Raw genomic sequence first — 114,391 nt, 5'->3', positions numbered from 1 at the left:
CGTACGATCAGCGGCCCCAGCGGCCCCGCCCGCTTCGGCTCGGGCGGATCGACGGCGAGGATCGCGGCGAGCGTGGACTCCGGTGTCGTACGGCGGAACGGCGACCGGCCCTCCACCGTGGCGTACAGGAGCACCCCCAGCGACCACAGGTCGGAGGCGGGGCCGGCGCTGCGGCCGGACATGCGCTCGGGGGCGATGAACTCCAGGGAGCCGATGAACTCGCCGCTGACGGTGAGGGATTCCTCGCCCTGGATGTGGGCGATGCCGAAGTCGGTGAGGACGACGCGGCGGTGGAGGTGCCCCCGCTTGAGCGACGTCGCCGGTGGGGGTGGGCCGAGCAGGACGTTGGCGGGCTTGACGTCCCGGTGGACGATGCCGACGGTGTGCGCGGCGCGCAGGGCGCCGAGGACGGCGACGCCGATGCGGGCGGCCTCGGCGGCCTCGACCGGGCCGCGCTGGAGGGCCTCGTGCAGGGACTCGCCGCGGATCAACTCCATGACGATCCAGGGCAGTCCGTCCTCGACGACGACGTCATGGATGGCGACGGCGGCCGGGTGGTCGACGCGGGCGGCGGCGCGGGCCTCACGGTAGAGCCGGTGGGCGGCGCGCTGATGGGCGTCGTCCTCGGGGTCTCCGGGCAACCGCGGCTGCTTGACGGCGACTTCGCGCTCCACCAGTTCGTCGCGCGCCCGCCAGACGGTGCCCATCCCACCGGAGCCGATGCGCTCGACCAGCCGGTAACGCCCGCCGATCACCCGCTCCTTGTGGCCGATGCCGCCCCCGTCGATGCTCATGCCCCATGCCTACCTTGCGGGACCGGCCATTGGCCAGTTCAGAGCTTGTCGATCTCCAGGTTGTCGATGGCCGTCTGCGCCACCTCACGTCCCCGGTCCGTGAAGTCGCCCTTGCCGGGGTAGCTGACGGTGAGTTTGTACATGTCCCCGGCCGACGTCTTGTAGTAGAAGATCCTCATCTCACGCGGGCGCGGGTTCTGGGTGTCGGTGGTGGTGTAGACGATCGTGTTCTCGGCGGACTTGTGGCCCTGGTACGTGGTCTGCTTGGGGTCCGTCGTCGGATTCGCCGGCATGCTCGCCTCGTAGTAGCCGTTCTCCTTGTAGTCGCCGTCGTCCTCGTACATCTCGGCGGCCGCGGAACCGGCGATGGTGTTGCTGGTGTCCTCTGCCTTCTTGTCCAGCCTCAGGCCGATCCAGATCGCGCCGCTCTCGTCGGTGTACGTCACCCAGTGGTCGTCGTCCGTGTCCTCGGGCACGCCCCGCTTGTAGCCCTCGGGCACGGCCAGTGAGGCGGCGAGGGCTGCCTCCTCGCGGATCTTCCAGTGGTCCGGCAACGGCCCCGCGAACGGATCGGCGATGACCAGATACGCCGCCACCGCGGCCGCGACGACCGCCGCGCCGAGCCCGAGCAGCGCCTTGCGCCCCAGCCGGACGCCGCCCTTGCCGGCCTCGGGTATCCGCACGACCTGCGTGACGGCGGGCGGTGTCGGCGGGTTGGCCACCTGTTCCAGCAGCGCCCGCGTCTGCGCGGCGTTCGGGCGGCGCGCCGGGTCCTTCTGGAGCAGGCCGTTGATGGCGTCGGCGAGCGGGCCCTGGGCCGAAGCGGGCGGTGCGGGCGTGGCGTTGAGGACCGACTGGAGGGTGGCCGGGGTGTTGCTGCGGCGGAACGGCGAGACGCCCTCCGACGCCGCGTACAGGACGACGCCCAGGGACCACAGGTCGCTCGCCGGGCCCGGCCGCTGGCCCAGCACCCGTTCCGGGGCGATGTACTCGGGCGAGCCGACGAAGCCACCGGTGTCGGTCAGATTGGTCTCGCCCTCGATCTGGGCGATGCCGAAGTCGGTGAGGACGACGCGGTCATGGCGGCCGAGCAGGACGTTGTCCGGCTTCACATCGCGGTGCAGGATGCCCGCCGCGTGCGCGGCCTCCAGCGCGCCAAGCACTTCGAGGCCGATTCTCGCCGTGTCCCGGGCGCCGAGCGTGCCCTCCTGCAACGCGGCGCCCAGCGAACGGCCCTGCACCAGCTCCATCACGATCCAGGGCCGGCCGTCCACGACGGCGACGTCGTGGACGTTCACGACCGCCGGATGATCGAGCCGGGCCGCGGCGCGGGCCTCGCGGCGCATCCGCTCGAAGGCGTTCGCACGTTCACGCTCGGGAAGATGATCAGGTACGCGTGGCTCCTTGACGGCGACCTCGCGGTCCACCGTCTCGTCCTTGGCCCGCCAGACCGTGCCCATGCCGCCGTGCCCGAGCTTGGCGAGCAGCCGGTAGCGGCCGGCGATCAGCCTGCCGGTGCCGGGGTCGGGGGTGGAGGGCTCGGCGGGTGGGGCGGACGCGGGAGCAGGGGCGGGCTGCGCAGGAGCCGCGGGCTGCGGTCCGGGGGCGCCCTGCTGCGGTACGGCCCGAGTGGGTGCCGCGTAGGGATTGTCCGGGCGCGGCACAGGCGTGGGCGGGTTCGTCTGCGGCGGTTGCAGTTCGAAACTCGTCGGCTCGTCGGGCCGGTAAGGGACTCCCCCGTTGCTGCTCATGGCTCCATCAATATCGCGGCAAGCGCTTCGGCATCCAGCGGGAACGCTTTCCGGTCACAGAGCCGTGACTCAGGTCGCCACTTATCTCCCCTTTATTCGGAGTTGGTGGATGAAGGAGTCGGAGTGCTGGGCGAGGGAGAGGTGCTGGGCGAGGGAGAGGTGGTGAGCGAGGCAGACGCACTCGGTGAGGCAGACGTACTGGACGGCCTGAGCGAAACCTCGGGCGCCGAACTGCTCGGCACCACACCCCCGTCCCCGCGCCCGTTCGCCAGCAGCGCCGCCGCCGACACCCCCGCCACCGCCATCGCGGCGACCAGCGTCGCGGCGGCCAGCACACTGCGCGTGGAGTATCTGCGCTCCGCGCTGCCGAACCGTGTCGGCGCAGGCGCGAGCCCCGTCTCCAGAAACTCCCGCAGCATCCGTTCCGCCCCCGCCGCATCCAGCCGCAGCCGCGGATCCCGCTCCAGCAGCCCCTGCACGACGGGCAGGATCGGCCCCGCCTGCACGGGAGGGCGTATCTCGTCGGACACCACGGCGAGCACGATGCCGCTCAACGAGTCGCGCCGGAACGGTGATTCGCCGCTCAACGCCGCGCACAGCAGCGCACCCACCGACCACAGGTCGGCGGCGGGACCGGTCCTGGCCCCGGACATCCGCTCGGGCGCGGTGTACTCCGGCGAGCCGACGAAGGACCCGGACTCGGTGAGCGTGGACGTGCCGGCCATCTGCGCGATGCCGAAGTCGGTGAGGACGACGCGGTCGGTGCCGTTCTCGATGAGCACGTTGGCCGGCGTGATGTCGCGATGCAGGACCCCGGCGGCGTGCGCCGTGCGCAACGCACTCAGCAGGTCGACGCCGATCCGGGCGGCCTCGTACGGGTCGACGGGCCCGTGTGTCGCGATACGGTCGGCGAGGGAGTCACCGTCGATCAACTCCATGACGATGTACGGTCGTTCGTCGTCCTCGAGGATGTCGTGGACGACGATGACGTGCGGGTGGCTCAACTGCGCCACCGCCTGGGCCTCGCGCAGTGTGCGCTCGCGCTGCAGCCGGGCCTCGGCCGCGGAGAGCGTCTCGTCGAGGGGGAGCTCCTTGACGGCCACCTGCCGCCCGAGCAGCTGGTCGGTCGCCCGCCATACGACGCCCATGCCGCCGCGACCGAGCTTCGCCTCGATGCGGTAACGCCCCGCGATCACACGGAAGTTGGCGCCCTCGGTCCCCATGCGCCCCATCATGCCGCACCGGACGGATCGACTCCGGGGCGCCGATCGGCCAACTATGCAAAGCCGCAAAGCCTCCGCAACGCGGCAAAGAGCCTCAGGAGCCGCCCGGCCGCCAGCCCTTCAGCACCGCGGTGAACTGGGTGCGCGTGGCCGCCCAGTCCGTCTCCGGCGAGGACATGTAGATCGCGTACTCCGTGCCGTCCCGGTCGATGTACGCCTGGTCGATGGCGCGCCGCGGCCCGGGGAAGGCCGTGTCCTTGGCCCGCGCGGTCCATGTGTACTCCCACAGGGAGCCCTCGCGGTCGCGGTAGAGGTTCTCCTTCAAGGAGACCGTCCGGTACGCGACCAGCCGCCGCCCCACCTGCTCCTCCAGGTCGCGCTGGTGGTCGTAGGCATTCGCGAAGTCCGGCGAGGTGTCGACGGCGATGCGGACGAAGTGCTCGCCGCCGTCGGGCGTGTAGTCGACCTGCTGGAGGCCTTCGACCTCCTTGCCGACGACCTTCCGCTTCCAGCCCTTGGGCAGGTACAGGCTGAACCCGAGGGGGTCGTCGACCTGCTGCCACGAGGCGGGCACGCCGCCCTCCGGGCCCTGGTCGTCGGTGGCCGAGGCACTCGGCGAGGTCGAGGCGGAGGTGCCGTCGACGCTCTGCGGCCACCACTGCCGCAGCGCCACCGCGGTGCCCCCGCCGATGATCGCGGCGAGCACGACGACGAGGGCGAGCGTGCGCAGCCGACGGCGCCGCCCGGGCGGCCCGGCGGGCGCGGCGCCGGTGCCCGAGAGGTCGTACGTCGGGCCGCTCATCGGGGGGTACGGCGTACCGGTCGGGGTCTGGCCGGTCATCGGCGGGTACGGGGTGCCCGGCGGGGTCTGGCTGTTCAACGGGGGATGGGGCGTACCCGCCCCAGTCCGGCCGGTCATCGGGGGATACGGCGTACCGGTCGCCGCCTCCGCCCCGGTGCCCTCAGTCGCCCCGGAGCTCGCCGCCGTCGCGCTGAGCGCGCCCCCCGCGCGCGCCCCCGGCTCGTACGGGGTGTGCTGCGTCGGGACGTACGCCTGTGCCGTGCTCGGCCGCCGTCCCTCCGCCGCCTCGGCCAGCATCTGCTCTGCCTCGGCCGCGTCGGGCCGGATGGCCGGATCCTTGCGCAGCAGGGCGGTGATCACGGGGCCGAGCGGGCCGGCGTGCCGCGGCTCGGCGGGCTCCTCGTCGACCACCGCCTGCATGGTGCCCAGCGGCGAGGTGCGGCGGAACGGCGAACGTCCCTCCACCGCCGTATACAGCGTCGCGCCGAGCGCCCACAAGTCGGAGGAGGCTCCCGGGTCGTGGCCGCGGATGCGCTCGGGGGCGAGGTAGTCGACCGAGCCGACGACCTCTCCGGTGCGGGTGATGGTGGTGTCGCCCTCGATCTGGGCGATCCCGAAGTCGGTCAGCAGGACGCGGCCGTCGTCCTCGGAGATCAGGACGTTGCCGGGCTTGACGTCGCGGTGCAGAACCCCGGCGGAGTGCGCGGCGCGCAACGCCCGCAACACCCACAGCCCGATACGGGCGGCCTCGGTCGGCTCGACCCGCCCGCTCTCCTTGACCGCGTCGGCCAGCGAGTACCCCTCGACCAGCTCCATCACGATCCACGGCCGGCCGTCGTGCTCCAGGACGTCGTGCACGGTGACGACGGCGGAGTGGTTGATGCGCGCGGCGGCCCGTGCCTCGGCACGCGTGCGCACGAGCAGCCGCTCCAGGTCGCTCTCGGAGACGTAGAGCGCTGCGGTCAGCTCCTTGATCGCGACGGCCCGGTGCAGCACCTCGTCATGCGCACGCCAGACTCGGCCCATACCGCCGCTGCCGATCGCGTCGGCGAGCCGGTAGCGCCCCGAAACGAGCTGGCCCTGCATCTGATTCACGTTGCCCCGCAATGCTCTTGACAGGGTCAGATTAGGGACCGGCGCAGGGGACGGGAACCGCGGGGGTGCCAAGGAGACCGCACTGTGATGGTTGTCGCTTTCGGGTGCGGGACTCAACCATCACACAGGGTCGGCGGGCCGGTTCAGCCGGTGACCCGGTTCGTTCAGCCAGTGACCTGGTAAGTCGCCGACGCCTGCTCGAACAGGCGCGTCACCTCGTCGCGCTCGGCCTCCGGCCCGCGCAACTGCACCACGTGGTACCGCCCGCCGATCAGGATCGCGACGTTGCGCACGAACAACTCGCGCCCCTGATCGTCGGTCCAGGTGAACTGCCCCTCGGCCATGGTCCGCTCACCGACCCGGATCGTCTTGAGCCCACCGGACGAGGCCCAGCTGGAGTCCCGGTACGGCTGCAACTCACGCTCGTGCTCCCGCTGGTAGACCATCGGATCGCTGCCGTACTCGTCCGCGGTGTCCCGGCCCGGTACGACGATGAGGTCGAAGTCGCCGTGCGAGTACACGACCTGCCCGCGCCCGTTCTCCGGGGTGCGGTCCCATCCGTTGGCCACGGCGATCTGGAAGCCGGCCGCGTCCTCGCGCAGGGTGAAACCGTCGGGGACCTCGGGGCCGGTGGTCTGCGTCTCGTCGGAACCGGCCGACTCCGATGGGCTGTTGCCGGACCCGGGAGAGGTCTGGTCGGGCCTCGGCTCACTGCTCGCCTCGGCGGACTGCTCGGGCGCCGCCTGAGTGGCCCCGGCGGCTCCGGTGCGGTCGGCGTCCGCGGTACCGCCATTGCCGCTGTCGGCCTTCGGCATGAAGAGCATGGCGTACGCGATCGCCGCGGCCATACCGAGCAGGACGAGCAGCAGCAACGTACGCCCCAGCCTGCGGGGCGAAGCGCTCTCCTGCTTGGCCCGCTTGTGCCGCCCGTGATGCGCGGGCAGCCCGGCCCGCCGCCGGCGCACCAGCTCGCCGCGGCGCCGTACGATCGGCAGCCGGTTCGGGTCGACCGGCGGAGCGGCGACGACATGCGCGCCGGCCTCCGGCTCGGGCGCCGACCGCACCAGCGAGCGCAGCCAGCCCCGCAGCTCCTCGAAGTCCAGGCGCTCGGTGGGGTCCTGACGCAGCAGTGACTCCACGACCGGCCTGAGCGGCCCGCACTCCTCGGCGTAGGCGGGTGGCTCCGCGCACACCAGCTGCACCAGCTCGGCCGTCGACTCCTCCGGATACGGCGCGTGCCCCTGCACGGCACGGAAGAGCAGCGCCCCGAGCGCCCACAGGTCGGTCGCGGGGCCGATCGGCGCGGCGAGCTGCCAGTTCTCGTGCACGGGCCCGGCCTGCTCCGGCGCCCACCGCTCGGTCACGGGCCCGACCACGGCCATCCGCGCCTGCCGGGCCCGCTCCGCGGCGAGCGCGCTGGTGGGGCCCCGGTGGCCAGGGGCGTCTGCTACGAGGTCGTTCCAGCGGGCGGGGGCGGGGACGGCCGGGGGTGGCGTAGGGGGGCCTGTGGTGGAGGTGGCGCCGGGCGCGGGGTGCCCCTGGGTGGGGATGCCCTGGGTGGGGAGGAAACCGCCGGCGCCGGGCTGGGCGCCCTGGCCCGCCGGAGGCAGTGCCGTGCGCTCTGGGCCCTCTTCCGTCGGTGCGGGTGCGCCACCGATCCCGATGCGCGGCGCGGCGCCGTGCCAGGGAGTGGCCTGCACGCCGTACGGGTCGGCGATCTGGCCCGAAGGCGTGGTGATGCCGTTGCCTGAGGGGTACGGCTGCTGCGCCGCGCCGTTCGTCCGGGACGCGGGGTCGCCTTCGGGCGCCGAGCGGGCGCCGGGCAACGCGACACGTCCGTTCTGCTGCCCCTCCTGCACCCGGGCGGCGGCACGGGCGCCCGCCCGATACGCGGCGATCGCCCCGGCCCGCGCGGCCCTGACGTCCCCGCCGGTCTCCAGGGCACCGCTCGGCGCCGCCGAGTCCGCCGTCCCGTGGCCGGCGGCGGCGGGCGCCGGCAGTCCCCCGGCCGCACGCGCCTCGATGGCGGCACGCCGCGCGGTCTCGGGATCCGTGCCACCGATGCCGGGACCCTCGACCCCGGCCGCCGCCGCGGGTCGACCGGGCGCTCTGACGCCGGCCGCGCCACCGAAGCCGCCGCCCGAAGCCTGTCCGCCACCGGAACCGGGCCCGCCACCGAACGCCGCGGCCCCGCCGCCCCCGTCACCGTCCTCGACCGGCACCGGGTCGTACCCGCACAGCGCCTCCTCCGCGGCGCCGACGGCGAGCCCGGTCAGCATCACCCGGCCGTCGTCGCAGACGAGCACGGTACGGGCGGTGATGTTCCGGTGGACCCAGCCATGGGCGTGCAGCACCCGCAGCGCCATGAGGACGTCGGAGGCGACCTCGGCCGCCCGATACGGCGTCAGCGGCTGCTCGGCGAGCAACGCGGCCAGCGGACGCGCGGCCACGAACTCACTCACTATCCACAGCGAACCGCCCTCGGCGAACACGTCGAAGACCTGGTCCAGCCGCGGATGGTCGGGGATCCGCGCCGCGGCCTGCGCCGCCTCGACCGCCCGCCGTACGGCGGGATCGCTGGGCCGGCGCGTGCTCGACCGTCCCACGGGCCGTCGCCCCGTCCCCCGCTCCCGCGTGTCCCGGGCGGTGAACCCGTCGGGCAGCCCCTCCGCGTCGAGCACCTCCGCCTCGACGACCTCCGGCAACGGCACCTGCCGGACGAGGACTTCCTGCCCGCTGTAGGTGTCGAAGGCCCGGGACTCGGTGAGTTCGTACTCGTCGGAGGGCGGCAGCGGCAGGCGGTAGCGGTCGGCGAGTACCCGACCCGCGTAGTCGTCCACGTTGCCTCCCCCGGCCGCCCGGCTGGTCAATTCCGCTCGTGTTGCGTCCCGTTCCGGACGCGCGACTGGATGCGTACGGTCCGCAAGCATTCACGATACGTGCCGTAGGCAACCCGCAAAGAGGGGTTGCCGTATCTCACCGTTCGCCCCTGCCCGTCGCGGCTCCGAACCGAGAGCCGCTCACCTCACGACTTCGGCTTGAACGTGTCCGTCAACGTCCGCCATGTGTCCTTGCGTAGGTCGCCGCCCCAATTGCCGGCCTTCGCGGTGTACATCAACGCATACCCGAGATGGTCGTTCACCACGAAACCACGGTCGATCGTCCGGTACTTGGTACCGCCCTCGGTATAGGTGAACTCCCAGTCGGCCGTGTTCCAGCCGCGGTAGTCCACCGCCTCTATGCGGATCTTCTTGTACTGGGAGCGCGTCATGTACTGCTCCTGGTTCTTCCAGTCCGCCACCGGGTCGTCCTGCGGCGTGGAGGTCCAGGCGACGAGCAGCTTCTGCCCGTCGGGCCCGGTGAACCGGTCCCCCGCCGACCCCGTGGACTGGTACTTCCACCCTTCGGGCAGCCCTATCGAGTACCCCTGGCTCCCCTTGTACGTCGACGCGGCCTCGCTGCCGCTCCCGGATCCCGCCTCGGCACCGCTCCCGCCGGTCGCGCTCGCCCCGGCACTCGGCGTGCTTCCGGTCTCCTTGCCGGATCCCGACCCCGCACCGGAGTCGGCGGACGCGGTCGCCTCACCGTCCGTGTGAGTGCCGCCGCTCTTGTCCTCCTTGGTGTCGGCACTCGCGCCGGCGCTGGCCGAGGTCTTGGGCTTGCCACCACTCGCGGACGCCTTCGACCCGTCGCCGTCCCCGTCGAACACGAAGGCCAGCACCACTCCGATCACTGCCAGCACCACGACCACCGCGATGATCACCAGCGTCCGCTTCGGCACCACATCGGTCAGCGGCGCCCGCGGCACGGGCCGCGGCGGCAGATCCGGCGGCGGCACCACGGGCCACCCCGAACTCCGGGCGCCACTCTGCTCGTTCACCGTCCGGGCATCCCGCTGTCCGGCACCGGAACCGGCCTTGCCGCCAACCCCGGCACCAGCACCGGCGCTGCTGTCGGCCCCGGCGCCCGCTCCGTCCTTGGCACCGGAAGTCCGGCCCGACTCGCCCGCCGCCGACGACGCCCCGTCCACTCCCGTGGACGAACCGCCGGCCGCTCCACCACCGGACCCCGAGACAGCCGTCTCACTCCCGGACTTGGTACGAGCCGCGGCCGCCGCCCCTGCCGCCCCCGCACTCACCGCGGCCTTCCGCACGGAACGCAGCGCCCCGCGCAACCGCTCCCCGGCCTCCTCGGCCCGCTTGCCCCCGGACCCGGCGCCAGACTTGGACCCGGCGCCCGAACGGCCCTTGTTCTCAGGCGCATCCGGCTGCGGCGGCAACGGCACGACCCGCGTCGCGTCCAGCGCCGGCTCCGGCTCGTCCTTGGGCTCGGGCGCGTGAATGACGGCGTTGAGCATCGCCCGCGCACCGGCGTCGTCGAGCCGCTTGGCGGGGTCCTTGGTGAGCAGGCCGTAGATGACGTCCTTCAGCGGCCCGGCGTTCTTCGGCTCCTCCAACGGCTCGGTCATCACCGCAGTGAGAGTCGCGATCGCGGAGCCCTTGTCGTACGGCGGCACGCCCTCGACCGACGCGTACAACAACCCGCCCAGCGACCACAGGTCGGCCGCGGGACCCGGCTTGTGACCGCGGGCCCGTTCCGGGGAGATGTAGGAGGGCGCCCCGACGAGCATGCCGGTCGAGGTGATGGACGGGTCGCCCTCGACCTGGGCGATGCCGAAGTCGGTGAGCACGACCCGGTCGGAGTCGGACTCGAGCAGGACGTTCGACGGCTTCACGTCGCGGTGCAGGATGCCCTCGCGGTGCGCGGACCGCAGCACGTCGAGGATCGCCAGGCCGACCTCGGCCGCACGCTTCGGCTCGAGCAGGCCGTCCTCACGGATGACCTCGGCGAGCGACTTGCCCTCGACGAGCTCCATCACGATCCACGGCCGGTCGTCCTCTTCGACCACGTCGAACACCGTCACCGCGCTGTTGTTGCGGATCCGCGCGATCGCCTTGGCCTCACGCAACGTGCGCGTGATCAGCCGCCGCTTCTCCTCCTCGTCGATGTTCGACGGGAACCGCAACTCCTTGACGGCGACCGTCCGCCCCAGGGTCTCGTCCTCGGCACGCCACACCGTGCCCATCCCGCCGCGGCCGAGCACATCGCCCAGCCGGTACCGCCCCGCCAGGAGACGCTCGCGGTTGTCCTGACGAGTGTCCTGACGAGATGTCCCCGCCCGCTCCGCCTCCGACATGCGTCCCCTCATACAACCCGCCCTGACAGAGGCTCCATTGTCTCTCACCCGACAAGTGCCCAGCGCCCAGGGTGCCCGTCGCACCACCACGCCCTCGCAGGGCCCGAACCTCTCGGCCCCGATGCACCCGAGCCCAGCTGAATCGAACATTCCGCCGCCCGGCATGATGAGCCGCGACAAGGAAAGGAACCCTCATGGCGCGACCGACGATGCCCTCGTTTCGGACGCTACTGGGCGTTCCTGTGTCCCTCTCCCTCCTCGGCCTGGTGTCCGTGGCCCTCCTCGGTCTGGCCCCCATCGCCTCCTCGGCACCCCCGGTATGGGCGACAGGCTCCCTCCTCCCGCTGCTCATCACCAAGGGCAAGGCCCCCGCCGCGGCCCTGCTGGCCCGCGAGGAGACCGGCACCCGCTACGCGCAGACCGGCCAGGGCATCGCCCCCACCGACCACTTCCGCGCCGGCAGCGTCACGAAGTCCTTCCTCGCGACGGTCGTCCTTCAGCTGGCCGCCGAACGACGGCTGTCCCTCACCGACACGGTGGAGCAGCATCTGCCCGGCCTGGTACGAGGGTCGGGCAACGACGGGCGCGCGCTGACCCTTCGTTCCCTGCTCACCCACACCAGCGGTCTGTACGACTTCACCGCCGAGACCGGGGGCACCGTCCCCGTCACGCCGCTTCAGGCCGTACACATCGCACTCACCCACCCCCCTGCCGCTCGAGGCAGCTTCTCCTACTCGAACACCAACTACGTCCTGCTCGCCATGGTCATCGAGCAGGTCACCGGACGCTCCTACGCCGCCGAGGCCGAGCGCCGCATCATCGCTCCGCTGGGTCTGACCGGCACCTCCTTTCCCGGCTCCCGCACCTCTCTTCCCTTGCCGCACGGCCGCGCCTACGCCACCGACGGGACCGACGTCACCGAACTCGACCCGCGAGTGGCCGGCGCCGCGGGCGAGCTGGTGACGACGCTCGCCGACCTCGATCGCTTCTACGCCGCACTGCTCGGCGGCCGACTGCTGCCCCCGCACTGGCTGCGCGAGATGCTCGACACCCGCGCCGCACATGGCGCGTACGGCATGGGGCTCATTCCCGTGAAACTGCCGTGCGGCACCGTCGTGTGGGGGCACAACGGGCGCATCTCCGGCAGCTACGTGCGCTCCGCAGCCACCGTCGGCGGTCGTCGCGTCCTCACATTCCGGGTGAACACGACGGCGATCGCAGATCCCGGTCTCGAACCCCGGCTGCTCGCCGCCGAGTTCTGCCCTCGCACCTTTTAGAACGGCTGGGATTCGAGCAGGGATCCCAGCTCCAGCCACCCGTTCGAGTGATAAGCGGTGCGCTACAACGGCACGATGTCCGGCGCCCCCAACCGCGCCGCGTCCGCCGTCAGATCGTCCGGCTGCCGCTGCGACTCCCGCTCGGCCTCCACCCGCTTGCGGTAGTGCTCGATCTCCCGCTCGATGTGGTCCTCGTCCCAGCCCAGCACCGGCGCCATCAGCTCGGCGGCCTCGCGGGCGCACCGCGTCCCGCGGTCGAACGTCTCGATCGAGATGCGCGTCCGCCGCGTCAGCACGTCGTCCAGATGGCGCGCCCCCTCGTGCGAGGCGGCGTAGACGATCTCGGCGCGCAGATAGTCGTCGGCGGACTGCAGGGGTTCGCCCAGTGTGGCGTCGGCGGCGATGAGTTCGAGCACCTCCTCCGCCAGCGATCCGAACCGGTTCAACAGGTGCTCCACCCGCACCACGTGAAGCCCGGTCCGCGCGGCGATCCGAGCCCGCGCGTTCCACAACGCCCGGTATCCCTCGGCACCCAGCAGCGGAATGTCCTCCGTCACGCACTCGGCGACCCGCATGTCGAGACCGTGCACGGCGGCGTCCACGGCGTCCTTCGCCATCACCCGGTACGTCGTGTACTTGCCGCCGGCCACCACGACGAGCCCGGGCACGGGGTGTGCCACGGTGTGCTCGCGCGACAGCTTGCTGGTGGCGTCCGACTCACCGGCGAGCAGCGGCCGCAGTCCCGCGTACACGCCCTCCACGTCGTCACGCGTCAGCGGCACCGCGAGCACGGAGTTCACGTGTTCCAGCAGGTAGTCGATGTCCGCGCTGGACGCGGCCGGGTGAGCCTTGTCGAGGTCCCAGTCGGTGTCGGTGGTGCCGACGATCCAATGCCGTCCCCAGGGGATCACGAACAGCACGGACTTCTCGGTGCGCAGGATCAGCCCCGTCGTGGAGTGGATGCGGTCCTTGGGTACGACCAGATGGATGCCCTTGGAGGCGCGCACGTGGAACTGCCCGCGCTCCCCCACCATCGACTGGGTGTCGTCGGTCCACACACCGGTCGCGTTGACGATCTGCTTGGCGCGGATCTCGTACTCGCCCCCCGCCTCGACGTCCTGCACCCGGGCCCCGACTACGCGTTCGCCCTCACGCAGGAACCCGGTCACGCGCGCACGGTTGGCGGCTTTCGCGCCGTAGGCCGCCGCCGTGCGCACGAGGGTGGCCACGTAGCGGGCGTCGTCCATCTGGGCGTCGTAGTACTGCAGCGCCCCGACCAGCGCGTCCTTCTTCAGGGCGGGGGCGACGCGGAGGGCGTGACGTCGGCTCAGGTGGCGGTGCATCGGCAGGCCCCGCCCGTGGCCGCGGGCCATCGACATGGCGTCGTAGAGCGCGACGCCCGAGCCGGCGTACAGGCGCTCCCAGCCCTTGTGCTGCAAGGGGTACAGGAAGGGCACCGGCTTCACCAGATGCGGGGCGAGCCGCTCCAGCAGCAGGCCGCGCTCCTTCAAGGCCTCCCGTACGAGCACGAAGTCGAGCATCTCCAGATAGCGCAGGCCGCCGTGGATCAGTTTGCTGGACCTGCTCGATGTGCCCGACGCCCAGTCCCGTGCCTCGACCAGGCCGGTGGACAGTCCGCGAGTGGCCGCGTCCAGGGCGGTGCCCGCGCCCACGACGCCACCGCCCACGACCAGTAGGTCCAGCTCGCGCTCGGCCATGGATGCCAGTGACTCGGCGCGCTCCGCCGGCCCCAGTGTCGCTGTCCTCACCGCTGCCTCCCGCTCATCGGTCGCGTAAGCCGCACCCGTCGGGCGAAGCCCGCTTCGTACCCCCCATGCCCAAATTCTGACCGGGTTGCCCGACTTCAGCCACCACTCGCCCTCAGCCTGTGGACAACACTCACGGAAACGCCAACGCCCAATCCCGCAAATCGGTCATATTTACTCCTAGTCTGACATTGCGCTCCCTCGTCCTGTCCACAGGGCTTGCGCACCCGCCCCGCTTCGGTTATTGGGAAGGACGGCCCACGCCATGCCCGCAGATCTCGCCGTCATCGGACTCGGCCTGTACGGCCTGCCCCTGGCGCAGGCCGCCGTCGCCGCCGGCATCTCCACGCTCGGTTACCGGACCGGGCCCGAGGCCTGCTCCCTCAGCCCTGCCGAGTTGCGCCGGATGCTCGCGGGGGGCTTCCGGCACGCCACCAGCCCCGCCGAACTCGGCCGTGTGCGCACCGCCGTCATCTGCGCGCCGACCCCGCGCGCCGCGGACGGCGGGCTGGACCTGAGCCAGGTGGAGACGGCCGCCCGCACGCTGGCGGGACGGCTGCGTCCGCACACCACCGTCATCCTGGAGTCGCCCGTGCCCCCGGGCGCCACCGAGAACGTCCTGCGCCCGCTCCTCGAAGAGGGCTCGGGGCTGCGCGCAGGGCGCGACTTCCACCTGGCCTACTCCCCCACCCGCGTCGACCCCGGCAACCGCAACTTCACCCCCGCCAACACCCCCAAGGTGATCGGCGGCCTCACGCCCGCGTGCACCGAGTCGGCCGCGGCCTTCTACGGCCGGCTCACCGACAAGGTGGTACGCGCGCGTGGACCGCGCGAGGCAGAGACCGTGCAGGTGCTGGAGACCAACTTCCGGCACGTCAACATCGCCCTCGTCAACGAAATGGCCGTCCTCTGCCATGACTTGGGCGTCGACCTGTGGGACGTCATCCGCTGCGCGGAGACCAAGCCGTTCGGCTTCCAGGCCTTCCGCCCCGGCCCCGGCGTCGGCGGACACGCCGTCCCGCAGGAGCTGACCGCCCCCGCGGGCCGCACCCTGCGGATGGTCGAACTGGCCCAGCAGGTCAACAGCCAGATGCCCCGTTACGTCGTCCAGCGCTCGGCCACCCTCCTCAACGAGCACGGCAAGTCCGCGCGCGGCGCCCGCATCCTGCTCCTCGGCGTCACCTACAAGCCCGACCTCGCCGACCAGCAGTCCACGCCCGCCCAGGAGGTCGCGATCCGCCTGATGGAACTGGGCGCCTCCGTGAGCTACCACGACCCGCACATCGCGTCCTGGAACATCCTGGACCGCCCGGTACCGCGCGCGGACTCCCTCTACGACGCCGCCGCCGACGCCGACCTGACGATCCTGCTCCAGCAGCACCGCACCTACGACCTCCAGGGCCTGTCGGTGAAGGCCCAGCTCCTGCTGGACACACGAGGGGCGACACCGATGGGGGCCGCGCACCGGCTCTGACGACGGCGCCCACCGATCCCCCGAAATCACTGGCGAACCGGGGCCGGCGGCCTGTTACTCTTCGGCGTCTCGTCGCACAGTCGTGCGCAGTCACACCGCTCATTCAAGGTCCCGTGGGGGGACCACAGTCCCGTGGGGGGATTCCTGTCATGACCCAGTCAGTACCGCCGCCGCAGCCCACCGACGGCAACCCGTTCGCCCAGAAGTCGGAGGCCGTACCCCCGGCGCCGCTCGCACCCGCGCCGACGCCCGCGCGGGGCAACATCGCCCTCGGCATCGTCGCCGCCGTCGTCGCGGCCCTGGTCACCGCCGGCATCTACGGTGCCATCGTCGGCGCCACCGAGTACGAGATCGGCTACGCCGCCGTCGGCGTCGGCTTCGTCATCGGCTTCGCCGCCGGCAAGATCGGCGGCGCCAACCCGGCGCTGCCCGTGCTGAGCGCGATCCTCTCCCTGGGCGCCGTCTACCTCGGCCAGCTCATCGGCATCGCGGCGATCGGCGCCGACGATCTCGGCGTCTCCGTGACCACGATCCTCACCGACCACTTGGACGTGGTGACCAAGGTCTGGAGCGAGGAGGCGGACGCGCTGAGCTTCGTCTTCCTCGGCATCGGCGCGTTCGCCGCGTTCTCCGGCGCGAAGAAGGCCGCGGCCTGAGCCGTCCCGCACACACGCGTCACGCACGCGCAGGGGCCCGGAACACCTCTCGGTGGTCCGGGCCCCTTCCCGTTCGAGCCGGGCGCGGCGTCAGCGCTGGTGCTGCGAGTCCGCCACCGTCACCTCGACGCGCTGGAACTCCTTGAGCTCGCTGTAGCCGGTCGTGGCCATGGCGCGGCGCAGGGCGCCGAAGAAGTTCATCGAGCCGTCCGGGGTGTGGGACGGGCCCGTCAGCACCTCCTCGATGGTGCCGACCGTGCCGAGGTCGACCTTCTTGCCGCGCGGCAGCTCCTCGTTGACGGCCTCCATGCCCCAGTGGTGGCCCTTGCCCGGCGCGTCGGTCGCGCGCGCGAGCGGGGAGCCCATCATGACCGCGTCAGCGCCACAGGCGATCGCCTTGGGCAGGTCACCGGACCAGCCGACACCGCCGTCCGCGATCACGTGCACATACCGGCCGCCGGACTCGTCCATGTAGTCACGGCGGGCCGCCGCCACGTCCGCGACCGCCGTGGCCATCGGGACGCGGATGCCCAGGACGTTGCGCGTGGTGTGCGCGGCGCCGCCGCCGAAGCCGACCAGGACGCCTGCCGCGCCGGTGCGCATCAGGTGCAGGGCCGCGGTGTACGTGGCGCAGCCGCCGACGATCACCGGGACGTCGAGCTCGTAGATGAACTGCTTCAGGTTCAGCGGCTCGTGCGCACCGGAGACGTGCTCCGCCGAGACCGTCGTACCGCGGATGACGAAGATGTCCACGCCCGCGTCGACGACCGCCTTGGAGAACTGGGCCGTGCGCTGCGGGGAGAGCGCGGCGGCCGTGACCACGCCCGAGTCGCGCACCTCCTTGATGCGCTGCCCGATCAGCTCCTCCTTGATGGGAGCCGCGTAGATCTCCTGGAGGCGGCGCGTGGCGGCTTCCGTGGGCAGCCCGGCGATCTCGTCGAGCAGCGGCTGCGGGTCCTCGTACCGCGTCCACAGACCCTCGAGGTTCAGCACGCCGAGGCCGCCGAGCTCGCCGATGCGGATCGCGGTGGCCGGGGAGACGACCGAGTCCATGGGGGCGGCCAGGAAGGGCAGCTCGAAGCGGTAGGCGTCGATCTGCCAGGCGATGGAGACCTCCTTCGGGTCCCGCGTACGGCGGCTGGGGACGACGGCGATGTCGTCGAAGGCGTACGCCCTGCGGCCGCGCTTGCCGCGCCCGATCTCGATCTCAGTCACGTCTGTGGCCTTTCCCTGATGCGTTTCAGCGTCTTCCAGTATCGCCGACGGGTACGACAGCGCCGCCCGGCGGTACGACGAGGGCGGCCCCGGATGCTCCGGGCCCGCCCTCGATATGCCTCACGCGCGCGTGGCCGTCACTTACGGCTGTAGTTCGGCGCCTCGACCGTCATCTGGATGTCGTGCGGGTGGCTCTCCTTGAGACCGGCGGAGGTGATCCGCACGAAGCGGCCCTTGGTCTCCATCTCGTCGATGGTGGCCGCGCCCACGTAGCCCATGGTCTGGCGCAGCCCGCCGACGAGCTGATGCAGGACGCTGGCCAGCGGGCCGCGGTAGGGCACCTGGCCCTCGATGCCCTCGGGCACCAGCTTGTCGTCGGCGGAGACCTCGGCCTGGAAGTAGCGGTCCTTGGAGTACGACTTGCCCTGGCCCCGCGACTGCATGGCGCCGAGCGAGCCCATGCCGCGATACGACTTGAACTGCTTGCCGTTGATGAACTGCAGCTCGCCCGGCGACTCCTCGCAGCCCGCGAGCAGCGAGCCCAGCATCACGGTGTCGGCGCCGGCGGCGAGAGCCTTGCCGATGTCGCCGGAGTACTGCAGGCCGCCGTCGCCGATCAGCGGGATGCCCGCGGGGCGGGCGGCGAGGGAGGCCTCGTAGATGGCGGTGACCTGCGGGACGCCGATGCCGGCGACCACGCGCGTGGTGCAGATGGAGCCCGGTCCGACACCGACCTTGATGCCGTCCACACCGGCGTCGATCAGGGCCTGGGCTCCGTCACGGGTGGCGACGTTGCCGCCGATCACGTCGACGCCCACGCTCGACTTGATCTTCGACATCCAGCTGAGGGCGTTGCTGTTGTGGCCGTGCGAGGTGTCGACGACCAGGAAGTCCACGCCGGCCTCGGCGAGCGCCTGGGCGCGCTCCAGCGCCTCGGGGCTGGCGCCGACGGCGGCACCGACGAGGAGGCGGCCCTCGGAGTCCTTGGCGGCGTTGGGGTACTTCTCCGCCTTGACGAAGTCCTTGACCGTGATCAGGCCCTTGAGGACGCCCGCCTCGTCGACCAGGGGAAGCTTCTCGATCTTGTGGCGGCGCAGCAGCTCCATCGCGTCGCTGCCGGAGATGCCGACCTGGCCGGTGACCAGCGGCATCGGCGTCATGACCTCGCGCACCTGGCGGCTGCGGTCCGACTCGAAGGCCATGTCACGGTTGGTGACGATGCCGAGGAGCTTGCCGGCCGGGTCGGTGACCGGGACGCCGCTGATGCGGAACTTGGCGCACAGGGCGTCGGCCTCCGCGAGGGTCGCCTCCGGGTGCACCGTGATCGGGTCGGTGACCATGCCGGACTCGGACCGCTTCACCAGGTCGACCTGGTTGACCTGGTCCTCGACGGAGAGGTTGCGGTGCAGCACGCCGACGCCGCCCAGGCGGGCCATCGCGATGGCCATGCGGGACTCGGTCACCTTGTCCATGGCCGCCGAGAGCAGCGGGATGTTCACCCGGACATTGCGGGAGATGCGGGACGAGGTGTCGACCGCGTTGGGGAGCACCTCGGATGCGCCCGGCAGCAGCAGCACGTCGTCGTAGGTCAGCCCGAGTGTCGCGAATTTCTCGGGCACTCCGTCGACGTTGGCAGTCATGACACCTTCCCCAAATGGCCTTGATCGGTGCGGATGTCCATGCTAACGGGAAGCATGGCTGACTCATTCCACGGTTCTGGGCGGCTTCAGGCTTCGTATGTTCGTACGGAACCGCGGAGAAGCCTGTTCATTTGGGGCGCACTCAAGGGAGCACTACTGCTCGGCCAGCGCCCGCAACCTGCTCAGCGCCCGGTGCTGGGCCACCCGTACTGCGCCGGGTGACATTCCCAACATCTGGCCCGTCTCTTCCGCGGTCAACCCCACCGCGATCCTCAGCAGCAACAGCTCCCGCTGGTTCTCGGGCAAGTTGGCCAGCAGCTTCTTGGCCCACTCGGCGTCGCTGCTCAGCAGCGCCCGCTCCTCCGGGCCCAGGGAGTCGTCCGGGCGTTCCGGCATCTCGTCGGACGGCACGGCCGTCGAGCCGGGGTGACGCATGGCCGCGCGCTGCAGGTCCGCCACCTTGTGCGCGGCGATGGCGAAGACGAACGCCTCGAAGGGGCGGCCGGTGTCCTTGTAGCGCGGCAGCGCGAGGAGGACCGCGACGCAGACCTCCTGGGCGAGGTCCTCGACGAAGTGGCGGGCGTCGCCCGGCAGGCGGGACAGCCTGGTGCGGCAGTAGCGCAGGGCCAGGGGGTGGACATGCGCGAGCAGATCGTGCGTGGCCTGCTCGTCCCCGTCCACGGCGCGATGGACGAGTGCACCGATCGCCCCTTGGGCACAAGCCGCCTCGTCGTCGCGCATCGGTCCATGGTGCCTTGCGGCCGTACGGTCCGCGGCATCACGCCCGATGTTGTGCACTGAAGCGTTATGAGCAGGTGCGCCGGCACTCATCCCCTGCGCCCTCCCCTTCCGCTCGACCGACTCGTCCCCGAGAGACTCCACATCTCAAGGATGCGGCATCCGCGCCGAAACGAGCAGCGGGCACCCGGCAGGCCGCTTTGCCACCACCGCTCACCTTGGGGTAAACACACCGACCCGCGCTGTGAAAAGCAGCCCCGCCCACCACTTGGCGGGCGGGGACTCCCGTGCCCCCGTTGAGGCCCACCTACCGGACCAGGCCCCACCGGAAGCCGAGCGCCACCGCGTGCGCCCGGTCCGAGGCCCCGAGCTTCTTGAACAGGCGTCGGGCGTGCGTCTTGACGGTGTCCTCGGAGAGGAACAGCTCGCGGCCGATCTCGGCGTTGGAGCGGCCGTGGCTCATGCCTTCGAGAACCTGGATCTCACGCGCGGTGAGCGTCGGCGCGGCACCCATCTCGGCGGAACGCAGCCGACGTGGGGCGAGCCGCCAGGTGGGGTCGGCGAGAGCCTGCGTGACGGTGGCGCGCAACTCCGCGCGCGAGGCGTCCTTGTGCAGATAGCCGCGGGCACCGGCGGCGACCGCGAGGGCCACGCCGTCCAGGTCCTCGGCGACGGTGAGCATGATGATGCGCGCACCGGGGTCGGCGGACAGCAGCCGCCGCACGGTCTCGACGCCGCCCAGGCCGGGCATGCGTACGTCCATCAGAATCAGGTCCGAGCGGTCGGCGCCCCAGCGGCGGAGGACTTCCTCGCCGTTGGCCGCCGTCGTCACGCGCTCGACGCCGGGCACGGTCGCGACCGCACGGCGAAGCGCCTCTCGGGCAAGCGGGGAGTCGTCGCAGACGAGGACGGATGTCATGGCCGCCCTCCGCAGCTGATGCACGTCACCTTGAGCCTCCAGGCTGGTACGAAATCGTCACCTGTGCGGTCGACTGTCTCGGACGCCTGCCCGAGCGCTTGTTCCTTCAACCGCCTCCGCCCTCTCAACGACGGTCACTCGAAAGAGTTACGGGGCCATATGCCGTCTTCGGCACTCTACGTGAGGGGGCGGACACGGGGCAGACATGCACGACGGACCCTCAATGTTTCATCACAACCCATGCCCCATTCAGCCCTTTTTCTTCCCATTTATTGGCGTCTGAGGCTAGATTCGCAATGAGTCATATTTTCATCTCCTTAGATCGTAGATGTACGGTCGTGGACACCGTATCCGCCCAGAACGGCTACAAGGGGTCACGCAATGGCAGATTTCTCCCGCCTTCCCGGACCGAACGCGGACTTGTGGGACTGGCAGCTCCTGGCTGCCTGTCGCGGGGTGGACAGCTCGCTCTTCTTTCATCCGGAGGGTGAGCGCGGTGCGGCCCGGAGTGCTCGTGAGAACTCGGCCAAGGAGGTCTGCATGAGGTGCCCGGTGCGGGCGCAGTGCGCGGCGCACGCGCTGGCCGTACGCGAGCCGTACGGCGTGTGGGGCGGCTTGACCGAGGACGAGCGTGAGGAGCTCATGGGGCGGGCGCGCAACCGGCTGGTCTCGGCGTCGACAACCAGCGGAGAGGCTGGCCCGCCCAACTGAAGGAACGTTTCTCCAACACGGGCACGCGCGCGTGCCCGTGCTTTTTGGCTGCGCCGCCGCCTCCGCCGGTGCTGTGGGCCGCACAGGTTCGCCGGGTTGGCGGCTGGATGGATGGGGATGCTCCGACTGCTGGACACGGTCCGGGCCGGTGATCCACCGGCCCGACGAGACCGGCGTTGCCTGGACCCCGGACGGGCGGGAGGCGCTCCCCGCCCGCGCACCCGAGAGGAACCGCACCCGTGAGTGATTGGCAACTGGCCGAGACATTCCGCAGCGCGTCGGGCGACGTCCGCTGGGACAGCCTCGGAAACCCCGACCGGGATCCGGTCGTGCTCCTTCACGGCACACCCTTCTCCTCGTATGTCTGGCGCGCTGTCGCCCGCGCACTCGCTCGGCGCTACCAGGTCTTCGTGTGGGACATGCCCGGTTACGGGGCGTCGGAGAAGTTCGCCGGCCAGGACGTCTCCCTCGCCGCTCAGGGCAAGGTCTTCACCGAGCTCCTGGCTCACTGGGGCCTCGACGAACCTCTGGTGGTGGCCCACGACTTCGGCGGTGCCGTTTCCTTGCGGGCGCATCTGCTGCACGGAGCTCGCTACCGCGCGCTCGCGATGGTCGACCCGGTCGCGCTGGCCCCGTGGGGTTCGCCGTTCTTCCGGCTCGTCGGCGAGCACTCCAAGGTCTTCGAACAACTGCCGCCCGCACTGCACCGCGCTCTGGTGCGCGAGTACGTGAGCTCGGCCAGCAGCCCTGGCCTGCTCCCTGCCGTCCTCGACCGGCTCATCGAGCCGTGGCTCGACGACCTCGGCCAAGAGGCGTTCTACCGACAGATCGCTCAGGCCGATCAGCGGTACACCGACGAAGTGCAGGACCGGTACGGCGAGATCGACTGCCCGACGCTGGTGTGCTGGGGCCAGGACGACACCTGGATACCCGTGGCGAAAGGACGGGAGCTCGCCGCCCGGATCCCTGGCGCGCGACTTGAGCCGATCGCCGGTGCGGGCCACCTCGTCCAGGAAGACGCACCTGCCGAACTCACCTCAAGTCTTCTGGCCTTTCTCCCACAACCGCACTGACGCCCCACACAGCCCGGTGAACCTCCCCGGTCGCTACTAGCGGGCAGCGGCCCGCGTCAGCTGCTCGAGCGTCGCCGCCACCGCCGGCACCTGCGCGAGGTCGGGCAGGGTGAGCGCGACGATCTCCCGCCGCACCGCTGGCTCCAGCGCCACCATGCGCGCGCCTCGCGGCCGTACGGACTCGACGGCGAGCTGGGGCAGGACGGCCACGCCCAGGCCGGCGCCCACGAGGCCGACGACCGCCGGGTAGTCGTCGGTGGCGAAGTCGATACGGGGCGTGAAGCCCGCGCTCTCGCACACCTCGACCAACTGGCCCCGGCAGCGCGGGCATCCCGCGATCCACGGCTCGGCCGCGAGCTCCCCGATGGCGACGGAACCCGAGGGCGCGGTGCGCGCGAGCCGGTGGCGTTCGGGTACGAGCGCGACGAGACGGTCCGTCAGCAGCGGGCGTACGACCAGGTCGTCCCACTCCCCTTCCGGGGCGCCCGCGGCACCCTCGTACCGGAAGGCGAGGGCCACGTCGCAGTCGCCCTCGCGCAGCATCTCGACGGACTGCGGCGGCTCGGCCTCCTCCAGCGAGACGCGGGTGCCGGGGTGTGCGGCGCGCAGGGCGGCGAGGGCGGTGGGGACGAGGGTGGAGCTTCCGCTGGGGAAGGAGACGAGGCGGACGCGCCCCGCCCGCAGCCCGGCGATGGCGGCGACCTCCTCCTCGGCGGCGGTGAGTCCCGCCAGGATCCCGGCGGCGTGCCGCACCAGCGCCTCACCGGCCTGGGTCAGCCGCATCTCGCGCCCGCTGCGGATCAGCAGGGGCGTGCCGACGGACGCCTCCAGAGCCTTCATCTGCTGGCTGACGGCGGGCTGGGTGCAGCCCAGTTCGCGCCCCGCCGCGGAGAAGGAACCGGTGGCGGCGACGGCGCGCAGCACACGGAGATGACGAGCCTCGATCACCCATCGAGCATAAGTGATCCTTGGGAATGGCGCCGAATAATGCGTGGACGCTTTGGCTAGCCCTCGCCTACCGTGCCGCCATGAAGCTTCTGTCTGTGAACCTGGGCCGTTCGAAGGCCGTGCCGTACACGGATAACCCCGAAGGCGTGACCGGCATCGACAAGCAGCCGGTGACGGGGCCGGTGCGGGTGGCGGCGCCCGGGCCCAAGGGCATCGGAGGGAGCGGGCTGGCCGGCGACGCGGTGTGCAAGAAGCAGCACCACGGCGGCGACGACCAGGCCGTGTACGCGATGGCGCGCGAGGACCTCGACGACTGGGAGCGCGAGCTGGGACGGTCACTGACGAACGGCGGGTTCGGCGAGAACCTCACGACCTCCGGCCTGGACGTGTCCGGCGCGCTGATCGGCGAGCGCTGGCGGATCGGGTCCGACGTGGTGCTGGAGGTCACGTGCGGCCGGATTCCCTGCGCCACCTTCCAGAACCACATGGGCGAGAAGCAGTGGGTGAAGCGGTTCACGGCGAAGGGGGCGCCGGGCGCCTATCTGCGGGTGATCGAGCCGGGCGAGATCCGGGCGGGCGATGCGGTGGAGATCATCCACCGTCCGGATCACGAGGTGACGGTGGCGCTGCAGTTCCGGGCGGTCACGACGGAGCGGAAGCTGCTGCCGCGGCTGCTGCCCGCGGGTGAGGCGCTGCACCCGGAGTCGTTGGAAGCGGCACGGAAGTACGTGGCGAAGTACGGGGTCTGACGGGACGTCGGCCGACAGCTGAGGCAGCGGGCGCCCAGCGGTCGCCCGGGCGTGGCACGGCTCCTAGGGGGAAACCCCGTACGAGCGGCGGGGGTTGACTCGGGGTGGTCCGGGGGACGACCCGGATGTTCGGCGGGCGTCGGTCGAGGACGCTCGAAGCATGTCTCGCTTCAAGCGCGTCCTCCTCGTTCTCGGCTCCGCCGTCACGGTCCTCGTGATGGCGGTCGGCGGGCTGTTCGCCTGGCTGTGGACCGGCGCCGACGTGAGCACGGTCGGCAAGGCGTCCTTCGACAACGCGCTGGCGATACCGCCCCTGGCCGAGTCGTCCGTGGACAAGGACGGCACCCGCGTCTTCGACCTGCGTATGCGCGCCGGCGAAACGGAGTTCGAGGCCGGCCTGAAGACCCCGACCTGGGGCTTCAACGGCTCCTACCTCGGCCCGACGCTCCGAGCGGCCCGTGGTGAGAAGGTCCGTGTACGCATAGCGAACGGGCTGGAGGAGGCGTCCGGCGTGCACTGGCACGGCATGCACCTGCCCGCGCGGATGGACGGCGGGCCGCACCAGATGATCGCGGCCGGGGACACATGGACTCCCCACTGGACCGTTAACCAGCCCGCCGCGACGCTCTGGTACCACCCGCACCCGCACGGCGCGACCGAACGGCATGTGCGCAAGGGATTGGCCGGCATGTTCATCCTCGACGACGAGCGGTCCACGAAGCTCGCCCTGCCGAAGCGGTACGGCGTCGACGACCTGCCCGTCATCGTGCAGGACGTGCGCTTCGACGGCGCGAAGCTCGACGGCGACCGCAGGATCATGCGGAACGTCGGCTTCCTCGGCGACCGGACGATGGTCAACGGCACGCTGCGTCCCCACCGGGAGGTCGGCGACGAGCTCATACGGCTGCGGCTGCTCAACGCCTCGACGGCACGCACCTACGCTTTCGGATTCCCGGACGACCGCGCCTTCTCGCTGATAGCGACGGACGGAGGCCTGCTGGAACGGCCCGAGTCGATGGACCGTGTCCAGCTGTCGCCGGGCGAGCGAGCCGAGATCGTCGTGGGGATGCGGGCGGGTGAGCGCGTGATGCTGCGCAGCTTTCCGCAGGACGACTACGGGGACAGCTGGCAGCGAAGGTTCGGTGGAGGCGACGACTCCTTCGACGTCCTGGAGCTGCGGGCGGCCCGAGAGCTGCGGCCCTCGCCCGGGATACCCACCGCGCTGGGCGACTCGGAGACACCCGACGGCACGGATGCGGTGCGGGCCAGGCACTTCGACCTGAAGCGGTCCGGTATCAACGGGCGGTCGATGGACATGGGCCGCGTCGACGAGACGGTCACACGCGGGACGACGGAGGTGTGGACGGTCCGCAACAGCAACGGCATGCCGCACAACTTCCATGTGCACGACGTGCAGTTCCGGGTGCTGGAGGTGAACGGCGAGGCACCGCCGCCGGCGCTGCGCGGGCCGAAGGACACCGTGTTCCTGCCCAACGGGACGACCATGAAGCTGGCGCTGCGCTTCACCGGGCCGGCGGATCCGGACACGCCGTACATGTACCACTGCCATCTGCTGTATCACGAGGACGAGGGGATGATGGGCCAGTTCGTGGTGATGGAGAAAGGGCAACGGGCGGGAGCGCTGTCGGGGGGAGGCGGGTCGCTCGGTCACTCGGGGCACGGCTGAGCAAGGAGCGGAAGCGAGCAGTCCGGGTCACTAATCTTGCGCCATGACAACGGCATTGATTACGGGATCGACCGCGGGCATCGGCGCCGCGTTCGCGCGACGGCTGGCGGCTGACGGGCATGACCTCGTCCTGGTGGCCCGGGACACCAAGCGGCTGCGGGAGCAGGCGACGGAGCTGCACGACCGGCACGGCATCGAGGCGGAGGTGCTGACGGCCGACCTGGCGCAGGACACCGGCATCGAGGCCGTCGCCGCCCGCCTCGGCGACCGCAGGAACCCCGTCGACCTGCTGATCAACAACGCCGGCTTCGGCAACAAGGGCCGCTATCTCGACGTCTCCATGGCCGACGAGCTGATGATGCTCAAGGTGCACTGCGAGGCGGTACTGCGGCTGACCTCGGCGGCGTCTGCGGCGATGCGGGAGCGGGGGCGCGGGGGTGTCGTCAACGTCGCGTCGGTCGCGGCCTTCGTGCCGCGCGGGACGTACGGCGCGTCCAAGGCGTGGGTCGTGCAGTTCACGCAGGGGGCGGCGCGGGATCTGGCCGGGAGCGGGGTGCGGCTGATGGCGCTGTGTCCGGGGTTCGTGCGGACGGAGTTCCATCAGCGGGCGGGGATGGGGACGGACAACATTCCGGGGTGGATGTGGCTGGATGCGGACAAGCTCGTGGCGGCGGCGCTCAACGACCTGGCGCGGGGGAAGTCGCTGTCGATTCCGGATCCTCGGTACAAGGTGCTGATGGGGGCGACGAAGCTGATGCCCCGGGGGCTGCTCGGGGGGATCAGTTCGAAGACGGGGCGGAAGTACGGGCCGCAGTAGGCGCAGGGCCGTCGGCCGGGCGGCGGCGCGGGAAGCCGACGACCAGAGGGACGCTGCCGGGCGCGGACCGGGGCGGGCAGGACCGGCTCGATGTCATGCGCTCCGCGGCCCGGGCCACGGGGATGCGGCCGCCGGCGGGCTCCACCGCGGGGGTAGGTGCACGCCGCAGGAGCGGGGCTGGAGCGTCGGCCGGTCGCCCGGATCCTCCACGCGGTCGGCCGGGCCGGCAGCAGGATGCGGACGCTTCGTGCGGCGGGGGCCCACGGTTCGCGCCGGCCGGCGATTCGCTCAACTCGGCCTCTTGGTCGACCGGTTCCGGCGGGGGGCCACCGCCATGTCCCGTCCCGCGGGCACCGATCGCCGCCTCCTTCGGCGAAGCAGGGCGCCATGGTGTCGGCGCCGACAGGCACAGCGCCCCTTGGGCGGGGAGAATGGTGCTGTTCGGTCGCACCCAGGGGGGCCGGGAGGCCACGACGTCATGACCTTCGTACAGCTCATCGACTGCAGGACCAGCCGCTTCGACGAGATGAACCGGCTGATGGACAGGTGGGTCGAGCAGACCAAGGGAAAGCGGACGGCGACGCACGACATCATCGGGAAGGACCGGTCGGACGCGTCGCACTTCATCGAGATCGTGGAGTTCGCCTCGTACGAGGAGGCGATGCGGAACTCCAATCTTCCCGAGACCGACCGGATCTTCCAGGAGATGGTCGCGCTCTGTGACGAGACGCCGACGTTCACCGATCTCGACGTCGTGCGGGACGAGCAGCTGAACGTGCTGGCCGCGCAGGCCTTCTTCAAGGCCATGGGCAGGATGGAGCCGGAGCGGATCGGTGAGCACCTCACGGACGACTACGTGGATCACGATCCGTCGTATCCGCAGCCCGTGCAGGGCGTCGAAGGGGTGCGTGAGCAGTACGCGGGGTGGCGTGCCGCCTTCGACTTCACGTTCCGGATCGACGATCAGCTGGCCCAGAGCGACCAGGTGTGCACGCGGTGGACGTGGACCGCGCGGCACAAGGGTGAGTTCCTGGGGATTCCGGCGACCGGACAGGACGTGAGCATGCAGGGCATGACCTGGCAGCGGTTCCGGGACGGGAAGATCTGCGAGAGCCACTGGCTCTACGACCGGGCGGGTCTGCTGGAGCAGCTGGGGGTACTCGGTCAGTGACGCCCGCGAAGGGAGAAGCCCCCCGCTGCACAGCAGCGGGGGGCTTCTTCAGGTGGTGCGTGCCTCAGTGGGCGTGGCCGTGGCCGTGACCAGCGGCGGCCGGCTCCTCCTCTTCCTTCTTCTCTACGACCAGGGTCTCGGTCGTGAGGAGGAGGGAGGCGATGGAGGCGGCGTTCTCCAGGGCGGAGCGGGTGACCTTGACCGGGTCGATGACGCCGGCCTTGACCAGGTCGCCGTACTCGCCGGTGGCGGCGTTGTAGCCGTTGCCCTTCTCCAGCTCGGCGACCTTGGAGACGATGACGTAGCCCTCGAGGCCGGCGTTCTCGGCGATCCAGCGCAGCGGCTCGACGGCGGCCTTGCGGACCACGGAGACACCGGTGGCCTCGTCGCCGGTCTTGTCGAGGTTGCCCTCGAGGACCTTGACGGCGTGGACCAGCGCGGAGCCACCACCGGAGACGATGCCCTCCTCGACCGCGGCGCGGGTCGCGGAGATGGCGTCCTCCAGACGGTGCTTCTTCTCCTTCAGCTCCACCTCGGTGGCGGCGCCGACCTTGATCACGCACACGCCGCCGGCCAGCTTCGCGAGGCGCTCCTGGAGCTTCTCGCGGTCCCAGTCGGAGTCGGTGTTCTCGATCTCGGCCTTGATCTGGGCGACGCGGCCCTGGACGTCCTCGGAGTTGCCGGCACCGTCGACGAGGGTCGTGTCGTCCTTGGTGACCGTGACGCGGCGGGCGGAGCCCAGCACCTCGAGGCCGACCTGGTCGAGCTTGAGGCCGACCTCCTCGGAGATGACCGTGGCGCCGGTGAGGACGGCCATGTCCTGCAGCATCGCCTTGCGGCGGTCACCGAAGCCAGGGGCCTTGACGGCGACCGCGTTGAAGGTGCCGCGGATCTTGTTGACGACCAGGGTCGACAGGGCCTCGCCCTCGAGGTCCTCGGCGATGATCAGCAGCGGCTTGGAGGCGCCCGCCTGGATGACCTTCTCCAGCAGCGGCAGCAGGTCCGCGATGGAGGAGATCTTGCCCTGGTTGATGAGGATGTACGGGTCCTCCAGGACGGCCTCCATGCGCTCCTGGTCCGTCACGAAGTACGGCGACAGGTAGCCCTTGTCGAAGGCCATGCCCTCGGTGAAGTCCAGCTCCAGACCGAAGGTGTTGGACTCCTCGACGGTGATGACACCGTCCTTGCCGACCTTGTCCATCGCCTCGGCGATGAGCTCGCCGACCTGCTGGTCCTGGGCGGACAGCGCGGCCACGGCGGCGATGTCGGACTTCTCGTCGATCGGGCGGGCCGAGGCGAGCAGGTCGTCGGAGACGGCCTTGACCGCGGCGTCGATGCCCTTCTTCAGAGCGGCCGGGGAGGCACCCGCGGCGACGTTCTTCAGGCCCTCGCGCACCAGCGCCTGGGCGAGCACGGTGGCGGTGGTCGTACCGTCACCCGCGATGTCGTTGGTCTTGGTCGCCACCTCCTTCACCAGCTGGGCGCCGAGGTTCTCGTACGGGTCCTCGACCTCGACCTCGCGGGCGATGGTGACGCCGTCGTTGGTGATGGTGGGCGCGCCGAACTTCTTGTCGATGACGACGTTGCGGCCCTTGGGGCCGATCGTCACCTTGACCGTGTCGGCAAGCTTGTTGACGCCGCGCTCGAGGGCGCGACGGGCGTCCTCGTCGAACTTCAGGATCTTCGCCATGACAGCGGGAGCCCTCTCGGAATATGGGTGGAAAAGACACTGCGCCCCGGGCGCCCGGCTTCTTATGTGGTCGCGGGGGCCAGGGGCGCAGCTGGAAGCAAAAGGTGCTTCGGGTGAATTACTTCTCGATGATCGCGAGCACGTCGCGAGCCGAGAGGACGAGGTACTCCTCGCCGTTGTACTTCACCTCGGTGCCGCCGTACTTGCTGTACAGCACGATGTCGCCGGTCTTGACGTCGAGCGGCAGACGCTCGCCGTTCTCGAAGCGGCCCGGGCCCACGGCCAGGACGACGCCCTCCTGGGGCTTCTCCTTGGCGGTGTCCGGGATGACCAGGCCAGAGGCGGTGGTCTGCTCGGCGTCGAGCGGCTGGACCACGATGCGGTCCTCGAGCGGCTTGATGGCAACCTTGGAGCTGGTGGTCGTCACGATCCGACCTCCCCCTTCGGAGATCTCACGGGGTTAACTGTCTGAGGTGGCGACCAGGTGGATCCGTCGTCGCGGGTGCCGGACCTGCCCGTCGCGTAGTTGGCACTCTCCAGTGGGGAGTGCCAGAGCCGAGACTATGACCGTGATTAGCACTCGGTCAAGCGGACTGCTAATTCGCTGCGTGTTCGCTGCGCCGGCTGAGCGGGTTTCCGGTGACTGGCGTTGCCGTGGCCGCCCGGGGGCTGCCGCCCCCGGACCCCCGCTTCGGCCCTGGACGGGCCTCGTCCTCAAACGCCGGACGGGCTGGGGTGCCTGGACCGGCGCCGGAAAGTTCCGTCAGACGTAGTCCTCCAAACGGCCTACCGTCAGTCCACTCCTCTGGATCTCCCGCAGCAGCCTCGTCGTTCGCTCCCTCAGGCTCAGGCCGGTCGGTTCACCCGAAGGGACGGAGATGATGTCGCCGGCACGCAGTCGGCCGGGGCCCTTCGCGTACGTCAGTTCGCCGTCGCCCTCCATCGCCGCCCGCCACAACACCACCGCCCGCACGCCGCAGTCGGCTGCCGCGCGGAGCGTGGTGGTGTCGTACGTGCCGTAGGGGGGCCGGAAGAGCTGGGGCCGGATGCCGAAGCGGGCGCGGAGTTTGTTCTGCTGGCCGCAGATCTCGGCGCGCTGGCCGGCGTACGGCAGGCCGCGCAGGGCGGCGTGGTCGAGGGTGTGGTTCTGCATCGACGCGCCCACCGAGCGCAGGCGCGCGAAGTGGCCGTAGCCCGGGCCGACGACGCTGTCCGTGAGGAACATGCTGACGGGCAGCCGCAGCTCGCGGACCATGTCGACGAAGCGGGGGTCCTTCTCGGCGCCGTCGTCGTAGGTGAGGAACACGACTTGGTCGCGGGTGCGGATGCGGTCGACGACGGGCAGCAGACCGCCCCCGGACGGCCGATCACCCAGAGGTGAGCCCTGCCGCCGGGCGGGCGGGGAGGGGGGCGCGGGAAGTGGGGCGGTGAGGCCCCATCGGCGGTACGGCTGTGCTGTGGTCGTCGGCCCCTTCGCCGAACGCGCCTCTTGCGCCGCCCTCTCGGCCGGGCGCCCGACCGACCCGGTCGGCCGGGCGCAACCGGCGAGCACGGCGGCTGCCAGGGCGACGGCCGTCAGGGCCCGTGCCGCCGCCGGAACCCGTACGACTGTCAAGACCTTGAGGGCACGTACGGCCGTGAGAGCCCCCGGCTCGGGCGCCGGCACCGATGCCGGCGCCCGCCTCACAGGTAGTCCTCCAGCCGGGCCACCGCGTACCCCTCGGCCGTCACTTTGTTCAGGAATCGGCGGATCATGTCGGGCATTGTGCCCTTCCAGTCGTCCCGGCCCCGGAAGTGGCTGAGGACGATGTCGCCCGGGCGGATCTTCCGGTCCCACTCGCGGTAGTCCCAGCGGTCGACGAAGACCTCCTCGTTCCACAGGGGGACGTACTCGATGCCGCAGGACTTCGCGGCGCGCAGGCTGTTCCTGTTGTAGTTGCCGAAGGGCGGGCGGAAGAGCAGCGGGCGCTTGCCGTAGCGCTTCTCGATCACCTCCTGCATGCCGCAGATCTCATGCCTTTGGCGGTAGTAGGAGAGGGCCGGGAGGTAGGGGTGGTGGAGGGTGTGGTTGTTCAGGACCACACCGGCGCGCTGCATCCGTTTGAAGTAGCCGTAGTCCTCCTTGATCAGGTAGTCGCTGAGGAAGGCGGTGTACGGCACCTGCAGCTCGCTCATCATCCGCAGGAACGCCGGGTCCTTCTCGGCGCCGTCGTCGATGGTGAGGAAGACGACCCTCTGCTTGGTGGGGACGGTCGTGAAGACCGGCGGGAGGCCGAGTTCCTCGTGCCCGTCGACCTCGAAGCCGTCCCGGGTGGTGATCTCCGGCTTCTTGGCGGGGGGCGGCGGGGGCGTGAGCGGGACGCGTGCCAGGCGCCAGCGTCTCGCTGCGGCGACTCGGGCGGCGTGGGCGGCCTGAGCGGACCGGAACTTCTTGGGCCGGGGGGCTTGGGCGTTCGGGTCCGGGGTTTCGACCGGGGGCGGCGCCTTGAGGGGCTGCCGGCTCGGTGTGGGGCGTACGGCCTCATGTCCGCCTCCACCTCCGCCGCCCTGCCCGCCTCCCCCGCCCTGTGCACACCCCGAGGCGATGGCGGCGACGGTGAGCGCGGCGATTCCGCCGCGGATCCGCGAACGCCCCGCCGTCCCATGACGACACCCCTCGGGTGACCCATTGCGGCGACTTTTGTCATTTTGTCGTACTACTCGCATGGAGCCGGATCCTCGCAGGCACCCGCCCCGAAGATCGGCCGACACCGCCGCCGGAGGCGGACCATCCACCGACTGGCCGACAATGACCCGGTGAACGACCTCGCCTCCTTCTCCCGTCTCCTCAGCCCCGAGGGCAGCGCCCTCCTCGACGCCGTACGCGACACCGACCCCGCCGACGAACTCGCCGTCGCCACCCGGCTGCGCCGCGAGCACCCCGCCGAGCTGGTGTCGGCGGCGCTCGGACAGGCGCGGCTGCGGCAGCGGGCGGCGGCGAAGTTCGGGGCGGTGGACGCGGGGCGGATGTTCTTCACGCCGAACGGCGTCGAGCAGTCGACGCGGGCGAGTGTCGCCACATACCGGGCCGGGCGGATGAGGGAACTGGGGATCGGATCGGTCGCCGACCTGTGCTGCGGGATCGGGGGCGACGCGATCGCGTTGGCGCGGGCCGGGATCCGGGTGCTGGCGGTGGACCGGGATCCGGTGACGGTGGCGGCGGCGCGGGCCAATGCGGAGGGCCTCGGCCTTGCCGGCCTCATCGAGGTGCGGGAGGCCGACGTCACCGAGGTGGACACGACCGGCTACGACGCCGTGTTCGTCGACCCCGGACGCCGGGGCGGTCGCGGCAGGATCTTCGACCCGGAGGCGTATTCGCCCCCGCTGTCATGGGCGGTCGAGGCCGCCGGCCAGGCTCCCCACGCCGCACTGAAGATCGCCCCGGGCATTCCGCACGAGGCCGTTCCGGGCGAGGCCGAGGCGGAGTGGATCTCGGACGGCGGGGACGTGAAGGAGGCGGTGCTGTGGTTCGGCACCGAGCCCGGGGCGATCCGGGCCACGCTGCTGCCGGGGCCGCGCACGCTGCTCTCCCGGGGGCTGCCCGACCCCGAAGTGCGGCCCGTCGGACGGTACTTGTACGAGCCCGACGGTGCCGTCATCCGGGCGCATCTGGTCGCCGAGGTGGCGGACCAACTGAACGGCGGTCTGGTCGACGCGACCATCGCGTACGTCACGGCAGACGAGCTGCACGCGACGCCGTATGCCACGGCGTACGAGATCACCGACCAACTCCCCTTCAATGTGAAGAAGTTGAAGTCCCTGCTGCGCGAGCGGGAGGTCGGCACGCTGACCGTGAAGAAGCGCGGGTCGGCCGTCGAGCCGGAGGAACTGCGGAAGAAGGTCAAGCCGCAGGGGCCCAACTCGGCGACCGTGTTTCTGACGCGGGTGGCGGGGGCGCCGACGATGCTCGTCGGGCGGCCGGCCTAGCCGGAACCGGGTCCGGGTCCGGGTCCGGGGAGCGGGACGAGCGGGTGGTACGAGGTCGACCGTCTTACGAGGCCGCACCCAGCCGCAGGCCATCGTGCCGCCCAGGGCGGCACGGGTGGGCGCGGGCGGCACCCCGTCAGCGCCGGGCTGCGCGACACACACCCGCCCAGCCCTCACACCGCCCGTCAGGCTCCCGTTCGCCCTACAAGACCTCCGTCGCCCGGCGCAGCAGCATCTCCCGCTCCCGCTCGTTGCGCGTGAGCCCCGCCGCCCGCTCGAACTCCGCCCGTGCGTCCGCCGTACGGCCGAGGCGCAGCAGCAGGTCGCCGCGCACGCTCGGCAGCAAGTGGTAGTCCCGCAGGGCGGGTTCGGTGGCGATCGCGTCGACGATCTCCAGGGCGGGTGCCGGGCCGTCCGCCATCGACACGGCGACCGCGCGGTTCAACTCGACCACGGGGGAAGGGGATCGGGCGGACAGCAGGCCGTACAGGGTGGCGATGGTCTTCCAGTCCGTCTCCTCGTACGTGTACGCGTGCGCGTGGCAGGCGGCGATCGCGGCCTGGAGGGCGTACGGGCCCGGTCCACCCGTGGCGGTGGCATCGGCGCGGCCCAAGGCCTTGATGCCGCGCGCGATGAGCATGCGGTTCCAGCGGCGGCGGTTCTGGTCCTTGAGGAGGATCGGTTCGCCGGACGGGCCGGTGCGGGCTGCCGCGCGGGACGTCTGGAATTCCAGGAGGGCGGTCAGGCCGTGCACCTCCGGTTCCTTCGGCATCAGTGCCGACAGCACGCGGGCCAGCCGCAGCGCGTCCTCGCACAGGGCCGGGCGCAGCCAGTCGTCGCCGGCGGTGGCGGCGTAGCCCTCGTTGAAGATCAGGTAGATGACGTCGAGGACCGAGCCCAGGCGGGCCTCGCGGTCGGGGCCGTACGGGACCTCGAAGGCGACGTTCCTCGTGGCGAGCGTGCGCTTGGCGCGGACGATGCGCTGGGCGATCGTAGGCTCCGGCACCAGGAACGCCCGGGCGATCTCCGGCGTCGTCAGGCCGCCGAGGAGGCGGAGCGTGAGGGCGATGCGGGCCTCGGGAGACAGCACGGGGTGGCAGGCGGTGAAGACGAGCCTCAGCAGGTCGTCGTCGATGTCGTCGGGGTCGGCCGGCTCCTCGGGCGGGGCCGTGGTCTCCAGGTCCCGCCCGATCTCCGCCAGTTTGCGGGCGTAGTTCTCGCGGCGGCGGATCAGGTCCACGGCGCGGTGCCGGGCGCTGGCCATGAGCCAGGCGCCCGGGTTGTCGGGGACGCCGTCGCGGGGCCACTGCTCCAGGGCGGCGACGAGCGCGTCCTGGGCGAGTTCCTCGGCGATGCCGACGTCGCGGACGATGCGGGCGACGCCGGCGATGATGCGCGGGGATTCGATGCGGAAGACGGTTTCGACGGTGCCGCGCGGGTCGGCGGTGGGCTGCGGGGTCACAGCCCACCATGCAACACCTGTACGGCCATGGATCCAAGGAGGGCAGGTCAGCCCTCGGCGATCTCCCGCACCTCGCAGGTGACCTGCCATTCCTCCCCGTGGACCTTCAGGAACCGCGACGCCCACTCCAACGCCTCGGCCTTGTCCTTGCACTGCATGATCGCGTAGCCGCCGATGACCTCCTTGGACTCGGTGAAGGGCCCGTCGGTGACGGAGGTCTTCGCGCCGTCCCAGTGCACCCGGGTGCCTTGCGACGACGGAGTGAGCCCTGCCGTGTCGAGCATCACGCCGGCCTTGGTGATCTCCTCCAGCAGTTCCCCCATGCGCTGCATCAGCTCAGGACTGGGGCCCTCGGCGGGGGCGGTGGACTCGTCGATCCGGACGAGGGACAGGTAACGCGGCATGGTGACTCCTCAGGGTTCGCTGACCGGTTCCTTCCCGGCCTCTCACCCCTGCGTCGAACGGGAGGCTCCCGGATCGACACGCTCGCCGGAATTTCTCGAATCTTTTTCTCCGGCGGGCGTTTCCGCAGGCAGAGGCCCCTTCCCATGCAGCGCACCGGCGGCCAGTGCGGCCGCGGCGAGCAGCCCCGCCGCCACCCAGTACGCCGCCGCGTACCCGTCGACGAGGCCCTCCGCCCCCTGCGCCCCGTCCCCGCCGGCATTCGCCGCCACCGTCACCAGCACCCCGAGCCCCACGGCCCCGCCCACCTGCCGCGCACTGTTGAGCAGCCCGGACGCCATCCCGGTGTCCTCCGGCGCGACGCCTTCCGTGGCGGCCGTCCCCAGCGGTACGAAGCACATGCCGATGCCGACCGAGGCGACCGCCGACGGTCCGAGGACGGAGAGCAGGAATCCGCCGTCCACCGCCACCGCCGCCGCGAACCACGCGATCCCGGCCGCCCCGAGCAGCCCACCGACCAGCAGCAGCGCCCCGGCCCCGAACCGCCCGACGGTGCGCGCGGCGATCACCGACCCGGCCACGACCCCGACGCAGAACGGCAGGAAGGCGCTCCCGGCGGCGGTGGGGCCGTATCCCAGCACCTGCTGCATGTAGAGGGAGGTGAAGTAGAAGGCGGCGAACTGGCCCGCCGACATCAGCAGCGCGAAGACGTTCGCCGCGAGCACCGGCCCCCGGGTCAGGAGCCCGAGCCTGAGCAGCGGCTGCCGTACGCGGGTCTCCACCACGGCGAAGACCGCCAGCAGGACGACACCCGCGCCGAGCACCCCACCGGTCCCCCAGGCCGTCCAGCCGTGGGTCCCGGTCCGCATCAGCCCGAGGACGAGCAGCGAGGTTCCGGCGGTGACGAGGAGCGCGCCGAGGGCGTCTAGGCGCGGCCGGCTCCCGCTCGCCCGCCGGTCGTCGGCGGGTACACCGGGCCGTACGACGGCCAGTACGGCGAGCACGACGGGCACGTTGACCAGCATGACCGCCCGCCAGCCGAACCAGTCGGTGAGCAGCCCGCCGGCGAGCACCCCGACGGCCCCGCCGGCCGCACCGGCGGCGCCCCACAGCCCGAGGGCCCGTGAACGGGCCGCCCCCGCCGGAAAGTTGACCGTGATCAGGGCGAGCGCGACCGGCGACAGCAGGGCCGCGCCCACCCCCTGCACCGCCCGGGCCGCGATCAACTGCCCCGGCGCCTGGGCGAGTCCGCCGACGAGGCTCGCGAGCCCGAAGACGACGAAGCCGACCACGAGCACCCGCCGCCGTCCGGCGACGTCGGCGAGCCGCCCGCCGAGCATGAGTAGCCCGCCGAAGGTGAGCGCGTAGGCGTTGACGACCCAGGCCAGCGCCCCGGCGTCGAAGCCGAGGCCGGTGCCGATGTCCGGGAGGGCGACGTTGACGACGGACATGTCGAGGGAGACGAGGAACTGCACGGTGAGCAGGACCGGCAGTAACCAACGGGAGGGGGATGTCTGCGAGTTCACCATGCCGTGCAGATTAATGTACGCGTATAGAAAATAGCTATACGCGTACAGAAAGCCACAGTGGAGAATGCTCGCGTGACGGACAAAGGGCAGGCGGGCAGCGGCCGGAAGCGCACGGTGGGCCGCCCCCGCCGTATCGAGGCGCAGCAGATCGTCGACGTGGCGCGGCGGATCATCCGGGAGGAAGGCGTCGAGGCGGTCTCGATGCGCCGGGTCGCCAAGGAGGTGGGCGCGACGCCGATGGCGCTGTACCACCACGTGCGCGACAAGGACGAGTTGCTGCTGCTGACCCTGCAGGGCATGGCGGCGACGTTCCCGCGCCCGGCGCTCCCCGCCGACCCCCGTGACCGTCTCCTGACCACGGCCGTCCACATGCACACGATCCTCAGCGAGGTGCCCTGGGTCCTCGACGTACTGAGCCTCGGCGACCTCACCGACAAGGAGGCGCTGTGGATGCCCGAGGAGATCATCGGCTCGGCCATCGCCTGCGGCCTGACCCCCACCCAGGCCCTGCACGCCTACCGCACCATCTGGTACGTCGTCTACGGCGCCCTGGTCTTCCAGCGAGCCGACGCCCGCCGCGCCGCCGACCCCGAACGCCGGCCGTTCTTCCCGACCTTCCTCACGGAGGAGGACGCGGTGGCGCTGCCGCGGATGACCGAGATGGCGGCGAACTGGCAGGAGAGCAAGGGGCGTTACGACATCGCCGAGCAGCTGGAGGCTGTGGTGGACGGGCTGCTGCGGAAGGGGCGCCGACACGCCTCACAGTCCCCGAACTCCTAGCCACTTCGAAGTCAGGTCAGGTCAGGTCACTGACATCCCACACGCGAACGGTCCCGTCGGCGCTGCCGGTGGCCAGCCAGCGGCCGTCGGAGCTGAAGTCCATGGAGTGGACCGCGGACATGTGTCCGTGGAGGGTCTTCAACCGGGTCGGTCTCGCCGCGATCGACCACAGCTCGACGGTCCCGTCGGCCCCCACGCTGTGGGTGTCCTCCACCAGCGGCCCGCAGGCGAGCACGGGTGCCGTCGGATGGAGCGCGGCGCTGTGCATGCCGGGGTACAACGCGAAGGGTGCCCACTGCCCGGCGGCGGCCCCGGGCCGCCACAGCTCGCCGCCCCGCTCACTCCACACCAGCAGACAGTCACCACGGAGGTTGGCGATCACGGCGACATCCGTCTCGTCGACAACCTTCCCAGCAGGCCTGAAAAGGTTCCGCGCCCCCGAGAATCCCGGAACCGGGTGCGCCCGCGCGCCTTCCCAGTCGAGGACCGCCACCTCGCCCCCGGGGAAGAAGGCAGCCGCTCGGGCCGGCATCGTTTCCCAGGCCTTCCGGTGCTCGGTGCGCTCCAGCCGGCCCTCGGCATCGATGCGTCTCAGGAAAAAGTTGACCTGGGAGTCGTCCTGGTCGTTGAAGACGGGACCGGCGAGGTAGTCGCCGGTCCGGCTGAACTGGACAGAGAACGGCGAGTTGACCTTGGCCTCGGCATCCGCCAGCCGCGGTACTCGTCCTCGCAGGTCCCAGAGCCGCAGCCCCTTCGCGCTCGTGACGGCGAGGAATCCGCCGGCCGGGTGGAAGGCCATGGATCCGTAGCCTGGTTCCAAGAAGTACTCGTCATGGTCCCGCAGCGAAGTGCGCGGTTCGATCAGCGATTGCTGCCCGCCCAGACGGCTGCCCCACCAGACCCCGCCGTCCATATCCCCCCAGAAGACGTCTGTCGTCTTCGGCCGGAACACCACCGCGGCCACATACGAGTCCGCAGGCCCCGAGAACGTCGCCACGCTCTCGTCCCGGTGATGCCGGATCACCGACCCCGTCCCGGCGACCGCGGCCGCCGCTCCCGCCGCCAGCACCACGCGACGCCGTACGGCCGCCGCCTCCGGCCGATGTCGCGACGGCCGGGGTTCCTCGTAGGTCGGCCGCCCCGCGAGTGCCTCCTGGAGGCGGATGTGGCGGAACTGGTACGCCCCGCCCGACTGCCGGAGGATCTCCCGGCGTCGGGCGTCCGCGAGGAACGTCATCAGCCGCCATGGCAGCCTGCCGCTCGCGGCGAGCCAGATCCGGGTCAGGAGGAAGCGGGGCCATGCGCGGGACAGCAGGACGAGGAGGGCGAAGAGCGTCGCGGGCAACAGGTACGGCACACCGAAGCCGAAGGCCTCCATGCCGTACTCCTGGCCCGACTGCCGCCAGTTGGCCGTGGCGTATTCCCCGGCCTCACCGTCTCGCGGCCAGCCCGGCCAGCCGTTGACCGAGCGGAACGCCAGACCGCCGCCCAGCAGCCCCGCCTGGAACCCGGGCAGTGCCGTCGCGCCCATGACCACGCCGGCCACCAGTGCTCCGGCCAGCGCCGAACGCCGGTCCTGCGCGAGGGAGTTCGCGGGGCTCACCTGAGTGGCTCTGGACGGCGGCGCGTTCAGCCAGTTGTGCGCGGCAAGAGCGAGCCCCATGACGACGCTCAGCGCGAGGCAGACCGTGAGCAGTGTGGCGACCGCCTCGGCGCTCTGCAGTGTCCCCGGTCCCAGCGTCGTACCGAGGATGGTGACGAGGGTGATGGCCGTGGCCACAGGGGCGATGAAGGCCAGGCACAGCACGACACCGTTGCGGAACCCTCGTCGCAGCCGCTGGGCCGAGCCGTGCAACGACCAGGACAGGCGGCCGGGAAGGGGATCTCCCACCATGTACCAGACGATGGAACCGAACAGCGCGAAGCCCGCACCGATCGCCAACGTCAGAGCGGCCACCGAGCTGAACGCCTCGGCGCCGTGAATCCCCGCTGTCATGGCGACCCACACCGAGGCCCCGAAGGCGAGTACGAGCCCCAGAACGAGTCCGGTGACCGGTCCGACCCAGGTCGGCAGGAGCCGCCCGCCCATCAGCCACCAGGCCAGATCCCGTTCCCGGTGGTCATGCAGATAGCCGGCGAGGAATGTCAGCCAGCGCCGCGCCTGTTCGGGCCGCCACCGCTGTCGTACCGCCGCACCCTCGGGCGGCCTCGGGTCCGGGGCGTACGCCGCGTCCACCACCTGGTGGGTGAGGTGGTCCTCGACCGCGTACCGGCAGTCGAACCGGCCTCGATCGAGGAGCTCGGCCGGATCCCCGCCGTCCGCGCCACCGCGCTGGTACACGAGGCGGACCGTCGTCACCATCAACGGTGTGGACAGAGCTTGGGCCAGCGGGCCGTCCGGCTCGGCGTCCAGGCGGGCGAAAACCCCGTCCCACGCCACCCCCTGCGGCCACTCCGTGTCCCGCAGATAGGAGATGACGTCTGCGGGCGGTACCGGCAGCACTTCCACCACCGGCGCGCGGCGCAGCCTCGGAGCTCCGCCGCGGATGAGTTCCTCGTACTCCACGGCGCGGCAGGTGACGACGACGGGCCGTTCGCCGCCGATGGCGTGGTTGATGCCCCGGATCGCGCCGCGCCGGGCGGACTCGGGGATCTCGTCGAGTCCGTCGAGTACGGGGAGCAGCAGGCCGTGGGCCAGCACGGTGCGCGGGATCTCCTGACGGCCGCTGTAGTACGGGACGGCGAGGGAGCGCACGATCCAGTCGTCCAGGCCCTCCCGCAAGGGGTCCCAGGAGGAGACCGGGAGCAGGACGGGGACGAGTGTTCCGGGCTCGCGGGCTTCCAGGAGCCCCAGCGTCAGCAGCATCGCGAGCACCGTCTTGCCCGCGCCGGGCTCACCGATGACGACCAGTCTGCCCTGCGCCATCTGGCCGTAACCCTCGGCGAGTTGGGCAGTGGCCTGATCGAATCGCCCGGCGAGGCGGCCATCGAGACGGACCCGCACCACCCTGCCGCCCGTCGGCACGGGGGCACCCGTGCGCAGCTCGTCGGCGACCTCCCGGTCCGTCGTCGCCCAGGCGAGCGGCAGTACCCGGGGGTCGCGCAGTCGCCTGGCCTCCGCTTCCTCCAGCCACTGCGCCCTGAGCGTCCTCGCGAGGTCGTCCGCGTACTCCGCCGGATCGGGCGCCGTCGGCTCCTGGCGGAAGAAGTCCGCGAGGGCCAGCAGCAGCGAGGCGATGCCCACGAAGAGCCCTGCCACCGTGGCCAGGTGATCGGCCTTCCCGCCCACCGTCATCCACACGGCGAGACCGGTCGACCCCGCTCCGACGCCGGCGAAGAGGCCGTCGCGGAGGAAGCGCCGGCGCGTACGCGTCCGTCTCAACGGCCCCCGAAACACAGCTCGATTATGGGCGCACGCAACTCTCCGCGTCCCTCCGCTCACGCGAGGAGGGAGGGCTCACGGTGAGCGCGCGGAGTCATCTCGGGCGCACGGGGACCCACGCCCTCCTACCGCAACGACTCCCACAACTCCCCCGCCTCCGGCTCCCGCGCCACCACCCGGTTCGCGTCCGACGCCGCCGTGACCACCGGCATCGTCACCGTCTTCACCTCGCCCGCCGACAAGCCCTTCAGGCTTTCGCCGAGGGACATCAGCTCGCTCAGCGAGTCCAGGCCGGTGTCGGTCGTCAGGCTGCCCGTCACCGCGTCGGCGACCTCGTAGAGCTGGGTGGGGTCGGTGAGGAGGTCGGTCGAGGAGATCTGTTCCAGCAGCGCCTTCACCAGTTTCTGCTGCAGGCCTATGCGGCCGAGGTCGCTGCCGTCGCCTATGCCGTGCCGGGTGCGCGCCAGGGCGAGGGCCGTCTCGCCGTCGAGGTGGTGGGTGCCCGCTTCGAGCGTCAGGTGGCTGTCCTCGTCGTCGATGTCCTCGTCCGTCGTCACCGTCACGCCACCGAGGGCGTCCACCAGCTTCGCGAAGCCCGAGAAGTCGATCTCGATGTAGTGGTCCATGCGGACGTCCGTGAGCGACTCCACCGTCTTGACCGCGCACACCGGCCCGCCCACCGAGTACGCGCTGTTGAACATCGCGCTGTACGCCACCTCCGTCGAACCGCCCGACGGCAGCGGGCAGGACGGTCGTGTGACCAGCGTGTCGCGCGGGATGCTCACCACCGTGGCCGAGGTCCGGCCCGCGTCGATGTGGACCACCATCGCGGTGTCCGAGCGGGCGCCGGTGCTGCTGCCGCCGCCCAACGCCTGGTTCTCGTCGCCGCTGCGCGAGTCCGAGCCCAGGACCAGGATGTTCAGCGCCTCGGTCGGCAGCTCGGACGCCGAGGCGGAGGCCGACGGCGTCGTCACCGACTTCGCCGGGCGGTTGTCGCCGAGGGCGTTGTTGATGTCGACGCTCTTGATGTTGCCGTTCAGGTGCCAGTAGGCCCAGCCCGCGGAGCCCGCGCCCAGCACCAGGGCACCCGCGAGGACGAGGCCGGCGGTCTTCAGCACTCTCGACCGCCGGCCCACGCGTCTGCCGTCGTCCCCGTTCTCGTCTCGTCCGGTCACAGGCAGGAACGTAAGTCCGAATTATTACGGGCAGGAACGTCAGACCGGGTTTTCTTCGGAAAATCTCAGACTTCTCAGCCCAGCGTCACGGTCGGCACCGGATTGCTGCCGCTCCACGATCCGTTGAAGCCGAAGGTCACCGAACCGCCGTCGGGAACCGTCCCATTGTACGAGGCGTTGGAACAGGTGACGGTCGCCCCCGACTGCGTACAGCTCGCGTTCCAGGCCTGCGTGAGCTGTTGTCCCGCGCCGAAGGTCCAGCTCACCTTCCAGGACGACAGTGCCGCCCCCGAGCAGGCGATCCTGACCTGCCCGGTGAAGCCGGTGTTCCACTGGCTGGGCAGGCTGTAGGCCGCCGTGCAGGCGTCCGTGGGAGGCGGTGTCGTCGTGCCGCCGCCCAGCGACTCGGCGATCGCGTGGTACGCCGGTTTCGGCGCGTAGTTCTCGTCGTACGGCGTCGCCGCGCCCTGCCCCGGGAAGGTGCTCGGGATCCAGGAGTCGGAGTCGGTGAAGCCCCAGACGGTGACGCCGACGCACCGCGACACCGCGAGACAGGCGTTCATGACGGCCTTGTAGTCGGCGGCCTGCTGCGTCAGCTTGGCGCTGTCCGCGGGCAGTTGCATACGGATGTCCAGCTCGGTGATCGCCACGTCGACGCCGAGGTCGGCGAACCGCTGGATGTTCTGCTGCATCGTCGACGGGACCTGGCCGAGGATCAGGTGGGCCTGGAGGCCGACGCCGTCGATCGGGACGCCGCGCTCCTTCAGGGACTTGACCAGGTTGTACAGCGCCGTGCTCTTCGCGTTGACGCCCTCGACGTTGTAGTCGTTGATGTACAGCTTGGCGCTCGGGTCGGCGGCGCGCGCCGCGGTCAGGGCCTGGGCGATGTAGTCGGCGCCGAGGCCGTTGTACCAGAGGGTCTGCCGGTAGGTGCCGTCCTCGTTGAACGGCTCGTTCACCACGTCCCAGGTCGCCAGCCTGCCCTTGTAGCGGCCGACCTCCAGCGCGATGTGGTCGTTCATCAGCTGGCTCAGCTGGGCCGGTGTCCAGCTGCCGTTCGTCAGCCAGCTCGGGTTCTGGCTGTGCCAGACCAGGGTGTGGCCGCGCACCTGCTGGCCGTGCGCCTCGGCGAAGGCGACGATCTGGTCGGCCTCGGCCCAGTTGAAGCTGCCGCGTGTCGGCTCGACCGAGCCCCACTTCATGGCGTTGCCGGGGGTCAGCGCGTTGAACTCCCGGCCCGCGATGTCGCCGTAGGTGCCGGTGAGTTTGGAGCCGGTGACGGCCGTACCCATGACCTTGCCCTTGGCGGCGGCGAGGTCGCGCAGCGGGGTGTCGGCGGCGTGCGCCGCGGGCGCCGTGAGCAGAAGGGCTCCGACAGTCGCGATGCCGGTGAGAAGGGAACCGAGCGATAAGCCTGTTCTCAGAGATCTCATTGCGGGTGCCTCCGAAAGTTTCGGTCGAACAACCGACTGGCTTCGGTGCAGTGTGGGACGCCACGGAACACCCGTCAATACAGCAACACGCCTCTCCCCCTAAACCGCGGGAGGCGTCCCCGTACTGCTGCGCACCACCAGACTCGTCGCCAGCTCCACCCGCGTCGCCGCCGGTGTCCCCTCCTCCCGCGCGAGGTCGAGGACCAGCTTCGCCGCCGCCTCCGCCATCTCCGTCAGCGGCTGCCGTACGGTCGTCAGCGGCGGCCCCACCCAGCGCGCGATCGGCAGATCGTCGAAGCCGACCACGCTCAGGTCCTCCGGAATCCGCAGGCCCAGCTCGCGCGCGGCCTCGTACAGCCCGAGCGCCTGGAGGTCATTGCCGGCGAAGACGGCGGTCGGCCGGTCCGGGCGGCGCAGCAGCTCCAGGCCCTGCCGGTAGCCGGTCTCGTGGTGGAAGTCGCCGGGCCGGATCAGGTCCTGGTCGACCGGGAGCCCGGCCGTCTCCAGGGCGGCCCGGTAGCCGTCGATGCGGGCGCGGCTGCACATCATCCGCGACGGCCCGGTGATCGCGCCGATCCTGCGGTGACCCAGCTCGACCAGGTGCCGGGTGGCGGCGAGCCCGCCCTGCCAGTTGGTCGCCCCGATGGACGGCACGTCGGCGCCCGGGTCGCCCGCCGGGTCCATCACCACGAACGGGATCGACCGGCTGGTGAGCAGGGCGCGCTGGGACTCGTCGAGGCCGGACAGCACGAGGATCACGCCGTGCGGGCGGCGGGCGGCGACCTGGTCGGCCCAGGTCCGGCCGGGGGTGAGCCGCCCGGCGCTCTCGCTCAGCACGACGCTCAGCCCGGCGTCCCGGGCGACGTTCTCCACACCCCGGATGACCTCCATCGCCCACGCGCTCTCCAGCTCGTGGAAGACCAGGTCGATCAGGGGTGAACGGCTCGCCTCCGCCCGCCGTCGACGGTAGCCGTGGGCGCGCAGCAGCTCCTCGACCCGGCTGCGGGTCGCCGGAGCGACATCGGCCCGTCCGTTGAGGACCTTCGAAACAGTCGGCGCAGACACGCCGGCCTCGCGGGCGATCTCGGCGAGCGTCGCGGTCTGCGGGGACCGCCCGGCCGACGGGGATGTCGTCCGGGTTTCACGTGTTGTCGTCCGGCTTTCAGCGGGCTCCGGGGGTGTCATGGCGGCGATCGTATCCCTGCGCGCCCTCTTGACGAACCCTTCTCACCGCCCCTAGGTTCCCGGAACATTCGAGGTGAACAACGAAACATTCGCGAGAGGGCCGTCCCGTCACCGCCCCGACAGGAGTTTCCAGCCATCGCCCGGACAGGAGATTCATGACCACCGCCCCCTGGCGCGACCCCGCCCTGCCCGCCGCCGCCCGCGTCGACGACCTCCTCTCCCGGATGACCCTTCAGGAGAAGACCGCCCAGCTGTACGGCGTGTGGGTGGGCGCCGCCACGGACGGCGACGGAGTCGCCCCGCACCAGCACGACATGACAACCGACTACGAGTGGGACGAACTGATCGCCCTCGGCCTCGGCCAGCTCACCCGCTCCTTCGGCACCGCCCCCGTGGACCCGGCGCTGGGCGCGCGGGCACTGGCCCGCGCCCAGCGCCGTATCACCGCCGCCGGGCGCTTCGGCATCCCCGCGGTCGCCCACGAGGAGTGCCTGGCCGGCTTCACGGCCTGGCGGGCCACCGCCTACCCGGTGCCGCTGGCGTGGGGGGCCTCCTTCGACCCGCCGCTCGTCGAGGAGATGGCCCGGCGCATCGGCGAGGACCTGCGCTCGGTCGGCGTCCACCAGGGTCTGGCGCCCGTCCTGGACGTCGTACGCGATCCGCGCTGGGGCCGGGTCGAGGAGACCATCGGCGAGGACCCGTACCTGGTCGGCACGGTCGGCGCGGCGTACGTGCGGGGCCTGGAGTCGGCCGGGGTCGTCGCGACGCTCAAGCACTTCGCCGGGTACGCGTCCTCGGCGGGCGCCCGCAACCTCGCGCCCGTACGCGCGGGCATCCGCGAGTTCGCGGACGTCACCCTGCCGCCGTTCGAGATGGCGCTGCGCGAGGGCGGGGCGCGCTCGGTGATGGCGGCGTACAACGAGACGGACGGGGTACCGGCCTCCGCCGACCCGGCGCTGCTGACCGAACTCCTGCGGGAGCAATGGGGTTTCACGGGCACGGTGGTCTCCGACTACTTCGGCATCGCGTTCCTGGAGAACCTGCACCGCGTGGCGGGCTCACCGGCCGAGGCGGCGCACGCGGCGCTGGCGGCCGGCATCGACGTGGAGCTGCCGACCCTGAAGTGCTACGGCAGGCCGCTGGTGGACGCCGTCCGGGCGGGCGAGGTCCCGGAGGAACTGGTGGACGGCGCGGCCCGCCGGGTCCTGCTCCAGAAATGCGAACTGGGCCTCCTGGACGAGGACTGGACCCCCGAGCCGACGACGGCACCCGTCGACCTGGACTCCCCCGCGAACCGCGCCCTGGCCCGCCGGGTGGCCGAGGAGTCGGTGGTCCTGCTGGACAACCCGGACGGCGTCCTGCCCCTCCCCCCGGACGCCCGTATCGCGGTCGTGGGCCCGCGCGCGGCCGACGCCCTGGCGATGCTGGGCTGCTACTCCTTCCCGTCCCACGTCCTCACGCACCACCCCGAGGTGCCGATGGGCATCGAGATCCCGACGGTCCTGGAGGCCCTGCGCGCCGAACTTCCGGACGCCAAGGTGACGTTCGCCGAGGGCTGCGGCGTCTCGGACCCGAACACGGCGGGCTTCGAGGAGGCGGTGGCGCGGGCCTCGGAGGCGGATGTGTGCCTGGCGGTGCTGGGCGACCGGGCGGGGCTGTTCGGCCGGGGCACCTCGGGCGAGGGCTGCGATGCGACCGACCTCCGGCTGCCGGGTGCGCAGGGAGATCTGCTGGACGCGCTCGTGAACACGGGCGTCCCGGTGGTGCTGGTCCTGCTCACCGGCCGCCCGTACGCGCTGGGCCGCTGGCACGGCCGTCTGGCCGCGGTGGTCCAGGCGTTCTTCCCGGGCGAGGAGGGCGGCCCGGCGGTGGCGGGAGTGCTGTCGGGCCGGGTCAACCCGTCGGGGCGGCTGCCGGTGAGCGTGCCGCGGGAGCCCGGGGGCCAGCCGTGGACGTATCTGCAGCCGCCGCTGGGGCTGGCGGGGGAGGTCAGCAACCTGGATCCGACGCCGCTGTACGCGTTCGGGCACGGGCGTTCCTATACGTCGTTCGCGTGGGAGTCCGTCGAGTCGGGGGCGGCACAGGCGGAGATCGGCACGGACGGCTCGTACGACGTGTCGGTGACGGTCCGCAACACGGGCGACCGCGAGGGCGCGGAGGTCGTGCAGCTGTACCTGCACGACCCGGTGGCTTCGGTGACCCGCCCGGACGTCCGGCTGGTCGGCTACCAGCGGGTGGAGCTGGCGGCCGGCGAGGCGGCGCGGGTGACCTTCCGCTTCCATACGGATCTCTCGGCGTTCACCGACCGTTCAGGCCGCAGGGTGGTCGAGCCGGGCGCCCTCGAACTACGTTTGGCCTCGTCCAGCGCGGACGTACGCCACACGGCACGGCTGAACCTCACGGGCCCCGTCCGGGTCCTCGGCCCCGACCGGCTGCTGCGGTGCGGGACGGAGGTGTCGGGGGTGGGGTAGCCCTCCGCGTCAGGAGCGCCAGGGGGTGCCATGGACAGGTACGTTCACCACCAGCTGCGGGCCGTCGTCTCGATCCTTGCCGCCGGTGCCGTCGCCGCCACCGCGGCCGGTGTCGTCCGCGGGTTCTCGCCGCCTAAGGCCGAGGGACTGCGCTTCGCCGCGATCCTGTTCGCCCTCCTGCTGGTGTCGACACTCCTGAAGGCGACCAGGATCAAGGGGTTCAGCGACGTACGGCACTTCGAGGCCGCCGTGCCCCTCGACGACACCGCCGTGGTCCTGCCCACCGACGGCTTCCTGCGCGACCAGCCGTTCAGCCGGAAGCTGTTCGTGCTGTACCTGATGCTCACGCTGCCCGTGTCGGTGTTCTGGGAGCCGTGGATCGTCCTGTTGCCGCTGGGGTCGGCCCTGGACTGGCTGGGGCAGGCCGCGGTGGCCGTCCACTGGGAGCGCCGGCACGGCAGGACCGTGTGGCGAGGCCACGTCGGGAGCAGGCCGTGGGAGCTCTCGGTCAGCTCACGTCCACCGACTCGAACCGCCACCGGTGCACAGCCCGCGTGACCAACCCGGCGGCCGGTTCCGGCAGTTCGGGCAGCCCGGCGTCGTAGGCCGCGTCCCACCACGTGATCACCAGCACCCGGTCCTGGGGCGCGCGGAAGGCCTCCCGGCGCAGGGGCTCGGCGTCGAGCTCCTGCGCCCGCGCCCAGGCGAGCAGCTCCTCTCCCCGCCCCGGAACCGCCCGCGCCTCCCACATCAAGGCGACCGTCACGAGTACAGGTTCTCCTTGCTGACCTCGTGCACATGGTCGTGACCGTGAGCGTGCCCGTGGGCGTGACCCTGGCCCTGGTCACCGAAATCCCCCGGCACATGAGGATCCGTCACCGGCAGCGAAGAGTCCGCCGACAGGTCCCAGCCGGACGCGGGCCGGTTGCGCGCCACCATCTCCGCACCCAGCGCCGCCACCATCGCCCCGTTGTCCGTGCACAGCTTCGGCCGGGGCACCCGCAGCCGGATCCCGGCCGCCTCGCACCGCTCCTGGGCCAGCGCCCGCAGCCGGGAGTTGGCCGCCACACCGCCGCCGATCATCAGGTGGTCGACGCCCTCGTCCTTGCAGGCGCGGACGGCCTTGCGGGTCAGCACGTCCACGACCGCCTCCTGGAAGGAGGCCGCGACATCCCGCACCGGAACCTCCTCGCCCGCCGCCCGCTTGGCCTCGATCCAACGGGCGACCGCCGTCTTGAGGCCGGAGAAGGAGAAGTCGTACGCCGGATCGCGCGGCCCGGTCAGACCGCGCGGGAAGGCGATCGCCGCCGGGTCGCCCTCGCGCGCGTACCGGTCGATGACCGGCCCGCCCGGGAAGCCCAGGTTCAGCACGCGGGCGATCTTGTCGAACGCCTCGCCCGCCGCGTCGTCGATGGTCGCGCCCATCGGGCGGACGTCGGAGGTGATGTCCGAGGACAGCAGCAGAGAGCTGTGCCCGCCGGACACCAGCAGCGCCATCGTCGGCTCCGGCAGCGCCCCGTGCTCCAGCTGGTCCACGCAGATGTGGGAGGCGAGGTGGTTGACGCCGTAGAGCGGCTTGCCGAGCGCGTAGGCGTACGCCTTCGCCGCCGAGACACCCACCAGCAGCGCGCCCGCGAGCCCCGGACCGGCGGTGACGGCGATGCCGTCCAGGTCCCGCGCGCTCACCCCCGCTTCCTTCAGCGCGCGGTCGATCGTCGGGACCATCGCCTCCAGGTGCGCCCGGGAGGCGACCTCCGGCACGACGCCGCCGAAGCGGGCGTGCTCGTCGACGCTGGAGGCGATGGCGTCGGCGAGCAGGGTGGTGCCGCGGACGATGCCGACGCCGGTCTCGTCGCAGGAGGTCTCGATGCCGAGTACGAGCGGCTCGTCGCGTGAGTCAGCCATTGATCTCGGTTCCTTGTACGGAAGTTGCACCCGCGGCGGAGCCGCCGTCGGGTTTCGTGGTCAGTCTCATCACCAGGGCGTCCACGTTCCCCGGCTGGTAGTAGCCGCGCCGGAAGCCGATGGCCTCGAAGCCGAAGCGCTCGTAGAGCTTCTGCGCGCGGACGTTGTCCACGCGGCACTCCAGCATCACTTCGGCGCACTCGAAGGCGGTGGCGGCCCGCAGCAGCTCGGTCAGGAGACGGCTGCCGAGGCCCGTCCCCCAGTAATCCCGGGCGACGGCGATGGTCTGGACGTCGGCCAGGTCCCCGGCGGAGGCGAGTCCGGCGTATCCCACGAGCCGTCCGCCCTCCTCGGCGACGACGTAGTGCCGCGTCGCCTCGGGCCCGCGCGAGTGGGCCAGTTCGGACCAGAACATGCCCCGGGACCAGGCGTCCTCGGGGAAGAGGTCCTTCTCCAGGCCCAGCACCGGGTCGATGTCCCACCAGCGCATCTCGCGCAGCACAGGAGTCGCGGGCGGCCCACCCTGCGGTCCGGTCGGCTGTCCTGTCACTTGGGGGTGACCACCTTGTAGTTCTTGGGAACCTGGGCGTCGGGCCGGCGCAGGTACAGCGGTCTGGGTGCGGGAAGTTCCTCGCCGGCCGCCAGCTTCTCGGCGGCCAGCCCCGCGAGGGCCGCCGCCGACACGTGCTCGGGCTCGTGGGCGCTCGGGAAGGTGTCGGGGTACAGCAGCGCGCCGGCGCCGACGGCGGGCAGCCCGGCGACCTGGTCGGCGATGTCGGCGGGCCGGTCGACGGCCGGGTCGGTCAGACGCGTACGGGAGTCGGCGTAGCGCGCCCAGTAGACCTCCTTGCGCCGGGCGTCGGTCGCCACGACGAAGGGGCCCTTCTCGATGTCGGCGGCGTAGGCGAGACCGTCGAGGGTGCACACGCCGTGCACGGGGACTCCGAGGACGAGCCCGAAGGTGTCGGCGGTCATCAGGCCGACGCGCAGCCCGGTGTACGGGCCGGGGCCGATGCCTACGACGACACCGGTGACGGCGTCGAGCTTCACCTCGGCCTCGGCGAGGACGCGGTCGACGGCCGGCAGCAGCAGCTCGCCGTGCCGGCGCGCGTCCACCTGGCTCGACGAGGCGATGACGTCCGTACCGTCGTGCAGCGCGACGGTGACGGCGGGGGTGGCGGTATCCAGAGCGAGCAAGAGCACGCAAACAGCCTACGGCGCTCTCGCCCCAGGAAGCGCCGCCCCGGCGGCACGCCCGACGGCTGCTACGGTCGGGCTGGATCATGACATACGACCCGAACGACCGAGGTGGGCGACGGTGGCAAGCAGCAGCTCCGGATTCGTGGCGGGGCTCACCGCGGCCGCGCTCGCGACCGTCGGCTTCCTCGCCTACCAGGCCTCGGCGAGCGTCCCGGCCGACCTGGCCAGGCCCGGGGCGAGCAGCTCACCCGAAGTGAGTGCCGCCGAGGGGCCCCGCGACGGCAGGGAGTCCGGCGCGCTGCCCGCCGGGTCCGGTACGGGTGTGCGGGTCGTGTACTCGCTGGACGACGACCGGGTGTGGCTGGTCGGCGAGGGCGACGCGGTCAAGCGCACGTTCCGCGTCACCGCCGGATCGGTCGACCCGGCACCGGGCGTCTACTCGGTCACGTCCCGCTCCAACGCGGTCACCGGCACCGACGGCACCGCCATCGAGCACGTCGTCCGCTTCACCGAAGTGGAAGGCGTCACCATCGGCTTCAGCGCGGCCGTCGACGGCTCGACCCCCCAGCCCGACCCGGCCGTGAAAACGGGCGGCATCCGCGAGTCCCGCGTGGACGGAGCCGCGATGTGGGACTTCGCGACAATCGGCCGAACGGTGGCGGTGATCCGCTGAGGCAGGGGGCGAGGCGCTCTTCAGGGGCGCGGGGCTGTATCGATATGCGGCTCCGCCGCGTGGGTGCGACCAGCCACGACGGCGCCGCGGACGACAGCCGACCCACCGCGGCACCCACCCCCCGGCGCAACCCAGCGGAGCGCTACGCAGCTTTGCGGTGCCCCTGATCAGCCGATGCCCCCGCAGCCTCCGGATCGGGCAGCCGCGGCGGGGTCGAGATCACGTTCGCGGCGGCTCCGGCCGCCAGCAGATCACGCATGGACACCCCCGCGACCACCTGCGGCCGCGGCCGCTGCTGGGCCTTGTTCTCCGATGCCGACATGGACGCCTCCTGGGGCCGGGGGCGGACGTAGTTAGGTACACCTAACTACGGACTGGATACCATGTGACCACGCGCAAGACCGCGAACGCAATATCTTGCCGACGTCTTGTCGGAATGTTCATCCGGCGCATCCACCGCACCCGGCCCGCCCGCGCCCGCTCACGCGGACAGCACGCTCAGGTCCACCGCCGCCCAGCGCTCGCCGAGCCCGGTCACGGTGACGTGGCGTACTTCGTCGGTCGTGTCCCCGACGGCCCGGTGGATGACGACCTGCAGCCGTTCCTCGGTCAGCTCCTCGACCTTGCCCTCGCCCCACTCCACGACGATCACCGACTCCGGCAGTGAGACGTCGAGGTCGAGGTCCTCCATCTCGTCGAGGCCGCCGGAGAGCCGGTAGGCGTCGACGTGGACGAGGGGCGGGCCGTCGCCGAGGGAGGGGTGCACGCGGGCGATCACGAAGGTCGGGGACGTGACCGCTCCCCTGACCCCCATCCCCTCGCCGAGGCCCCGGGTGAGCGTCGTCTTGCCCGCGCCGAGCTCCCCGCTGAGCATCAGGAGGTCGCCGGCGCGCAGCAGCTTGGCGAGGCGGCGGCCCAGTTCCCGCATCTGGTCGGGAGAAGTGACGGTCAGCTCGAGGTCACCCGCGTTGTGCGGTGCTGCTGGTGCTTCCATAGCCACTTACGGTAGCCCCTGCGGGCACGGCACCCGAGCGGGTGAGCAGGTCGGCCAGGCGGTCGGTGACCACCTCCGGGTGCTCCAGCATCACCAGATGCCCGGCGTCCGGCACCAGCACCAGCTCGGCGTCCGGCAGCAGATCGGCGATCGCCTCGCTGTGCTCACTGGGCGTGACGAGATCGCCCACACCGGCGAGGACGAGCACCGGCATCTCCGTGAAGAGGGCGAGCGCCTCGGTCTTGTCGTGGTCGGCGAAGGCCGGGTAGAACTCCGCGACCACGTCGATCGGCGTCCCCTCGATCATCCGCTCGGCGAACCGGGCGACGGCCGGGTCGACGTCCCGCGACGAGAACGAGTACCGCTTGATGATCCCCGCGAACAGGTCGGCGGTGGCCCGGCGCCCCTTCTCCACCAGCTCGGCCCGCTGCCCCAGCGCCTTGAGCACGCCCGGCAACACCCGCCGTACCGCATTCACACCGGCGACGGGCAGCCCGAAGTTGACCTCGCCGAGCCGTCCGGACGACGTACCGACGAAGGCGGTGGCGACGACCCGGTCGCGGATCAGCTCGGGGTACTGGTCGGCCAGCGCCATCACCGTCATCCCGCCCATGGAGTGCCCGACCAGCACGATCGGCCCCTCGGGCACCGCGGCGTCGATGACGGCCTTCAGGTCGCGCCCGAGCTGCTCGATGTCGACCGGCACGCCGTTCTCGACCTGGGCCACGCCCCGCCCGGACCGGCCGTGGCTGCGCTGGTCCCAGTGCACGGTGCGGACGACGCCCCTGAGCGCGGCGCGCTGGAAGTGCCAGGAGTCCTGGCTGAGGCAGTAGCCGTGGCTGAAGACGACGGTGACGGGGGCGGGTGACTTGCGCCCGAAGAGCCGTCGCCTGCGCGGGGTGAGGGCGGGGGCGGCCTCCGGGTCGAGGTCGTCGACCTCGTAGTACAGCTCGGTGCCGTCGTCGGCGTAGGCCTTGCCGGGCATGCCGCGCAGCGATCCGTACGGTCCCGCCGAGTCGAGGGCGAGGCGGGCCTTCTGCCGCATGCCCCGGCCCACGGTCATCCGCTCTATGGCGACGCCCGCGGCCGCGCCCGCCGCGATCACGCCTATCGCCGCACCGGCGATGCCTGTGGCCCTGCGCCAGTTCGCGGCCGCCCCCGTGGCGGAGGCGACGGCCGCGACCGCGGCCTCCGCACTGCTCTCGCTCACGTACCGCTCCTCTTCGCTGGGTCGGGTGGTGCCGGTGTGACGTAGGTGCCGGATGGTGCAGGTGTTGTCCGAAGGGGTGTTCCGCTACGGGTTACCCGTCTTGTTCCTCATTCACCTAGATGCATTCGGATAGACGCATCACATAGACGCATCGCGTCGAGGCATCACATGGACGCATCCAGATGGACACATCAGGTGGACGCATTTCTATAGACGCGTGGAACGCGCGTTCCGATCCGCGTGACGATTTCGTAGGCGATGGTTCCCGCGGCCTGCGCCCAGTCCTCGGCGGTGGGCTCACCGCCGTCACCGGGCCCGAACAGCACGGCCTGCGCGCCCGGCTCGGGCTCGTCCCCGCCCAGATCGACGACGAACTGGTCCATCGCGATGCGCCCGGCGACCGTCCGCCATTTGCCGCCGACCAGGACGGGCCCGGCGCCCGAGGCGTGCCGCGGGATGCCGTCGGCGTAGCCGAGGGGGACGAGGCCGAGGGTGGTCTCGCCCGGGGTGATGTAGTGATGCCCGTAGCTGACGCCGTGGCCCCCCGGCACGTGCTTCACCAGCGCGAGGGACGCCGAGAGGGTCATCACGGGCCGCAGCCCGAAGTCGGCGGGGCTGCCCAGCTCGGGGCTGGGCGAGATGCCGTAGGTCGCGATCCCGGTGCGCACCAGGTCGAAGTGGCTGTCGGGGACGGTGAGCGTGGCGGGTGAGTTGGCGATGTGCCGCACCTCGGGGCGCACGCCCTGTGCCTCGGCGTACGCGACCATCTCCCGGAACCGGGAGAGCTGGGCGGCGATGGACGGATGGCCCGGCTCGTCGGCGCAGGCGAAGTGCGACCAGAGCCCGGTGATCCGGACCAGCCCGTCGGCCTCGGCCCGCAGCGCCTCACGCACCAGCTCGGCCCAGTCGTCCCCGGGCTGGCAGCCGCCCCGCCCGAGCCCGGTGTCGGCCTTGAGCTGCACGCGCGCGGAGGCGCCGGCCTGCCGGGCGGCGTCGGTGACCTCCCGCAGGGCCCACATCCCGCTCAAGGAGACGTCGAGGTCGGCCTCGATGGCCTCCCGCCAGGGCCCGCCCGGCGTCCACAGCCAGCACATGATCCGTACGTCGTCCAGCCCGGCGGCCCGCAGCACGAGGGCCTCCTCGGGCGTGGCCGTACCGAGCCAGGCGGCGCCCGCCTCGACGGCCGCGCGGGCACACCGCACCGCCCCGTGGCCGTACGCGTCCGACTTCACGACGGCCATGAGGGCCGCGCCCGGCGCGAGGGCGCGCAGGGTCCGCACATTGGCCCGCAGGGCGGCCAGATCGATCTCGGCGCGGGCTCGCAGGGGCGCGGTCCGCAGGGCTGCTGTTTCTGTCATCGCGCCCCCAGTGTCTCAGAGGGGTCCGACAACACCGCCGAGCCGGGACCCCCACCCGTGGCCACCGGGTCCGGCCACGGACTTACGCCTCTTGCCGGTGCCCCCACACGTACACCCGGTCGTTCTGCTTCAGCACGCGCCACAGCCGCCGGGCCTCGTCGAGGCGCATGTTGACGCAGCCCATCGAGCCGACGGGGCTGAAGATGTTGCCGTAGACGCCGTGGAAGGCCTGGCCCCCGCTGAAGAACTGGGAGTAGGGCATGCGGCTCTTGTACAGCGTCGACACGTGGTTCTTGTGCCGCCAGTAGACCGTGTGCCACCCGGTGCGCGTCCCGTATCCCTCCCGTCCGCTGCGGATGGGCGCGGGCCCGAACACGACCTTCTTGCCGTGCTGCACCCAGGTCAGCTGCCGGTCGAGGTCGACACAGGCGACCCGGTACGCCCGCACCGGGCACTTCTTGTCGGCGTTCGGGTTCTTCCGGGCGTCGACGAGCTGCATGGTGGCCCAGGTCAGAGGTCCGGCGAACCCGATGGCGGGCTTGATGCCGTGCTTTTTCTGGAAGGCGCGGATGGCCCGGCAGTCGGCGGCCGACTGCTCCCCGTCCACCGGCAGCTTCAGCCACTTCTCGACCTGTCGCTGCCGCGGGCCCGTCTCCTCACTGCACTTCACGCCCCCGAGGGCGTCGATGGGATCGACGTACTCCACGCTGTCGTAGGCCTCCCGCGGCGCGTCCTCGGGCTCGACGGCGTCCTCCTCGGGGGTGGGTGTGTACACCTCCGGCGCCAGCGCCTGGTCGGGCGTGTCCGTCTGCCAGAGCGGGGGCAGGCCCAGGGGCATTCCGGGCACGAGGTCGTGCGGCGGCCCGGAGTCGGAGGGGACGGGGTCGGCCTGTGCTGCGGAGTCCGGGGGCACGAGCTCGGCCTGCGGCTCGGAGTCCGGGGAGACGGGGGCAGCCTGTGGCTCGGAGTTCCGGGAGTCGGGGCCGGTCTGCGGCTCGGCGTCCCGGGAGTCGGGGCCGGTCTGCGGCTCGGCGTCCCGGGAGACAGAGCCGGTCTGCGGCTCGGGATCCTGCGGCACCGGTTCGGCCTGCGGTCCCGAATCCTGCGGCGCGAGTTCGGCCTGCGGTCCGGAGTCCGGGGGGACGGGGTCGGCCGAGGCGCTGCCGACGGGCAGCAGGGTGGCCGCGGCCAGCACTACGGCCAGGCTCCGACTTGCGATACGTCCGCTGATCATGCGCACAGGGAAGCGTGAGGGCCTGCCGGGCGGCAGGTGCCGCGCGGCGGCGTCACCCTAATGAGGAGCGGGGAGCCCGGCATCGGCGAACGGGACGCCGACCGTAGGGTGCTCGGCATGAGCATCATCGGGGTCGGTATCGACGTGGCCGAGATCGACAGATTCGAGGCGGCGCTGCAGCGCACGCCCGGGCTGGCCGATCGGCTGTTCCTGAAGAGCGAGTTGCTGCTGCCCAGCGGCGAACGCCGGGGCATCGCCTCGCTCGCCGCCCGCTTCGCCGCGAAGGAGGCCCTCGCCAAGGCACTGGGCGCGCCCTCGGGTCTGCTCTGGACGGACGCCGAGGTCTTCGTCGAGGACAGCGGCCGGCCGCGCCTGCGGGTGACGGGAACGGTGGCGGCGCGGGCTGCCGAACTGGGCGTGCGGTCGTGGCATGTGTCGCTGAGCCATGACGCCGGTGTGGCGTCGGCGGTGGTGGTGGCGGAGGGCTGAGCCACAGGCACGGGCCGAGCCTCCGCCACCCGTAGTCGGCCGGCCGTCAGCAGATCGACTGGCTGGTGTTCACGCGGGTGATGTTCCGGAAGGTGGTGTTCTCACCGCAAGGGCTCTCCCTGATCGCCGAGTTGGTCACGGTCAGGTTCTGCACGGTGATGTCCCGGTTGTTCGCGAACTCCGACCGCGCCGCGAGCCGCAGTTCCCCGCCGCCGGTGATGGTTCCGGACTGGGCGGCGAGGTTGACGTTGTAGCAGTTCTCGATCAGCACCGAGTTGTTGCCGGTGTTGGAGAGGGTGACCCGGTCGATGACGGCCCCGCCGCTCTCGGACACGCAGAACACCCCGCGCCCGCCGCCACGCGCGATGACCTCGCCCACCCGGATGTTGGTCGGGTACGAACTGCCCACCCGCCCGTTCCGGTTGGCCATGCGGAAGGCGGCGTACCCGGTGCCCGTGCCCGCGTTCTCGGCGTCGACCTTGGTGACGGTGGCGTTGATGGTCTGGTTGAGCAGCAGACCCGACTCGCCCACGTTGCGCGCGGTCACCGTGCCGATGGTGATGCCGTCGACGCCGTACGTCTCCACGGCGTGGCTGGAGGCCCCGGAGACGTACACGTTGTCGATCCGGACGTTGCGCGTCCACTGGCTGGTGTCGCCGCGGTTGTCGATGCGGACGCCGAGCCCGCGCGACAGCCGCATGTCGATCTGCCCGAGGACGACGTTCTGCACGTTGCGCAGGAAGATCCCGTACAGCGGGCCGCCGGTGAGGTTCAGGTGCTGGACCTCGACGTCCCGGGTGCCGCGCGAGTAGACGGGCGCCTGGTCGCCGGAACCGCTGCCGGTGACGTTGATGGTGCCGCAGACGTCGAGCACGGTGTAGCTGGGCAGGGAGATCCGCGACCCGGCGGACATGGCTCCCGAACCTCGCACCACCACCCGCTCCTTGGCGGTGCGCCCGGCGGTCAGGCTGTTGACGGCCGCCTGGACGGCGGCCCGCATGTCCCCGCCCGTGTAGACGGTGCTGCCGCCGCGCCGCGCGGTCCAGGTGCTGCCGCTGAGGACGGCCTCGGCCTGGTAGGAGCCTTCACCGCAGGCGGCGGCCGCGGCGGGGGTGGGGGCGCTGAGGGTGCCGACGGCGGTGAGGAGGGCGGTGGCACCGGCCGCGGCGAGGAGGGCGACTCTGCGTCGCATGGGGGCTTCCTCTCTTCGAACCGATCTCATCGAATCCATTTCGACTGAATCGATTCATCCTGTGGGGGCCGGTGAGTTTGGCAAAGGCACGGCAAAGCGTCAATGGATGCGACGAGCCTTGCCGGGTACGGGAGACTCGGTCGCATGCGGAGTGCGTACAGCGTGGAGACGGTAAGGGCGGCCGAACGGGAGCTGATGGCACGGCTTCCGGACGGGACGCTGATGCAACGGGCGGCGGCCGGACTCGCCGCCGCCTGCGCGGATCTGCTGGGCCGGGTGTACGGCAGCCGGATCGTCCTGCTGGTCGGCAGCGGCGACAACGGCGGCGACGCCCTGTACGCCGGGGCCCGACTGGCCAGGCGCGGGGCGGGAGTCACGGCGGTGCTGCTGATGCCCGGGCGGGCGCACGCCGGGGGCCTCGCGGCACTGCGTCGGGCGGGCGGCCGGGCGGTGGGGGTCGAGGCCGCCGAGGAGTTGATCGAGCGCGCGCATCTGGTCGTCGACGGGATCGTCGGGATCGGCGGCAAGGGCGGGCTACGTCAGGAGGCGGTACCGCTGGCCGACGCGGTGGCCCGATCGAGGGCGGCCGTGGTCGCCGTGGACCTGCCGAGCGGTGTGGACGTCGACACGGGCGAGGTACGCGGCCGGGCACTGCGGGCCGATCTGACGGTCACCTTCGGCACGCACAAGCCGGGGCTGCTGATCGATCCTGCGCGGGAGTACGCCGGGGTGGTGCGGCTGGTGGACATCGGTCTGGCGCTGCCTAACGACGCGGTGGAGCTGGAGGCGCTGCAACACGCGGACGTGGCGGCGCTGTTGCCGCTGCCGGTGGCGGAGACGGACAAGTACCGGCGCGGGGTCGTCGGCATCGCTGCGGGATCGGCGAGGTATCCGGGCGCGGCCGTACTGGCCGTGGCGGGGGCGCTGCGGGGCGGGGCGGGCGCCGTACGGTACGTCGGTCCCGCCGGGGACGCGGTGATCGCGCGGTTCCCCGAGACGCTGGTGTCGGACCGGGGACCGAAGAGGGCCGGACGCGTGCAGGCCTGGGTCGTCGGCCCCGGCGCCGGGGACGACGCGGCGACCGTGGCGGAGGTGCTGGCGACGGACGTCCCGGTGCTGATCGACGCGGACGGGCTGCGGCTGGCGGACGCGGACGCGGTACGGGGCCGTACGGCACCGACCCTGATGACCCCGCACGCCGGGGAGGCGGCGGCGCTGCTCGGGGTGGCACGGGAGGAGGTCGAGGGGGCTCGGCTGGCTTCGGTACGGGAGTTGGCGGCGCGTTATGCGGCGACCGTGCTGTTGAAGGGGTCGACGACCTTGGTGGCCGACGCCGGGGGCGCGGGCCCGGTCCGGGTGAACCCGACGGGCACGTCCTGGCTGGCCACGGCCGGGAGCGGCGACGTGCTGTCGGGATTGGCGGGATCGCTGCTGGCGACCGGGCTCCCGGCGCTGGATGCTGCGAGCGTGGCGGCGTACCTCCATGGCCTCTCGGCGAGGTTCGCGGCGGACGGGGCGCCGGTGGGGGCGCATGACGTGGCCGAGGGAATTCCGGGGGCCTGGCGGGATGTACGGGGATGACGGGTACAAGGAGCGCGCGTTACGACGTCGACGTCCTGCCATCCGGGCGATCGTCGTGGGAGCGGGCATCGGCGGACTGGCCGCGTCGCTGAGCCTGCGCCGGGCGGGCGTCGAGGTGACGCTGGTCGAGCAGACGGCGCGCTTCACGGAGGTCGGCGCCGGAATCCAGCTGGCGCCCAACGCCACGCGGGAGCTGCGCCGGCTGAACGTGCTGGCCGCGGTCGCCGCACAGGCCGCCCGCCCCGCCCACGTGAGCTTCCGCACCTGGTCGGACGGGTCGGAGATCTGCCGCTACGCCCTGGGCCGCGAGGCCGAGGACGAGTTCGGGGCGCCGTACCTGGTGGTCCACCGGGCGGATCTGCACCGAGCGCTGGCCGCCGCGGTGCCGCCGGAGTCGGTACGCCTGGACACGGTGGTCGTCGGAATCGACCAGGACGACGACTGCGCCCACGTGACGACGGCGAGCGGCGAGCGCCTGACCGCAGACCTCGTGGTGGCGGCGGACGGCATCCGGTCCGCCGCCCGCCAGTGGCTCTTCGGCGAGGACGAGGTGGTCTTCTCGGGAACGGCCGCCTACCGAGCCCTGCTCCCCTCGGCCGAGGTGACCGACCTGGACCTGCCCCCGCTGGCCGTCTGGCTCGGCCCGGACCGGCACTTCGTCCACTACTGGGTGCGGCGCGGCGAACTGCTCAACGTGGTGGCCGTGTTCAGCACGGAGGAGGCGGCACAGGAATCCTGGACCGCTCAGGCCGAACCCGGCGAGCAACTGCGCGAGTTCGCCGACTGGGACCCCCGGGTGCTGAGCGTCCTCGAACGCGCCGGCCGGGTGCACCGCTACGGCATCCACACCCGCACCCCGCTCAAGCGCTGGAGCCAGGGCCGCGTGACCCTCCTCGGCGACAGCGCCCACGCGATGGTCCCGTTCCAGGCCCAGGGCGCGGCCCAGGCGATCCTGGACGCGGCGGTACTGGGCGACGCCCTCACGGACGCGACGCCGGCCGACGTACCCGACGCCCTGGACCGCTACGTCCGCCGACGGCTGGCGGGCGCCACGAGCATGCAGGCCCGTTCCGCCCGGGCGGGCAGCGAGTTCCACCTGCCGGACGGCCCGGAGGCCGAAGCGCGGAACGCCCGCATGGCGGCGTACGCGGCGGAGCACAGGTTCATGCCGCAGGCGACGGCGTGGAGGGCCAAAGCCTTGGACGATTAGCCCCGACGGTGACCACGTGAGGCTGGGAAAGATGCCGACTGCTGAGGCTTTTGTCGGCTACCCTCCCCGGATGCATGACATAAGCACGCGATCATTAACTCCGCGAACCGGCGGCCGGACGGTTGCCCGACGTCTGGCAGCCCTGGCCGTCGGCCTGGCCTCCCTTGCCGCCGGACTCGTGACAGCCCAACCGGCCGCCGCCGCGAGCGGGCTGACCGCGGTGCCCCACAGCGATCTCAAACTGTCCCTGAACGCGGAGAAGGACTTCCGCGCACTCGGCGCGGCGGTCCAGGGCGTGGAGTCCCAGTCCGGCGCGGTGAGCAAGGTGAGCGCGCTGAGGGTCGCGCAGTCCGGGCAGCACACCGGTCAGGCCAGCCTCTGCCACAACACCGGCCTGGACGGCTCGCTCAAGTACGACGGGTTCTGCTGGGACAAGGCCGACGACACCTCCAACAGCTGGAGCACCGCCGGTGGTTGGACCCCGCAGGGTCTGACGGGTTCCCACGACGCGTCTCCGTCCGGGACCGTCGACGGCCATCACCTCTATATGGCCTCCTGGTACTGGGGCAACGGGGGCGGCCCCAACGATCGCAACAAGTTCGCCCGGATCAGCATCGCTGAATCCAAGGGCACTTCGGTGACGTACGGCCACGTCCTGCTGGTCCGGCCCACCGGGCAGGGGGCGAGTGCCAACTTCGTGCCGGTCGAGCATGTCCACGCCGACGGTGTCGTCTGGTACGGCAACAAGCTCTTCGTCGCCAACGGCGGCGAACTCCAGGTCTACGACATGCGCCACCTGTGGAAGATGGACAGCCGCAGCGAGCGTACGGGCATCGTGAACGGGGTGTCATCCGCCCGTTGGCACGACTACGCCCTGCCCATGGTGGCCCGCTACCAGACAGTCCCACAGGACACGAGCGTGCGCGCGTGCGCCCCCGCCACGGGCGACAAGCCCTGCCTGAGCTCCCTCAGCCTGGACCGCAGCAAGACCCCGGACGCGCTCGTCTCCGGTGAATACCGCGAGCACGATGCCCGCGGCGGCGGGCGCATCATCCGCTGGAACCTGAATGCCGCTACGGCTCTGCCCGAGGCGGACGGTGGCGCGAGCGTCGGCAGTGCCACCGCCGACGCGGCCTACTCGAGCCCCGTGTGGCAGATGCAGGGCGTCGCGACCGACGGCACCTACTACTACATGAGTGGCGAGTGCCCGAAGGGCTGGGTTCCGGATCCCCCCAACAATGACTCCTACTCCTGCATCCACCGGGCCAAGGTGGGAGCCGAGCCGCATGTACTCACGAAGTCCCCGCCACTCACCCAGAACCTCTCCTACGCTCCCTCGTCCGGGCGGTTGTGGGGACTGAACGAGAGGATCAACACCAGCAACGGCAAGCGGGTCGTCTTCTCCCTCGACCCCACGCCCTGACTCACGCCGCGGAAGTCAGCTCGCACCACACGTACTTACCGCGGTTCCCGTCCCTGGTCAGCGGCTGCCACCCCCACAGGTCGGCACACGCCCGGACCAGCGCCAGCCCTCGCCCCTCCTCGGCCTCCCCGAGCCGCGTCAGCTCCTGCGGCGGCTCGGGAGGTTCGGGATCGGCGTCCCACGCCCCGATGCGCAGCACCCCGGCCGCCCAGCGAACACGCAGGGCGGCCGGTCCCTTGGTGTGGCGTACGGCGTTGGCGACCAGCTCGGTGGCGAGGAGTTCAGCGGTGTCCGCGAGGCCGATGAGGCCGTGCATGGTGAGGATGAGCCGGAGGGTGCGGATTGCCGCGGCCGTCATGGCAGGACGGAGCGGGGTGCACTTCCGCAGCGTGTGCGTTACATCACTGACGGTAGACCTCAATTTATACGTCCATCAAGCGGATCGCGTAATCTGACCCAGAACGAGTCGCGCTCACAGGCGCGTTGAACCGGGGAGCAGTCCATGGCGGGGTTGAGGCGCGAACCAACAGCACGCCAGCTTCGCCTGGGCGTCGAACTGCGCAGACTTCGTGACGCAGCAGGCCTCACAGGCCGAGAAGCGGCAGCATCGCTCGGGGTGAGCTCCGCTCAGATCAACCACATCGAGTCCGGCCTCACCGGCGTGAGCGAGGAGCGCCTGCGCCGCCTAGCAGCGAACTACGCCTGCACCGACGAGGAGCTGATCTCGGCGCTGGTAGCCATCGCGACCAACCGAGCCAAGGGCTGGTGGGAGGAATTCCGAGGGGCGCTGCCTACCCCCTTCCTCGACCTGGCAGAGCTGGAGCACCACGCCACGTTTCTACGAGAGATCCAGTTCCTGTACATCCCCGGCCCCCTCCAGACGGAGGACTACGCGCGCTCGATCTTCTCCGACCGGATTCCCAAACTCCCCAACAGTGAGCTGGAGTTGCGAGTACGACACCGCATGCAGCGCAAGGCGATCCTCGAAGAGACCGACCCCACACCGTACGAAGCGGTCATCCACGAAGCGGCTCTGCGTATCCGCGTCGGCGACCGCGCTGCCTCCCGGGCCCAGCTCGCTGCACTCCTCGACCTCTCCGAGGCGGACCACGTGACCGTGCGAGTCATCCCCTTCGACCTGGACGGCTTCGGCGGGTCCTGGACGGCCATGATGCTGGCGGGCGGCGCTGTACCCAAATTGGACACCGCCGTACGCGACGCGCCTCACGCCGCGGCCTTCATCGACTCGGAGGCCCAGCTGGGCGTCCTTAGAACGCTCTTCCGTAGGGTAGAAGCGGCGTCACTCGAACCCGAGCGGTCGCGCGACCTCATCCACAGGCTGGCCAAAGAGCTGTGAGGCACCCCTCATGAACATCCCCGACAACTGGCGGAAGTCGTCCTACTCCGGTGCCGGGGACGGCAACTCCTGCGTAGAGATAGCGAACGCTCCCACCCACATCGCCATCCGCGACTCAAAGGCCCCGGCCCGGGCAACCCTCACCTTCCCGACCGGAGCCTTCACCGCCTTCCTCGACGACCTGAAGTCGGCTCACTCCACCGTGACCGACTTCGCCAGGTTCCGAGGCTGATCCACCTCGTTCCCCCGGGCGGTGGCCAGCTCGCACGCGAAGACCTGAAGCGGCACCGTAGCCACCAGCGGCTGAAGCAAAGTCGGAGTCGCCGGAATCCAGATCAAGTGATCCGCATACGGCACCACCGCCTCATCCCCCTCCTCCGCGATCACGATCGTCCGAGCCCCCCGAGCCCGAATCTCCTGGATGTTGGACACGATCTTGTCGTGCAGCACAGACCGTCCCCGAGGCGAAGGCACGACCACCACCACCGGCAGATCGTCCTCGATGAGGGCGATCGGTCCGTGCTTCAACTCCCCCGCCGCAAACCCCTCGGCGTGCATATAGGCGAGTTCCTTCAGCTTGAGCGCACCTTCCAGCGCCACCGGATACCCCACGTGCCGGCCGAGGAACAGCACCGTCTTCTTGCGGGCCAGGCTCCGCGCCAGCGCCCGCACCGGCTCCATGGTCTCCAGGACCCGCTCGACCTCGCCGCCGATATGGGCCAGGTCCCGGATCACCGCGTGGATCTCGTCCCCCCACTTGGTGCCCCGCACCTGCCCCAGATACAGCGCGACGAGATAGCAGGCCACGAGCTGGGTCAAAAACGCCTTCGTCGAAGCGACCGCGACCTCCGGCCCGGCGTGCGTGTACAGCACCGCATCCGACTCCCGCGGAATGGTCGACCCGTTGGTGTTGCAGATCGCCAGTACCCGGGCCCCCTGCTCACGGGCATGCCGTAGCGCCATGAGCGTGTCCATGGTCTCGCCGGACTGGGAGATGGCGATGACGAGCGTCTGCTGATCGAGGATCGGATCCCGGTACCGGAACTCGCTCGCCAGCTCCACCTCGCACGGGATCCGCGTCCAGTGCTCGATGGCGTACTTGGCGATCAGCCCGGCGTGGAAGGCCGTACCGCAGGCGACGATGACGACCTTGTCGACTTCCCGCAGCTCGGAGGCGCTGATCCGGACCTCGTCCAGCGTCAGGGAGCCGGCGGCGTCGATGCGCCCCAGCAACGTATCGGCGACCGCCTTGGGCTGCTCGGCGATCTCCTTGAGCATGAAGTAGTCATAGCCCCCCTTTTCCGCGGCGGCGGCATCCCAGTCGACGCGATACGACCGCACATCCGCCGGCCGCCCGTCGAACCCGGTGACGGTCACCCCGTCCCGCCGCAGCTCCACCACCTGATCCTGCCCCAGCTCGATCGCCGACCGCGTGTGGGCGATGAACGCGGCGACGTCCGAGGCGAGAAAGGCCTCACCCTCCCCAACGCCCACCACGAGCGGCGAGTTCCGTCGCGCGCCGACGACCACATCGGGCTCGTCGGCATGCACCGCGACCAGCGTGAAGGCCCCCTCCAGCCGTCGGCACACGAGCCGCATGGCCTCGGCGAGGTCGGCGGTCACCGAGAACTCCTCGGCGAGCAGATGAGCCACGACCTCGGTGTCCGTCTCGGACCCCAGCTCATGCCCCCGCTCCTCCAACTCGGCCCGCAGCCCGGCGAAGTTCTCGATGATCCCGTTGTGCACGACGGCCACGCGCCCGGCGTTGTCGAGGTGCGGATGCGCGTTGGCATCCGTGGGCCCACCGTGCGTGGCCCACCGGGTATGCCCGATCCCCGTGCTCCCCGTCGGCAACGGCCGCTCGGTCAGCTCCTTCTCGAGATTGACGAGCTTGCCCGCCTTCTTCGCGGCCGCCAGTCCCCCGTCCGCCTGCACGGCGACGCCCGCCGAGTCGTATCCCCGGTACTCCAGCCGCTTCAGTCCGGCCATCACGATCTCGAGCGCCGACTGCGACCCCACGTATCCCACGATTCCGCACATGCGCGGCAGCCTACGACCGAAGGAGCGCTCGAAACGGCCTCCCTGTGCCCGATTTCGGAAATTCCCACCGGGGTACGAAGGCTCGACACGCCGGATCAGGCCAGTGAGTAGCCTGCGTACGCCTGGAACCAGGGGGGAGGCGCCTTGAGGGAACCCGGCGAGCTCGGCTTCGTCCACGCTCCGGCGGATGTCCTGGCTGAACGGCGTGCGCCGGCCGAACGCGTGTGCCGGGAGACAAGGCCGGCCGGGCTGAACGCGTTCCTTCGGGAGGGGATGCACACGCCGTACCAGGTGGGCGCGGAAGTCGCTGTCGACCCCGGCGACGACGCGGGGGGGGGGAGGCGTCCTCGTCCACTGGAAACCGGACGAGGCCCTGTGGGACGCCGCGATGGAGAGTCTGCGAGAGGGCCGCCTTGATGCGCCGGAGTTCCTGCACTATGTGGCGGTGTGCACGCGTATACGGAAGGCCGTCACCGCGATCATCCGGTCGGCCGGGATCGACGCCGACACCGAGCAGAACGACCTGGACCCGCTGGAACTCCGCTTGAAACCGAGAGAACCCTGACCGGCCGCCCGCCTTCCGGACACCCCGGCCGCTACGTCTTCGCCCGATAGGCCCGCATGGCCAACGGATAGAACACCAGCGCGATCCCCGCGGCCCACACCAACGACCACAACACCGGCTCCGCGACCGGCCCGCCCAGCAGCAGCCCCCGGAACGCGTCGGACAGATGCGTCACCGGATTGACGTCACTCCACGCCTGCAGCCACCCCGGCATGGTGTCCACCATGACGAACGCGCTGCTGGTGAAGGTGATCGGGAAGATGAGCGTGAAGGCGAAGGCCTGCACCTTCTCCGCGTCCCCCGCCAGCATCCCGATCAGCACGGCGCTCCAGGACACGGCCGCGGCGAACACCACCACCAGCAGCGTGCCGAGCACGAAGCCGTCGAGCCCGCCCGTGACCCGGAACCCGAGCAGCAGCCCGAGGCCGATCATCAACAGCAGCGCCCACACGTGCTTGGCGAGATCCGCGGTGATCCGGCCGATCAGCGGGGCGGAGCGGGCTATCGGCAGGCTGCGCAGCCGGTCGAAGACACCCTTGGTGAGGTCGGTGTTGAGCGCCATCGCCGTGTACATCGTCATGAACAGGGTGTTCTGCACGATGATCCCGGGCAGCGCGTACTTCAGATAGGCCTCCGGCGTTCCGGCCATCTGCCCGCCCAGCACGTACGTGAAGAGGAACACGAACATGATGGGCGTGATGCTGTAGTCGACGAGTTCCAGCGGGTTGTGCTTGACCGCGACCAGGCTCCGCCAGGCCATCGTGAAGGTCTGCCGCAGCCCGTCGAGCGGCCGCACCCGGCCCGACTTGGTGACCGGGGCCGTGATGGTCGTGGTGGTGGCGGTCATGGCCGCGTCACCGCCTTCACCGCCTCCTGACGCCCGGCGCCCTTGTGAGGCTCGGCGTCCTTCTGCGGCTCGGCGCCCTCGCCCTCGTCCCGGACGGCCGCACCCCCGTTGCCCTCGGGTGCGCCGGGCTCGGCCCGGTGACCGGTCAGCGCGAGGAAGACCTCGTCGAGCGACGAGCGGCGCAGGGCGAGTTCACCCACCGCGACCCCCTCACGGTCGAGGGCACGCACGACGGCCGGCATCACCTCGGGGTCCTTCACCGGGGCGGTGATCGTCTCGCCCTCGATCCGCGCCTCCTGCCCGGCGGCCCCCGCCACCAGCAGGTGAGCCCGCGCGAGGTCCTGCTCCGCAAGCGGCCGCAGCTCCAGCACCTGCCCTCCGACCTGCGACTTCAGCTGATCCGGGGTGCCTTCGGCGATCACCCGCCCCTTGTCGATCACCACGATGTCGTCGGCGAGCACATCGGCCTCGTTCAGGTACTGCGTGGTCAGCAGGGCCGTCGCACCGTCCGCGACCAGGCCGCGCAGCAGGTCCCACAGCTCACCGCGGCTGTGCGGATCGAGTCCGGTGGTCGGCTCGTCGAGGAAGAGGATGCTGGGCCGGCCGACGAGGCTGGCCGCGAGATCCAGCCGCCTGCGCATGCCGCCGGAGAAGGTCTTCACGGCCCGCCCGGCCGCGTCCGTCAGCTGGAACCGCTCCAGCAGCTCAGCCGCCCGCGCCCGGGCCTCTCGCCTCGGCAGACCGAGCAGCCGGCCGATGAGCAGCAGGTTCTCCGTGCCGGTCAGGTTCTCGTCCACCGCCGCGTACTGCCCGGTCAGCCCCACCATGGCCCGTACGACCCCGGCCTCCCGGACCACGTCGTGCCCGGCCACCCGCGCCCTGCCCCCATCGGGCCTCAGCAGCGTCGCGAAGATCCGCACCGCCGTCGTCTTCCCCGCCCCGTTGGGCCCCAGCAGCCCGAGCACCGAGCCCTTGCGGGCCCCGAGATCGACACCGGCCAGCGCCTCCGTCTCCTTGAACCGTTTGACCAGACCTTCCGCCTCTATCGCATACGTCATGGGTCACCCCTCGGGGTTCGGTCCAGCGGACCCCGGCCCGGGCCCACCTCTCCCACAACTGTGACCCACGGCACTGACATTCCCCTCCTTGTCCCGTTTCCTCCCGAAAATGACCGAGACAGGGACCCGCGTGACGGATCCCACCTCACCGCCTGTTCGTACTGCCGTAACAATGGACTGTGATCTCTCCGGTCTCCTCGATGCCCCGGAGCGCCCACCGGCAGCGGCCGGAGGCGACTCCCTACGTCGACCTCACCCGCTCGGAGTGGAGCGCGCTGCGCGACAAGACCCCGCTGCCGCTCACCGCGGAGGAGGTGGAGAAGCTGCGCGGCCTGGGCGACGTCATCGACCTCGACGAGGTCCGTGACATCTACCTCCCGCTCTCCCGCCTCCTCAACCTCTACGTGGGAGCCACCGACGGCCTGCGCGGCGCCCTGAACACCTTCCTCGGCGAACAGGGCTCCCAGTCCGGCACCCCGTTCGTCATAGGGGTCGCCGGCTCGGTCGCCGTGGGAAAGTCCACGGTCGCCCGCCTCCTGCAGGCCCTGCTCTCCCGCTGGCCCGAGCACCCGCGCGTCGAGCTGGTGACGACGGACGGCTTCCTGTTGCCCACCAAGGAACTCCAGGCCCGCGGCCTGATGTCGCGGAAAGGTTTCCCCGAGTCCTACGACCGCCGCGCCCTGACCCGTTTCGTCGCCGACATCAAGGCGGGCAAGGACGAGGTCACGGCCCCTGTCTACTCCCACCTGATCTACGACATCGTCCCCGACCAGCGGCTCACGGTCCGCCGTCCCGACATCCTGATCGTCGAGGGCCTGAACGTCCTCCAGCCCGCCCTGCCCGGCAAGGACGGCCGCACCCGGGTGGGCCTCGCGGACTACTTCGACTTCAGCGTGTACGTCGACGCCCGCACCGAGGACATCGAGCACTGGTACCTCAACCGCTTCAAGCGCCTGCGCGAGACCGCCTTCCAGAACCCCTCCTCGTACTTCCGCAAGTACACCCAGGTGTCCGAGGAGGAGGCCCTCGACTACGCCCGCACGATGTGGCGCACCATCAACAAGCCCAACCTGGTGGAGAACATCGCCCCCACCCGAGGCCGCGCCACCCTCGTCGTCCGCAAGGGCCCGGACCACAAGGTCCAGCGCCTGAGCCTGCGCAAGCTGTAGGACCACAGGACCGCGAGGCCGTCGCGCGGGCCTGTTAGAAAGACGTCATGCTGCATCTGCGCCTGATCACCCCGGCCGACAGGACCGACGCCGTGGTCCGCCTGATCGAGAAGACGGTCGGCACCACACACCTCGTCGTACTGCCGGGCGCCGCCCGTAGCCCCTCCGGGGACGTCGTCCTGTGCGACGTGGCGCGCGAGGCGGGTGACGAACTCCTGAGCAAGCTGCAGGAGTTGGACCTCGACGAACACGGTTCCATCGCCGTCGAGAACATCGACCTGTCGCTGTCCAAGCGTGCCGACAAGGCCGAGGCGGAGGCCCCCGGCGAGGGCGCGGACGCGGTGCTGTGGGAGCACCTCACGGACGCGACGCACGAGGAGTCCACCCTCTCCATCACCTACCTCGCCTTCATCACGCTCGCCACGATGATCGCGGCCTGCGGTGTGGTCCTCGACAACGCGATCCTGATCGTGGGCGCGATGGCGGTCGGCCCGGAGTTCGGACCGCTGGCGGGTATCTGCACGGCCGTGGTCCAGCGGGCGCCGCGCCTGGCGCTGCGCTCACTGATCGCCCTGCTGGTCGGCTTCGCCGTGGCGATGGCGGCGACGGTGGGCTTCAGCTACTTCATGGACGCCGTCGGCCTGTTCACCGAGGCCAAACTGGAGGCCGAGCGGCCCAACACGGGCTTCATCTACGCCCCCGACTGGTTCTCCTTCGTCGTGGCGGTCCTCGCCGGCGCCGCCGGCACCCTCTCGCTGACGTCGTCGAAGTCCGGCGCCCTGGTCGGCGTCGCCATCTCGGTGACGACGGTCCCGGCCGCCGCCAACGCCGCCGTGGCCCTGATCTACGACGACGCCAATCAGACCTGGCTCTCCACGGGCCAGCTCCTCCTGAACCTGCTGGGCATCATCCTCGCCGGCACGCTCACGCTCCTGGCCCAGAAGTGGCTCTGGGCCAGGCAGCGCGAGCGTACGGCGAAGGCGGGCAGCGCCTAGGAAGAGATGTAGCGCGCTTCGCAGCCCGTGCCGATCTGGTCACCGGGGTTGGCGAACACCGCGTCGGAACCGAGGCCACAGGTTGTCACGGTGTCGTTGTTGGGCGTGTCGTCGTCCACGCCGATCATGTCGCTGGCGTTGCCGGTCGCCACGGTGTCCCCGCCCGGGCCGGCATCGACGACAGTGCGGATGGCGATGCTCGTCCCGTCGAAACTGTCGCCTTGGTCGCCCAGCCCGACCGAGAGCCGGCTGACGGGCAGGGGGCAGTCGACAGTGTTGAAGTCCACCTGACGGCACCCCGGCCCCGCCACGACGCCCGAGCTGTCCGTGAGCCTGAGATTGACGCCGACGACCGTGGCCGTCACGTTGTTCACGAATCCGGCACGCGCGCTGAGCCCGACGTTGCCGAAAACACGGAACGCAGTGGAGCCGGGGGTCTGCGCGGCGGCCGGGGTGGCGAGCGCGGTGACGAGGAGACCAGTGGCCAGGGCCGGAACGGCCACGCGTTTCAGGGTGCTGCTCACTGTCTTCATGCTGCGTTTCTCACTTCCGTCGAGGGGCTCGCCACGTAGGGGCGGCCTCGACGCCAGTGAAACAACCAGCGATCAACCCGGCACTCTTTGTTACGGCCACGGAGTGACGCACCTCGCGTCGCAGCGGCATGGGGCATCCGAGGCGGAAAGCGGACCTGCGCACCCGCCCCGGACGACGTCCCGCGGCGCTACCCCAGCGCCGACTTCACCGCGTCGGCGAGCCGCCCGGCGACCGACCGTGCCTGGTCGATGTCGGCGGCCTCGACCATCACGCGCACCAACGGCTCGGTCCCCGAAGGCCGAAGCAGCACCCGCCCGGTCTCCCCCAGCTCCCGCTCCGCCTCGGAGACGGCGGCGGCGAGGTCGGCCGAGGTCTTCACCCGCGCCTTGTCCACGTCCGGCACATTGATCAGCACCTGCGGCAGCCGCTCCATCACCGACGCGAGGTCCCGCAGCGTACGCCCGGTCTCGGCGACCCGCGCGGCCAGCATCAGCCCGGTCAGCGTGCCGTCGCCGGTGGTGGCGTGGTCCAGCACGATCACATGGCCGGACTGCTCGCCGCCCAGCGCGTAGCCCTTCTCCTTCATCTCCTCCAGCACATACCGGTCACCGACCGCGGTCTGCACGAGCTGGATGCCCTCGCGTTCCATCGCCAGCTTGAAGCCGAGGTTGGACATGACGGTCGCCACCACGGTGTCGGACCGCAGAGCGGACCGCTCCCGCATCGCCAGCGCGAGCACGGCGAGGATCTGGTCCCCGTCGACCTCCTGGCCCGTGTGGTCCACGGCGAGGCAACGGTCGGCGTCACCGTCGTGCGCGATACCGAGATCCGCACCCTGCTCGACGACGGCGGCCTTCAGCTTGTCCAGGTGCGTGGACCCGCACCCGTCGTTGATGTTGAGCCCGTCCGGCTCGGCACCGATGGTGACGACCTCGGCCCCGGCCCGCGAGAAGGCCTCCGGCGAGACGCCCGCCGCGGCACCGTGCGCCTCGTCGAGAACGATCTTCAGCCCGTCCAGCCGGTTGGGCAGCACCCCGAGCAGATGGCCGACGTACTCCTCGAACCCTTCCTCGTACGACCGCACACGCCCGACCGCCGCACCCGTCGGCCGCTCCCACGGCTCACCGTGCCGGTGCTCGTCGTAGACGGACTCGATACGGTCCTCCAGCTCGTCGGCGAGCTTGTGGCCGCCGCGCGCGAAGAACTTGATGCCGTTGTCGGGCATGGCGTTGTGGCTGGCGGAGAGCATGACACCGAGGTCGGCGCCGAGCGATCCCGTCAGGAAAGCCACCGCCGGCGTCGGCAGCACACCGACCCGCAGCACATCGACGCCCGCACTCGCCAGACCGGCCACCACGGCGGCCTCCAGGAACTCCCCGGACGCACGCGGGTCCCGTCCGACCACCGCTGTCGGCCGGTGGCCCTCGAAGGTGCCCGCCTCGGCCAGTACGTGCGCCGCCGCCACGGACAGACCGAGCGCCATCTCGGCCGTCAGATCCGCGTTGGCGACGCCGCGCACGCCGTCCGTGCCGAAGAGTCGTCCCACTTGTCCTCCTGAGGAAGCGTCAGTTTCCGGAGATCGTCCGATAGTCCCATCGCCCGATCGCACGAGCTGATGAACACAGGGGCACACGAGCACATCAGCCTTTGAACACCTTGTGCCGTTATACGCCCAAGCCTGTGAGAAAACGAACGCCCCGGCGGCACTGTGGCGTGCCGCCGGGGCGTTCGGACGTACAGGCAGCGAAGCTTAGCGCTTGCTGTACTGCGGGGCCTTGCGGGCCTTCTTCAGACCGGCCTTCTTGCGCTCGACCGCACGGTCGTCGCGCTTGAGGAAGCCGGCCTTCTTCAGCGCGCCGCGGTTGTTGTCGACGTCGGCCTCGTTCAGCGCGCGGGCGACACCGAGACGGAGCGCACCGGCCTGGCCGGAGACACCGCCACCGGCGATGCGGGCGATGACGTCGTAGCGACCCTCGAGCTCAAGAACCTTGAACGGCTCGTTGACCTCCTGCTGGTGCACCTTGTTCGGGAAGTAGTCCTCGAGCGTACGCCCGTTGATCTTCCACTTGCCGGTGCCCGGCACGATGCGAACGCGCGCGATGGCGTTCTTGCGACGACCCAGGCCAGCGGCGGGCTGGGGCTCACCGAAGCGCGAGGCGAGGGACTCGGAGGTGTACTCACCCTCCACCGGAACCTCGGACTCGGTGGTGTAGCTGTCGATGTCAAGCTCTTCGAGCGGCTGCTCGGCAGTGGTCTCGGCCACGATTCTCCTCAGATTCTCTTCAGTCTTAGGGGGTGGCCGGACTTACTGCGCGACCTGGGTGATCTCGTACGGCTGCGGCTGCTGCGCGCCGTGCGGGTGCTGGTCACCCTTGTAGACCTTCAGCTTCGAGAGCATCTGACGGCCCAGAGTGTTCTTGGGGAGCATGCCCTTGACGGCCTTCTCGATGGCCTTCTCGGGGTTCTTGTCGAGGAGCTCGTCGTAACGGACGGAGCGCAGACCACCCGGGTAGCCGGAGTGGCGGTACGCCATCTTCTGGGTCCGCTTGTTGCCGGACAGGTGCACCTTGTCGGCGTTGATGATGATGACGAAGTCACCGGTGTCGACGTGGGGCGCGTAGATCGGCTTGTGCTTGCCCCGCAGGATGGAGGCGGCGGTGCTGGCGAGACGACCCAGGACAACGTCCTGAGCGTCAATGACGTGCCACTGGCGCGTCACATCGCCGGGCTTGGGGCTGTACGTACGCACGGTTCGTAGCCTTCGCTTCGAGTGAATGGTCCTGAACAGGTCACCGAAACGATCACGACAGCCTGGACCGCACGGCGGCGACGCATACCGCGTACGTGGGGTCGCTGGTCATCGGCCCGGTGGACCGGTGTAAGGGCCCGTCCCGTGAGAATGAGCAAGCCAATACACAACGAACATGCAGGATACCTGCGGCGCCCACGCCGGGTCAAAATGGCTTGGCACGGCAGACCACTGCTGTCCGCCCCCAGCGTATCCGCCCCACCCGAACGCCCCCGCCCCCAGACCCCCACTCGGGCTCTGAACAGGCCTCGCCCTCAAACGCCGGACGCGAGACAGTGCGGGCCGGCGGGTAGGGAAGCCCGACGACTCACCGGCACCGAACAGCTGGGGCCACCAGGACCGGGGGGGGCGGGCCGGGCGCGGGGGGGGGGGGGGGGGGGGGGGGGGGGGGGGGGGGGGCGGGGCGGGGGGGCGGGGGGGGGGGGCGCCCGCGGGGGGGGCGGGGGGGGGGGGGGGGGGGGGGGGCGGCCGGCGCGGCCGGCCCCCCCCCCCCCCCCCCCCCCCCCCCCCCCCCCCCCCCCCCCCCCGGCCCCTTCCCGCCGTACGCGGGTGCGGGCCCGCGCAGCTGCATGCCATTGCCGGTCGGCCACCGCAGCCCGCGTAGCCGCGTAGCTGCGGGCAGTCGTGCCGCTGGGGCGGCACGGGTGGGCGCAGCGGCACCCCGTAGCGCCGGGCTGCGCGACCCGCCCCCGCCCAGCGCCCACGCCGGGCAACCCGACAGCGAACGGCGCCTGTGACCCGGCCCGGCTGACGCAGTCGTCCCGTGTCAGTGCAGGGGCTTGGTGAACCAGTGCTCGGCGTAGAGGTCGTCGTTGTGGGGGGACGTTTCCTCGTAGCCGAGGCTTGTGTAGAGGGCGCGGGCCTCTGTCAGGTCGTGGCGGGTGTCGAGGATCACGCGGGTGGCTCCGAGGGATCGGGCCGTGGTCTCGGCGGCCCGGACGAGGGCCTGGCCGCCTCCCTTGCCGCGCATCGGCCCGTGGACGAACACCCGCTTCAGCTCCGCCGTGTCCGCGTCCACGAGGCGTACGCCCGCTGAACCGGCCGGCTCCCCCGCGTAGCGGGCCACCAGCAACGTGCCTTTCGGGGGCCGGAGTTCGTCCCAGGTGTGCGCGGCGATCTCGCGGTCCAGCTCGGCCGGGTCGGTGCGGCGTCCCTCGTGCAGGAGGTAGTAGCGGTCGCTGACCTCCGTGTAGTACGCCCGCCACAGGGTGGTGGCGGCGGGGGAGTCGGGGGGTTCCGGGGCGACGGTCCAGGTCATGCCGGACATTGTCGGAGGGGGAGCCGGCGGGTCCGCAAGCGAATATGGGTCGGACGCACCACGGGGGCTGTTTGAGGGGTGCCTTCCGGGCAACCCGGCAGATATGTCCACAGGTGTGATCATTCTGATCGTGATTGCGGCGGTCGTCGTCGTGCTCGGCGCGGCCGTCCTGGCCCTGCGCGCTCGGGGTGCGCAGGGCAGCCGGGGTCTGAAGCGGCGCTTCGGGCCCGAATACGAGCGGGCCGTGGCCCGGCACGACGGAGACGCCAAGGCCGCCGAGCGCGAGCTCGCCCAGCGGGTGGAGCGGCACGGCGGGCTGCGGGAGCGCCCGCTGGAGCCGGTCGAACTCGAGCGGTTCGAGGCCCGCTGGACGGCGGCCCAGGAACGCTTCGTCGACTCGCCGAAGGAGGCCGTCGACGAGGCGGACCGGCTGCTCGCCGACGTGGCGCGGGCCCGGGGTTTCCCGGACGGCGCGCAGTACGAGGAGCAGCTCGCGGCCCTGTCCGTGCATCACGCGGACCATGTGCAGGGCTACCGGCACGTGCACCGCGTCGCACACGCGCGCGTGGGCGGCGCGCAGGAAGGCGGTGGGCCCGGTACGGAGGAGATGCGCGAGGCCATGATCGAGGCCCGGGACCTGTTCGAGGACCTCACGGCCCCGGTCGAGCGTCACCGCAGGGAGCCCCACGAGTCCCGGAGGGACACCGGCGGGTCCACCCGCACCGACGGCCACCGCGGCCATCTGCCGTGGACGTTCTCAGGACGTCACGCGAAGGGGAGTTGAGTGAGATGACGGACGCGATGCCCGGCAGGGAACCTGACTACCAGCCGGCGAGGAGCGGGCCCGGGGGCGTGCCCACCGGTGGGACGGAGCAAGGCGGCGCCGAGTCGCGCGTCATGACGCCGGGCGGGATCGACACGGAGAGCGGGCACGAGGACGCGCCGCTGTTCCCGCACGACGAGTCCGACAAGTTCGAGCTGCAGCTGCAGCACGCGGTCTCCGGTTTCGTCGACGGTCCTCGGGCCGCCGTCGAGGAGGCCGACCATGTTCTGGAAGAGCTCACCGGCCGCTTGACGGAGGCGGTGGCGCAGCGCCGCCGCACGCTGCGTGGGTCCTGGCAGTCCATGGACGTGGCCGAGGACGAGCCCGGTTCGTCCACCGACACCGAGCAGCTTCGGATTGCTCTGCGCGACTACCGCGAGCTGGCGGAACGGCTGCTGCACGTCTGAGCCGTCCGACCGGGAATCGTTCTACCGGTCATCGTTCGCCGCCGTCCGGCGCTCCCGCCACTGGCTTACGACCTCTTCCACGTCGTACGGCCTGCGGCCCAGGGGAGGGCCGGGCGGCGGCTTCAGCAGCATGTCGCGGATCTTGACGTTCACGTCCGTGATGATCTTCCGGACGATCTGTTCGCTGGGGGCCGCGTAGGCCGCCGTCAGGGCGTCCTCGGCCTCCTTGCGCAGGGCCAGGGCCGGGGGCAGGACCGACAGGCCCTCGCGGGCCATCTTGCGCTTGACCCACCACAGTTCGTCGTACGGGGATTCCAGGTCGTTCGGCAGGGGTTTGCCGGCTCCGGGCAGTCTGTCGAAGTCGCCGCGCGCTTGCGCGTCGTGGATCTGCTTGTCGACCCAGGACTCGAACGGAACACCGGGGGGCTTTCGCTCGGTCATGAGTTCATTGTGCCGGACGCGGCGGTGCCGGGCGATTTATCATGCGGCGTCGGTGGCCAAAACGGCTGTCGTACAAGGACGTTTCAGGAGGAACGCACGTGCTCGAACTCACCATGGCCGCCGTGTCCGCGGCGGACGAGGGTGCCACGGCCGGCATGCTCATGGCCGACGCGCCCAGCGAGCCGGGTGCCGTGCTGCGGGTGGGCCGGGACAAGACGGTGTGCCGGCTCTCGACGCCGGACGACTGGCTGTTCGTGTCGCGGGTCCACCTGGAGTTCCTGTGCGGTCCGGACGGTGGGTGGCAGGTGAGCTGGCTGCGCGGCTCGCAGGCCGACCCGTCCTCCGAGGTGCGGCTGACCGTGGGGGAGTACGCCCAGCCGATCGGCTACGGCCAGACGGTGCCGCTGCCCAGGGGCGGCAGCGGCGAGATCGTCATCCAGGACCGTACGGCGCCGCGCAGCGTCAACGTCGGTTTCTATCAGGAGGCTTGAGCGGCGAGGGGGCGGTGGCTCACGCCAGCACCCGCGCCAGCGCGAAGCCGTCGTAGCCCTTGCTGCCCACCGTCTGGATCGCCGTGCCGCTCAACCTCGGGTGGCTGCCGATCAGTTCGATGGCGGCGCGGGTGCCCCGGACGTCCGGCGCGGAGCTGTCCGCGTCGGCGACCCGGCCCCCGCGCACCACGTTGTCCACCACGACCAGGCTGCCGGTGCTGGTGAGTCTGAGGGCCCAGTCGACGTAGTGCGGGTTGTTGGCCTTGTCCGCGTCGATGAAGACCAGGTCGAAGGGTGCCGGGTTCTCGTCGGCCAGCTTCGGCAGCGACTCCAGGGCCGGGCCGACCCGCACCTCGACGACCTTGTCCAGCCCCGCCCGCGCGATGTTGCGGGTGGCGACCTCGGCGTGCTTGGGGCTGTACTCCAGCGAGATCAGGCGGCCGTCGGCGGGCAGGGCGCGGGCCAGCCAGATGGTGCTGTAGCCGCCGAGGGTGCCGATCTCCAGGATGTTGCGGGCGCCCTGGATCTCGGCCAGGAGCTGGAGGAACTTTCCCTGCGGCGCGGTGACGTTGACGTGCGGGAGCTCGGCCGCGTCGCTGTCGCGCAGGGCGGCCTGGAGGGTGTCGTCCTCGGGTGCGAGGTGGGCGGAGAAGTACTCGTCGACGTCGTCCCAGAGCTGCGACTCGCTCATCGCCTTGCCTTTCGTATGGCTAGTTAGAAGCGGTAAGTAGAAGCGCTAACTAGATTTCCTAACGAATATAGTCGCGTGCCCCGTTCCCTGCCGGGGATTTCTTTCGTCGGGCATTTCCGTTTCCCGGTCAGGGACTCCAGGATCGTGGATTCAGCCGATCGGCGCAGGTGGCCGCGTCGGGGGCGGGGACGGAGGCATCGGCGGCGGAGCCGGAGGCGTCGGTGCCTCCGGCCGCCGGGACCGTCGTACGGCCAGCACCGCCGCCGTCGCCGCGGCCAGTGCGGGGCCGCCCGTCACCGTCAGCAGCCACGCCGGCAGGCCGGCCACCGTGTGCAGCCGGTTTTCATGGATCACCTGCTGGAAGGGGTCGTCGGCCGCCGCCCGGCGCAGCACATGGTCGCCGGAGATCCGCTCGGGGTACGGGAACTCCTGGCCGATCGCGGTCAGGAACGGGGTGTCGGCCGCCGCCAGCTCGGCCAGCGGGCCGGCCCTCGCCGTCACCCGGCCGGCGTAGGTGACGCGGGGGCGTTCGCCGCCGATGCGGGTGCTCGGTTCCATGCGGTGCGCGGCCAGCACGTACAGGCCCAGCGACTGCGGGGTCTCGGCGAGACGGGACAGGCGCATCGGGTAGACCGGCTCGTCGGCCCGGAAGGTGAGGTGCAGCGGGTCCAAGGCACCGGTCAGCGGCTCGCCGGCGCTGTCGGGTGCCAGCTTGACGGCGACGTACTCCCAGCGCTTTTGGACGTACGGCCGCAGGGCGCCGTCCAGGCGGGCCGGCAGGGCGAAGCCGTTGCTGTCCAGCCAGCCGTCGAGGGCGCCCGGGTCGGTGGCGGTCAGCCGGGCCACATCGAAGGGGCCGAGCCGCTGCCGGCCGACCACGTCCACGGGAGGGGTGCGTCCGGCGCGGAACCGGGGTGGGGGCGGGCCACCGGGCCTGCCGTCCCCGGTCACCAGGGGCCAGTCGCCGTCCTGGGGCCAGAAGTGGTACCGCTCGCGGTGCACGGGGGCGGTGACGGCGTGCAGTTCGTCGAAGAGGGCCGGGTCGCCGAGCCGGACCGTCGCCCGCCGCGGCACCGGCATGATCCACGCGACCCGCTCGGCGTCCCCGCCGACGGTCAGCCGCATCACGATCTGCTCCCGCGTCCCGTCCCACCGCACGACGGACTCCTCACGCGCGACGGTCACGCGCCGCGCGTCGCCGGGCACCATGGCCCCGCAGCCGCACGCCCACGCGGGCGCCACGAGCTGTCCGAGCTGGACGGTGAGCAACGCCACGACGACGGTGAGGGCGCGGCCGCGGGACCGCCCCCGCACGCCCTTCCGCAGCAACCCGGTCATTGCCCGCACCCCCTCCATCCCCGCAAGCCCCTCCACCGTGCTGACGCCAGGGCTTCAGACGGTACGGCGGATGATCCGGCTCCGGGGGCCGGTCCCGCGATGTGAACGATTCCGCACCCACGGGAGAGGACCCGGGCGGAGGCGCCCCCCGGGAGGCGAGGGGAGCGGTGCCCGACTATCGTCATCCGGACAAAAGGAGAGCAGACGTCAGGTGAAGGCAGGGTTGCCTGCGTCTCTCCCGGGGGTGGTACGGGCCTCACCGGGTCCGTGAAGATTCCTTGCGCGTGGGACGTGTGGGACGACCGGGGCGGGAGGCCGACGAGGCGTGGCGAATGCGGATCACGGTGGGCGACCGGCGGAGGCACTCGGAGCCACGGCCGTCGGCACGGTTCAGGCACGCCTGCGTCTGGCGCGCCTCGGTCTGTGGCTGGTCGCCGCGATTCTCGGCGTACGGCAGGTGGCCGTCGCCCTCGGCACACCCTCCGGGGAGCGGCTGACGGACCTGGAGACCTGGCTCGGCCCGGACGGCGTTCTGCATGTGAAGGGCTCGCTGTACGACTCGACGCAGTTCACCGGTACGCCGTTCGGCGGGCTCGCCCTCAAGCCGCTCACGCGCGCCGCGGAACAGGCCCTCGGCTGGGGCTGGACCTTCGGCACCCTCCTGCTCGTCGTCGCCCTCGGCCTGGTCGCCGCCCGTGCCCTGCCGCAGCCGGTGAGCAGACGGGCCTCGCTGCTCGCCGCGCCCGTCGCGATCAGCCTGCTCATGCTGTCGCTGCCGGTGCGCAACACCCTCTACCTCGGCCAGACCAGCATCATGCCGGTCCTGCTCGTCCTGCTCGGCTGCTTCGCCGTGCGCGGCGAGCGGGCCAGCGGCGTGCTCATCGGCCTCGCGGCCGCGCTCCAGCCGACCCTGCTGCTGTTCACCCCGCTGCTGTGGTTCACCGGCCGCCGCCGGGCCGCGCTGTCCACGGGGGCCACGTTCGCCGCGAGCACGGTGGTCGCCTGGCTGGCGATGCCGGGCGACTCGTACACCTACTGGGTGCATCACATGGCCGGCGTCGGTCTCGGCGGCCGCGCCGACGACCTCGCCAACCAGTCCCTGCACGGCGCCCTGCTGCGGATGGGGCTGACCGGCCCGCTGGAGATCGCCCTCTTCCTGCTCCTCGGCGCCGCCGTCGCCGTCCTCGCGCTGCGCCGGGCCGTGCGCTACGCCCACGACGGACAGCTCCTCCTCGCCGTCGCGATCACCGGCTGCGCGGCGCTCGTCGCGTCCCCGACGGCCTGGCAGCACCAGCTGCTGTGGGTGCTGCTCGCGGTCGTCGGGCAGGTCGGCAAGCGGGCGGGCGACCGGTACGTGTGGCCGGTCGCCGTCATCCTGGTGATGACGCTGCCCGCGAAGATGATGGTGCCGGACAAGGTCATCTTCCACCCCCTGCGCGCCGACCTGATCCTCCTGGCCGCGCTCGCCACGGCCGCCGTCGTGCCGTTCCTGTCGCGTACGTCGCCGTACTGGCAGACGCCGGTCCCGACCCGGTACGCCGACCCGGTCCCGTCCCGCTTCCGGCGTATCCCGCTGGTGCCGTTCCTGCGCCGGGTGCTGAGCCGCCCGAACCTGCTCTTCGAGCTGTTGCTGATCCGCGTCACCTACTACGCGTACGCCCAGATCCGCCTCGCCGCGGCCGGCGACTCCCACTCGGCCGGCCGGGTCACCGCCGAGGAGAACGGCGCCGAGATCCACTCCATCGAACGTGCCCTGGGCATCGACATCGAGTACTGGGCCAACCACGCCGTCGTGAAGGTCGACTGGCTGCGGAACTTCTTCGACTTCTACTACGAGTCGTTCCACTTCGGCGTCCCGCTCGCCATACTCGGCGTCCTCTACTGGCGCCGCCCGGTCGACTACCGCTGGGCCCGCTCCGCCATCGGCTTCGCCACGGTGTTCGCCCTGATCGGTTTCTGGCTCTACCCGCTCGCCCCGCCCCGCCTGATGCCCGGCCTCGGCTTCATCGACACGGTCCACGGCCCGCAGGACTTCAGCCGCCCCGACTACGGCACCCTCACCGAACTCACCAACCAGTACGCGGCGATGCCGTCCCTGCACTTCGGCTGGTCCCTGTGGTGCGGTCTCGTCATCCTCGTCCTCGCGCCCAGGTGGTGGATGAAGGCCCTGGGCCTGCTGCACCCCCTCTTCACGGTCACCGCGATCGTCGTCACCGCCAACCACTGGGTGCTGGACGCGGCAGGCGGCGCCCTGGTCGTCGCCGCGGGCTTCGGCATGACACACCTGCTCCAGGGACCGCGCGCCAGGACGGTCACGACGGAGGCGGAGCGGGTCAGCAGCGACTCGCCGGTGCCAGTGAAGGACCGTGCCGTGAGCTGATCGGTGGTGGCCGGGGAGGGAACGGCGCGCCGGGCGGCTGTTCCGGGCCGCCGCATTCGTGCGGCGGCTCCCGCGCCTCAGGGCGGCCGAGAAGCTCAGCAGTGGCTTCCCGGCTCCGGTGAAGGACCGTACTCCGAGCTGATCCGGTACTCGCCGGGGGAGGAGACGGTGAGGCGGGTGAACTCGCCCTGTCGGGTGAGGCAGCCGCCGTTGTCCGTGTGCAGCCAGGGGGAGTAGGCCACGCGTACGGTCGTCGTCCCGGCCCGGGGCATGCGTACGACGAGGTCGGCGCTGGACGTCGAGACGATGCTGGCCGGGGCGGTCACCAGGGGGACCGCGTCCCGTACCCGGTAGATCCGCCAGTGCTCGTCCTGCCATACCGGCTCCAGCCACTCGGGCCGGTGGTCGCGTATGAGCGCCGCCTCGACCTTGGCGTATCCGTCGGGCCTGCCCAGGGGCAGTACGACGAAGCCGACGGCCCAGCGGTCCAGCCAGGTCCGGTAGGTGGCGGGGGAGAAGGAGCCGTCGTAGAACAGGCGGGCGCGCTCCATGTCGAGCTGGCGGTTCCAGCCGCGGGCCATGTTGACGTGCGGGGCGAGGCCGCTGGCCTCGCGGTGGTTGCGGGCCGGGACGACCTCGACGCGGGTGCGGTCGGCGCCGAGGCGGTCGAGGGCGCGGACCACTCCCCGGGTCTCGGTGGCCCAGCCGGGCACCTTCGTGGAGACGTACAGGTCGTCGCCGGTCTTCTTGGTGACCCAGGCGACGGAGAGGACGAGGGCGCCGATCAGAAGCTTCCGGCGGAGCTTCGCCAGCCGGGGCTGGGCCACCAGGACGGCGAGGAGGGCGGCTGGCGCGAACAACTCGGCGAAGCGCTCGACGTTCGTGCCTATCGGCGAGGCGATGAGATACGTCAGGACGGTCCCCGCCGCGTAGACGACCCCGCTCCAGCGGGCGACGCGCCACGTGCGCGGAGCGAACACCGTGACCGCGAGCCCCAGGAAGAACGGCGGCCAGATGCGGTCGGCGGACATCAACTGCTCGCCCTTGAAGGGGAAGAGGAGTGTCGTCGCGCCGACGGTCACGGCGGGCGGGACGAGAAGGGCGAGGGCACGGGCGTACTCGCGGGTGGCGAGGTGGGCGGCGCCGACGACGACCACGAAGAGCCCCGCCACCGGGCTGGCCATGGTCGCGAGGGCGGCGTACGCGGCGGCGAGGACGATCCGCCGCTCACGGGTGAGCAGGAGGCACGCGGCGAGTCCGAAGGCGACACCGAGGGCGAAGGTGGTGCGGCCGGAGGCCACGTTGCACCACAGGGCGAAGGCGGCCAGCAGGGCGGGGCCGAGGGGTCTTCGGACGCTCTTGACGCGGGTGAGGAGGACCGCTGCCAGCCAGGTGGCGGCCAGACCCGAGACGACCGTGACCGCGCGCACGCCCAGGGCGGCCATCAAGTACGGAGATATCAGGCTGTAGTTGGCGGTGTGCATGCCGCCGTACCAGAAGAGGTTGTAGGCCGAGCCGCCGTGCCGCTCCGCGAAACCGGCCCAGGCGTACTGGGCCGCAAGGTCGCCGCCTCCGGTGGCGAGGAACGCCCACCAGATCGCGTAGAGCGGGACGGTGGGGAGTGTGGCCAGCAGCGGGATCCGGTGGCGGTGCCACACCGTGCGCAGCAGCTGGTTGCGGGCAGGGGGCGCCGTCTGCGGCGCTGGGGGGCGGGTGAGTTCCTCGGCTTGGGCCACGGAAACGAAGACGTGGAACGGGGGAGTTGCGTTCATCGGCGGGCGAAGACGGCCACGTCGCTGCCGAGCGTAGGGGTCTCAGACAGGAGGAGCGGGCGGCAGTGCGGTCAACGACCAAGCCGTGCGGACGCGTTGGAGGGTGGCACGGGCCAGGGTGTCGGCCGTGCCGATCTCGCGTTGGGCCCGGGCGAGGGCGGCGAAGGAGCCGGGGGAGCGGTGATCGAAGGACGCGACGATCTGCTCCCTGGTGAGGGCCTGCGTGAAGATCCCCTTCACCGTGTCCAGCAGGTAGGCGCGGTTGGCCAGAGTCGCTCCCAGCCGGGCGCGGTCCCCGGCCGTCCCGGCCTGCCGGTGGATCAGGTCTCCCAGTTCGCCGAGCCCCTCGTGTTCGTCGAGTACATCCCGGCGGAAGAGCTGCGCGAGTTCGGAGTGCTCCTCGGAGCCTCCGGCGGTGTTGGCGATACGGTCGACTTCGCGCCTCACCAGCCAGTCGGTCACGTTGGCGAGTGAGCGGAGCTGTTCCGGTGCCCCGTACGAGATGCCCGCGCGGGCCGTCCGCAGCAGGTCACGCGGCATGCCGCCCGACAGGCAGTAGAACAGGGCGGCGAAGGGGACCGGCAGCCCCACCACCCGTCGGCCCAGCAGGCGTTCGGCCGTCGCGAGATCGAGGGGTTCGACCCGGACGACCTCGTCTATCGCACTGTCGAAGGCATCCCGTCGGCCGACCGGCGCCAGGTCCGCCTCCCGCAGCGCCTCGTCGGAGACCGACAGCACGAACAGGCACTTCGGTACGTCGAACACGGCCTTGAGCTCGTTCAGAAAGGTGCGCGCGGTGGCGGCCGGTTCGATCCGGTCGAGTTCGTCGACCCCGATCACCAGCCGCCGCCCCTTCTCGTCCAGGTCCAGCGCGGTCCGGCTGAGGAACCTCTTCAGGGCGTCCACTATCTCGGGGTACGTCTGCGGCTGCTCCGCGAGCGAGGTCGCCCGCTTCGCCGACAGGTTCCAGCTCCGCCAGCCGGCGCCGACGGCCGCCTCGTCGGACTGGGTCTGCAAGTAGCGGATCGAGCGCTTGTGCCGCTCCGCCTCCTGCGCGGTGGCGAGGCCCTCGTCGATCACGAGGTCGCACAGCTTGTAGAAGAGGTGCAGCATGAACTCCCGCCGGTCGAAGACGACCGGTACCGGCTCGACGAGGCTCAACTGAGGTGAGCGATCCCTCTCCTCGGCCTTGCAGAAGTTCCGCAACAGCTGACTCTTGCCCACGCCCCGTGGGCCCGCCAGCGCGATGCTCCCACCCTCCATCCCGGCGCTGATCAGGGCCAGTTGGCGGTCCGCCCGCGTCGCCACGTGCTCCTGGCCGGCGCGGAGCTGCCTCAGTCCCGGGGCGTCGATGATGGTGAGTTCGGTGGAGAAGACGCGCTCGGTGCGTTCACTGATGCGTTCCCGCATGAAGCTCACCAAGGCCTGCTCCACGGCCGCCCCCCAATCGATCTCGGCCTCCCGTGCCGCCCGCTTCCGCTCACGTGTGTCGAGTACGGCGATCAAGTAGGGGAGGGAGAGGGACTGCTTGCGCGCGGACGAGGCGAAGCGGCCCAGCACTACGGGCAGGAGTACGCCCAACGCTGCCATTGCCGCCGATGTGACGGCGTAACCCCAGCTGTATCCGGCGCTCCTTCCCAGAGGCCGGTCGTGCTGGAGCTGCCAGACGACCTCCGCTGTGCCCGACCCCACACCGAGCATGCCCAGCAGCGCCAGGGAGAAGTACGCGAAGCAACCAGTGACCAGGAGTTGGCGCCCCTTTGCCGCTGGTATACCCACCCGTGCGTCGCGCGACAGAAGGTAGTAGACGAACCAGGGCACGAAGGTCACACCAGCGGTGGCCAAGGCAGCGAACAGGAAGTATCCGAAGGCGGAGCCCGCGAGGGACTTGATCGAGACGGAACGATGGTTGGTCAGCGCGTCCTCGAGTGCCTCGCTCCAGCCGAACGCGGTCGCTGCGACGAGCAGCATCAGAAGCAGCAGAGTGCCGGTCCCCAGTAGCAGCCTGCGGAGCCTCGCCTCCAGCGCGGCACGGGAAGCAGCCTGCTGATACCTGCTCTCCGCGTCCCGTGCCTCCCCCAGAATGTCTTCACGCCGTGCCTTCGCGGCATCTTCCAGGATGCTCCTGTTCACGCCGCTTTCGCTGACTTCACGGCGCTCCAGCACGTCCGGCAGAACTTCCTCGAAGAGGTCTTCTCTCAGCATCGCCACGCTCAGGTATTTCCGCACCAGCACTCGAACCACACCGCCTTGCCCCCTTCCGACACGGGACCCACACCCCACTTGTCGGCCACCGCTTCGAGGAGAAGCAGCCCGCGCCCGCCCTCCGCCGACAGCGACAACTCGGATGCAGAGACGGGAAGTTGGGGCGACCCATCGGCAACCTCCACCCGAACCGCCCCCGCCTGCCGCAGGATCAGCACCTCGCAGCGCCGGTCCGGAACATGCCGTACGACATTGGCGACCAGCTCGGTCACGCCCAGCTCCACGGCGTGGGTCAGTTCGGCCATCCTCCACTCGTCGAGCAGCGTGCGCGCGATGGCGCGGATGTGCCGGGCCGAGTGTGTGCCGGCGACGAGGCGCAGGCGGTACTGGGCGCGGAAGGGGGCCACGGAGGTGGGGGGAATGTATCCGTTCACGGTACGAGCGTGACCCCACGCGACTACTTTGGGCTACGGAACGGATACAACGGGTCCCGAAGTGGGCCCAGTTGCGTGAGAGGGGGCTCTGCGTGACCCACATCAACACCCTCGACCCGGGCGCCTCGCCACTGGACTACTACGGCTTCGAGCTACGGCGGTACCGCGAGGCCGCCGAGCTGACCCAGAAGCAGCTCGGGGACATCGTCTACTGCACAGGTTCGCTGGTCGGCCAGATCGAGACGGCTCGGAAGCTGCCGACGTTGCCCTTCAGCGAGCGGGTGGACATCGCGCTGGGGACGGGTGGGGCGCTGTCCCGGCTGCATGAGCTGGTGATGCGTAGTCAACTTCCGGCCTGGTTTCAGCAGGTGGCGGAGTTGCAGGCGAGGGCAGTCGAGATTGCCTCATTCGAGGCGCACATGGTGCATGGCCTCCTTCAGACAAGGGCCTATGCACGTGCCGTGCTCGGCGTCCTCGACAAGGCTGACCTCGACGACCGCACCGCGGTACGGCTCGCCCGGCAGCGCATCTTCGAGAAGGAGGAGCCCCCGGTCTTTTGGGCGGTCCTCAGCGAGGCCGCGCTGTGCCAGGAGATCGGCGGCCGGGAGACGATGCGGGAGCAACTCGCCCACTTGTTGTCCTTCGAGGACAATCCCCGGATCAACATCCAGGTGCTGCCCTTCTCGGCCGGAGCGCACGCGGGACTGACAGGCTCGTTCGACCTCTACCGCTTCGCGACCGATCCGGCCATCGTTTACACGGAGGGTTACGGCAGCGGGCATCCGACCGCCAATCCGGACACCGTCAAGAACTGCTCGCTCCGTTACGATCATCTTCAAGCCGCCGCTCTCTCCATCAAGGACTCGGCGGAGTTGATCCGGCGAGTAATGGAGGAACGCTATGGAGAACAAGGTGATCCAGACGGTGATCCAGTGGCGTAAGTCCAGCTACAGCAGTGACCAGGGCGGCAACTGCGTCGAATGCGCGCCCATCGGTGCCCTGGCCTGGCGCAAGTCGACGCACAGCGGCGACCAGAACGGCGATTGCGTCGAGATCGCCGAAACCCCCCACACCACCCTCGCCATCCGAGACTCCAAGACCCCGGCGGGCCCGATCCTCACCCTCAGGCCCGCCGCCTTCACCACCTTCGTCAACTGGGCGGCGGGCAACTAGAGCGGCAAGCGCTCACGCGGCGGCCCATGGGACGCGGCAGGTGTGAGGCGCGGTCCCCTCAGGGCACAGGCTGCTGATCACCGTTTTGCGGACCGCCCGCCACGCCCGCAGGGAACAGGCCAAGTGGACGCGCAACTCGACCGCTTCCCGGGCGCCGCTGCTCTGCCCCGGGTGCTCCCATGCCCACTGGTCCGCGAGGTGGTCGTACACGTCGGCCGTCGTCGCCCCGCTCGCGGGAAAGGTGTGGGCGACCGACTGCCTGACGATCCGGGCGCCACGGGCGCTCACGGCATCGTCCACGAGCCCCTTGACCCATGCGAGCCCTTGCTCGTCCGCGTACAGGCCGAACCTCAGGGTGCGCGTCCTCATGACTTGAGACTACAGCCGCTGAATGATCGTCCCCGTGGCCAGTCCACCCCCCGCACACATCGTCACCAGCGCGAACTCCTTGTCCACGCGCTCCAGTTCATGAAGTGCGGTCGTGATCAGCCGGGCCCCGGTGGCCCCCACCGGGTGCCCGAGTGCGATCGCACCGCCGTTGACGTTGACCTTCTCCAGGTCCTGTTCGAAGACCTGCGCCCAGCTCAACACCACCGACGCGAAGGCCTCGTTGATCTCGACGAGGTCGATGTCCTTCATCGACATCCCGGCCTTCCCCAGCACCGCCCGCGTCGCGTCGATCGGCCCGTCCAGGTGGAAGTGCGGGTCGGCGCCGACCAGCGCCTGCGCCACGATCCGTGCCCTCGGCCGCAGCTTCAGGGCGCGCGCCATCCGTTTCGACGCCCACATGATCGCCGCCGCGCCGTCGCTGATCTGGGACGAGTTGCCCGCCGTGTGGACGGCCGTCGGCATGATGGGCTTGAGCCTCGCCAGGGCCTCCATGGACGTGTCACGCAGGCCCTCGTCCTTGTCGACGAGCCGCCACATGCCCTGTCCGGCGCCCTGCTCCTCCTCGGTCGTCGGGACCTGGACGGCGAACGTCTCCCTCTTGAACCGCTCCTCGGCCCAGGCGGTGGCCGCCCGTTCCTGCGAGATCAGCCCGAGTGAGTCGACGTTCTCCCTGGTCAGCCCCCGATGGCGGGCGATGCGCTCCGCCGCCTCGAACTGGTTGGGCAGGTCGACGTTCCACTCGTCCGGGAACGGCTTCCCGGGCCCGTGCTTGGACCCCGACCCGAGCGGCACCCGGGACATCGCCTCGACGCCACAGCTGATCCCGACGTCGATGACGCCCGCCGCGATCATGTTGGCCGTCATGTGGGAGGCCTGCTGGGAGGAGCCGCACTGGCAGTCGACCGTCGTCGCCGCCGTCTCGTAGGGCAGGCCCATGGTCAGCCAGGCCGTGCGGGCGGGGTTCATGGACTGTTCGCCGGCGTGGGTCACCGTGCCGCCGACGATCTGCTCGACGGCGTCGGCGGGGATACCGGTGCGGCCGAGGAGTTCGCGGTAGGTCTCGCCCAGCAGATAGGCGGGGTGGAGGTTGGCGAGCGCGCCGCCGCGCTTGCCGATCGGGGTGCGTACGGCTTCGACGATCACGGGTTCGGCAGCCATGGGTGCGGATCCTCTCCGAGGGCTCTGCGGAGTCAGGGCGGAACTGGCCAGAACTGGTACGCGTTCTAGTTCTGCCTTGCAGTGTGCTGACGAAGGTTCAGTGACGGCAAGAGGCGTGCAGGTAACTGGGACGTCCATGGCTCTTGCTAGTTGTAGAACCCGTTACTACCGTCACCCCGACCCTCTTTGCTGATGGACCGTCAGGAGCTGTCCATGCCCTGTCCAGCGCTTCCCGACGGGTTCGACTTCACCGATCCCGATGTGCTGCACCACCGCGTGCCCCTCCCGGAGTTCGCCGAGCTGCGCCGCGCCGAACCGGTCCGCTGGATCCCGCAGGCGGGCAACGTGGCCGGGTTCCAGGACGAGGGCTACTGGGCGGTGACCCGGCACGCGGACGTCAAGTACGTGTCGACGCACCCGGAGTTGTTCTCGTCCACCCTCAACACCGCGATCATCCGCTTCAACGAGCACATCGAGCGCGATGCCATCGATGCGCAGCGGCTGATCCTGCTGAACATGGACCCGCCCGAGCACACCCGGGTCCGCCAGATCGTCCAGCGCGTCTTCACCCCGCGCGCGATCCGCGCCTTGGAGGAGCGCCTGCGGACGCGGGCGCGGACGATCGCCGCGAACGCCCGGGAACACCACCCGGACTCCTTCGACTTCGTCACCGAGGTCGCCTGCGAACTGCCCCTGCAGGCCATCGCCGAGCTCATCGGTATCCCGCAGGACGACCGGGCCAAGATCTTCGACTGGTCCAACAAGATGATCGCGTACGACGATCCCGAGTACGCCATCACCGAGGAGGTCGGGCAGGAGTCGGCCACCGAACTCATCGCGTACGCGATGAACATGGCCGCCGACCGCAAGGAGTGCCCGGCGAAGGACATCGTCACGACGCTGGTGTCGGCCGAGGACGAAGGCAACCTCCGCTCCGACGAGTTCGGGTTCTTCGTGCTGATGCTGGCCGTGGCCGGCAACGAGACCACCCGTAACGCCATCACCCACGGCATGCACGCCTTCCTCACCCACCCCGAGCAGTGGGAGCTGTACAAGAGGGAGCGGCCTCGGACGGCGGCCGAGGAGATCGTGCGCTGGGCGACCCCGGTGGTCTCCTTCCAGCGCACGGCGACGCAGGACACGGAACTGGGCGGCAAGCAGATCAGGAAGGGCGACCGGGTCGGCATCTTCTACGCCTCCGCCAACCACGACCCCGAGGTCTTCGAGAACCCGGACGCCTTCGACATCACCCGCGACCCCAATCCCCACCTGGGCTTCGGAGGCGGTGGCCCGCACTTCTGCCTGGGCAAGTCCCTGGCGGTCCTGGAGATCGACCTCATCTTCAACGCCGTGGCCGACGCCCTGCCCGATCTGCGGCTGGTCGGCGACCCGCGCCGATTGCGCTCCGCGTGGATCAACGGCGTGAAGGAACTGCGGGTCAGCACCGGCTGACCCGTCCCGAGGGAGGCAGGAGCACCCCTTTTCCCTACGCCCCGTTCCTGCCTCCCCCGAGACGCGGGCCGCCCTCGGGGGCGGCCGGTACACGTCGGCGCGGGTATGGCGAAGGCGGCGGCCCCGGGGATCGGGGGCCGCCGCCTTCGGTCCTGTCTGGCGGTGTCGGCTCAGTACCAGCCGTTCGACTGCCAGAAGTTCCAGGCGCCGCACGGGCTGCCGTAGCGGTCCTTCATGTAGTCCAGGCCCCACTCGATCTGGGTGGCCGGGTTGGTCTTCCAGTCGGAGCCGGCGGAGGCCATCTTGTTGCCGGGCAGGGCCTGGACCAGGCCGTAGGCGCCGCTGGAGGCGTTCGTGGCGTTGACGTTCCAGTCGCTCTCGTGGTCCACGATCTTGGAGAAGCACTGGTACTGGGCCGAGTCCGAGATCATCTTCTTCGCGATCTGCTGCGCCGAGCCGGCCCCGGTCGTCGCGGCCTGCGCGGGCGCGGCGGCGAACAGGGTGCCGGCGGTGGCGGCGGCCAGGGCGGCACCGGCGAGGGCCTTCTTCGGGGCGGAGATGCGACGGAAGGTGGAAACGACGGACACGGGGAGCCTTTCTTCGGGGACAGTGGGCCGCGGGCATGCCGGAGCCACGCGATGCGAGGCGGGGGGCGTGCGTCGGCGCCGCGGCCCTGAGGGCACGTCGGCGCCGTGCGACGTCATCCAGAGAAGCAGGCCGGGAAGGTGTCCGCAATGAGCCTGTTTGCTAGTTGTGGCCGTATGTGGGGGCAAGGTCGTTTGTGTGACGTGGCTCTCAATGTGCAGGTCAGCGGCCGAATTGGCGCGTACATGGCATCCGATTTGTCCCACTAGGGTGGATCGTAGGTGATGTGGGTCATGTGGGGTGGTTCACCGGGTGGCTGACCGTCCGCGCGCGGGCCCTCACCCTGCGGGAGCGTCGAATGTGACCGGGCTCTCGAAGGCCGCCCGGCGCGTGGCCCGGCGCAGCGCCTTGAGGATCGCCGGACCGAGCGTGACGGCGAGGACGGCGGTGACGACCGCCCGTCCGAGGTCCCAGCCGAGCGAGGTGGCCAGGCAGTACGCGACGAAACGGGCGAGGTTGGCCAAGGGGTCGAGTTCCGGGTCGAAGGAGATGTTCGACGTGCCCGGGGGAAGGAACGGCCAGCCCTGCAGGTTCATCACCGTGCCGTAGCCGAAGGCGGCGAGGAAGCCGTAGCCGGCCAGCAGGAACAGCTCCCCGCGGCCCCGCAGGCGATCCGGGCCCGGCAGCAGCCCGGCCCCCATCGTGAACCACCCCATCGACAGCATCTGGAACGGCATCCACGGCCCCACCCCGCCCGTGAGCAGAGCGGACGCGAACATCGTCACCGCGCCCAGAACGAAACCGAAGCCCGGGCCGAGGACCCGGCCGCTGAGCACCGTCAGGAAGAACATCGGCTCGATACCGGCCGTACCGGCACCGAGCGGGCGCAGGGCGGCACCGGTCGCCGCCAGCACACCCAGCATCGCCACCGCCTTCGGGCCGAGCCCGGACTCGGAGATCGTCGCGGCGACGACGGCGACCAGCAGGAGCAGCAGGCCGGTGAAGAGCCAGGGGGCGTCCTGGGCGTGTGCGCTCACCTGCGAGGTGGGCGGGGAGAGGAAGGGCCAGCCGAGTGCGGCCACGCCGACCACGCTGACCAGGACGAGGGCGGCGACGGAGCGGGGGCCCAGGCGGACGGGCCGGGCCTGGGGAGTGGGGTTGCCGGTCATGCCAGGGACTCCCGTACCTGCGCGACCGTGAGCCACCGCTGCGGGGCCAGGATCTTGGTGACCTGCGGGGCGAAGGACGGGGAGGAGACGACGACCTCCGCCGTCGGGCCGTCGGCGATCACTTCGCCCTCGGCGAGAAGGATCACACGGTGCGCGAGCTCGGCGGCCAGCTCCACGTCATGCGTGGCCAGCACGATGGCGTGCCCCTGGGCGGCGAGGCCGCGCAGCAGCGTGACGAGGCGGGCCTTCGCGGCGTAGTCGAGGCCGCGGGTCGGTTCGTCGAGGAGGAGCAGCTTGGGGCGGGCGGTCAGGACGACGGCCAGCGCGAGGGTGAGCCGCTGGCCCTCGGAGAGGTCGCGCGGGTGGGTGTCGTCGCAGATGTCCGGGAGGAGCTCGGAGACCAGGGCTCGGCAGGTGCCGGGCGCCGCGCTCGCGTCGGCGTCGGCGGCCGCGCACTCGGCGGCGACCGTGTCGGTGTAGAGGAGGTCGCGGGGTTCCTGGGGGACGAGGCCGACGGCTCCGCCGAGGGTGACCGAGCCGGCGGAGGGTTCGATGAGGCCGACGAGGGTGTTGAGGAGGGTGGACTTTCCGGCGCCGTTGCGGCCCATGACCGCGATGGTTTCGCCGGGGGTGACGGTGAGGTTGATGTCTCGTAGGGCTTGGACGCGGTCGCGGGTTACCGCGAGGGCTTGTACTTCGGCTGCGCAGGACGAGGGGTGTGTGGGGGTGCGCCTGCGCTTGAACCATCGGCGGGGGGTGGTTTTCTCGCCCAATGGGTCGGGGGGTGTGGGTTGTTGGCGGCTGCGGGCTTGTTGTGGCTGGTCGCGCCCACGCGGCGGTAGCCGCAAATCAAATACAGCCCCGCGCCCCTGGGGGGCGATGTCGTCCCGTTCCTCAAGTTGTTGCCGTAGGTCTGCCGCCCTGCGGCGCGCGTCCCTCACCGTCAGGGGGAGTGGGGACCAATCCGCCAGGCGGCCGAGGGCTACGACCGGCGGGTACACCGGGGATACGGCCATGACCTCCGCCGGGGTGCCCAGGACCGGGGCCTCGCCGGGAGCGGACAGCAGGACGACCTGGTCGGCGTACTGGATGACGCGCTCCAGGCGGTGTTCGGCCATCAGGACCGTGGTGCCGAGGTCGTGGACCAGGCGTTGGAGGACCGCGAGGACTTCCTCGGCGGCGGCGGGGTCCAGGGCCGAGGTGGGCTCGTCGAGGACCAGGGCGCTGGGGTGGGGGGTGAGGACCGAGCCGATCGCGACGCGCTGCTGCTGGCCGCCGGAGAGGGTGGCGATGGGGCGGCCGCGGAGGTCGGTGAGGCCGAGCAGGTCGAGGGTCTCCTCGACGCGGCGGCGCATGACGTCCGGGGCGAGGCCCAGGGACTCCATGCCGTAGGCCAGTTCGTCCTCGACGGTGTCGGTCACGAAGTGGGAGAGGGGGTCCTGGCCCACCGTGCCCACCACGTCGGCGAGTTCGCGCGGCCGGTGGGTGCGGGTGTCACGGCCGGCCACCGTGACGCGGCCGCGCAGGGTGCCGCCGGTGAAGTGCGGCACGAGGCCGCTCACCGCGCCGAGGACGGTGGACTTGCCGACGCCCGACGGGCCGACGAGGAGGACCAGTTCGCCTTCCGGGACCTCGAAGTCGACGCCCTGGACGGTGGGTTCGGGGGCGCCGTCGTAGGTCACCGACACGTTCTCGAAGCGGATCACGACGGCTCCTTGGGGGTGGCGGCAGTGCGGGGTGCGGGACTGCGGGGTGCGGGGCTGATGAACGCCGGGAGCAGGCCGAGGAGGACGGCCGCCGCCGGCCACAGGGGGAGGGCGGGGGCCACGAGGGGGATCACGCCGGGGCGCAGGGCCGCCGGGTCGCGGGTGGCGGCGAGGGCCAGCAGGGCGGCGACCGCCGCGCCGGAACCGGCGACCAGCCAGGCGCGGGCGTCCCAGCGGTCCGGACGGTAACGGGTGCGCAGGGAACGGCGACCGCCGAGCCGCAGCCCTGCCAACGCGGCGACGACTCCGCAGAGGAGGACAGGGAGGCCGTACGTCGCACCCTCGGCGGTGAGCAGTCCGTACGTTCCCGCGCAGACGCCGAGCAGGCCGCCGAGGGTGAGCGCGCTCGTCGTACGGCGGACGCGGGGCGGGACGTCGGCGCCGCGGCCGTAACCGCGGGCGTCCATCGCGGCGGCGAGGGCGACCGAGCGCTCCAACGCGCCCTCCAGGACCGGGAGTCCGACGTGCAGGAGGCCGCGGATGCCCGTGTCGGGGCGGCCGCGCAGACGGCGGGCGGCGCGCAGGCGCTGGACGTCGGCGATGAGGTGGGGGGCGTAGGTGAGGGCGACGACCACCGCCACGCCCATCTCGTAGAGGGCGCCGGGAAGTGACTTGAGGAGGCGGGCGGGGTGGGCGAGGGAGTTCGCCGCGCCCACGCAGATGAGGAGGGTGGCCAGCCGCAGGCCGTCGTAGAGGGCGAACAGGAGGGTCTCGACGGTGACCTTGCCACCCAGGCGGATGCCCTGCGCCCAGTGCGGGAGGGGGAGTTCGGGGAGGGCGACGATCACGTGCGTGCCGGGGACGGGGGAGCCGAGAGCCACGGCGAAGAAGAGGCGGATGAGGAGGACGGCGAGGGCGAGCTTGACGAAGGCCGTGTAGGAGCGGGCCCAGGGGGCGTCGGGGCGGCAGGTCGCCACCACGTAGGCGGAGGTCGCTATGAGAAGGGCGAGGAGGAGCGGGTTGGTGGTGCGGGTGGCCGCGGTACCGAGGGCCAGTGACCAGAGCCACCAGGCGCCGGGATGCAGCTGTGGCCCTGCCATCACGCCCGCCGCCGCCGTGCCTGCCAGACCGCTGCCGCTCCCAGTACGGCCACTACGGCGATCCCCGCCAGTAGGCCCAGCGAGGGGCCGCCCTCCGACTCGTCCTGCTTCTCGGTGGCCGTGTCCTCGCTTGCCGCGGGCTTCCTGCCCCCCGACACCGGCTCCCCGCACCCCTTCTCCGGATACCCCGAGATCGCGCACAACAGGGCGTTCGTGTCGTACCGCAGGGGCTTGGCCACCGCGGCCAGGGCCTCTGCCGTGCTCGCGTCGGGGGCGACCCGGGCGCATGCCGTACGGCGCGCCGGGGGCGTCTCGTCGGACGGGGCGTCCGCCGTCGTACCGAAGTCGATGACCAGGGCGACCCGCTTCGTGCCGTCCTGCGCCGGCGTCCTCGCGCAGATCACCGCGAACTCGGCCGCACCCCTCGGCTTCGCCGCGTCCTTGGAGTCCTCGCTCACCGCGAAGCGGAAGCCCTGGACATCGCCGTCGGAGGGGCGGGCGAGGGAGGGACCCTGGGTGGCATAGATCCAGGTGTCGCCGTCGCGGTCCCAGAAGGACCAGTAGCGGTAGCCGGTGGCGTGGGCGGCCTGGGCCGCGCCGGTCAGCAGGACCAGCGCGGCCAGGAGTGCGGTGAAAGCACGTCGGACCACGGTCACTTGCCCTTGTTGCGGCCGCTGATCAGGAAGCCGACGCCGATGCCCGCGACCAGGCCGACGCCGATGATCCACCAGACGCTGACGCCGTTGTCGTCGTCCTGCCGCTGCGACGCCTTCGCCGATTCGGTCTTCGCCGTCCGCGGGGCGGGGCCCTGCGCGTTGAGCCGCTCGACCAGGTCCGTGCCGCCGAAGTCACGCGGGTCGGCGCCCGTCGCGTCGGCGGCGAGGATCAGCTGGGCGTAGGCGGCGGGGCCGCTCTGCTTCGCCCAGGCCGCGGCGTTCTTCTCCAGCCACGTCAGGGGCTCGCGGGCGGCCGACTCACCACCCTGTACGGCGAGCGCGACGACCGCGTCCGCGGTGTTGCCGTAGTCGGGCTGGTCCTCGGCTCCGGCGAGGGCGGACTTCAGGTGGCCGTCCTTCTCAAGTGCCTTGCCGAGGTATGCGGCGCCGTTGGCCGCGGCCTGCTCCCGGGTGAGGTCCGTCGAGTCGGTGCAGGCGATGTCCTTCTCGTCACCGGCCCGCGCCGTCAGCGTGCCCATCCCCAGGGCACCGACGACGGCGGCCGCCGTCGCGTCCGCGTTGGCCGACAACGTGCCCTTCTTGTCCGGCTGGTAGGCGAAGGCGCCGCCCTTCGCGCACGGCAGGGACAGGTTGAGCAGGGCGTCGTAGGGCGACTTGCCGTCCTTGCGGACCTCGGCGGGGTCGTCGCCGAAGGCGTTGAGTGCGCCGATCACGACCGAGGTCGAGTTGGCGTCACTGGCCCCGCCGGGCGTGTAGCCCCAGCCACCGTCCTTGTTCTGCACGGACTTCAGCCAGGTCACCGCCTTCTCGACCCCGGTGTCGTGCTCGCCGACCGCGGCCAGGCCCTGGACGGCGATGGCCGTGCTGTTGGTGTCCACCATGACCTTGGCGTCACACGCCTTGGAAGGGGCTGCGCGGAACGCCGCGAACGCCCCGTCGGCGCACTGCTGCCCCGCCAGCCATTCGATCGCCTCGGCGGCGGGCTCCAGCTCCATGCGGTTCTGCGCGATGAGCACGAGCGACTGCCGCCAGACGCCGTCGTACGTCGGGTCGGCGGTGCCGTACAGCCCGGCGGGGAGCGAGGCGGACGGGGACGGGGTGGCGGCCTGGGCGAGCGGAGTCGCTGTGCCGATCACGGTGACGGCGGCCAGGGCCGCGGCGCTGCGGCGGACGTACATGATCGGCGGGTGCCCTTCCCTCAGGGGAACCGGGCAGCACAGGGGGGACCCCCGGGCGGCTCGGCTCCGTATACCTCGACGGTGCCGTGCTCCGGCCGGCTGCCGGGACACGTGAGCCGGTCACGAATCCGTACGGGGCGATCCGGCTTGCCACGAGGTGGCTCACGGTTGCGGGTCAGCGCCGGATTTGCACCGGCTTCCCCCTGTACGGGTGTGATGACGACGTCGTCACTCTACCGGCCCGTAACGAAGCGGCTGAGGGGAGGCTGTGTGGGGGATAGGTTCGGGCGCATGGGGATCACGGCGAGGGCAGGGCGGCGGCTGCTCGGTTCGGGGCGCGCGTGCGCCGTGTACGAGATCGACGAGGCGTGGGTGCTGCGCCACGACCGGGAGGGCTACAGCGACTCACTCGCCGAGGCCGCCCTGATGGAGCGGCTGCGCGCGCACGGCTACCCGGTGCCGGCGGTCCGGCTCGCCGACTCCTCGCGGAACGAGCTGGTCATGGAGCGTTTGTACGGCCCGACGATGCTGGAGGCCTTCCTCGCGGGACGGGTCGACCCGCGTGAGGGCGGGGACATCCTGGCCCGCCTCCTGCGGCGGTTGCATGCCGTCCCCGGGCGCGTCGTCCGCCTGGACCTCCACCCGGACAACGTGATGCTCACTCCGGACGGCCCCCGCGTCATTGACTGGGCCAACGCTCAGGAGGGCGACCCGGGCCTGGACTGGGGCATGTCCGCGGTGATCCTCGCGCAGGCCGCCCTGGCCGACGAGCGGTTCGCCACACCCGTCCGCGCGATGCTCGCCGCCCTCCTCGCCGACCCCTCCGACCTCACCGAGGACGGCCTCACGCAGGCCCTGCGCCGACGCGCCGCCAACCCGACGATGACGGCACGCGAGGTCGAAGTGCTCGGCGAGGCGGAGGAGTGGATCCGGACCTTCATGGCCTGGGCGGGCGCGGGGTGGGTCCGCCGAAGGCCAGATGGAGGACCCGGGCGGACAGCAGCCATATGCCGTCCGGCGACCTGCGGAACGTGTCCTCGTAGTGGCCCACCTGCACCGGGGGGCCCGGCGGGATCAGGCCGCCCTCGTGGCCGTCGACGCGGTACGTCGTGAAGTACGAGGTCGCCGTCGCGGTGTCGGCGGACGTCACCGTGACGAGGATGTTGGACATCAGGCGCCGCGAGAGACGGTCGGCGGGACGGGACCCGAAGTACGCGCGCAACGCGCCCCGCCCCTGGACGAGCCGCTCCCCCGCCGGCCACTCCCACGTGCCGTCCTCGGCGAACAGCTCGGCGACGGAGGACGGTTCGCCGAGGTCGAGGCGGTGGACGAAGTCGACGACGATGCGCTCGCAGGCGCGTTCGGCGAGAAGGTGCTCAAGGCAGTCGAGGTGCTCCATGGGCATGTATTGAACGTGCCGGACGGAGGGCCACGGTTCGGCTGGATTTCGCCCCTGGCGGTCGACCGGTGTTGCCGAGCTCCACCATGGGGCGTGCCTGATTCCCCCTGCGGAATCGGTCTGTCTTTTGTGGATGGACCGGTATCGGGCGACGTCAGGATGCGCGGTGTGTCGGGCGACTCCATCATGTGGGTACGACCTACGGCACGCATGATCGCCGCCCTGGGCCGTTGTGATCACGATGCTGTCAAAAGTAAACGTGCACTTTGCGCCGATTGGCTCCTGACATGGCTGGAATGGTCCGGCGGAGGGCGGCAATCCTCTACCGTTTGGTCGGTGCGAGCGGCCCTCGGGGACGCGCAACCGTCACCCCATGACATTGCGTCTTACGAAAACCCTTGGTCCGTCGCTACAGACGGCTGGTTTGTGTGTCGACTGGCGCCCTGACGGGCGGGATGCTGGTTCTCTGGGTCCCGCTCCGGGCGGCCGCGGCGCTGGCGACGGGAGGCACACCTGGTGTTGGGAAGTGTCGAGAGCGGCGATGGTGGGAGGCTGCTCTCCTTCGAGACGTCGGGGGACCCGAAGGGGCACCCGGTGTTCTTGCTGCATGGCACTCCGGGCAGCAGGGTCGGACCGCGTCCACGCGCCATCGACCTCTACAAACTGGGCATCCGGCTCATCTCCTACGACCGGCCGGGATACGGGGAATCACACCGGTTGAAGGGCCGCACCGTCGATCACGCCGCTGCGGACGTGGAGGCCATCGCCGATCACCTGAAGATCGACCACTTCTCCGTGGTCGGTCGTTCCGGCGGCGGGCCGCACGCGCTGGCCTGTGCCGCGCTGCTTGCGAACCGGGTGGCGAGCGCCGCCGCGCTGGTCAGCATCGCGCCTCCCGATGCCGAGGGGCTCGACTGGTTCGAGGGGATGGCCGAATCCAACGTCATCGCCTACGAGGCCGCTACCGCGGCACTCGACGAGGGCTCCGTGGAGTGCCTGGACCGGCTCAAGGCCAACTTGGCCAGCAACGCGGATGCCATCCGTGACAATCCCGAATCGCTGTTGAGCTTGCTGACCCCGGAGATGCCCACGGCCGACAAGGCCGTGGTGGGGCACGGCGGCATCCGAGGTCTGCTGCTCGCCAACTACCAGACCAGCGTGGTGCGTTCCTCCTTCGGATGGCTCGACGACGTGCTCTCCTTCCGGCGGGACTGGGGCTTCGAGCCAGGCAAGATCGTCGAGGTGCCGCTGCTGCTGTGGCACGGTGAGTACGACACCTTCTCGCCCGTCGGCCACTTCCGGTGGCTGGCCGACCGCATCCCCTCGGCGACCGCCGTGCTGAAACCCGAGGCAGCCCACTTCGCCGCGCTGCCGGCCGTACCCGAAATACTCGCCTGGCTTCGTGACCGTGCCCGCGAACGCTTCGGGGCCGCCGTGTAGGGGTTCGGCGCCCGGCCGTGCTCGCGGGAGCTCCGGATCACTGCTGAGCGCTCGCCGGTGGACGGCGAGCGCCTCGCAGATCGGATCGGATCAGACCGGGTGAGGGTCGAACTCCCAGCCCGAGCGGCTCCACTCGCGCAAGGCCGAAGCGCGGGGATGGTCGGCCCCGAGCCGGGCGGTGAGCGCGCCGAGCACTTCCTCACGCAGCCGTTCGGCGGCCTCGGCCTCTCCCAGCTCGTTCAGGACCACCGCGAGGTTGGCCGCGCAGACCAGTGGGGCGGGGTGCTGGTCGTCGTCGAGGACATCGCGGAGCCGGTCCAGTACCTCCTCGTAGGTGGCGCGGGCCAGTTCACGCTGCCCCAGTGCGGCCTGGGCATTGGCCAGGTTCATCCGACACATCAGCGTGAACGGGTGGTCGTCGTCGAAGATCTCCGCGAAGACCCTCGCCGCTTGCTCGGCGTGTGCCAGGGAGGATGCCGCCTCGTTGGCCGTGTAGAGCAGCACGGCCAGGTTTGCGTAACAGGCTGCCGTATAGGGGTGCTGGTCGTGGAAGAAGCGACGGCAGTCGTCCAGGACCCGGCGGGCCAGTTCGAGGGCCTCCTCGGTACGGCCTTGCGCGCCCAGTACCCCGGCCAGGCTCAGCTGGAGCAGCAGCCGGTTGGGTGAGGCCGACCCCTCATCGGCGGGCAGACTGGACAGCACCGCGAGCGTCAGTTCCTCCGCATCCTGCGCCCGGCCCAGCTGGCGCAGGGCGCCCGACAGCGCCTTGCCCGCGTTGATGGTGGTGGGAGAGGACGGGCCGAACTGCTCGTTGGCGAGGCATTGGCTGTAGGTGCGCCGCAACTGGAGCTCGGATCCGGTGTAGTCGCCGCAGTCGAGCAGATCGCGGGCGTAGCTGATGGTTGATTCGCGTGTCCAGGCGTGTTCCGCGCCCAGGATCTTGCTCCGCGTGTCCATCGTCGTGCGGTCCAGCCGCAGGGCGTCCGTGTACTGTCCCAGCACCCGTAGACACACGGCGTAATTGTTGGCCGCCATGAGACTGCGCGGATGGTCTTCGCCGAACAGCTCGAGGAACCGCTCGTGGTTGAGGCGGTCGCGTTCCAGTGCCTCGCTGTAGCGGCCCAGACCTCGAAGGTCGGCCGCCACACCGCCGGACGTCATGAGGATGTGCAGATCGTGCGGGCTGTCCAGGACCGCTTCCTGGCGGTGCAGTACGTCCATGCCCAGGTCCAGGGCCTCCTGGTAACGGCCCTGGGCGCGAAGGATGTTGGCGATCTGGAAGCCCATGTGGAGCACCCAGCGCTCGTCAGGCCCGCTGCGTTCGACCCAGCCCTGATGAACACGCGTGCTCAGGTCGTAAGCCTGCTTCAGCTCGCCACGGCGGCGCAACTGGCGCACCCGGTCCACGATCAGCTTGCGGATGCCGTAGTCGGGCGCCGTCAGGGCCCATGGAGTTCCCAGGTGCGGCCAGATGATGCGGTAACGGTCCCAGGTGTTGTGGTCCTCGGGGTCGTCCTGTTCGGGACGGGCGGCCACCAGAGTGCGGAACACGACGTCCCGGGTGGCCTCCTGCTCCGTCTCCGTCATGTTCAGGCGTACCGACATCTGCACCAGGCGGTGTACGCGGAGACTGCGCGACTTGCGGTCCACCGTGGCGAGTGAGAGCCGGCTCAGCTCCTGGAACGCGCGGGCGATCATTTCCGTGCTGTCGAAGGCGCGCGGGCGGAACTCCTGATCGCCCGCGCTGTCCTGGCCGGTCAGGGACTGTGCGATCTGCGTGCTCTGCAACAGATCCATGGAGATCGGTTCCGGGCTGAACCAGGCGGCCAATTTGAGCAGTTGGACCGCCGGCGGAAAGTTCTTGTTGAGCTGCCCGATGGCCACGCTCCAGGTCTTGGAGACGTCGAGCAGCCGGTCGTCGGGGCTCAGGCCGGCCGTGTCGGCGGCGGGCTGGCGCTCGAGGAGCTTGACGTACTCGTGGGTCTGCAGGCCGCTCTCCTTGAGCACGGCAGCCGCGTGTTCGACGGCCAGCGGCAGATCGCCGAGGGCGGAGGCCACTTCGTCGGCCTCCTCGGTGCTGCACTCGGTGAGCCTGCGCTTGAGGTGCGCCACGCTCTCATCGCGTTCGAACACGCTGACGTCGACGATCTCCGCATACCGTTCCCAGCCCTCGGAGCGCTGACTGGTGATCAGGACGTGGCCGGACTTGCTGCTCACCAGAAGGTCGGACAGATCGTTCACGTGTTCGACGTTATCGAGGATCAGCAACCAGCGGCTGTAGGGCCGGCCCAGACGCAGCGCGTCCTTGACGCCGGCCGCCGTCGCCGTCGGGTTCTTGCGCTCGGCGACCTCCAGATGGCTTGCCAGCCCTGCGAACTGCTCCACCGCGAGGTTTCGCTGATCGGCCTGGATGTGCCAGACGACGTCGTAGTCGCTCTTGAAGCGGTGGGCGAACTCCAGGGCCAGCATCGTTTTGCCCACTCCGCCCATGCCGCGCAGGAGCACCGTGTGGTTGCCCGCCCGTAGCCGCTCGCGCAAAGACCCCAGCAGCCGCTCGCGTCCGGTGAAGGACGGGTTGCGGATCGGCATGGAGAACACCGAGGGCTCGGCCCCGGGGAAGCGGGGACCGCCGTCGCTTGCGGCGGCCGGGCTGTACAGCGGCTGTGTCGGGGCATCCACGGCATTCAGCAGCGCTTGCCGGGCGGCCTCCTCATTGGGGCCGAAGCGGGCCAGATCCGCGGCGCCGCGATCGGAGAACGGCGGGCTCATCCGTACGTCGTCCACGCGGACGGTCACCAGGCTGCGCCGTTTGCCCAGGCCGTCGACGGCGTCGGTGGCCTCCCACGCCGCGCGTGCCTCCGCGGAGTCCCGGTAGGCGTGGGACAGGACCGCGAGGGTTCGGGTGGCCGACTTCATCGCCGACCCGCTGACCGTGCGGTCGGACGGACGGGTGGTGCCATGGGGCAACAGATGCACCTGGAAGCCCACGGACTTGAGCGTGAACTCGATCCAGTCGGCCCAGGTGCGGTCGTCGGGCACGAAGCTGACATGGATGTCGGTGTTCTCCAGCGGCCTTGGCCGCTTGTACAGGGCGAGGACCCGCTTGCGCTCCGCGTCGTCCAAGCGGGGCAGGGCGGTGACCTCACCTTCGGAGATGACATCCGTCAGCCGTTCGCACGCGGCGAGCATCGAGGTGGGGCTGCCGGGGGCGTCACGGAACGGCGCCAGCAATTCCTCGTAGGCGTAGAAGGGCCGGTAGGGGATCTCCACCTTGCCCCAGTACTCCTGGGCGTCCAGCGCGCAGTGGCGACGCACGATGTCGGCGAACTTCGCCCGCATCTGCTCCCGTGCCGCCTCCAAGCGGTCGGCCTCCCCGTTCGCGTCCTCCACGCGCATGGGGACCGGAATGATGCGGATGCCCCGATACCCGTAGAGACTGTCGATCTTCTGCGCCACGGCCTGTGCGCCGTCCATCCCCTGGCTGCTGGGCGTGAAGGCGACGACCAGAGCGTCCGGCAGCAGCACGGTGCACACGTCGGAGACATCGCTCAGGCCGGTGCGGCTGTCGATCAGGACGTAGTCGTAGTTCTGGGTGAGTTCGCGCTTCAGCGCCTCGACGAAGACCGGTCCGTGCCAGGTGTGGTCCAGGAACCGCATCCAGTCGAACTGCGAGTACGCCGACAGGTACTGCTTGTTCTGCGTCCCGGGCGAGACATAGTCCAGCCGCCCGCCGCCGGGAAACTCCCAGTCGACCGGGATCACGCAGTGGTTGAAGCGGGCCTGAGTGGCCACCCACGCCGCCTCGGCGGTCTCCCACTCGTCCTGCGCGTGGCTCTCCGGCTGTCGGCGCTGCTCCAGCACGGTCTGGTTGAAGTGCAGGAAGAGGTCGATGACTCCTTGGGCGGTCCGTAACCGGTCGCGGTCCAGGAAGGGATGCAGAAAGCGGTCCAGGCCGGGCGCGTCCAGGTCCCAGTCGACGACCAGCACCCGCTTTCCCCCCGAGGCCAGGATCCAGGCTGTGTTGGCCAGGGACATGGTGCGACCGGTGCCGCCCTTGTACGAGTAGAAGGTGACGATCTTCCCCCCGGCCGTCTCCCGCGCATCCGCAGTCCGAGTCCCCGCGCTCGCGCCCGCGTCGTTCTCGTCAGTCACTGGTTGGCCTCCGAACCCCGTGACTCCGCGCCGGGCCGGACGACGGGCGCGGGAAATCATCCTGGATGGAATCGAGATACCGCAAATAGCAACTCTTCGCCAACTCCCCGAACAGCCAGGCGAAGACATCGGCTTTCGCGATACCTCGTGCGGCGGTACCGCGAGCTGTGTGGTGCCGGTGCCGGGTCAGATGCGTCTTCAGCAGTCCCAGCAGCCGTTCCTCGTCGCGCCGGGTCTGCGGGTCGTCCTCCGCCAGCACCGCCATCACCGCCAGCCAGGGCCGGTTGGCCTCGTCGATGCGTTGCACCCGCTCCGCGGTCCTGAGATCGCCCAGCACCCACGCGTCGACCACGAGCACCCAGGGAGCGAAGGGCCGAACGGGTTCTCGCGCGGAGCTGTCGGGGGCAATGCTCTCGTAGGCCTTCTCGAACGGGACCAGTTCCGGCTCGAAGCCGAGATTGCGGGCGAGAGCGAAAGCCTGCTGGGTCAGCGATCCGGGTGTGGTGCGGTAAGGCCGCCATGATTCGGTGTCCGGTCCGTAGGAGGCCGCCTCACGCCCGGGCGGAAGCCGACTGGTGGTCGGCGCGAGGACCGTGATCCGCAGGGCGGGTTTCGACGGCTGGGGCGCGAACGCGTCCTCCAGGCCGCGGCGATCGGTCAGCTGCTCGGCGCTGACCGGCCGGGCCGGAGAGTCCGCCCACGACCGCGCGATGCGCTCGGCCAGCCGCCCCAGGACGTGGTGGTAGGCGTGCTGGTCGTCCTCCATCTCCATGAGCCGGAAGAGACCGGACTCTGCGTAGCGGTCCGGCGCGTCCCGCTCCTCGTCGCCGGCCTCGCGCGGCAGCTGGGTGGGGATGTCCAGGGCGGCCAGCGGCAGTGTGGTGCCGGCGGTAGGGGGGGTCCACAGGACGGGGACCACGGCCCGGCCGTAGTCCGGGCCGACCCGCTGCTTGAAGGCGGTCCACTGGCGCCCGCACAGCGGATCGGTGAAGTATCGCGGTTGGTACAGCGGAACGAAGACACGGCAGGCCGCCAGCGCCGAGCGCCATTGGTCGGACGGTGCGTCCGGGCGGTCCATGTGTCCGGCCTGCTCCGCGTCCACCCTGGTCAGCCGGGCCACCTGCTCGCTGAGCTCCTCGAAGAAGGTGAAGACCGGCTTGTCGGGGTCGGACCGTCGAGGTCCCGGAGTGCGGGCGTAGCTGAGGAAGAAGACCGGAGTCGCGTCCGTCATGAGTCCCCCTGAGTGCACGGTGCGAAGACATTGCGCAGGTCGTCGAAGAGGTTGACGTCGCAGGGCCTGAGCCGGGCCAGCGTGGCTACGTCGACGATCCGCTCGGCGATCAGCCACACGGTTCGCCGGTATTTGCGCCACTGCCCGGCCTCCATCAGGCCCCGCAGCCCCAGACGCTTGTAGTCCTCGTCGAGGTCGGAGCCGTGATATTGGAAGGGCTGGACGACGTCGGGCAGGACGAACCGGTCCGGCGAGGTCCACAGCACAGGGACGATCGCGCTGACGGTGTAGGGCTCGCAGCGGTGGTGCTCAGCCTGCCGCCGGACGAATCCGTCGAACTCCATCCCGCACCAGCGGCTGTTGAAGTATTGCGGTGAATACACCGGCACGAAGACCCGGCAGGTGGCCAGCGCCTCCTTCAGGTCCTTCTCCCACTCGACGCCCAGGGGCATGCGCTTGTCGAGGAAACCGACCGGAGTCGTTCCGTCGTGCGTGGTCAGCTGGAGGACGAACTGGCCCAGCAGCTCATGAAACTCGTCCTGCCTTTTGTCCGGCGTACGCAAACCGGCGGCGCGGGAGTGCACTTGTCCGTAGCTGTGGAAGAAATACGGAACCTGAGAGTCAGCCGGGCGGCCGGATAAGTGGGATTCGGTCACCTGCGCTGCCCCCTCCAGCCGTGCGGTGCTCCTTGAACCATTCCACAGCCAAGTCCACCGAATGAGCCATAGGGAGGAGCCGGGCAATTCCTTCACCCACCCGGCCGCGCCGGACCACGCTATGCCCCGTGTCCGTGCGCTGACCCTCCAGCCAGGCCCCCAGCCGCCCGAAGTCCCGGTCGTCCAGGGCCACGTCCTCGAACGACAGCCACCGCCTCCCGGGTCGCCCGTCGGCCTGCCGGCCGTCGGTGACGGCACAGTCGTAGCGGCGTACGGGCGGGTCGGGCGAGCGGTACTCGCCGAGGTGGAAGGCCGTGCACGATTCGAAGCCCACGCCCAGCAACAGGACGCGTGTCCCGAGCCGATAGAGCGGCCCCAGCGGGGAGGCCTCCCCGAGGAGGCAGTCGAGCGGGTGGTCCCGGGTGATGGCCTCGGCCAGCCGCCCCACCGCGGCCAGCGAGGTCTGCGGGTGCGCGCTGCGCCGGGCTCCCGGCGCCGTACGCACCATCTCGGCGACGGCACCCATTCCGGTGCTGGGTGTGGTGGTCGCGTCGAACCCCGGCATCGCCTGCCGGAAGGCGTCTATCTCCTCGGCGGTCATGCCCTGGACGCGTGCGCGGTGGGTGCGGGACGACAGGGAGTTGTCCGCTGTGAACGTCGGTACGACGATGGTGCCCTCGGCGCCGACGGCGGCGCGCAGTGCTTCGACGACCGTCGCCGCCCCCTGCTCCGTCGGGCCGATGCGGCGCAGTGAGGAATGCACCAGGACGACGTCGCCCGAGCGCAGTCCGAGGGCCCGAAGGTCGTCGGCGAGCCGGCGGCTGGTGTACGCCGCCGTCATGAGCCCTCGATCAGCGAGCCGACGGCCGCCCGGACGTCCGCCGCCAGGCGCAGGCCGGCGGGCGTGGGGGCGTCGCTCCCGGCGGCGAAGGCGTCCAGGGCGGCGAGCGCGCGCTTCCCCCAGTGAGCCGCCCCGTCCAGGGCGGCCGGTCCCGGGCGGGTGTGCCATGCGCGGGCCACCGCCAGGTCCGCGTACGCCTGTCGCAGTGCCGCCTCCTGGCCCGTGCCGCCGAGGTCGTGCAGGTCGCGCAGCGCCGCGAACTTCGCGTACTGCCATTCCCTGAGCAGGGTCAGGACGAGGTCCTGGGCGGTGCCCGGCGGCGCCAGTGCCAGGGCGCCGAAGGGCGGGCGGGGGGCGTCCTGCGCCTGCTCGCTGTCGAGGAGCACCAGTGTGGTCACGCCGGCCGCGAGGGCGGCGGCCTGGTGCGGGTACCGGTGTGCGAGGACGCCCCAGGCCGCTTCGAGGGGCCGCCGCCACGCTGCCGCGAGGTCGGGCAGCGCCCCCGCGCCCGCCGGACGGAGGGAGTTCGACTCCAGGCTCGCCTCGAACCCACCGAGCGAAAGACGTTGTACGGGCTCCCAGACCGCCCCACCGCCGTCGGCCCGCCACACGCGTACGCCGTCGGTGCCCGCCCGGACCCCCTGCCCGGACCGGAGGGACCCCCCGTTCGGCAGCAGTCGTAGCCGGCCGACGGAGGGCAGGCGCAGGACGCCGTGGGTGCCCACCGGGACCGTGAGCTCCAGGCGCTGCCCTGCGCGGAAGGCCGCGGCCAGGGCGATCCCCTCGAGGAACTCGGTGTCCGGCACGCTCTGCCCCCGTGCGTCGGCGGAACACGCCGTCACCGCCCAGGCATGGACGGCGGGGTCCGCGAGCACGAGGTCGAGAGCGGGACCGTCCAGCTCCAGCAGAGCCTGCCAGGTGTCCTGCGAGCCGACGCCGGCGCGGTGCAGATAGGCCAGCATCGAGCGGCGCAGGTCCAACTGGGCTTCCGCCAGGCGCAGTACGGCCGCGTGCTCAGGTGCGCCGCCGGCCGTGAGCGCGCCGATGTCGGCCGACGGCACAGCGTGCGGTTGCGCCGGGTCGGCGGACGACTGTATGTGCTGGATGAGCTTGAGCAGGTCGGCGCAGTACACGGAAGGGTTGACGAAGCCGCTGCCGGATCTGTACCGGTGCCCGTAGAGCCCTCCGCCGCAGATGCTCACCACCGGGCATGCCCTGCACTGCGCGGGCAGTCCGTCCAGGCCCAGGGCGCGAGCCTGGAAGCCGGGGTGTCGGGCGGCCTCGTCGAAGCTGTTGACCAGGACGTGATAGCCGGTCTCCGGGGCGCCCTCGGCCACTGTCTTGAGCCAGTCGGCCTGCTCGATCGCCCCATCGGTCTCTATCACCAGGAGATCGGGACTGCCCAGCCCGAGCGCCTCGGTGAAGCCGGGCTCGCCCATCGCCGCGGCCTCCACCGACTCGAACACGCGGATGCTGAACGGCCTGTCGTCCGCGTTCCATCGCTCGTACGCGGTGATCAGCCAGTCCGCGTAGTCCGTGGTGCCGTGCGGACGGGCCGGCGGGTGGTCCCATGTGGCGTGCGGGAGGAGGAAGTCCACACGCGGAGGCCGTACTTCGGCCAAAGCGCCGTACACCGCGTCCGGGTCGTTGGATACGTCCACGGTGCACAACAGGCCTGCGAACGCCGGACGATGGGCGGGCCGCCCGAGCAGTCGCACCGCTCGCACCGTGTCGTCGTAACTGCCCGACCCGTCGGCCCGCACCCGGTGGCGGTCGTGGGAATCCCGGTCCCCGTCCAGCGAGACGCCCGCATGGATGCGCTCACGTACCAGCAGCGCGCAGAACTCGTCGTCGAGGAGCAGCCCGTTGGTCTGCATACGCAGGTCGAGTACGGCGATGCCGTCCAGCGAGCGGCGCAGTTCACGGGCCAGGGCAGCCAGTCGTTCGGGTCCGGCGAGCAGTGGCTCACCGCCGTGCAGCACAACGGTGACCCGAGTCAGCCGGTGCGAGCGCGCGTGCTCGGCGATGCGCTCGGCAGTGGCCCGGACGATGCGCGGCGCCATCACCCGGGGACGACGGCGCCAGCTCTGATCGGCGTGCCGATACACATAACAGTGGTCACAGGCCAGGTCGCAGCGGCTGTGGACCTTCACCACGAACTGACGGAAGGGCCGTGCTGCCATGGGCACCGGCACGTCGTCCGCGCTCCGTTTCAGACGGAGGAATTGAATCCTGCGGGCGCGTCGTCGCCGATCGCCGAGGCCCGCCTGACGCCCCGCTCCCCTTGAAGGCTCAGTTTCGTCAGACGTGCGCGGCCACGGCGGGCGGTCCTGCTCGCGGCCTGATGGGCTTCACCCACTGGGTGTGCGGCGGCGCGGTTCACTACGTCGCTGTGCATGACAGTTCCCCTCGGGTGATGCGCCCCGGAGCACCTTTAACCCGCAATTGTGTCGCGTCCCGTACTGGGCATTCCGGCGGCGGCGTCGCCAACTCGACACCATCATGCTGCTCTTGGGGCAGGGCCGATGACAAGACGACCTCCGGCCAACCGTTCGAGGCGAACGGCCTTGTGAGGAGGGAGGAGCGCGGTCTTCTCAGACCGCCACGTACGCCACAGGCTCACTTCCCGCCACCGCCTCCGCCCTCCCCAGCTTCACCAGCCGTCGCAGATGGGCCTCGGCCTCCGCGATCGCGATGTTCCTTGATCCGTACGGGATTTGGTCCCAGGGCCGGTTCCACTCCATGCGCTCGGCGAGCTGCCAGGGGGTGAGGGGCTCGGCCAGGAGGGTCAGGAGGTCGGTGAGGCGGGACTCGTGGTGGGTCAGCAACTCCCGTACGCGGGCGGGCGCGTCGGTGAACGCGTGCTGGTGGGCCGGGAGGATCTCGGCGGGGGCGAGGCGGCCGACGCGTTCGAGGGAGGCGAGGTAGTCGCCGAGGGGGTCGGTGACCGTCGTGTCGTCGGGGTCCTCGTACAGGCCGATGTGCGGGGTGATGCCGGGGAGCAGGTGGTCGCCGGAGAACAGGCGGCCGTGGCCCGGGAGTCGGGCCGGGTGGTCCTCCTCCAGGTGCAGGCAGACGTGGCCGGGGGTGTGGCCCGGGGTCCAGATCGCGCGCAGGCGGCGGCCGGGGAGGTCGAGGAGGTCGCCGGGGACGATCTCGCGGTCGGGTGCGGCGGGGGAGAGGCCGGGGAAGGTGCTCGGGCGGCGGGCGGCGCGCAGGGGGGCCACGTGGGCGTCGGGGGCGCCGGCCGCGGTGAGCTTGTCCGCCATGTAGGAGAACCAGCGCTCGGGGCGGGTCGCGCGGGTGCGCCGTACGATCGCCGCGTCCGCCGCGTGCATCGCGATCCAGGCGCCGGAGGCCTCGCGCACCTTGCCCGACAGGCCGTGGTGGTCGGGGTGGTGGTGGGTGATGACGACGCCGTGGATCTCGGCGGGTGCGGTGCCGCAGGCCGCGAGGCCCTCGGCGAGGGTGTCCCAGGAGGCCGGGTCGTCCCAGCCGGTGTCGACGAGCACCGGGCCGCGGTCGGTTTCGACGGCGTACACGAGGGTGTGGCCGAGCGGGTTGTCGGGGATGGGGACCGCGATCGAACGGACGCCGCCGCCGTGGTCGTACACCTGCGTCTGCGTCATGGGCTCCCCAATCGCCGCGACACGTTCCGGCCGACTCGGCCACTATAACTAGAACGCGTTTCCATGGGAGCCCGAGTCATCTACCAGCACTTCGGCGAGAGCGAGTGAGGGAAGTGCTCGCAGGGGATCCAGACAGGCATTTCGGCGGGCTCCGCCTGTCGCATGCGCTCGGGGGTCCAGAACTCCCTGATCTCCTCCGGGCTCTTCGTCTCCCTGCTGACGGACACTCCGCTGCTGTGCCGCACGTCGTCCCAGGCCGAGGTCATCCACGCGGCGCCGCAGACGGCCGTCGTCATGGCCGTCGTGAAGACCGCCCAGGCGCGCCTGCGCTCACGGTTCGCCGTCATCCGCCGTTCCTCCCCGTCGAGTTGATCAGCGTAGGCGTGATTGATGTGCGATCCGTGGACTCCTCGTAGTGGAACTGGTATCAGTTCTGAAACAGCGTCAGAAACCAAGGGAACTGCTCCAGCTCCGCGGGAGGCGTCGGCCATGACCGAGCTCATGGAACACGGACAGCTGTTCATCGGCGGGGAGTTGACCGACCCCCTGGGCAAGGACGTCATCGAGGTGATCTCGCCGCACACGGAGGAGGTCATCGGACGCGTGCCGCACGCCTCGTCGGCCGACGTCGACCGGGCGGTCGAGGTGGCGCGGCGGGCGTTCGACGAGGGGCCCTGGCCGCGGATGTCGCTCGACGAGCGGATCGAGGTCGTCACCCGCATCAAGGACGGCATCGCGCTGCGGCACGAGGAGATCGCCCGCGTGATCTCCTCCGAGAACGGCTCCCCGTACTCCTGGAGCGTCCTCGCCCAGGCGCTCGGTGCGATGATGGTGTGGGACGCGGCGATCACGGTCGCGCGGAACTTCACGTACGAGGAGGCGCGCGACGGCGTGCTGGGGAAGATCCTCGTGCGGCGCGAGCCGGTCGGGGTCGTCGCGGCCGTCGTCCCCTGGAACGTGCCGCAGTTCGTCGCCGCCGCCAAGCTCGCGCCCGCGCTGCTGACCGGCTGCACGGTGGTGCTCAAGCCGTCGCCGGAGTCGCCGCTGGACTCCTATCTGCTGGCGGAGATCGCGAAGGACGCCGGGCTGCCGGACGGAGTCCTGTCCATCCTCCCGGCGGACCGTGAGGTCAGCGAGTACCTGGTCGGGCACCCGGGGATCGACAAGGTCTCCTTCACCGGCTCGGTGGCGGCGGGCAAGCGCGTGATGGAGGTCGCGGCCCGCAATCTCACGCGGGTGACGCTGGAGTTGGGCGGCAAGTCGGCGGCCGTGGTCCTGCCGGACGCGGACGTCGAGGCGACGGTCGCCGGTGTCGTCCCGGCCGCCTGGATGAACAACGGCCAGGCGTGTGTGGCCCAGACGCGAATCCTGCTCCCGCGTTCCCGCTACGACGAGTTCGCCGAGGCCTTCGCGGCGGCGGCCGGCGCGCTGGTGGTCGGCGACCCGCTGGACGCGGCGACCCAGGTGGGCCCGCTGGTGGCGCAGCGGCAACAGCGCAGGAACCTCGACTACATCCGCATCGGCCAGGAGGAGGGCGCGAAGATCCTGACCGGCGGTGGGCGTCCGGCGGGTCTGGACCGAGGCTGGTACGTCGAGCCGACCCTCTTCGGGGACGTCGACAACTCGATGCGGATCGCCCGCGAGGAGATCTTCGGCCCGGTGATCTGTCTGCTCCCCTACGGCGACGAGTCCGAGGCCGTGAAGATCGCCAACGACTCCGACTACGGCCTGAGCGGCAGCGTCTGGACGGCCGACACCGCGCACGGCATCGAGGTCGCCCGCCAGGTCCGTACCGGCACCTACTCGGTGAACACCTTCAGCCTGGACATGCTGGGCCCGTTCGGCGGCTACAAGAACTCAGGGCTGGGGCGGGAGTTCGGCCCCGAGGGCTTCGGCGAGTACCTGGAGCACAAGATGATCCACCTTCCGGCCGGCTGGGAGGCGTGAGCGATGGGGGCACCTCCCGCGCGAGCGTATTCGAGCGCGGGGGCGGGCGACCGCTGGCACGTCGAGGTCGACCGGTCGGTGTGCATCGGCTCGGCCCAGTGTGTCCACCACGCCCCCGACGCTTTCCGCCTCGACACCGGCCGGCAGTCCCATCCCGCCGACCCGGAGGCCCACGCGAACGAGAGGGTGCTGGCGGCGGCGGAGAGCTGTCCGGTGGAGGCGATCGTGATCACGTTGCTGGGGAGCGGGGAGCCGGTGTTCCCTCCGGAGGAATAACGCCCGAAAAAATCACGTTTAGGGGGTTTCATTCCCGGCCGTACGTTCTATTCTGGATATAGGCCTACGGGACGAGTGAGGGAGTTCGAACCGGAGTAGCCGACTCTGGCAGGAAGCAGACGGCTTCCGCTGGGGCCGACGTCGACGGTCCGGGCTGAGAGGCTGGAAAGTCGGAAGACCGAGAGGTCGGAAGACCGGAAGGCGACCCCCATCACCTGATCCGGGTAATACCGGCGAAGGGAACCCGTCTCGTAGGTCATTTGCGTGCCTGAACCCGTGTCTCCCGCGCCTCCGGTGTCTCCGGTGCCGTCAGGTCGATCAACCGGCACACCGTCTCGATGTCGATCTTCACCTGGGCGATCGAGGCGCGGCCCGAGAGCCAGGTGATCAGGGCCGAGTGCCAGGTGTGCTCGATGACGCGGACGGCGGAAAGCTGCTCGGGCGTCGGGTTCTCCAGGCCCATGGCGTCCAGGATGATCACCGTGGTCTGGCGGGAGACCTGGTCGACCTCGGGGGAGACGCTGCGGTCGGCGAAGGTCAGTGCCCGGACCATGGCGTCGGCCAGGTGCGGCTCGCGCTGCAGCGCGCGAAAGGCACGCATCAGGGTCTCCGCCACCCGCTCCGCCGCCGTCGCCCCCTGCGGCGGCTTCTTCCGCAGCGTGCCGTGCATGTGCTCCAGCTGGTCCTGCATCGTGGCGACCAGCAGATGCACCTTGGACGGGAAGTAGCGGTACAGCGTGCCGAGCGCCACCTGCGAGGACTCCGCGACCTCGCGCATCTGTACGGCGTCGAAGCCACCCCGGCTGGCGAGCTGCGCGCTGGCGTGCAGGATGCGTCGCCGACGGGCCTCCTGCCGCTCGGTGAGGGGCGGTGAGGCAGGGCTCGCGCTACTGGCTTCCGCAGGCATGGATCCCGTTCCGTGACAGTCGGTGAGGGTGAGTGACCGGACAGAGCATGCCAGGGCGTCGGCCGTGGCGTGAATCACCTGATCCATCGCTCACAGCGGCGCTACCTGCCGGTAGATTCAGAGCCTCTTGAACGATCAAGTCTGAAACTTGTTCTAGATTAGCGTCCCGGCGTAATCTCGCGGGACAGAGCAGGGAGAAGGGGGTCCGGAGTGACCGCTGAGGCCAGGGAGGCCGGGCCCGCGGAGGACCCTGCCGCCGACGGCGAGCGACCGCTCGACATCGCGCTTCTCACCTATAAAGGGAACCCGTTCTGCGGCGGCCAGGGCGTCTACGTACGGCACCTCTCCCGCGAGCTGGCCCGCCTCGGCCACCGGGTCGAGGTCATCGGCTCCCAGCCCTACCCCGTCCTCGACGAGGGCGCGGACTACGCGGGCCGCCTGACCCTCACCGAACTCCCCAGCCTCGACCTCTACCGCCAGCCCGACCCCTTCCGCACCCCGGGGCGCGACGAGTACCGCGACTGGGTCGACGCGCTGGAAGTGGCGACCATGTGGACCGGCGGTTTCCCCGAGCCGCTGACCTTCTCGCTGCGTGCCCGCCGCCATCTGCGCGCCCGGCGCGGCGACTTCGACGTCGTGCACGACAACCAGACCCTCGGCTACGGCCTGCTGGGCGACGTCGGCGCCCCCCTCGTCACCACCATCCACCACCCCATCACCGTGGACCGGCAGCTGGAGCTGGACGCCGCCGAGGGCTGGCAGCGGCGGATGTCCGTGCGCCGGTGGTACGCCTTCACGCGCATGCAGAAGCGGGTGGCGCGCCGGCTGCCGTCGGTGCTGACCGTGTCGGGTACGTCCCGTGCGGAGATCGTCGACCACCTCGGCGTACGGCAGGACCGTATCCACGTCGTGCACATCGGCGCGGACACCGACCTGTTCTCGCCGGATCCCTCGGTACGGCAGATCCCCGGCCGGATCGTCACGACGTCCAGCGCCGATGTCCCGCTCAAGGGCCTGGTCTTCCTCGTCGAGGCGCTCGCCAAGGTCCGCACCGAGCACCCCGACGCCCACCTCGTCGTCGTCGGCAAGCGGCCCGAGGAGGGCCCGGTCGCGCAGGCGGTGGAACGGTACGGCCTCGAAGGCGCCGTCGAGTTCGTCAAGGGCATCTCCGACGCGGAACTCGTCGACCTGGTGCGCTCGGCGCAGGTGGCGTGCGTGCCGTCGCTGTACGAGGGCTTCTCCCTGCCGGCCGCCGAGGCCATGGCCACGGGGACGCCGCTCGTCGCCACGACCGGCGGGGCGATCCCCGAGGTCGCCGGGCGCGACGGCGAGACGTGCCTGGCGGTGCCGCCGGGGGACCCCGGGGCGCTGGCCGCGGGCCTGGGCCGCCTGCTAGGGGACGCGGAACTGCGGGACCGCCTGGGAGCGGCCGGACGTGACCGCGTCCTACGGAACTTCACCTGGGCGAAGGCCGCCGAGGGGACGGTGGCCCGGTACCGCGAGGCCATAGCCCGCTCGGGGGGTTCGGATTCGGGCCGCTCCACGGGCCCGGCCTCCAGCCACTCCACGGGCCCGGCCTCCAGCCACTCCGGGGACCCGACCTCCAGCCGCTCCGAGGGCCCGGCCTCCAGCCGCTCTGCGGGCCCGGTCTCCAGCCACTCCGGGGACCCGGTCCCCAGCCGCTCTGCGGCACCAGTGACGGACCGCTCGGCGCGCCAGACCCCCGACCGCTCCGCGGACTCGACAACTGCCGCAGCGGCAAGGGTGGCCGGGGCCGCGAAGGCTGGTGATTCTGCCCGCGTGGCTGACGTGGCCGGGGCTGGTGAGTCCGCCCGCGCGGCCGTGGCCGTGACGAACGGCGAGTCCGCCCGGCTGACCTACGCCGCCAGGGGCGGCGAGCCCGTGGGCGTCGCCGAGGGCGTCAGGGCCGGTGAGTCTGTCCGCGTGACCGGGGCCGCGAAGGATGGCGAGTCCGTCCGGCTGACCGAGGTCGCTAGGGCCGGTGAGCCCGCCCGCGTCGCTGAGGCCGCGAAGGATGGCGAGTCCGTCCGGCTGACCGAGGGC

Annotated in this window: 99 protein-coding genes, 1 pseudogene and 2 riboswitches (1 of these 102 only partly in view); of the genes and pseudogenes, 36 read left to right on the top strand and 64 right to left on the bottom strand. The window is 71.0% G+C overall.

The window, feature by feature from the left end; all coding sequences use genetic code 11:
• The 6 genes from ACIREI_RS06620 to ACIREI_RS06595 form a co-directional block, all read right to left on the bottom strand.
• On the bottom strand, positions 1–794 hold the beginning of the coding sequence (locus tag ACIREI_RS06620) for a protein kinase (RefSeq protein WP_403327993.1). Its footprint begins 988 nt before the window's first position; only the first 794 of its 1,782 coding nucleotides appear in the window; it begins with the start codon at positions 792–794; the stop codon falls past the left edge of the window.
• Positions 795–832: 38 nt separating this feature from the next.
• A complete protein-coding gene (locus ACIREI_RS06615) occupies positions 833–2,545 on the bottom strand; it encodes a serine/threonine-protein kinase (RefSeq protein ID WP_403327992.1) in 1,713 nt (570 codons plus the stop codon).
• Between the two features lie 92 nt (positions 2,546–2,637).
• Positions 2,638–3,768, bottom strand: a complete 1,131-nt coding sequence (locus ACIREI_RS06610; RefSeq protein ID WP_403327990.1) for a serine/threonine-protein kinase — start codon at positions 3,766–3,768, stop codon at positions 2,638–2,640.
• A 94-nt stretch (positions 3,769–3,862) separates the two neighbouring features.
• Positions 3,863–5,656 carry a protein kinase gene (locus ACIREI_RS06605; protein WP_403327988.1) on the bottom strand — a complete coding sequence of 598 codons (1,794 nt, stop codon included), beginning with the start codon at positions 5,654–5,656 and terminating at the stop codon, positions 3,863–3,865.
• 173 nt (positions 5,657–5,829) lie between these two features.
• Positions 5,830–8,505 (bottom strand): protein kinase, encoded by a 2,676-nt coding sequence (locus ACIREI_RS06600; RefSeq protein WP_403327986.1) that lies wholly within the window; start codon positions 8,503–8,505, stop codon positions 5,830–5,832.
• Between the two features lie 185 nt (positions 8,506–8,690).
• Positions 8,691–10,862 (bottom strand): serine/threonine-protein kinase, encoded by a 2,172-nt coding sequence (locus ACIREI_RS06595; protein WP_403327984.1) that lies wholly within the window; start codon positions 10,860–10,862, stop codon positions 8,691–8,693.
• Positions 10,863–11,071: 209 nt separating this feature from the next.
• Here ACIREI_RS06595 and ACIREI_RS06590 point away from each other — a divergent pair, with 209 nt between their 5' ends.
• Entirely contained in the window at positions 11,072–12,139 is a 1,068-nt protein-coding gene (locus ACIREI_RS06590; RefSeq protein WP_403328069.1) for a serine hydrolase domain-containing protein, read from the top strand.
• A gap of 62 nt (positions 12,140–12,201) precedes the next feature.
• On the opposite strand, the gene ACIREI_RS06585 is transcribed toward ACIREI_RS06590, so the two are convergent.
• Complete coding sequence (locus tag ACIREI_RS06585; RefSeq protein WP_403327982.1) at positions 12,202–13,908, bottom strand: glycerol-3-phosphate dehydrogenase/oxidase; 1,707 nt, start codon at positions 13,906–13,908, stop codon at positions 12,202–12,204.
• Positions 13,909–14,170: 262 nt separating this feature from the next.
• Between ACIREI_RS06585 and ACIREI_RS06580 the strand changes: the two genes are divergently transcribed.
• The gene (locus tag ACIREI_RS06580) at positions 14,171–15,379 is read left to right on the top strand and encodes a nucleotide sugar dehydrogenase (protein ID WP_403327980.1); all 1,209 of its coding nucleotides are present in this window, start codon (positions 14,171–14,173) and stop codon (positions 15,377–15,379) included.
• A 149-nt stretch (positions 15,380–15,528) separates the two neighbouring features.
• Positions 15,529–16,035: a hypothetical protein gene (locus ACIREI_RS06575; protein ID WP_403327978.1), complete on the top strand. Its 507-nt coding sequence runs from the start codon at positions 15,529–15,531 to the stop codon at positions 16,033–16,035.
• A 90-nt stretch (positions 16,036–16,125) separates the two neighbouring features.
• Here the strand turns inward: ACIREI_RS06575 and ACIREI_RS06570 are convergent, their stop codons facing one another.
• The 4 genes from ACIREI_RS06570 to ACIREI_RS06555 form a co-directional block, all read right to left on the bottom strand.
• Positions 16,126–17,250: a GuaB3 family IMP dehydrogenase-related protein gene (locus tag ACIREI_RS06570; RefSeq protein ID WP_301997589.1), complete on the bottom strand. Its 1,125-nt coding sequence runs from the start codon at positions 17,248–17,250 to the stop codon at positions 16,126–16,128.
• Positions 17,251–17,387: 137 nt separating this feature from the next.
• Positions 17,388–18,890: an IMP dehydrogenase gene (gene guaB / locus ACIREI_RS06565; RefSeq protein ID WP_403327976.1), complete on the bottom strand. Its 1,503-nt coding sequence runs from the start codon at positions 18,888–18,890 to the stop codon at positions 17,388–17,390.
• Between the two features lie 153 nt (positions 18,891–19,043).
• On the bottom strand, positions 19,044–19,631 hold the full coding sequence (locus ACIREI_RS06560; protein WP_356576563.1) for a sigma-70 family RNA polymerase sigma factor: 588 nt from the start codon (positions 19,629–19,631) through the stop codon (positions 19,044–19,046).
• A gap of 304 nt (positions 19,632–19,935) precedes the next feature.
• Positions 19,936–20,547: a response regulator transcription factor gene (locus tag ACIREI_RS06555; protein WP_003948568.1), complete on the bottom strand. Its 612-nt coding sequence runs from the start codon at positions 20,545–20,547 to the stop codon at positions 19,936–19,938.
• A gap of 381 nt (positions 20,548–20,928) precedes the next feature.
• On the opposite strand from ACIREI_RS06555, the gene ACIREI_RS06550 reads away from it, so the two are divergent.
• The gene (locus tag ACIREI_RS06550; RefSeq protein ID WP_274242432.1) at positions 20,929–21,258 is read left to right on the top strand and encodes a WhiB family transcriptional regulator; all 330 of its coding nucleotides are present in this window, start codon (positions 20,929–20,931) and stop codon (positions 21,256–21,258) included.
• A gap of 239 nt (positions 21,259–21,497) precedes the next feature.
• A complete protein-coding gene (locus ACIREI_RS06545) occupies positions 21,498–22,331 on the top strand; it encodes an alpha/beta fold hydrolase (protein WP_403327974.1) in 834 nt (277 codons plus the stop codon).
• Between the two features lie 36 nt (positions 22,332–22,367).
• On the opposite strand, the gene ACIREI_RS06540 is transcribed toward ACIREI_RS06545, so the two are convergent.
• Positions 22,368–23,279 carry a LysR family transcriptional regulator gene (locus ACIREI_RS06540; RefSeq protein WP_403327972.1) on the bottom strand — a complete coding sequence of 304 codons (912 nt, stop codon included), beginning with the start codon at positions 23,277–23,279 and terminating at the stop codon, positions 22,368–22,370.
• 80 nt (positions 23,280–23,359) lie between these two features.
• Between ACIREI_RS06540 and ACIREI_RS06535 the strand changes: the two genes are divergently transcribed.
• From ACIREI_RS06535 to ACIREI_RS06520, 4 genes are all read left to right on the top strand, one after another.
• Positions 23,360–24,028, top strand: coding sequence for an MOSC domain-containing protein (locus ACIREI_RS06535; protein ID WP_403327970.1), 669 nt, complete (start codon positions 23,360–23,362; stop codon positions 24,026–24,028).
• Positions 24,029–24,188: 160 nt separating this feature from the next.
• Positions 24,189–25,715: a multicopper oxidase family protein gene (locus ACIREI_RS06530; protein ID WP_403327968.1), complete on the top strand. Its 1,527-nt coding sequence runs from the start codon at positions 24,189–24,191 to the stop codon at positions 25,713–25,715.
• 43 nt (positions 25,716–25,758) lie between these two features.
• Complete coding sequence (locus ACIREI_RS06525) at positions 25,759–26,532, top strand: SDR family NAD(P)-dependent oxidoreductase (RefSeq protein WP_403327966.1); 774 nt, start codon at positions 25,759–25,761, stop codon at positions 26,530–26,532.
• 478 nt (positions 26,533–27,010) lie between these two features.
• Positions 27,011–27,703, top strand: coding sequence for an ester cyclase (locus tag ACIREI_RS06520; protein WP_403327964.1), 693 nt, complete (start codon positions 27,011–27,013; stop codon positions 27,701–27,703).
• 64 nt (positions 27,704–27,767) lie between these two features.
• Here ACIREI_RS06520 and groL read toward each other — a convergent pair whose 3' ends face one another.
• From groL to ACIREI_RS06500, 4 genes are all read right to left on the bottom strand, one after another.
• Positions 27,768–29,393 (bottom strand): chaperonin GroEL, encoded by a 1,626-nt coding sequence (gene groL / locus ACIREI_RS06515; protein WP_403327962.1) that lies wholly within the window; start codon positions 29,391–29,393, stop codon positions 27,768–27,770.
• Positions 29,394–29,511: 118 nt separating this feature from the next.
• Positions 29,512–29,820, bottom strand: coding sequence for a co-chaperone GroES (groES, locus tag ACIREI_RS06510; protein WP_003998759.1), 309 nt, complete (start codon positions 29,818–29,820; stop codon positions 29,512–29,514).
• Between the two features lie 336 nt (positions 29,821–30,156).
• Positions 30,157–31,008, bottom strand: coding sequence for a polysaccharide deacetylase family protein (locus ACIREI_RS06505; RefSeq protein WP_403327961.1), 852 nt, complete (start codon positions 31,006–31,008; stop codon positions 30,157–30,159).
• A 68-nt stretch (positions 31,009–31,076) separates the two neighbouring features.
• Complete coding sequence (locus tag ACIREI_RS06500) at positions 31,077–32,099, bottom strand: polysaccharide deacetylase family protein (protein WP_403327959.1); 1,023 nt, start codon at positions 32,097–32,099, stop codon at positions 31,077–31,079.
• 90 nt (positions 32,100–32,189) lie between these two features.
• On the opposite strand from ACIREI_RS06500, the gene ACIREI_RS06495 reads away from it, so the two are divergent.
• Positions 32,190–33,359, top strand: a complete 1,170-nt coding sequence (locus tag ACIREI_RS06495; RefSeq protein WP_403327957.1) for a methyltransferase domain-containing protein — start codon at positions 32,190–32,192, stop codon at positions 33,357–33,359.
• 202 nt (positions 33,360–33,561) lie between these two features.
• Here ACIREI_RS06495 and ACIREI_RS06490 read toward each other — a convergent pair whose 3' ends face one another.
• Genes ACIREI_RS06490 through ACIREI_RS06480 form a run of 3 tightly spaced genes read right to left on the bottom strand, consistent with a single transcriptional unit; the run spans position 33,562 to position 36,752 of the window.
• Positions 33,562–34,821, bottom strand: coding sequence for an RNA polymerase sigma factor (locus ACIREI_RS06490; protein WP_403327955.1), 1,260 nt, complete (start codon positions 34,819–34,821; stop codon positions 33,562–33,564).
• 47 nt (positions 34,822–34,868) lie between these two features.
• Complete coding sequence (locus tag ACIREI_RS06485; RefSeq protein WP_403327953.1) at positions 34,869–35,225, bottom strand: YciI family protein; 357 nt, start codon at positions 35,223–35,225, stop codon at positions 34,869–34,871.
• A gap of 42 nt (positions 35,226–35,267) precedes the next feature.
• Positions 35,268–36,752, bottom strand: coding sequence for an MFS transporter (locus ACIREI_RS06480; RefSeq protein ID WP_403327951.1), 1,485 nt, complete (start codon positions 36,750–36,752; stop codon positions 35,268–35,270).
• A 72-nt stretch (positions 36,753–36,824) separates the two neighbouring features.
• Here ACIREI_RS06480 and ACIREI_RS06475 point away from each other — a divergent pair, with 72 nt between their 5' ends.
• Complete coding sequence (locus ACIREI_RS06475) at positions 36,825–37,532, top strand: TetR/AcrR family transcriptional regulator (RefSeq protein ID WP_403327949.1); 708 nt, start codon at positions 36,825–36,827, stop codon at positions 37,530–37,532.
• 16 nt (positions 37,533–37,548) lie between these two features.
• Here the strand turns inward: ACIREI_RS06475 and ACIREI_RS06470 are convergent, their stop codons facing one another.
• The 4 genes from ACIREI_RS06470 to ACIREI_RS06455 form a co-directional block, all read right to left on the bottom strand.
• Positions 37,549–40,914, bottom strand: a complete 3,366-nt coding sequence (locus tag ACIREI_RS06470) for a hypothetical protein (protein ID WP_403327947.1) — start codon at positions 40,912–40,914, stop codon at positions 37,549–37,551.
• Positions 40,915–41,039: 125 nt separating this feature from the next.
• Positions 41,040–42,089, bottom strand: a complete 1,050-nt coding sequence (locus tag ACIREI_RS06465) for an LCP family protein (protein WP_403327945.1) — start codon at positions 42,087–42,089, stop codon at positions 41,040–41,042.
• 74 nt (positions 42,090–42,163) lie between these two features.
• Positions 42,164–43,522 carry an endo-1,4-beta-xylanase gene (locus ACIREI_RS06460; protein ID WP_403327943.1) on the bottom strand — a complete coding sequence of 453 codons (1,359 nt, stop codon included), beginning with the start codon at positions 43,520–43,522 and terminating at the stop codon, positions 42,164–42,166.
• 99 nt (positions 43,523–43,621) lie between these two features.
• Positions 43,622–44,707, bottom strand: a complete 1,086-nt coding sequence (locus ACIREI_RS06455) for a LacI family DNA-binding transcriptional regulator (RefSeq protein WP_403327941.1) — start codon at positions 44,705–44,707, stop codon at positions 43,622–43,624.
• Between the two features lie 155 nt (positions 44,708–44,862).
• On the opposite strand from ACIREI_RS06455, the gene ACIREI_RS06450 reads away from it, so the two are divergent.
• Positions 44,863–47,178, top strand: coding sequence for a glycoside hydrolase family 3 N-terminal domain-containing protein (locus ACIREI_RS06450; RefSeq protein WP_403327939.1), 2,316 nt, complete (start codon positions 44,863–44,865; stop codon positions 47,176–47,178).
• A 30-nt stretch (positions 47,179–47,208) separates the two neighbouring features.
• On the top strand, positions 47,209–47,736 hold the full coding sequence (locus ACIREI_RS06445) for a hypothetical protein (protein WP_403327937.1): 528 nt from the start codon (positions 47,209–47,211) through the stop codon (positions 47,734–47,736).
• Here ACIREI_RS06445 and ACIREI_RS06440 read toward each other — a convergent pair.
• The 4 genes from ACIREI_RS06440 to tsaB are packed head-to-tail and all read right to left on the bottom strand — an operon-like array spanning position 47,687 to position 50,286.
• Positions 47,687–47,944 carry a hypothetical protein gene (locus tag ACIREI_RS06440; protein WP_403327935.1) on the bottom strand — a complete coding sequence of 86 codons (258 nt, stop codon included), beginning with the start codon at positions 47,942–47,944 and terminating at the stop codon, positions 47,687–47,689. The genes ACIREI_RS06445 and ACIREI_RS06440 overlap by 50 nt on opposite strands.
• On the bottom strand, positions 47,941–49,083 hold the full coding sequence (tsaD, locus tag ACIREI_RS06435; RefSeq protein ID WP_403327934.1) for a tRNA (adenosine(37)-N6)-threonylcarbamoyltransferase complex transferase subunit TsaD: 1,143 nt from the start codon (positions 49,081–49,083) through the stop codon (positions 47,941–47,943). Before tsaD ends, ACIREI_RS06440 begins: the two co-directional genes overlap by 4 nt.
• Entirely contained in the window at positions 49,076–49,573 is a 498-nt protein-coding gene (gene rimI / locus ACIREI_RS06430) for a ribosomal protein S18-alanine N-acetyltransferase (protein WP_403328067.1), read from the bottom strand. The genes tsaD and rimI overlap by 8 nt, the downstream gene beginning before the upstream one ends.
• Positions 49,574–49,629: 56 nt before the next feature.
• Positions 49,630–50,286 carry a tRNA (adenosine(37)-N6)-threonylcarbamoyltransferase complex dimerization subunit type 1 TsaB gene (tsaB, locus tag ACIREI_RS06425; RefSeq protein WP_403327932.1) on the bottom strand — a complete coding sequence of 219 codons (657 nt, stop codon included), beginning with the start codon at positions 50,284–50,286 and terminating at the stop codon, positions 49,630–49,632.
• Between the two features lie 115 nt (positions 50,287–50,401).
• Here tsaB and ACIREI_RS06420 point away from each other — a divergent pair, with 115 nt between their 5' ends.
• A complete protein-coding gene (locus ACIREI_RS06420; RefSeq protein ID WP_403327930.1) occupies positions 50,402–50,956 on the top strand; it encodes a hypothetical protein in 555 nt (184 codons plus the stop codon).
• Between the two features lie 142 nt (positions 50,957–51,098).
• Here ACIREI_RS06420 and ACIREI_RS06415 read toward each other — a convergent pair whose 3' ends face one another.
• The 5 genes from ACIREI_RS06415 to ACIREI_RS06395 all read right to left on the bottom strand — a co-directional run bounded on the left by ACIREI_RS06415 (position 51,099) and on the right by ACIREI_RS06395 (position 55,752).
• Positions 51,099–51,278 carry a hypothetical protein gene (locus tag ACIREI_RS06415; RefSeq protein WP_403327928.1) on the bottom strand — a complete coding sequence of 60 codons (180 nt, stop codon included), beginning with the start codon at positions 51,276–51,278 and terminating at the stop codon, positions 51,099–51,101.
• Between the two features lie 159 nt (positions 51,279–51,437).
• On the bottom strand, positions 51,438–51,950 hold the full coding sequence (tsaE, locus tag ACIREI_RS06410) for a tRNA (adenosine(37)-N6)-threonylcarbamoyltransferase complex ATPase subunit type 1 TsaE (protein WP_062698051.1): 513 nt from the start codon (positions 51,948–51,950) through the stop codon (positions 51,438–51,440).
• Positions 51,916–53,160 (bottom strand): alpha/beta fold hydrolase, encoded by a 1,245-nt coding sequence (locus tag ACIREI_RS06405; protein ID WP_403327926.1) that lies wholly within the window; start codon positions 53,158–53,160, stop codon positions 51,916–51,918. Before ACIREI_RS06405 ends, tsaE begins: the two co-directional genes overlap by 35 nt.
• Before the next feature lie 191 nt (positions 53,161–53,351).
• Positions 53,352–54,518 carry an alanine racemase gene (gene alr / locus ACIREI_RS06400; RefSeq protein WP_403327924.1) on the bottom strand — a complete coding sequence of 389 codons (1,167 nt, stop codon included), beginning with the start codon at positions 54,516–54,518 and terminating at the stop codon, positions 53,352–53,354.
• 82 nt (positions 54,519–54,600) lie between these two features.
• Positions 54,601–55,752 (bottom strand): L,D-transpeptidase family protein, encoded by a 1,152-nt coding sequence (locus ACIREI_RS06395; RefSeq protein ID WP_403327923.1) that lies wholly within the window; start codon positions 55,750–55,752, stop codon positions 54,601–54,603.
• 117 nt (positions 55,753–55,869) lie between these two features.
• On the opposite strand from ACIREI_RS06395, the gene ACIREI_RS06390 reads away from it, so the two are divergent.
• On the top strand, positions 55,870–56,241 hold the full coding sequence (locus ACIREI_RS06390) for a holo-ACP synthase (protein ID WP_403327921.1): 372 nt from the start codon (positions 55,870–55,872) through the stop codon (positions 56,239–56,241).
• A 46-nt stretch (positions 56,242–56,287) separates the two neighbouring features.
• On the opposite strand, the gene ACIREI_RS06385 is transcribed toward ACIREI_RS06390, so the two are convergent.
• Positions 56,288–57,433 carry a hypothetical protein gene (locus ACIREI_RS06385; protein ID WP_403327919.1) on the bottom strand — a complete coding sequence of 382 codons (1,146 nt, stop codon included), beginning with the start codon at positions 57,431–57,433 and terminating at the stop codon, positions 56,288–56,290.
• Between the two features lie 144 nt (positions 57,434–57,577).
• On the opposite strand from ACIREI_RS06385, the gene ACIREI_RS06380 reads away from it, so the two are divergent.
• From ACIREI_RS06380 to ACIREI_RS06370, 3 genes are all read left to right on the top strand, one after another.
• Positions 57,578–59,014 carry an NAD(P)H-hydrate dehydratase gene (locus ACIREI_RS06380; RefSeq protein ID WP_403327917.1) on the top strand — a complete coding sequence of 479 codons (1,437 nt, stop codon included), beginning with the start codon at positions 57,578–57,580 and terminating at the stop codon, positions 59,012–59,014.
• 40 nt (positions 59,015–59,054) lie between these two features.
• Positions 59,055–60,224: an FAD-dependent monooxygenase gene (locus ACIREI_RS06375; RefSeq protein ID WP_403328065.1), complete on the top strand. Its 1,170-nt coding sequence runs from the start codon at positions 59,055–59,057 to the stop codon at positions 60,222–60,224.
• Between the two features lie 178 nt (positions 60,225–60,402).
• Positions 60,403–61,647: a hypothetical protein gene (locus ACIREI_RS06370; RefSeq protein WP_403327915.1), complete on the top strand. Its 1,245-nt coding sequence runs from the start codon at positions 60,403–60,405 to the stop codon at positions 61,645–61,647.
• A gap of 1 nt (position 61,648) precedes the next feature.
• On the opposite strand, the gene ACIREI_RS06365 is transcribed toward ACIREI_RS06370, so the two are convergent.
• Positions 61,649–62,005 carry an ATP-binding protein gene (locus ACIREI_RS06365; protein ID WP_403327914.1) on the bottom strand — a complete coding sequence of 119 codons (357 nt, stop codon included), beginning with the start codon at positions 62,003–62,005 and terminating at the stop codon, positions 61,649–61,651.
• 144 nt (positions 62,006–62,149) lie between these two features.
• On the opposite strand from ACIREI_RS06365, the gene ACIREI_RS06360 reads away from it, so the two are divergent.
• Positions 62,150–63,004, top strand: coding sequence for a helix-turn-helix domain-containing protein (locus tag ACIREI_RS06360; protein ID WP_403327912.1), 855 nt, complete (start codon positions 62,150–62,152; stop codon positions 63,002–63,004).
• 10 nt (positions 63,005–63,014) lie between these two features.
• Positions 63,015–63,236 (top strand): DUF397 domain-containing protein, encoded by a 222-nt coding sequence (locus tag ACIREI_RS06355; protein ID WP_403327910.1) that lies wholly within the window; start codon positions 63,015–63,017, stop codon positions 63,234–63,236.
• On the opposite strand, the gene glmS is transcribed toward ACIREI_RS06355, so the two are convergent.
• Positions 63,197–65,044 (bottom strand): glutamine--fructose-6-phosphate transaminase (isomerizing), encoded by a 1,848-nt coding sequence (gene glmS / locus ACIREI_RS06350; RefSeq protein WP_403327908.1) that lies wholly within the window; start codon positions 65,042–65,044, stop codon positions 63,197–63,199. The genes ACIREI_RS06355 and glmS overlap by 40 nt on opposite strands.
• A gap of 388 nt (positions 65,045–65,432) precedes the next feature.
• On the opposite strand from glmS, the gene ACIREI_RS06345 reads away from it, so the two are divergent.
• Positions 65,433–65,609 carry a hypothetical protein gene (locus tag ACIREI_RS06345; RefSeq protein WP_403327906.1) on the top strand — a complete coding sequence of 59 codons (177 nt, stop codon included), beginning with the start codon at positions 65,433–65,435 and terminating at the stop codon, positions 65,607–65,609.
• Between the two features lie 31 nt (positions 65,610–65,640).
• Here ACIREI_RS06345 and ACIREI_RS06340 read toward each other — a convergent pair whose 3' ends face one another.
• A complete protein-coding gene (locus ACIREI_RS06340; RefSeq protein WP_403327904.1) occupies positions 65,641–66,456 on the bottom strand; it encodes an ABC transporter permease in 816 nt (271 codons plus the stop codon).
• Positions 66,453–67,514, bottom strand: coding sequence for an ATP-binding cassette domain-containing protein (locus ACIREI_RS06335; protein ID WP_403327902.1), 1,062 nt, complete (start codon positions 67,512–67,514; stop codon positions 66,453–66,455). The genes ACIREI_RS06340 and ACIREI_RS06335 overlap by 4 nt, the downstream gene beginning before the upstream one ends.
• A 200-nt stretch (positions 67,515–67,714) precedes the next feature.
• Between ACIREI_RS06335 and coaA the strand changes: the two genes are divergently transcribed.
• Both coaA and ACIREI_RS06325 read left to right on the top strand, forming a co-directional pair.
• Positions 67,715–68,683, top strand: a complete 969-nt coding sequence (gene coaA / locus ACIREI_RS06330) for a type I pantothenate kinase (protein WP_403327900.1) — start codon at positions 67,715–67,717, stop codon at positions 68,681–68,683.
• 47 nt (positions 68,684–68,730) lie between these two features.
• Positions 68,731–69,678: a DUF389 domain-containing protein gene (locus tag ACIREI_RS06325; RefSeq protein ID WP_403327898.1), complete on the top strand. Its 948-nt coding sequence runs from the start codon at positions 68,731–68,733 to the stop codon at positions 69,676–69,678.
• Here ACIREI_RS06325 and ACIREI_RS06320 read toward each other — a convergent pair.
• The 5 genes from ACIREI_RS06320 to ACIREI_RS06300 all read right to left on the bottom strand — a co-directional run bounded on the left by ACIREI_RS06320 (position 69,675) and on the right by ACIREI_RS06300 (position 74,279).
• Positions 69,675–70,202 carry a hypothetical protein gene (locus tag ACIREI_RS06320; protein ID WP_403327896.1) on the bottom strand — a complete coding sequence of 176 codons (528 nt, stop codon included), beginning with the start codon at positions 70,200–70,202 and terminating at the stop codon, positions 69,675–69,677. The genes ACIREI_RS06325 and ACIREI_RS06320 overlap by 4 nt on opposite strands.
• A gap of 197 nt (positions 70,203–70,399) precedes the next feature.
• Positions 70,400–71,758, bottom strand: coding sequence for a phosphoglucosamine mutase (gene glmM, locus ACIREI_RS06315; RefSeq protein ID WP_403327895.1), 1,359 nt, complete (start codon positions 71,756–71,758; stop codon positions 70,400–70,402).
• Positions 71,759–71,962: 204 nt separating this feature from the next.
• On the bottom strand, positions 71,963–72,475 hold the full coding sequence (gene rpsI / locus ACIREI_RS06310; protein ID WP_403327893.1) for a 30S ribosomal protein S9: 513 nt from the start codon (positions 72,473–72,475) through the stop codon (positions 71,963–71,965).
• A 42-nt stretch (positions 72,476–72,517) separates the two neighbouring features.
• A complete protein-coding gene (rplM, locus tag ACIREI_RS06305; RefSeq protein WP_030046395.1) occupies positions 72,518–72,961 on the bottom strand; it encodes a 50S ribosomal protein L13 in 444 nt (147 codons plus the stop codon).
• A gap of 826 nt (positions 72,962–73,787) precedes the next feature.
• On the bottom strand, positions 73,788–74,279 hold the full coding sequence (locus ACIREI_RS06300) for a GNAT family N-acetyltransferase (RefSeq protein ID WP_403327891.1): 492 nt from the start codon (positions 74,277–74,279) through the stop codon (positions 73,788–73,790).
• A gap of 103 nt (positions 74,280–74,382) precedes the next feature.
• Here ACIREI_RS06300 and ACIREI_RS06295 point away from each other — a divergent pair, with 103 nt between their 5' ends.
• Complete coding sequence (locus ACIREI_RS06295) at positions 74,383–75,063, top strand: hypothetical protein (RefSeq protein WP_403327889.1); 681 nt, start codon at positions 74,383–74,385, stop codon at positions 75,061–75,063.
• Between the two features lie 68 nt (positions 75,064–75,131).
• Positions 75,132–75,509, top strand: coding sequence for a hypothetical protein (locus ACIREI_RS06290; protein WP_403327887.1), 378 nt, complete (start codon positions 75,132–75,134; stop codon positions 75,507–75,509).
• Positions 75,510–75,530: 21 nt separating this feature from the next.
• Here the strand turns inward: ACIREI_RS06290 and ACIREI_RS06285 are convergent, their stop codons facing one another.
• Positions 75,531–75,950: a DUF1992 domain-containing protein gene (locus ACIREI_RS06285; protein WP_403327885.1), complete on the bottom strand. Its 420-nt coding sequence runs from the start codon at positions 75,948–75,950 to the stop codon at positions 75,531–75,533.
• A gap of 98 nt (positions 75,951–76,048) precedes the next feature.
• On the opposite strand from ACIREI_RS06285, the gene ACIREI_RS06280 reads away from it, so the two are divergent.
• The gene (locus tag ACIREI_RS06280) at positions 76,049–76,441 is read left to right on the top strand and encodes a hypothetical protein (protein ID WP_403327883.1); all 393 of its coding nucleotides are present in this window, start codon (positions 76,049–76,051) and stop codon (positions 76,439–76,441) included.
• Positions 76,442–76,460: 19 nt separating this feature from the next.
• Here the strand turns inward: ACIREI_RS06280 and ACIREI_RS06275 are convergent, their stop codons facing one another.
• Together ACIREI_RS06275 and ACIREI_RS06270 are read right to left on the bottom strand one after the other, a co-directional pair.
• Entirely contained in the window at positions 76,461–77,132 is a 672-nt protein-coding gene (locus tag ACIREI_RS06275) for an O-methyltransferase (RefSeq protein ID WP_403327881.1), read from the bottom strand.
• A gap of 150 nt (positions 77,133–77,282) precedes the next feature.
• Positions 77,283–78,470 carry a DUF2330 domain-containing protein gene (locus ACIREI_RS06270; protein ID WP_403327879.1) on the bottom strand — a complete coding sequence of 396 codons (1,188 nt, stop codon included), beginning with the start codon at positions 78,468–78,470 and terminating at the stop codon, positions 77,283–77,285.
• A 325-nt stretch (positions 78,471–78,795) separates the two neighbouring features.
• On the opposite strand from ACIREI_RS06270, the gene ACIREI_RS06265 reads away from it, so the two are divergent.
• Positions 78,796–80,850 (top strand): bifunctional glycosyltransferase 87/phosphatase PAP2 family protein, encoded by a 2,055-nt coding sequence (locus tag ACIREI_RS06265; protein WP_403327877.1) that lies wholly within the window; start codon positions 78,796–78,798, stop codon positions 80,848–80,850.
• Positions 80,851–80,945: 95 nt separating this feature from the next.
• Here ACIREI_RS06265 and ACIREI_RS06260 read toward each other — a convergent pair whose 3' ends face one another.
• The 3 genes from ACIREI_RS06260 to ACIREI_RS06250 are packed head-to-tail and all read right to left on the bottom strand — an operon-like array spanning position 80,946 to position 85,261.
• Entirely contained in the window at positions 80,946–82,622 is a 1,677-nt protein-coding gene (locus tag ACIREI_RS06260) for a hypothetical protein (RefSeq protein ID WP_403327875.1), read from the bottom strand.
• Between the two features lie 42 nt (positions 82,623–82,664).
• Complete coding sequence (locus tag ACIREI_RS06255) at positions 82,665–84,827, bottom strand: P-loop NTPase fold protein (protein WP_403328063.1); 2,163 nt, start codon at positions 84,825–84,827, stop codon at positions 82,665–82,667.
• Between the two features lie 8 nt (positions 84,828–84,835).
• Positions 84,836–85,261, bottom strand: coding sequence for an ATP-binding protein (locus ACIREI_RS06250; protein WP_403327873.1), 426 nt, complete (start codon positions 85,259–85,261; stop codon positions 84,836–84,838).
• A gap of 92 nt (positions 85,262–85,353) precedes the next feature.
• Between ACIREI_RS06250 and ACIREI_RS06245 the strand changes: the two genes are divergently transcribed.
• The gene (locus ACIREI_RS06245; RefSeq protein WP_403327871.1) at positions 85,354–86,202 is read left to right on the top strand and encodes a helix-turn-helix domain-containing protein; all 849 of its coding nucleotides are present in this window, start codon (positions 85,354–85,356) and stop codon (positions 86,200–86,202) included.
• The gene (locus ACIREI_RS06240) at positions 86,162–86,434 is read left to right on the top strand and encodes a DUF397 domain-containing protein (RefSeq protein ID WP_403327869.1); all 273 of its coding nucleotides are present in this window, start codon (positions 86,162–86,164) and stop codon (positions 86,432–86,434) included. Before ACIREI_RS06245 ends, ACIREI_RS06240 begins: the two co-directional genes overlap by 41 nt.
• 12 nt (positions 86,435–86,446) lie before the next feature.
• On the opposite strand, the gene ACIREI_RS06235 is transcribed toward ACIREI_RS06240, so the two are convergent.
• Both ACIREI_RS06235 and ACIREI_RS06230 read right to left on the bottom strand, forming a co-directional pair.
• Entirely contained in the window at positions 86,447–86,803 is a 357-nt protein-coding gene (locus ACIREI_RS06235) for a hypothetical protein (protein ID WP_403327867.1), read from the bottom strand.
• Positions 86,804–86,812: 9 nt separating this feature from the next.
• Positions 86,813–87,982: a steroid 3-ketoacyl-CoA thiolase gene (locus tag ACIREI_RS06230; RefSeq protein WP_403327865.1), complete on the bottom strand. Its 1,170-nt coding sequence runs from the start codon at positions 87,980–87,982 to the stop codon at positions 86,813–86,815.
• Between the two features lie 213 nt (positions 87,983–88,195).
• Between ACIREI_RS06230 and ACIREI_RS06225 the strand changes: the two genes are divergently transcribed.
• Complete coding sequence (locus tag ACIREI_RS06225; RefSeq protein WP_403328061.1) at positions 88,196–89,434, top strand: cytochrome P450; 1,239 nt, start codon at positions 88,196–88,198, stop codon at positions 89,432–89,434.
• Positions 89,435–89,604: 170 nt separating this feature from the next.
• Here the strand turns inward: ACIREI_RS06225 and ACIREI_RS06220 are convergent, their stop codons facing one another.
• The 6 genes from ACIREI_RS06220 to ACIREI_RS06195 all read right to left on the bottom strand — a co-directional run bounded on the left by ACIREI_RS06220 (position 89,605) and on the right by ACIREI_RS06195 (position 95,849).
• A complete protein-coding gene (locus ACIREI_RS06220; RefSeq protein WP_403327863.1) occupies positions 89,605–90,021 on the bottom strand; it encodes a transglycosylase SLT domain-containing protein in 417 nt (138 codons plus the stop codon).
• A 336-nt stretch (positions 90,022–90,357) separates the two neighbouring features.
• Positions 90,358–91,188 (bottom strand): ECF transporter S component, encoded by an 831-nt coding sequence (locus ACIREI_RS06215; protein WP_403327861.1) that lies wholly within the window; start codon positions 91,186–91,188, stop codon positions 90,358–90,360.
• The gene (locus ACIREI_RS06210) at positions 91,185–92,894 is read right to left on the bottom strand and encodes an ABC transporter ATP-binding protein (protein ID WP_403327859.1); all 1,710 of its coding nucleotides are present in this window, start codon (positions 92,892–92,894) and stop codon (positions 91,185–91,187) included. Before ACIREI_RS06210 ends, ACIREI_RS06215 begins: the two co-directional genes overlap by 4 nt.
• Positions 92,891–93,994, bottom strand: a complete 1,104-nt coding sequence (locus ACIREI_RS06205; protein WP_403327857.1) for an energy-coupling factor transporter transmembrane component T — start codon at positions 93,992–93,994, stop codon at positions 92,891–92,893. Before ACIREI_RS06205 ends, ACIREI_RS06210 begins: the two co-directional genes overlap by 4 nt.
• Positions 93,994–94,644 (bottom strand): SCO2322 family protein, encoded by a 651-nt coding sequence (locus tag ACIREI_RS06200; protein WP_403327855.1) that lies wholly within the window; start codon positions 94,642–94,644, stop codon positions 93,994–93,996. Before ACIREI_RS06200 ends, ACIREI_RS06205 begins: the two co-directional genes overlap by 1 nt.
• 2 nt (positions 94,645–94,646) lie before the next feature.
• A complete protein-coding gene (locus ACIREI_RS06195; protein ID WP_403327853.1) occupies positions 94,647–95,849 on the bottom strand; it encodes a prenyltransferase/squalene oxidase repeat-containing protein in 1,203 nt (400 codons plus the stop codon).
• 116 nt (positions 95,850–95,965) lie between these two features.
• Positions 95,966–96,110: riboswitch (cobalamin riboswitch) on the bottom strand.
• Positions 96,111–96,140: 30 nt separating this feature from the next.
• Here ACIREI_RS06195 and ACIREI_RS06190 point away from each other — a divergent pair.
• Positions 96,141–96,785: pseudogene (locus ACIREI_RS06190) on the top strand (phosphotransferase); the annotation flags it as partial.
• A 1-nt stretch (position 96,786) separates the two neighbouring features.
• On the opposite strand, the gene ACIREI_RS06185 reads toward ACIREI_RS06190, so the two are convergent.
• Positions 96,787–97,254 carry a nuclear transport factor 2 family protein gene (locus ACIREI_RS06185; RefSeq protein ID WP_403327851.1) on the bottom strand — a complete coding sequence of 156 codons (468 nt, stop codon included), beginning with the start codon at positions 97,252–97,254 and terminating at the stop codon, positions 96,787–96,789.
• Between the two features lie 588 nt (positions 97,255–97,842).
• Between ACIREI_RS06185 and ACIREI_RS06180 the strand changes: the two genes are divergently transcribed.
• A complete protein-coding gene (locus tag ACIREI_RS06180; protein WP_403327849.1) occupies positions 97,843–98,688 on the top strand; it encodes an alpha/beta fold hydrolase in 846 nt (281 codons plus the stop codon).
• Between the two features lie 90 nt (positions 98,689–98,778).
• Here ACIREI_RS06180 and fxsT read toward each other — a convergent pair whose 3' ends face one another.
• The 6 genes from fxsT to ACIREI_RS06150 all read right to left on the bottom strand — a co-directional run bounded on the left by fxsT (position 98,779) and on the right by ACIREI_RS06150 (position 109,197).
• Entirely contained in the window at positions 98,779–102,840 is a 4,062-nt protein-coding gene (gene fxsT, locus ACIREI_RS06175; RefSeq protein WP_403327847.1) for an FxSxx-COOH system tetratricopeptide repeat protein, read from the bottom strand.
• Positions 102,833–104,071: a TIR-like protein FxsC gene (locus tag ACIREI_RS06170; protein WP_403327845.1), complete on the bottom strand. Its 1,239-nt coding sequence runs from the start codon at positions 104,069–104,071 to the stop codon at positions 102,833–102,835. The genes fxsT and ACIREI_RS06170 overlap by 8 nt, the downstream gene beginning before the upstream one ends.
• Positions 104,068–104,727, bottom strand: coding sequence for a TIR-like protein FxsC (locus ACIREI_RS06165; RefSeq protein WP_403327843.1), 660 nt, complete (start codon positions 104,725–104,727; stop codon positions 104,068–104,070). The genes ACIREI_RS06170 and ACIREI_RS06165 overlap by 4 nt, the downstream gene beginning before the upstream one ends.
• On the bottom strand, positions 104,693–105,568 hold the full coding sequence (locus ACIREI_RS06160) for an aminoglycoside N(3)-acetyltransferase (protein WP_403327841.1): 876 nt from the start codon (positions 105,566–105,568) through the stop codon (positions 104,693–104,695). Before ACIREI_RS06160 ends, ACIREI_RS06165 begins: the two co-directional genes overlap by 35 nt.
• Positions 105,565–107,751 (bottom strand): FxsB family cyclophane-forming radical SAM/SPASM peptide maturase, encoded by a 2,187-nt coding sequence (locus ACIREI_RS06155; protein WP_403327839.1) that lies wholly within the window; start codon positions 107,749–107,751, stop codon positions 105,565–105,567. The genes ACIREI_RS06160 and ACIREI_RS06155 overlap by 4 nt, the downstream gene beginning before the upstream one ends.
• Positions 107,752–108,162: 411 nt before the next feature.
• Positions 108,163–109,197 (bottom strand): MBL fold metallo-hydrolase, encoded by a 1,035-nt coding sequence (locus tag ACIREI_RS06150; protein WP_403327837.1) that lies wholly within the window; start codon positions 109,195–109,197, stop codon positions 108,163–108,165.
• 162 nt (positions 109,198–109,359) lie between these two features.
• Here ACIREI_RS06150 and ACIREI_RS06145 point away from each other — a divergent pair, with 162 nt between their 5' ends.
• The 3 genes from ACIREI_RS06145 (at position 109,360) to ACIREI_RS06135 (ending at position 111,420) form a co-directional block, all read left to right on the top strand.
• Positions 109,360–109,569, top strand: coding sequence for a hypothetical protein (locus ACIREI_RS06145; protein ID WP_403327835.1), 210 nt, complete (start codon positions 109,360–109,362; stop codon positions 109,567–109,569).
• 117 nt (positions 109,570–109,686) lie between these two features.
• Positions 109,687–111,144 (top strand): aldehyde dehydrogenase, encoded by a 1,458-nt coding sequence (locus ACIREI_RS06140; RefSeq protein WP_403327833.1) that lies wholly within the window; start codon positions 109,687–109,689, stop codon positions 111,142–111,144.
• Positions 111,145–111,147: 3 nt separating this feature from the next.
• Entirely contained in the window at positions 111,148–111,420 is a 273-nt protein-coding gene (locus tag ACIREI_RS06135; protein ID WP_403327831.1) for a ferredoxin, read from the top strand.
• 67 nt (positions 111,421–111,487) lie between these two features.
• Positions 111,488–111,679, top strand: a riboswitch (TPP riboswitch).
• Here the strand turns inward: ACIREI_RS06135 and ACIREI_RS06130 are convergent.
• Entirely contained in the window at positions 111,677–112,327 is a 651-nt protein-coding gene (locus tag ACIREI_RS06130) for a TetR family transcriptional regulator (RefSeq protein ID WP_403327829.1), read from the bottom strand. It overlaps the preceding riboswitch by 3 nt.
• A 210-nt stretch (positions 112,328–112,537) precedes the next feature.
• Between ACIREI_RS06130 and ACIREI_RS06125 the strand changes: the two genes are divergently transcribed.
• Positions 112,538–114,391 (top strand): glycosyltransferase (locus ACIREI_RS06125; protein ID WP_403327827.1); only part of this gene is annotated, 1,854 nt, incomplete at its 3' end.

The sequence above is a fragment of the Streptomyces sp. NPDC093591 genome, from assembly GCF_044764885.1.
Classification (GTDB): Bacteria; Actinomycetota; Actinomycetes; order Streptomycetales; family Streptomycetaceae; genus Streptomyces.
The sequence above is the reverse complement of the archived record's forward strand: the minus strand, read 5'-3'. Positions and strand labels throughout refer to the sequence as shown.

Excerpts from the sequence above, each read along its gene's own strand:
- rimI (WP_403328067.1), bottom strand. The coding sequence starts at position 49,573 with ATGCGCTGGTGGGACATCGACCCGGTGCTGGGCCTGGAGAAGGACCTC.
- ACIREI_RS06295 (WP_403327889.1), top strand. The coding sequence starts at position 74,383 with ATGTCCACAGGTGTGATCATTCTGATCGTGATTGCGGCGGTCGTCGTC.
- ACIREI_RS06555 (WP_003948568.1), bottom strand. The coding sequence starts at position 20,547 with ATGACATCCGTCCTCGTCTGCGACGACTCCCCGCTTGCCCGAGAGGCG.
- ACIREI_RS06575 (WP_403327978.1), top strand. The coding sequence starts at position 15,529 with ATGACCCAGTCAGTACCGCCGCCGCAGCCCACCGACGGCAACCCGTTC.
- ACIREI_RS06450 (WP_403327939.1), top strand. The coding sequence starts at position 44,863 with ATGACCACCGCCCCCTGGCGCGACCCCGCCCTGCCCGCCGCCGCCCGC.
- ACIREI_RS06135 (WP_403327831.1), top strand. The coding sequence starts at position 111,148 with ATGGGGGCACCTCCCGCGCGAGCGTATTCGAGCGCGGGGGCGGGCGAC.
- ACIREI_RS06225 (WP_403328061.1), top strand. The coding sequence starts at position 88,196 with ATGCCCTGTCCAGCGCTTCCCGACGGGTTCGACTTCACCGATCCCGAT.
- alr (WP_403327924.1), bottom strand. The coding sequence starts at position 54,518 with ATGACAGAAACAGCAGCCCTGCGGACCGCGCCCCTGCGAGCCCGCGCC.
- ACIREI_RS06615 (WP_403327992.1), bottom strand. The coding sequence starts at position 2,545 with ATGAGCAGCAACGGGGGAGTCCCTTACCGGCCCGACGAGCCGACGAGT.
- ACIREI_RS06595 (WP_403327984.1), bottom strand. The coding sequence starts at position 10,862 with ATGTCGGAGGCGGAGCGGGCGGGGACATCTCGTCAGGACACTCGTCAG.
- ACIREI_RS06205 (WP_403327857.1), bottom strand. The coding sequence starts at position 93,994 with ATGGCAGGGCCACAGCTGCATCCCGGCGCCTGGTGGCTCTGGTCACTG.
- ACIREI_RS06485 (WP_403327953.1), bottom strand. The coding sequence starts at position 35,225 with ATGCCGCGTTACCTGTCCCTCGTCCGGATCGACGAGTCCACCGCCCCC.
- ACIREI_RS06150 (WP_403327837.1), bottom strand. The coding sequence starts at position 109,197 with ATGACGCAGACGCAGGTGTACGACCACGGCGGCGGCGTCCGTTCGATC.
- ACIREI_RS06215 (WP_403327861.1), bottom strand. The coding sequence starts at position 91,188 with ATGACCGGCAACCCCACTCCCCAGGCCCGGCCCGTCCGCCTGGGCCCC.
- ACIREI_RS06385 (WP_403327919.1), bottom strand. The coding sequence starts at position 57,433 with ATGCGACGCAGAGTCGCCCTCCTCGCCGCGGCCGGTGCCACCGCCCTC.
- ACIREI_RS06130 (WP_403327829.1), bottom strand. The coding sequence starts at position 112,327 with ATGCCTGCGGAAGCCAGTAGCGCGAGCCCTGCCTCACCGCCCCTCACC.
- ACIREI_RS06170 (WP_403327845.1), bottom strand. The coding sequence starts at position 104,071 with ATGACGGACGCGACTCCGGTCTTCTTCCTCAGCTACGCCCGCACTCCG.
- ACIREI_RS06240 (WP_403327869.1), top strand. The coding sequence starts at position 86,162 with ATGGAGAACAAGGTGATCCAGACGGTGATCCAGTGGCGTAAGTCCAGC.
- ACIREI_RS06355 (WP_403327910.1), top strand. The coding sequence starts at position 63,015 with ATGAACATCCCCGACAACTGGCGGAAGTCGTCCTACTCCGGTGCCGGG.
- ACIREI_RS06535 (WP_403327970.1), top strand. The coding sequence starts at position 23,360 with ATGAAGCTTCTGTCTGTGAACCTGGGCCGTTCGAAGGCCGTGCCGTAC.
- ACIREI_RS06160 (WP_403327841.1), bottom strand. The coding sequence starts at position 105,568 with ATGACGGCGGCGTACACCAGCCGCCGGCTCGCCGACGACCTTCGGGCC.
- ACIREI_RS06255 (WP_403328063.1), bottom strand. The coding sequence starts at position 84,827 with ATGCTGAGAGAAGACCTCTTCGAGGAAGTTCTGCCGGACGTGCTGGAG.
- ACIREI_RS06380 (WP_403327917.1), top strand. The coding sequence starts at position 57,578 with ATGCGGAGTGCGTACAGCGTGGAGACGGTAAGGGCGGCCGAACGGGAG.
- ACIREI_RS06365 (WP_403327914.1), bottom strand. The coding sequence starts at position 62,005 with ATGACGGCCGCGGCAATCCGCACCCTCCGGCTCATCCTCACCATGCAC.
- glmS (WP_403327908.1), bottom strand. The coding sequence starts at position 65,044 with ATGTGCGGAATCGTGGGATACGTGGGGTCGCAGTCGGCGCTCGAGATC.
- ACIREI_RS06390 (WP_403327921.1), top strand. The coding sequence starts at position 55,870 with ATGAGCATCATCGGGGTCGGTATCGACGTGGCCGAGATCGACAGATTC.
- ACIREI_RS06140 (WP_403327833.1), top strand. The coding sequence starts at position 109,687 with ATGACCGAGCTCATGGAACACGGACAGCTGTTCATCGGCGGGGAGTTG.
- ACIREI_RS06415 (WP_403327928.1), bottom strand. The coding sequence starts at position 51,278 with ATGTCGGCATCGGAGAACAAGGCCCAGCAGCGGCCGCGGCCGCAGGTG.
- tsaD (WP_403327934.1), bottom strand. The coding sequence starts at position 49,083 with ATGGCTGACTCACGCGACGAGCCGCTCGTACTCGGCATCGAGACCTCC.
- ACIREI_RS06270 (WP_403327879.1), bottom strand. The coding sequence starts at position 78,470 with ATGACCGGGTTGCTGCGGAAGGGCGTGCGGGGGCGGTCCCGCGGCCGC.
- ACIREI_RS06460 (WP_403327943.1), bottom strand. The coding sequence starts at position 43,522 with ATGAGATCTCTGAGAACAGGCTTATCGCTCGGTTCCCTTCTCACCGGC.
- ACIREI_RS06145 (WP_403327835.1), top strand. The coding sequence starts at position 109,360 with ATGCGCTCGGGGGTCCAGAACTCCCTGATCTCCTCCGGGCTCTTCGTC.
- ACIREI_RS06525 (WP_403327966.1), top strand. The coding sequence starts at position 25,759 with ATGACAACGGCATTGATTACGGGATCGACCGCGGGCATCGGCGCCGCG.
- ACIREI_RS06445 (WP_403327937.1), top strand. The coding sequence starts at position 47,209 with ATGGACAGGTACGTTCACCACCAGCTGCGGGCCGTCGTCTCGATCCTT.
- ACIREI_RS06335 (WP_403327902.1), bottom strand. The coding sequence starts at position 67,514 with ATGACGTATGCGATAGAGGCGGAAGGTCTGGTCAAACGGTTCAAGGAG.
- tsaE (WP_062698051.1), bottom strand. The coding sequence starts at position 51,950 with ATGGAAGCACCAGCAGCACCGCACAACGCGGGTGACCTCGAGCTGACC.
- ACIREI_RS06360 (WP_403327912.1), top strand. The coding sequence starts at position 62,150 with ATGGCGGGGTTGAGGCGCGAACCAACAGCACGCCAGCTTCGCCTGGGC.
- ACIREI_RS06155 (WP_403327839.1), bottom strand. The coding sequence starts at position 107,751 with ATGGCAGCACGGCCCTTCCGTCAGTTCGTGGTGAAGGTCCACAGCCGC.
- ACIREI_RS06195 (WP_403327853.1), bottom strand. The coding sequence starts at position 95,849 with ATGTACGTCCGCCGCAGCGCCGCGGCCCTGGCCGCCGTCACCGTGATC.
- ACIREI_RS06325 (WP_403327898.1), top strand. The coding sequence starts at position 68,731 with ATGCTGCATCTGCGCCTGATCACCCCGGCCGACAGGACCGACGCCGTG.
- ACIREI_RS06520 (WP_403327964.1), top strand. The coding sequence starts at position 27,011 with ATGACCTTCGTACAGCTCATCGACTGCAGGACCAGCCGCTTCGACGAG.
- ACIREI_RS06230 (WP_403327865.1), bottom strand. The coding sequence starts at position 87,982 with ATGGCTGCCGAACCCGTGATCGTCGAAGCCGTACGCACCCCGATCGGC.
- ACIREI_RS06395 (WP_403327923.1), bottom strand. The coding sequence starts at position 55,752 with ATGATCAGCGGACGTATCGCAAGTCGGAGCCTGGCCGTAGTGCTGGCC.
- ACIREI_RS06275 (WP_403327881.1), bottom strand. The coding sequence starts at position 77,132 with ATGAGCGAGTCGCAGCTCTGGGACGACGTCGACGAGTACTTCTCCGCC.
- ACIREI_RS06610 (WP_403327990.1), bottom strand. The coding sequence starts at position 3,768 with ATGGGGACCGAGGGCGCCAACTTCCGTGTGATCGCGGGGCGTTACCGC.
- ACIREI_RS06560 (WP_356576563.1), bottom strand. The coding sequence starts at position 19,631 with ATGCGCGACGACGAGGCGGCTTGTGCCCAAGGGGCGATCGGTGCACTC.
- ACIREI_RS06260 (WP_403327875.1), bottom strand. The coding sequence starts at position 82,622 with ATGAACGCAACTCCCCCGTTCCACGTCTTCGTTTCCGTGGCCCAAGCC.
- ACIREI_RS06300 (WP_403327891.1), bottom strand. The coding sequence starts at position 74,279 with ATGACCTGGACCGTCGCCCCGGAACCCCCCGACTCCCCCGCCGCCACC.
- ACIREI_RS06550 (WP_274242432.1), top strand. The coding sequence starts at position 20,929 with ATGGCAGATTTCTCCCGCCTTCCCGGACCGAACGCGGACTTGTGGGAC.
- ACIREI_RS06285 (WP_403327885.1), bottom strand. The coding sequence starts at position 75,950 with ATGACCGAGCGAAAGCCCCCCGGTGTTCCGTTCGAGTCCTGGGTCGAC.
- ACIREI_RS06455 (WP_403327941.1), bottom strand. The coding sequence starts at position 44,707 with ATGACACCCCCGGAGCCCGCTGAAAGCCGGACGACAACACGTGAAACC.
- ACIREI_RS06580 (WP_403327980.1), top strand. The coding sequence starts at position 14,171 with ATGCCCGCAGATCTCGCCGTCATCGGACTCGGCCTGTACGGCCTGCCC.
- guaB (WP_403327976.1), bottom strand. The coding sequence starts at position 18,890 with ATGACTGCCAACGTCGACGGAGTGCCCGAGAAATTCGCGACACTCGGG.
- ACIREI_RS06340 (WP_403327904.1), bottom strand. The coding sequence starts at position 66,456 with ATGACCGCCACCACCACGACCATCACGGCCCCGGTCACCAAGTCGGGC.
- ACIREI_RS06530 (WP_403327968.1), top strand. The coding sequence starts at position 24,189 with ATGTCTCGCTTCAAGCGCGTCCTCCTCGTTCTCGGCTCCGCCGTCACG.
- ACIREI_RS06185 (WP_403327851.1), bottom strand. The coding sequence starts at position 97,254 with ATGCCCATGGAGCACCTCGACTGCCTTGAGCACCTTCTCGCCGAACGC.
- ACIREI_RS06590 (WP_403328069.1), top strand. The coding sequence starts at position 11,072 with ATGCCCTCGTTTCGGACGCTACTGGGCGTTCCTGTGTCCCTCTCCCTC.
- ACIREI_RS06605 (WP_403327988.1), bottom strand. The coding sequence starts at position 5,656 with ATGCAGGGCCAGCTCGTTTCGGGGCGCTACCGGCTCGCCGACGCGATC.
- ACIREI_RS06345 (WP_403327906.1), top strand. The coding sequence starts at position 65,433 with ATGGAGAGTCTGCGAGAGGGCCGCCTTGATGCGCCGGAGTTCCTGCAC.
- ACIREI_RS06500 (WP_403327959.1), bottom strand. The coding sequence starts at position 32,099 with ATGCGAGTAGTACGACAAAATGACAAAAGTCGCCGCAATGGGTCACCC.
- coaA (WP_403327900.1), top strand. The coding sequence starts at position 67,715 with ATGCCCCGGAGCGCCCACCGGCAGCGGCCGGAGGCGACTCCCTACGTC.
- ACIREI_RS06480 (WP_403327951.1), bottom strand. The coding sequence starts at position 36,752 with ATGGTGAACTCGCAGACATCCCCCTCCCGTTGGTTACTGCCGGTCCTG.
- ACIREI_RS06235 (WP_403327867.1), bottom strand. The coding sequence starts at position 86,803 with ATGAGGACGCGCACCCTGAGGTTCGGCCTGTACGCGGACGAGCAAGGG.
- groL (WP_403327962.1), bottom strand. The coding sequence starts at position 29,393 with ATGGCGAAGATCCTGAAGTTCGACGAGGACGCCCGTCGCGCCCTCGAG.